At 59.8% G+C, this 84785-nt stretch carries 83 protein-coding genes (1 of these 83 only partly in view); 43 read left to right on the top strand and 40 right to left on the bottom strand.

Annotation, left to right across the window (positions count from 1 at the left end; all coding sequences use genetic code 11):
• Window positions 1–194: 194 nt before the first annotated feature.
• From dcuC to udk, 4 genes are all read right to left on the bottom strand, one after another.
• On the bottom strand, window positions 195–1547 hold the full coding sequence (gene dcuC / locus ACJ8J5_RS17135) for an anaerobic C4-dicarboxylate transporter DcuC (protein ID WP_099817592.1): 1353 nt from the start codon (window positions 1545–1547) through the stop codon (window positions 195–197).
• Window positions 1548–1719: 172 nt separating this feature from the next.
• Entirely contained in the window at window positions 1720–3552 is a 1833-nt protein-coding gene (gene asmA, locus ACJ8J5_RS17130) for an outer membrane assembly protein AsmA (RefSeq protein WP_148123265.1), read from the bottom strand.
• Window positions 3553–3596: 44 nt separating this feature from the next.
• Window positions 3597–4178: a dCTP deaminase gene (gene dcd / locus ACJ8J5_RS17125; protein ID WP_019454407.1), complete on the bottom strand. Its 582-nt coding sequence runs from the start codon at window positions 4176–4178 to the stop codon at window positions 3597–3599.
• Window positions 4179–4303: 125 nt separating this feature from the next.
• Window positions 4304–4945, bottom strand: a complete 642-nt coding sequence (gene udk, locus ACJ8J5_RS17120; protein WP_004938922.1) for a uridine kinase — start codon at window positions 4943–4945, stop codon at window positions 4304–4306.
• A 232-nt stretch (window positions 4946–5177) separates the two neighbouring features.
• On the opposite strand from udk, the gene ACJ8J5_RS17115 reads away from it, so the two are divergent.
• Window positions 5178–5807, top strand: a complete 630-nt coding sequence (locus ACJ8J5_RS17115) for a phosphatase PAP2 family protein (protein ID WP_060447533.1) — start codon at window positions 5178–5180, stop codon at window positions 5805–5807.
• A gap of 45 nt (window positions 5808–5852) precedes the next feature.
• Here ACJ8J5_RS17115 and apbC read toward each other — a convergent pair whose 3' ends face one another.
• A complete protein-coding gene (gene apbC, locus ACJ8J5_RS17110; protein ID WP_261423851.1) occupies window positions 5853–6965 on the bottom strand; it encodes an iron-sulfur cluster carrier protein ApbC in 1113 nt (370 codons plus the stop codon).
• Window positions 6966–7124: 159 nt separating this feature from the next.
• Between apbC and metG the strand changes: the two genes are divergently transcribed.
• The 8 genes from metG (at window position 7125) to sanA (ending at window position 16876) form a co-directional block, all read left to right on the top strand.
• Window positions 7125–9152 carry a methionine--tRNA ligase gene (gene metG / locus ACJ8J5_RS17105; protein WP_049208866.1) on the top strand — a complete coding sequence of 676 codons (2028 nt, stop codon included), beginning with the start codon at window positions 7125–7127 and terminating at the stop codon, window positions 9150–9152.
• 221 nt (window positions 9153–9373) lie between these two features.
• Window positions 9374–10441 (top strand): sugar ABC transporter substrate-binding protein, encoded by a 1068-nt coding sequence (locus ACJ8J5_RS17100; protein WP_414104855.1) that lies wholly within the window; start codon window positions 9374–9376, stop codon window positions 10439–10441.
• Between the two features lie 131 nt (window positions 10442–10572).
• Entirely contained in the window at window positions 10573–11784 is a 1212-nt protein-coding gene (locus tag ACJ8J5_RS17095; protein WP_414104856.1) for an MFS transporter, read from the top strand.
• Window positions 11785–11922: 138 nt separating this feature from the next.
• Window positions 11923–12330, top strand: coding sequence for a CidA/LrgA family protein (locus ACJ8J5_RS17090; protein ID WP_060421408.1), 408 nt, complete (start codon window positions 11923–11925; stop codon window positions 12328–12330).
• Window positions 12327–13022 (top strand): CidB/LrgB family autolysis modulator, encoded by a 696-nt coding sequence (locus ACJ8J5_RS17085; protein ID WP_019454415.1) that lies wholly within the window; start codon window positions 12327–12329, stop codon window positions 13020–13022. Before ACJ8J5_RS17090 ends, ACJ8J5_RS17085 begins: the two co-directional genes overlap by 4 nt.
• Before the next feature lie 137 nt (window positions 13023–13159).
• Entirely contained in the window at window positions 13160–14044 is an 885-nt protein-coding gene (gene cdd, locus ACJ8J5_RS17080) for a cytidine deaminase (protein ID WP_414104857.1), read from the top strand.
• Window positions 14045–14265: 221 nt separating this feature from the next.
• On the top strand, window positions 14266–15963 hold the full coding sequence (locus tag ACJ8J5_RS17075; protein ID WP_025302151.1) for an NAD-dependent malic enzyme: 1698 nt from the start codon (window positions 14266–14268) through the stop codon (window positions 15961–15963).
• A gap of 169 nt (window positions 15964–16132) precedes the next feature.
• Window positions 16133–16876: an outer membrane permeability protein SanA gene (gene sanA / locus ACJ8J5_RS17070; RefSeq protein WP_060432736.1), complete on the top strand. Its 744-nt coding sequence runs from the start codon at window positions 16133–16135 to the stop codon at window positions 16874–16876.
• Between the two features lie 67 nt (window positions 16877–16943).
• Here the strand turns inward: sanA and mglC are convergent, their stop codons facing one another.
• The 7 genes from mglC to ACJ8J5_RS17035 form a co-directional block, all read right to left on the bottom strand.
• Window positions 16944–17954, bottom strand: coding sequence for a galactose/methyl galactoside ABC transporter permease MglC (mglC, locus tag ACJ8J5_RS17065; RefSeq protein ID WP_004938953.1), 1011 nt, complete (start codon window positions 17952–17954; stop codon window positions 16944–16946).
• 11 nt (window positions 17955–17965) lie between these two features.
• Window positions 17966–19474: a galactose/methyl galactoside ABC transporter ATP-binding protein MglA gene (gene mglA / locus ACJ8J5_RS17060; RefSeq protein WP_197811196.1), complete on the bottom strand. Its 1509-nt coding sequence runs from the start codon at window positions 19472–19474 to the stop codon at window positions 17966–17968.
• 99 nt (window positions 19475–19573) lie between these two features.
• A complete protein-coding gene (mglB, locus tag ACJ8J5_RS17055; protein ID WP_025302149.1) occupies window positions 19574–20566 on the bottom strand; it encodes a galactose/glucose ABC transporter substrate-binding protein MglB in 993 nt (330 codons plus the stop codon).
• A gap of 264 nt (window positions 20567–20830) precedes the next feature.
• Complete coding sequence (galS, locus tag ACJ8J5_RS17050; protein ID WP_025302148.1) at window positions 20831–21868, bottom strand: HTH-type transcriptional regulator GalS; 1038 nt, start codon at window positions 21866–21868, stop codon at window positions 20831–20833.
• Between the two features lie 126 nt (window positions 21869–21994).
• Window positions 21995–23167 (bottom strand): DUF418 domain-containing protein YeiB, encoded by a 1173-nt coding sequence (gene yeiB / locus ACJ8J5_RS17045; protein WP_060432735.1) that lies wholly within the window; start codon window positions 23165–23167, stop codon window positions 21995–21997.
• 79 nt (window positions 23168–23246) lie between these two features.
• The gene (gene folE, locus ACJ8J5_RS17040; protein ID WP_004938969.1) at window positions 23247–23912 is read right to left on the bottom strand and encodes a GTP cyclohydrolase I FolE; all 666 of its coding nucleotides are present in this window, start codon (window positions 23910–23912) and stop codon (window positions 23247–23249) included.
• Between the two features lie 243 nt (window positions 23913–24155).
• Entirely contained in the window at window positions 24156–25313 is a 1158-nt protein-coding gene (locus tag ACJ8J5_RS17035) for a YbfB/YjiJ family MFS transporter (RefSeq protein WP_147822992.1), read from the bottom strand.
• A 105-nt stretch (window positions 25314–25418) separates the two neighbouring features.
• Here ACJ8J5_RS17035 and ptrR point away from each other — a divergent pair, with 105 nt between their 5' ends.
• From ptrR to fghA, 3 genes are read left to right on the top strand one after another with little or no spacing between them, the layout of a single operon-like run.
• Window positions 25419–26339 (top strand): putrescine utilization regulator PtrR, encoded by a 921-nt coding sequence (ptrR, locus tag ACJ8J5_RS17030; RefSeq protein ID WP_016928453.1) that lies wholly within the window; start codon window positions 25419–25421, stop codon window positions 26337–26339.
• A gap of 30 nt (window positions 26340–26369) precedes the next feature.
• Window positions 26370–27494: an S-(hydroxymethyl)glutathione dehydrogenase/class III alcohol dehydrogenase gene (locus ACJ8J5_RS17025; protein ID WP_016928454.1), complete on the top strand. Its 1125-nt coding sequence runs from the start codon at window positions 26370–26372 to the stop codon at window positions 27492–27494.
• A gap of 14 nt (window positions 27495–27508) precedes the next feature.
• The gene (gene fghA / locus ACJ8J5_RS17020) at window positions 27509–28351 is read left to right on the top strand and encodes an S-formylglutathione hydrolase (RefSeq protein WP_015377214.1); all 843 of its coding nucleotides are present in this window, start codon (window positions 27509–27511) and stop codon (window positions 28349–28351) included.
• 34 nt (window positions 28352–28385) lie between these two features.
• Here the strand turns inward: fghA and ACJ8J5_RS17015 are convergent, their stop codons facing one another.
• The 7 genes from ACJ8J5_RS17015 to ACJ8J5_RS16985 form a co-directional block, all read right to left on the bottom strand.
• Window positions 28386–28694, bottom strand: a complete 309-nt coding sequence (locus ACJ8J5_RS17015; RefSeq protein WP_025302144.1) for a CcdB family protein — start codon at window positions 28692–28694, stop codon at window positions 28386–28388.
• A gap of 2 nt (window positions 28695–28696) precedes the next feature.
• Window positions 28697–28939, bottom strand: coding sequence for a type II toxin-antitoxin system CcdA family antitoxin (locus tag ACJ8J5_RS17010; protein ID WP_079449478.1), 243 nt, complete (start codon window positions 28937–28939; stop codon window positions 28697–28699).
• 81 nt (window positions 28940–29020) lie between these two features.
• Window positions 29021–29929, bottom strand: a complete 909-nt coding sequence (gsiD, locus tag ACJ8J5_RS17005) for a glutathione ABC transporter permease GsiD (RefSeq protein ID WP_169540348.1) — start codon at window positions 29927–29929, stop codon at window positions 29021–29023.
• A gap of 9 nt (window positions 29930–29938) precedes the next feature.
• Window positions 29939–30859, bottom strand: a complete 921-nt coding sequence (gene gsiC / locus ACJ8J5_RS17000; RefSeq protein WP_025302141.1) for a glutathione ABC transporter permease GsiC — start codon at window positions 30857–30859, stop codon at window positions 29939–29941.
• A 52-nt stretch (window positions 30860–30911) separates the two neighbouring features.
• Window positions 30912–32447, bottom strand: a complete 1536-nt coding sequence (gsiB, locus tag ACJ8J5_RS16995; RefSeq protein WP_025302140.1) for a glutathione ABC transporter substrate-binding protein GsiB — start codon at window positions 32445–32447, stop codon at window positions 30912–30914.
• Window positions 32448–32470: 23 nt separating this feature from the next.
• Window positions 32471–34345: a dipeptide ABC transporter ATP-binding protein gene (locus ACJ8J5_RS16990; RefSeq protein ID WP_414104859.1), complete on the bottom strand. Its 1875-nt coding sequence runs from the start codon at window positions 34343–34345 to the stop codon at window positions 32471–32473.
• 19 nt (window positions 34346–34364) lie between these two features.
• Window positions 34365–35321: an isoaspartyl peptidase/L-asparaginase family protein gene (locus ACJ8J5_RS16985; protein ID WP_346419096.1), complete on the bottom strand. Its 957-nt coding sequence runs from the start codon at window positions 35319–35321 to the stop codon at window positions 34365–34367.
• Between the two features lie 415 nt (window positions 35322–35736).
• On the opposite strand from ACJ8J5_RS16985, the gene ACJ8J5_RS16980 reads away from it, so the two are divergent.
• Window positions 35737–36003 (top strand): hypothetical protein, encoded by a 267-nt coding sequence (locus tag ACJ8J5_RS16980; RefSeq protein ID WP_173889037.1) that lies wholly within the window; start codon window positions 35737–35739, stop codon window positions 36001–36003.
• A gap of 116 nt (window positions 36004–36119) precedes the next feature.
• On the opposite strand, the gene ACJ8J5_RS16975 is transcribed toward ACJ8J5_RS16980, so the two are convergent.
• On the bottom strand, window positions 36120–36656 hold the full coding sequence (locus tag ACJ8J5_RS16975) for a DUF924 family protein (protein ID WP_038880951.1): 537 nt from the start codon (window positions 36654–36656) through the stop codon (window positions 36120–36122).
• Between the two features lie 157 nt (window positions 36657–36813).
• On the opposite strand from ACJ8J5_RS16975, the gene moeA reads away from it, so the two are divergent.
• Window positions 36814–38052, top strand: a complete 1239-nt coding sequence (gene moeA / locus ACJ8J5_RS16970) for a molybdopterin molybdotransferase MoeA (RefSeq protein ID WP_414104860.1) — start codon at window positions 36814–36816, stop codon at window positions 38050–38052.
• 2 nt (window positions 38053–38054) lie between these two features.
• Window positions 38055–38810: a molybdopterin-synthase adenylyltransferase MoeB gene (gene moeB / locus ACJ8J5_RS16965; RefSeq protein WP_414104861.1), complete on the top strand. Its 756-nt coding sequence runs from the start codon at window positions 38055–38057 to the stop codon at window positions 38808–38810.
• Between the two features lie 51 nt (window positions 38811–38861).
• Here the strand turns inward: moeB and ACJ8J5_RS16960 are convergent, their stop codons facing one another.
• Complete coding sequence (locus tag ACJ8J5_RS16960) at window positions 38862–40454, bottom strand: ABC-F family ATPase (protein ID WP_025302134.1); 1593 nt, start codon at window positions 40452–40454, stop codon at window positions 38862–38864.
• A 181-nt stretch (window positions 40455–40635) separates the two neighbouring features.
• On the opposite strand from ACJ8J5_RS16960, the gene ACJ8J5_RS16955 reads away from it, so the two are divergent.
• Entirely contained in the window at window positions 40636–41280 is a 645-nt protein-coding gene (locus tag ACJ8J5_RS16955; RefSeq protein ID WP_414104862.1) for a hypothetical protein, read from the top strand.
• A complete protein-coding gene (locus ACJ8J5_RS16950) occupies window positions 41277–41492 on the top strand; it encodes a hypothetical protein (RefSeq protein ID WP_025302132.1) in 216 nt (71 codons plus the stop codon). The genes ACJ8J5_RS16955 and ACJ8J5_RS16950 overlap by 4 nt, the downstream gene beginning before the upstream one ends.
• A gap of 86 nt (window positions 41493–41578) precedes the next feature.
• Here the strand turns inward: ACJ8J5_RS16950 and ACJ8J5_RS16945 are convergent, their stop codons facing one another.
• Window positions 41579–42490, bottom strand: coding sequence for an alpha/beta hydrolase family protein (locus ACJ8J5_RS16945; RefSeq protein WP_072269809.1), 912 nt, complete (start codon window positions 42488–42490; stop codon window positions 41579–41581).
• Between the two features lie 91 nt (window positions 42491–42581).
• Between ACJ8J5_RS16945 and ACJ8J5_RS16940 the strand changes: the two genes are divergently transcribed.
• Window positions 42582–43013: a hypothetical protein gene (locus tag ACJ8J5_RS16940; protein WP_202669192.1), complete on the top strand. Its 432-nt coding sequence runs from the start codon at window positions 42582–42584 to the stop codon at window positions 43011–43013.
• Here the strand turns inward: ACJ8J5_RS16940 and cynR are convergent.
• Entirely contained in the window at window positions 42937–43887 is a 951-nt protein-coding gene (gene cynR, locus ACJ8J5_RS16935; RefSeq protein WP_414104864.1) for a transcriptional regulator CynR, read from the bottom strand. The two genes, ACJ8J5_RS16940 and cynR, sit on opposite strands and share 77 nt — an antisense overlap.
• 114 nt (window positions 43888–44001) lie before the next feature.
• On the opposite strand from cynR, the gene ACJ8J5_RS16930 reads away from it, so the two are divergent.
• The 4 genes from ACJ8J5_RS16930 (at window position 44002) to ACJ8J5_RS16915 (ending at window position 46201) form a co-directional block, all read left to right on the top strand.
• Complete coding sequence (locus ACJ8J5_RS16930; protein WP_049203432.1) at window positions 44002–44655, top strand: carbonic anhydrase; 654 nt, start codon at window positions 44002–44004, stop codon at window positions 44653–44655.
• Window positions 44656–44674: 19 nt separating this feature from the next.
• Window positions 44675–45145, top strand: coding sequence for a cyanase (gene cynS, locus ACJ8J5_RS16925; RefSeq protein ID WP_049208879.1), 471 nt, complete (start codon window positions 44675–44677; stop codon window positions 45143–45145).
• Window positions 45146–45378: 233 nt separating this feature from the next.
• Entirely contained in the window at window positions 45379–45636 is a 258-nt protein-coding gene (locus tag ACJ8J5_RS16920; RefSeq protein WP_004939031.1) for a YjhX family toxin, read from the top strand.
• Window positions 45637–45694: 58 nt separating this feature from the next.
• Window positions 45695–46201 (top strand): GNAT family N-acetyltransferase, encoded by a 507-nt coding sequence (locus tag ACJ8J5_RS16915; RefSeq protein ID WP_414104865.1) that lies wholly within the window; start codon window positions 45695–45697, stop codon window positions 46199–46201.
• A gap of 32 nt (window positions 46202–46233) precedes the next feature.
• Here the strand turns inward: ACJ8J5_RS16915 and ACJ8J5_RS16910 are convergent, their stop codons facing one another.
• Both ACJ8J5_RS16910 and ACJ8J5_RS16905 read right to left on the bottom strand, forming a co-directional pair.
• A complete protein-coding gene (locus ACJ8J5_RS16910) occupies window positions 46234–46731 on the bottom strand; it encodes an AAA family ATPase (RefSeq protein ID WP_049295266.1) in 498 nt (165 codons plus the stop codon).
• Window positions 46732–46899: 168 nt separating this feature from the next.
• The gene (locus ACJ8J5_RS16905; RefSeq protein ID WP_049295265.1) at window positions 46900–47796 is read right to left on the bottom strand and encodes a LysR family transcriptional regulator; all 897 of its coding nucleotides are present in this window, start codon (window positions 47794–47796) and stop codon (window positions 46900–46902) included.
• Window positions 47797–47928: 132 nt separating this feature from the next.
• On the opposite strand from ACJ8J5_RS16905, the gene ACJ8J5_RS16900 reads away from it, so the two are divergent.
• Window positions 47929–48660: an isochorismatase family protein gene (locus ACJ8J5_RS16900; RefSeq protein WP_060447548.1), complete on the top strand. Its 732-nt coding sequence runs from the start codon at window positions 47929–47931 to the stop codon at window positions 48658–48660.
• 32 nt (window positions 48661–48692) lie between these two features.
• Here ACJ8J5_RS16900 and ACJ8J5_RS16895 read toward each other — a convergent pair whose 3' ends face one another.
• Entirely contained in the window at window positions 48693–49040 is a 348-nt protein-coding gene (locus ACJ8J5_RS16895; RefSeq protein WP_025302122.1) for an antibiotic biosynthesis monooxygenase family protein, read from the bottom strand.
• 174 nt (window positions 49041–49214) lie between these two features.
• Between ACJ8J5_RS16895 and ACJ8J5_RS16890 the strand changes: the two genes are divergently transcribed.
• The 5 genes from ACJ8J5_RS16890 (at window position 49215) to ACJ8J5_RS16870 (ending at window position 54944) form a co-directional block, all read left to right on the top strand.
• On the top strand, window positions 49215–49898 hold the full coding sequence (locus tag ACJ8J5_RS16890; protein WP_197780686.1) for an ArsR/SmtB family transcription factor: 684 nt from the start codon (window positions 49215–49217) through the stop codon (window positions 49896–49898).
• Between the two features lie 74 nt (window positions 49899–49972).
• Window positions 49973–50680, top strand: a complete 708-nt coding sequence (locus tag ACJ8J5_RS16885) for a glutathione S-transferase N-terminal domain-containing protein (protein ID WP_025302120.1) — start codon at window positions 49973–49975, stop codon at window positions 50678–50680.
• A gap of 130 nt (window positions 50681–50810) precedes the next feature.
• Window positions 50811–52238 (top strand): alkaline phosphatase, encoded by a 1428-nt coding sequence (gene phoA, locus ACJ8J5_RS16880; protein WP_060432724.1) that lies wholly within the window; start codon window positions 50811–50813, stop codon window positions 52236–52238.
• Window positions 52239–52699: 461 nt separating this feature from the next.
• Window positions 52700–54280, top strand: coding sequence for a malate dehydrogenase (quinone) (gene mqo / locus ACJ8J5_RS16875; protein WP_049203423.1), 1581 nt, complete (start codon window positions 52700–52702; stop codon window positions 54278–54280).
• Between the two features lie 205 nt (window positions 54281–54485).
• Window positions 54486–54944 carry a helix-turn-helix domain-containing protein gene (locus ACJ8J5_RS16870; RefSeq protein WP_173889022.1) on the top strand — a complete coding sequence of 153 codons (459 nt, stop codon included), beginning with the start codon at window positions 54486–54488 and terminating at the stop codon, window positions 54942–54944.
• Between the two features lie 58 nt (window positions 54945–55002).
• On the opposite strand, the gene ACJ8J5_RS16865 is transcribed toward ACJ8J5_RS16870, so the two are convergent.
• From ACJ8J5_RS16865 to ACJ8J5_RS16850, 4 genes are all read right to left on the bottom strand, one after another.
• Window positions 55003–56040 carry a fimbrial protein gene (locus ACJ8J5_RS16865; RefSeq protein WP_025302116.1) on the bottom strand — a complete coding sequence of 346 codons (1038 nt, stop codon included), beginning with the start codon at window positions 56038–56040 and terminating at the stop codon, window positions 55003–55005.
• A complete protein-coding gene (locus ACJ8J5_RS16860; protein ID WP_025302115.1) occupies window positions 56037–58598 on the bottom strand; it encodes a fimbria/pilus outer membrane usher protein in 2562 nt (853 codons plus the stop codon). The genes ACJ8J5_RS16865 and ACJ8J5_RS16860 overlap by 4 nt, the downstream gene beginning before the upstream one ends.
• A gap of 75 nt (window positions 58599–58673) precedes the next feature.
• Window positions 58674–59402 (bottom strand): fimbrial biogenesis chaperone, encoded by a 729-nt coding sequence (locus ACJ8J5_RS16855; RefSeq protein ID WP_147822979.1) that lies wholly within the window; start codon window positions 59400–59402, stop codon window positions 58674–58676.
• Between the two features lie 81 nt (window positions 59403–59483).
• A complete protein-coding gene (locus ACJ8J5_RS16850) occupies window positions 59484–60041 on the bottom strand; it encodes a fimbrial protein (protein WP_041034152.1) in 558 nt (185 codons plus the stop codon).
• Between the two features lie 472 nt (window positions 60042–60513).
• Here ACJ8J5_RS16850 and ACJ8J5_RS16845 point away from each other — a divergent pair, with 472 nt between their 5' ends.
• From ACJ8J5_RS16845 to ACJ8J5_RS16835, 3 genes are all read left to right on the top strand, one after another.
• A complete protein-coding gene (locus ACJ8J5_RS16845) occupies window positions 60514–61230 on the top strand; it encodes an EAL domain-containing protein (RefSeq protein WP_016928483.1) in 717 nt (238 codons plus the stop codon).
• Between the two features lie 21 nt (window positions 61231–61251).
• Complete coding sequence (locus ACJ8J5_RS16840) at window positions 61252–61842, top strand: LuxR family transcriptional regulator (protein WP_004939094.1); 591 nt, start codon at window positions 61252–61254, stop codon at window positions 61840–61842.
• Window positions 61843–62028: 186 nt separating this feature from the next.
• A complete protein-coding gene (locus tag ACJ8J5_RS16835) occupies window positions 62029–63654 on the top strand; it encodes an FMN-binding glutamate synthase family protein (RefSeq protein WP_060432723.1) in 1626 nt (541 codons plus the stop codon).
• Window positions 63655–63763: 109 nt separating this feature from the next.
• Here the strand turns inward: ACJ8J5_RS16835 and betA are convergent, their stop codons facing one another.
• The 3 genes from betA to betI form a co-directional block, all read right to left on the bottom strand.
• Window positions 63764–65431: a choline dehydrogenase gene (betA, locus tag ACJ8J5_RS16830; protein ID WP_049295261.1), complete on the bottom strand. Its 1668-nt coding sequence runs from the start codon at window positions 65429–65431 to the stop codon at window positions 63764–63766.
• 134 nt (window positions 65432–65565) lie between these two features.
• Window positions 65566–67038: a betaine-aldehyde dehydrogenase gene (gene betB, locus ACJ8J5_RS16825; protein WP_025302110.1), complete on the bottom strand. Its 1473-nt coding sequence runs from the start codon at window positions 67036–67038 to the stop codon at window positions 65566–65568.
• A gap of 14 nt (window positions 67039–67052) precedes the next feature.
• The gene (gene betI, locus ACJ8J5_RS16820) at window positions 67053–67655 is read right to left on the bottom strand and encodes a transcriptional regulator BetI (protein ID WP_025302109.1); all 603 of its coding nucleotides are present in this window, start codon (window positions 67653–67655) and stop codon (window positions 67053–67055) included.
• A 400-nt stretch (window positions 67656–68055) separates the two neighbouring features.
• On the opposite strand from betI, the gene ACJ8J5_RS16815 reads away from it, so the two are divergent.
• Window positions 68056–70095 (top strand): choline transporter, encoded by a 2040-nt coding sequence (locus ACJ8J5_RS16815; protein ID WP_004939112.1) that lies wholly within the window; start codon window positions 68056–68058, stop codon window positions 70093–70095.
• Between the two features lie 44 nt (window positions 70096–70139).
• On the opposite strand, the gene ACJ8J5_RS16810 is transcribed toward ACJ8J5_RS16815, so the two are convergent.
• From ACJ8J5_RS16810 to ACJ8J5_RS16795, 4 genes are all read right to left on the bottom strand, one after another.
• Window positions 70140–70610 carry a YkgB family protein gene (locus ACJ8J5_RS16810; RefSeq protein ID WP_004939115.1) on the bottom strand — a complete coding sequence of 157 codons (471 nt, stop codon included), beginning with the start codon at window positions 70608–70610 and terminating at the stop codon, window positions 70140–70142.
• A 64-nt stretch (window positions 70611–70674) separates the two neighbouring features.
• Window positions 70675–70965, bottom strand: coding sequence for a pentapeptide MXKDX repeat protein (locus ACJ8J5_RS16805; protein ID WP_323712129.1), 291 nt, complete (start codon window positions 70963–70965; stop codon window positions 70675–70677).
• Between the two features lie 59 nt (window positions 70966–71024).
• Entirely contained in the window at window positions 71025–71801 is a 777-nt protein-coding gene (locus ACJ8J5_RS16800; protein ID WP_414104867.1) for a molybdopterin-dependent oxidoreductase, read from the bottom strand.
• Window positions 71802–71811: 10 nt separating this feature from the next.
• The gene (locus ACJ8J5_RS16795) at window positions 71812–72423 is read right to left on the bottom strand and encodes a cytochrome b/b6 domain-containing protein (RefSeq protein ID WP_173889018.1); all 612 of its coding nucleotides are present in this window, start codon (window positions 72421–72423) and stop codon (window positions 71812–71814) included.
• Between the two features lie 150 nt (window positions 72424–72573).
• Between ACJ8J5_RS16795 and ACJ8J5_RS16790 the strand changes: the two genes are divergently transcribed.
• Together ACJ8J5_RS16790 and ACJ8J5_RS16785 are read left to right on the top strand one after the other, a co-directional pair.
• On the top strand, window positions 72574–73287 hold the full coding sequence (locus ACJ8J5_RS16790) for a response regulator transcription factor (protein ID WP_049295257.1): 714 nt from the start codon (window positions 72574–72576) through the stop codon (window positions 73285–73287).
• A 3-nt stretch (window positions 73288–73290) separates the two neighbouring features.
• Window positions 73291–74757 carry a sensor histidine kinase gene (locus ACJ8J5_RS16785; protein ID WP_049208889.1) on the top strand — a complete coding sequence of 489 codons (1467 nt, stop codon included), beginning with the start codon at window positions 73291–73293 and terminating at the stop codon, window positions 74755–74757.
• A 13-nt stretch (window positions 74758–74770) separates the two neighbouring features.
• Here ACJ8J5_RS16785 and ACJ8J5_RS16780 read toward each other — a convergent pair whose 3' ends face one another.
• On the bottom strand, window positions 74771–76189 hold the full coding sequence (locus ACJ8J5_RS16780) for a heavy metal sensor histidine kinase (RefSeq protein ID WP_414104868.1): 1419 nt from the start codon (window positions 76187–76189) through the stop codon (window positions 74771–74773).
• Window positions 76186–76857 (bottom strand): heavy metal response regulator transcription factor, encoded by a 672-nt coding sequence (locus tag ACJ8J5_RS16775; protein WP_021504273.1) that lies wholly within the window; start codon window positions 76855–76857, stop codon window positions 76186–76188. The genes ACJ8J5_RS16780 and ACJ8J5_RS16775 overlap by 4 nt, the downstream gene beginning before the upstream one ends.
• Before the next feature lie 140 nt (window positions 76858–76997).
• Between ACJ8J5_RS16775 and ACJ8J5_RS16770 the strand changes: the two genes are divergently transcribed.
• The 4 genes from ACJ8J5_RS16770 (at window position 76998) to ACJ8J5_RS16755 (ending at window position 79701) form a co-directional block, all read left to right on the top strand.
• Window positions 76998–77624, top strand: coding sequence for a hypothetical protein (locus ACJ8J5_RS16770; protein ID WP_025302101.1), 627 nt, complete (start codon window positions 76998–77000; stop codon window positions 77622–77624).
• Window positions 77625–77637: 13 nt separating this feature from the next.
• A complete protein-coding gene (locus tag ACJ8J5_RS16765; protein WP_049203409.1) occupies window positions 77638–78243 on the top strand; it encodes a cytochrome b/b6 domain-containing protein in 606 nt (201 codons plus the stop codon).
• Window positions 78236–79003, top strand: coding sequence for a molybdopterin-dependent oxidoreductase (locus ACJ8J5_RS16760; protein WP_049203406.1), 768 nt, complete (start codon window positions 78236–78238; stop codon window positions 79001–79003). Before ACJ8J5_RS16765 ends, ACJ8J5_RS16760 begins: the two co-directional genes overlap by 8 nt.
• A 122-nt stretch (window positions 79004–79125) precedes the next feature.
• Window positions 79126–79701, top strand: a complete 576-nt coding sequence (locus ACJ8J5_RS16755) for a hypothetical protein (protein ID WP_197769723.1) — start codon at window positions 79126–79128, stop codon at window positions 79699–79701.
• Between the two features lie 101 nt (window positions 79702–79802).
• Here ACJ8J5_RS16755 and ygbI read toward each other — a convergent pair whose 3' ends face one another.
• Window positions 79803–80573 (bottom strand): DNA-binding transcriptional repressor YgbI, encoded by a 771-nt coding sequence (ygbI, locus tag ACJ8J5_RS16750; protein ID WP_025302098.1) that lies wholly within the window; start codon window positions 80571–80573, stop codon window positions 79803–79805.
• A gap of 283 nt (window positions 80574–80856) precedes the next feature.
• On the opposite strand from ygbI, the gene ltnD reads away from it, so the two are divergent.
• The 5 genes from ltnD to ACJ8J5_RS16725 all read left to right on the top strand — a co-directional run.
• Entirely contained in the window at window positions 80857–81771 is a 915-nt protein-coding gene (gene ltnD / locus ACJ8J5_RS16745) for an L-threonate dehydrogenase (RefSeq protein WP_122017030.1), read from the top strand.
• Window positions 81771–83030, top strand: a complete 1260-nt coding sequence (gene otnK, locus ACJ8J5_RS16740) for a 3-oxo-tetronate kinase (RefSeq protein ID WP_342094278.1) — start codon at window positions 81771–81773, stop codon at window positions 83028–83030. The genes ltnD and otnK overlap by 1 nt, the downstream gene beginning before the upstream one ends.
• A complete protein-coding gene (gene otnC / locus ACJ8J5_RS16735; protein WP_373276029.1) occupies window positions 83027–83659 on the top strand; it encodes a 3-oxo-tetronate 4-phosphate decarboxylase in 633 nt (210 codons plus the stop codon). The genes otnK and otnC overlap by 4 nt, the downstream gene beginning before the upstream one ends.
• Window positions 83660–83662: 3 nt before the next feature.
• Entirely contained in the window at window positions 83663–84439 is a 777-nt protein-coding gene (otnI, locus tag ACJ8J5_RS16730; RefSeq protein ID WP_025302094.1) for a 2-oxo-tetronate isomerase, read from the top strand.
• 104 nt (window positions 84440–84543) lie between these two features.
• Window positions 84544–84785, top strand: the 5' end (the start) of a protein-coding gene (locus ACJ8J5_RS16725; protein WP_414104869.1) for a GntP family transporter. 1129 nt of this gene lie beyond the right edge of the window; only the first 242 of its 1371 coding nucleotides appear in the window; its start codon is at window positions 84544–84546; its stop codon lies off the right edge, out of view.

The following is an 84785-nucleotide window of genomic DNA, read 5'->3' as shown; positions in this document are numbered from 1 at the left end:
CGCCTGGCGGTATGTCATCTCGCCTTTTTCGACCTGTTCGACGACAGCCAGTTTAAAGGATAGAGAGTAATCGCGTTGTGTGCGTTTAATATACTGGTTCATCACATTTTCCTCTGTGCATGAGTAAAATGTGTCAACGCTATTCAGGACGGGTCAGGTTTAGCATTGAGGCCGGGCATCCCCCGGCCTTTCTTTTACTGGGGAACCAGCAGCTCCGTCGCCACGATCACCACCACCAGCCCGACAATCACTGGCACCGACGTGCGTTTTACCACGTCGAACGGCGAGATTTTCGCCATGCCGGAAACCGCTACCACCACACCGGAGACCGGTGACAGCGTGCGGCCGAGGTTAGACGCCTGCAGCATCGGGATCACCAGATAGGCCGGATTCACGCCCATCTGCGCCGCCAGTTTCGGGATCAGTTCGACAAACGCATAGAACGGCGCATTGCCGGAACCGGTGGTCATGGCCGCCAGCATGGTGATCACCACCAGCACCAGCATCATGATCAAACCGCCGGTGCCAAACGACTGCGCAAGGCCAATCAGCCCGCTGATAAAGCCGACGGTACTCAGCCCCTGCGCGAAGACACCCGCGGCCACCAGCAACATCACCACGCTGGCAAAAGCATCCGCCATGCCGCGATAGGCTACCTCCAGGCCGCTGAACACTTGTTTGGCGCTGAAGCTGCGCGCAAACTCGATCACGGCCGCCAGCAGCATGCACCCTACCAGCACGGTAATGATGTGCAGCTCCGGCCCCCATTTTCCGTCGAAGATCAGCACGCCAAGGATCGGCGTAAACGGCAATATCGCGTAGAACCCCGGCGCATGCGTTTTGATTTCGCTGACGTCCATGATGTGATGCTGTTCATTGTTCTTTTTGTCGAGGTAGCGCTGCCAGAAAAAGTGCGCCACGGCCATACAGACGATGGCGGCAATCGAGATAGGCAGCGTGGTTTTGAACGCAAAGTCCACCAGCGGCATCTCCGCCGCCTTGGCTGCCAGCACCACGTCGCCGGAGGTTGGTGCCAGAATAATCGCCGCCGGCGAAGCGCAAATGGCCGCCGCCGCCCCGCGGCTAATGCCGACGTTCACCATCAATGGGAACAGCGTCGCCATCAGCAATACGCCGAGGCCGGTGGCGGAAGAGACCGCCAATGACATCAGGCAAGCGACAAAGTATGCCGCCACCATCAGCAGATAAGGCGAGTTGATCATCTGCAACGGGCGCGAGGCCAGCTTGACCACCACGTCGTTAGCGCCGATATGCGTCATGTACGCGGCAAAGCCGCACAGCATCATGATCATCATGCCCAGATCGCCGCCACGGCTCATCAGCAAAATCTTGACGTATTCGATCATGTCGGTCGCGCGCCAGCCGGTTGAGGTGGCGCCGGACGGCAACAGCGTTTTCCCCATCAGGGCACTGATGCCGAGCAGCAGCAGCCCCCCCACCAACAAAACGCCGGTAGCGGAATATCCCTTGATGATGTAACGGCCCACGCCCGCCGCGACTGCGGCGCCAATAAGAAGCTCTATCATGTTTCCTCAACTCGTCATGTTTTCGCGCTCAGGCGCATAGTCATAGCAGAACAGCCCTTACTCTGCACAAACTGCGCGCGAGCCTTCATGACCTTCATCAAGGTAACGGAGAGAAATTACCGCGGGAATCTCGATATTGACGCGGGCCACAATGTGGCCCGCGTCGTAGGGATTACAGTTTGTCGAGCAGCTTCTTCAGATCCTGGCCTTCGCGCGAATCCTTGTTCTTTTCAGCCCACTTGTTCAACGCATCCTTGGCCCGATCCTGCAGCGTTTTTCGCAGCACTTTATCGACTTGCAGTTGATAATTCAGCTGTTGCCAAGGCCCGTAAACCCGCAGCGGAATCGGCGTTTTTTGCAGTTGTTCGATCAGCTCGCCGCGCCCTTGCCATCCGCCGGTGACGCGCACGTTAAGCGCCATATCGCACTGCTTGCCCGGCATATCGATGCTGCCGGCGCCGGTCAGCGCCAGCAAAGGAGAATCCGCCGTCAGACCGCTGAGCTTGACCGTGCCTTGATTCAGGCTGGCCTGCGCAGAGACGCTTTTGACCTCGGTATAGCGCTGATAGCTGTCTTGCCCGCGCACGCTGTTATCGTTGCGCGCCACCGCCTGTTGGATCAGTTGCTGAATGTTCAGGCCGTGCAACTGCGCATCCTGCATCGCCAGCTGCGCCGTACCGCGCCAGCGGTGCTCAAATGACTGTGAAGAAAGACGATCGCCGGTCAGATCCCCTTTCATGCTGAATTTGCCGGTCAGCATCTGCGGCATGTCGAAGGCTTTGAGCACCGTGCCGAGTTCAACCTGGTTCAACGTCGGCTGCACGCTGATCACCGGTTTATTACCGCGCGCGTCCAGCGAGCCCGGCAAGGAGAAATCACCGCCGGCCAATTGCCCGACAAGTTTATGCAGCGTCAGTAGGCCGCGTTGATTATCCGCCGCGACGGCTAACTGGGTAACGTTCATACCGCGGTAGGTCAACTGCGCCGCCTGCAGATTCAACTGTGCATTGAAATTGCGCAGCGCTTCCAGGTTCTGCTGCCGATCGTCAACCTGGCTGGCGATCACCGGCGCGGCGGTCACGGCGGACTGCTCGGCGGTATTAGTGCTGGATTGCCAACCGGAAAGCGCGTCGAGATCGAGATTAGCCGAATTCAGATTCACCACATAGCCAGGCACCGTCCCGAGGCTGGCGCTGATATCGCCGGCCAATTGGCTGTTATTGGCACTGACGTTCAGTTGGCTGATGGCAATCTGCGCTGGCGTCTGCTGATAGACCACCTGTGCATTGCCCTCTCCCTGAATACCGCCATTAAGAATATCCGCGCCCACCAGTTGGTAATTGAACTGAGTCACTTTGGCGCCGATCTGGCGTGGGAACTGCTGTAGATCGACATCGGCCGCCATGCTGAAGGTCAGGTCACGCTGATCGCGGTTAACCCGACTGGAAAGTTCCAGCTGCGCCTGCCGTTTCTCCGTTTGTTGCAGAGTGAGATTGATATCCCGGACATTGATTTGCTCGTTGTCGGCGCGCTGCCAAACCAGCAGGCTGTCCACGACCCGTAGGTTGTCGATATCGAACTTCCAGGCCGCGTCTGCCGCGTCAGTACCGCTACCGGCGGGTGCGATCGGGGCGTCCACCTGAGAGTGCTCTTCACTGTCGGGCGTGAGGCGAATGACGGCATTTTTCAGCATCACCTGTTTAACAAACAGCTGATGCGACAATAGAGGCAATAGTTTGACATCGAGGCGCATGTTTTCCGCGCTCACTACCGGCGCCTTGGCACCCGGCGCGGTCAGCGTCATGCGCCCGGCCAGAATGCTGAGCTGTGGCCAGATATGCCAACGTAGGTCGCCTTCGAGCGTCAGTTGGTAGCCGCTCTTCTGTTCGACCTTTTTGACCATGTAACCGCGAAAATCATTCGGATTGACCAGCAGTACCAGCGCGGACATCCCCGCCACCACGACCACCAATAAAATCGCCAATGTCGTCAGTAATCTTCTCATGCCACCCTCTTGTCAGCGCCACACCGACGGTGCATCCCGCGCCGTTAGTCCTTGTCGATTCGACTGGCTACTGCGCCCTGCTGATCGCGATATTTTGCGTCCTGCCGGCTGTTATAAGGCCGGGCCGCCGGGCCGGACAACGGCTCAAAGCTCAAGGCGCCAATCAGCATCCCCGGCCGCAGCGCCAGCGGCAGCTTGCCGGAGTTGTAAAACTCCAGCACGATGCGCCCATGCCAGCCCGGATCGATACGGTGCGCAGTGACGTGTACCATCAGCCCCAGGCGCGCCAGAGAAGAACGGCCGTCGAGCCACCCCACGAGATCGTCCGGCAACGTCACGGATTCGAACGTCACCGCCAGGGCCAGCTCGCCGGGATGAAGGAAGAACGCCTCGCCTTCCGGCAGGACAATCTCGTCGCTCATCACGCGATCCAACGCGGCGCTGACTTCGTCTTTCGGTCCGCTAAGATCGATAAAAGGCGCGGTATGGCCACTGAACACGCGGAACTGATTGCCCAAGCGGACATCTACTGTGGCCCCGTTGATGCGTTCGAGCGGCGGGCGCGGGGAAATCACCAGTTTCTCGCTATCCAGCCAGGCTTCTATATCGCGGTCACACAGTCTCATGTCTCTCTTCTCCATCAAAACGCATAACTAAACAAAAATTGCCACACAACGGGCGAAAGGTCTACGCCGGGGTGCAAATAGTTGGCCGCCGGCCGGAAATGCACATTTCCGGCCATTAAGGGGCATTATTCAAAGAATTGGCTGATTTTGGCTTTCAGAATATCGATCGCGATGCGGTTTTTGCCACCGCGCGGGACGATGATATCGGCGTATTGTTTGGAAGGTTCGATAAATTGCAGGAACATCGGGCGCACGGTCTTCTGGTATTGCGCCATCACCGAATCCATCGAGCGGCCGCGCTCGTTGACGTCGCGCTTCATGCGGCGCATCAGGCAGATATCCAATGGCGTGTCGACAAAGATCGAGAAGTTCATTTCCTGGCGCAGGCGGATATCCGTCAGCAGCAAGATCCCTTCCAGAATAATGACTTTTTTAGGTTCCAGGTGGACAGTTTCTTTCTTGCGCGTGTGTTCGGTGTAGCTGTACAGCGGCAGCTCGATCGCCTTACCGGCCTTCAGCATCTGCAGATGCTGGAACAGCAGGTTGTGATCCATGGCGCTCGGGTGGTCGTAGTTGGTTTTGACCCGTTCTTCCATGGTCAGGTGAGTCTGGTCTTTATAGTAACTGTCTTCTGGAATAACGCCGATGTGCTCATCGCCGACCTGCTCGCGGAGTTCGCGGTACAACGTGCTGGCGATAAGGCTTTTTCCGGAGGCAGATGCGCCAGCTATACCAATAATGACGCACTGATGCGGATTGTCAGTCATAAAATTAAAGACCTGATTTCATAGTGTGAAGGGGGGAACTAAAACGCGACAATTATAGGGAGTCGCCGGGGTTTGCGCCACTGTATATTGCGCAACGGCGGGCGAATTCGGGCTATCTCGTCTTATCGGTACTGCCGTATTTTAAGAATCTCACGGCTAGGGCAACGCGCGCTAACAAGATACACTCCTGCGCTGACTTATGCTCCCCCATGCCCCTTCATCGGAGATTGATGTGCTGGATTGGTATTTTCTGACTTTTTTCGGCGACAGCATGCTGCTGCTGCCCTGCGCGCTGATTCTGTTTTTGTTGCTGATCGCGTATCCCGCCACTCGCGCGGCAGGCTGGCAATGGGCGCTGATCTTCGGTTTCACCGGCGGGCTGGTCTGCCTGTCCAAACTGGCCTTTATGGGCTGGGGCATTGGTAGCGCAAGTTATGACTTCACCGGATTCAGCGGCCATTCAGCCCTCGCGGCAAGCATCTGGCCGCCATTGCTTTGGACGTTGACCGGTCGCTTTTCCCACCCCATACGTAGCATCGCTTTACTGACCGGGTGGATATTACCTTTCGCCATCGGCGTTTCGCGGCTGGAAATTCGCGTGCACTCGGTATCTGAGGTGATCAGCGGGCTGATTTTAGGCTACCTGGCCAGCGCACTGTTCCTGTGGTTGCAGCGGAGCAAAACGCGCCCGCATCTCTCTTGGCCGCACTTCGCCATCGCGCTGGCCTTGCCATTGGCGCTGATGGGACAGCGGCAGCCGGCTCCCACCCAGGGATTGCTGGAGCATATCGCCAAAACGCTGGCACAGATCGAACGTCCTTATACCCGGGCAGATTTGCACAACCCTGCCCGCATCCTATAAAAAAAACCGGCGTTTAAGCCGGGTTCTTGCATTGCGATAGGCTGATTACAGCGCGCGGAACGCAATCTCTGTCGGGATCGCCTCGCCCTGCCAATACATCTGCGCAGCCACACGGCCGGCCAATTGACGATACATGTCGGCGAATTCGCTGTCCGGTCGGCTGATCACCGTCGGCGTACCGCGATCCAGATCTTCGCGCAGCGAAATATGCAACGGCATCTGCCCCAGCAGACGACTGTGGTATTTCTGCACCAGCTTCTCGGCGCCACCGGTGCCGAAAATCGGCTCATGGTGACCGCAGTTGCTGCAGATATGCACGCTCATGTTCTCCACGATGCCCAGCACCGGCACATGCACTTTCTCGAACATCACGATGCCCTTGGCGGCATCCAGCAAAGCGATATCCTGCGGGGTGGTAACCACCAGTGCGCCGGTCACCGGAATGTTCTGCGACAGCGTCAGCTGAATGTCGCCGGTACCCGGCGGCATGTCCAGCACCAGATAATCCAGATCCGGCCACAGCGTATCCTGCAACAGCTGCATCAGCGCCTTACTGGCCATCGGTCCGCGCCACACCATAGCATTGTCGTCGGTCACCAGATAGCCGATAGAGTTGGTCGCCAGGCCGTGCGCCATGATTGGTGCCATATGTTGACCGTCCGGCGAAGTCGGCCGCTCGTGTTCGGTGCCCAGCATATTGGGGATCGACGGGCCGTATATGTCGGCGTCCAGAATGCCGACCTTGGCCCCTTCGGCGACCAGCGCCAGCGCCAGGTTGACGGCGGTGGTGGATTTCCCCACCCCGCCTTTACCGGAGCTGACGGCGATGATATTGCGCACGCCTTTGATACCGGCCTGGCCGTTGGCACGCTTCAGCGTCGTGATATCGTGTTTCAGCTTCCAATCGATGGCGCTGGCGCCGGTCACGCGCAGCAGCTCGGGGCCAACGCTTGCCTGCAGCGCTTCAAAGCCGCTCAGCCAGGCAAACGGCATCGTCAGTTCGATATGCAGCACATCGTCCAGCAACGCGCAGTGATGGATAGCCTTCAATGCGGTCAGGTTGTTTTTCAACGTCGGGTGTTCAAAGGCGGCCAGTACACCGGTCACCAGGGCGCGCAGAACTTCGGGGTTGGTCTGCTCAGGGGATTTTGCGTTCATCCCGGCTCCTTGATTTTGAATGGGTAGCTTCCGGCTAAGCATATCAGAACTGCCCGGCGGCTGGCGCGTATAACCTGCAAGAAACCGCCCTAGCAGCGAAGAGCGCGATCGGTTAACATCGAAGGCCCTTTTATTCATTACAGAAAGCAAGTTCTCACTATGGCTCAAGTCGCGAAAAAATTATTGGTGACGTGCGCGCTACCGTACGCAAATGGTTCCATCCATCTCGGCCACATGCTCGAGCACATCCAGGCGGATATCTGGGTGCGTTACCAACGAATGCGCGGCCACGAAGTGCATTTCATTTGCGCGGACGACGCGCACGGCACGCCGATCATGCTGAAGGCGCAGCAGCTGGGCGTAAAACCGGAAGAAATGATCGCGGAGATGAGCCAGGAGCACCAACAGGATTTCGCCGGCTTTGGCATCAGCTATGACAACTATCACTCGACCCATAGCGATGAAAACCGTGAGCTGTCCACCCTGATTTACAGCCGCCTGAAAGAAAACGGTTTTATCAAGAACCGCACCATTTCTCAGCTGTACGATCCGGAGAAAGGCATGTTCCTGCCGGACCGTTTCGTGAAGGGCACCTGCCCGAAATGCAAATCGCCGGACCAATACGGCGACAACTGCGAAGTGTGTGGTGCCACCTACAGCCCGACGGAACTGATCGATCCGAAGTCCGTGGTTTCCGGCGCGACGCCGGTAATGCGCGACTCCGAGCACTTCTTCTTCGATCTGCCGGCCTTCAGCGAAATGCTGCAGGCGTGGACGCGCTCCGGCGCGCTGCAAGAGCAAGTGGCGAACAAGATGCAGGAGTGGTTCGAATCCGGCCTGCAGCAGTGGGACATCTCCCGCGATGCGCCTTACTTCGGCTTCGAAATCCCGGATGCGCCGGGCAAATACTTCTACGTCTGGCTGGACGCACCGATCGGCTACATGGGTTCCTTCAAGAACCTGTGCGACAAACGCGGCGATCTGGACTTCGACGAGTTCTGGCGCAAAGACGCCACCACCGAGCTCTATCACTTCATCGGCAAGGACATCGTCTACTTCCACAGCCTGTTCTGGCCGGCGATGCTGGAAGGCAGCAACTTCCGCAAACCGACCAACCTGTTCGTGCACGGTTACGTAACGGTGAACGGCGCCAAGATGTCCAAGTCGCGCGGCACCTTCATCAAGGCCGGCACCTACCTGCAGCATCTGGATGCCGACTGCCTGCGCTATTACTACGCCGCCAAGCTCTCTTCACGCATTGATGACATCGATCTCAATCTGGAAGACTTCGTGCAGCGCGTGAACGCCGACATTGTCAACAAGGTGGTGAACCTCGCTTCGCGCAACGCCGGCTTTATCAACAAGCGCTTCGGCGGCAAGCTGGCCGACAGCCTCGCCGATCCGGCGCTGTACCAGACCTTCGTCGACGCGGCGCAGAGCATCGCCGAAGCTTACGCCAGCCGCGAGTTCAGCCGCGCGATCCGCGAAATCATGGCGCTGGCCGATCTGGCCAACCGTTACGTGGATGAGCAGGCACCTTGGGTGGTGGCGAAGGAAGAAGGCCGCGATGCCGATCTGCAGGCCATCTGCTCGATGGGCATCAACCTGTTCCGCGTGCTGATGACTTACCTGAAGCCGGTGCTGCCTTCGCTGACCGAACGCGCCGAAGCGTTCCTCAACGCCGAGCTGAGCTGGGACGCAATCCCGCAACCGCTGCTGGGCCACCAGGTGAACGCATTCAAAGCGCTGTTCAACCGTATCGATCTGGATAAGGTCAGCGAGATGGTCAACGCCTCGAAGGAAGACATGGCCGCCGCCAAACCGGTGACCGGTCCATTGGCCGATGATCCTATTCAGGAAACCATCACCTTCGACGACTTTGCCAAGGTAGACATGCGCATCGCTCTGATCAAGAGCGCCGACTTTGTCGAAGGCTCCGACAAGCTGCTGAAACTACAGCTGGATCTGGGCGGCGAACTGCGCCAGATCTTCTCCGGCATTCGCTCCGCTTACCCGGATCCGAAAGCGCTGGAAGGCCGTCTGACCATCATGGTCGCCAACCTGGCGCCGCGCAAAATGCGTTTCGGCGTTTCGGAAGGCATGGTGATGGCGGCGGGCCCTGGCGGGAAAGAGATCTTCCTGCTGAGCCCGGACAGCGGCGCGCAGCCTGGTATGCAGGTCAAATAACTGCGCCGGCGTGTCACATCGAGGGTCGAGCTTGCTCGGCCCTTTTTTAATGTCTCAAACCCGACGTTATAAGCAGTAAGAAAAAGTCATAACCGCTCTGATTCCCTCGCCTGCCGCATCTCGCTATGATGCTCCGCAACAACAAATAGACGTCCAGACAGAAAGACTGCTATAACGGACCTTCACCGGGATCGTTTCCCTGCTTTTTGGAGCCTATAATAATGAAAAACGTCAAGACTTCGCTGCTCGCCCTCAGCCTGCTGGCTGCCCTGCCGCTGCAGGCAGCGGAAAACGCCGCCGTGCCAGCTGCCATCGCTCAGCATCAGGGGCCGGTGCGCATCGCGGTGATCCGCAACCTCGGTTCCGACGACAACACCACGCAATTTTTGGCGGGTGCCATCCAGGAAGGACGCAAGCTGGGCTTCAAGGTGGACACCTTCCTCAGCAACGGCGACGACGCTCGCTTCCAGGACTTCGTCAACCAGGCTATCAGCCAGAAATATGACGGCATCATTCTCTCACAGGGGCGAGCCCCCTATTCCACCAAGCTGGTCAAACGCATCGCGGCAGCCGGCATCGCCGTCGCGGCGTTCGATACCGACGTCAGTGGCAGCGTTCCCGGCGTCACCGTCTCGCAGCAGGACGACGCTTCGCTGGCCAACGCCTCCTTCGGCCAGTTAGTGAAGGATTTCAACGGCCAGGCCAACATCATCAAACTCTGGGTAGCCGGCTTCCCACCGATGGAACGCCGCCAGGCCGCCTATCAGCAGTTGTTGAAACAGCATCCGGGCATTCACGAGCTGGAATCGATTGGCGCGGTTTCATCCGACGTGCAGGGCGATACCGCCAACAAGGTGGGCGCGGTGCTGGCGAAATACCCGAAAGGCAAGATCGACGCCATCTGGGGCACCTGGGACGCCTTCACTCAGGGCGCTTACAAAGCGTTGAAAGAGAACGGCCGCACCGAGATCAAGCTGTACAGCATCGATATCTCCAACCAGGACTTGCAGCTGATGCGCGAAGCCGGCAGCCCGTGGCAGGTCAGCGTGGCGGTGGATCCGAAGCTTATCGGCGCAGTCAACGTGCGCCTGGTGGCCAACAAGATCGCCGGGGAAAGCACGCCGGACAGCTATCAGTTCAAAGCGACGGTCATTCCGCAGGCGCTGCTGCTGGCGCAGCCGGGGCCGGTCAACGTCGCCGGGCTGGCGAAGATCATCCCCGGCTGGGGCAGCAGCAGCGACTTCGTGCAACCGTGGTTCGCCACGCTGCAGGCCGAACACGGTAAATAATGCTGTTTTTGACGAGGCTGCCGACGCAGCCTCTGTTTTTAAACTAATTTTCGGCTTCCCCCTTCCGTCCTCGCCAAAATACGCTATGTTATCTGCATCGCCCAATAACTGTATGCATAAACAGGCTTCGAATGAAGGGTTTCCCCTCGCTGATCAACGTGCTGCTGGCCAGTTCGCTGGTGTTGACCATCGGCCGCGGCGTGACGCTGCCGTTCATTACCATCTACCTCACCGAGCATTTCCATCTGCTGCCGAAGAGCGTGGGCGTGATCCTGGGCGTCAGCCTGACCCTCGGCATCCTTGCCAGCCTGTACGGCGGCTATCTGGTTGACAAGTTCAGCAAAAATCGCCTGATCCTGCTGTCGATTTTATTGTTTGCGCTGAGCTTCTTCGCCCTTCCCTGGATCCCGCGCCCCGGCGGCGTGATCGTGGTGCTGGCAATCTTGCATACCTGTTATTCGGTGCTGAGCATCACCATTAAGGCCTGCTTCGCCGACGGGTTGCCGGTCGAGCAGCGCATCAAGGCTTTCTCAATCAACTACACGCTGGTCAACGTCGGCTGGGCGATCGGTTCTGCGCTCGGCGTTCTGGTGGCCGGGCTTAGCCCGCTGCTGCCGTTTTACCTGTCGGGCGGGTTGGCGCTGGCGACGGTGGCGGCGCTAAGCCTGCGCTTGCGCGGTCGGGAACAGCGCGCAACGCCAGCCGCCGCCCCCGCAGCGCTCCCCAACTTCCGCCAGACGGTGACTATCCTGCGCAGCGATCGGCGGCTTATCTACTTCACCCTCGGCAGCACCCTGGGCGCCGTCGTGTTCGGTCAGTTCACCGGCTATCTGTCGCAATACCTGATCACCGTCTCCAGCGCCGAGTTCGCCTACAAAATCATCGGGCTGGTGATGATCGTCAACGCCAGCATCGTCATCGCTCTGCAATACCTGCTCAGCCGCGGCATGCGTCAGGAAAACATGCTGCGCTGGCTGGCGCTGGGCACGCTGTTTTTCATCGTCGGGCTGCTCGGTTTTATGATGGCCGGCCAGGCGGTCTGGCTGTGGCTGGCGGCGATGGCGGTGTTTACCCTCGGCGAAATCATCGTGATCCCGGTGGAATACATGTTCATCGACTTTATCGCGCCCCCGCACCTGAAAGGCAGCTACTATGGAGTACAGAATCTCAGCGCGCTGGGCGGCGCCATCAACCCGGTACTGTGCGGGGTGCTGCTCAGCTATGCCGCGCCGCCGCTGATGTTCGTGATGCTGATCGTCGCCGCGCTGCTCAGCCTGCTGTTTTTCTTCCTCGGCCACCGGCTGGCAGAACACGCGGCGGCAGCGGCCGAAGACACGCGCTGAACCCGCGCGTGGTAGCCATTGCAGGCTGTCAACCCGCCGATCGGGTATGGCACCCATAGCGATAATTCATGGTGCGATCTGTGGCATGGCTCACAGTTTAATTGTATGATGAATGCAGCAATTAAACGGGGAAAGACAATGGCCAACGTGCTCACACTGTGCTGGAAATACCTGAGAGCCCTGCTCCTCATCTACCTGTGTCTGTTCGTCGGCAATGCAGTGGCGGCGCTGCTGCCGTTCGCCATTCCCGGCAGCATCCTCGGCATGCTGCTGCTGTTCGCCCTGCTCTCTACCCAGATCCTGCCGGCCAAATGGGTTAAACCCGGCTGCCATTTGCTGATCCGCTACATGGTGCTGCTGTTCGTGCCGATCGGCGTCGGGGTGATGAAATACTATGACCAGATCGTCGCGCATCTGGGCCCGCTGGTCATCTCTTGCCTCATCAGCACGCTGATGGTGCTGGTGGTGGTCGGCTATACCTCACACTATTTTCACCGCGAGCGCCGCATCGCCGGTAAGCCCGACGATACGGAGGGCAACCCATGATCCATGAAATCTGGTGGTCGCTGCCGCTGACGCTGGCGGTCTATTTCGCCGCGCGCTGGCTGGCGCGCAAGCTGAACATGCCGCTGCTCAATCCGCTGCTGGTTTCCATGGCGGTGATCATCCCGCTGCTGCTGCTCACCGGCATCCCCTATGAGCGCTACTTTCAGGGCAGCAAAATCCTCAACGATCTGCTGCAGCCGGCGGTTGTCGCGCTGGCCTTCCCGCTGTATGAACAGCTGCACCAGATCCGCGCGCGCTGGAAGTCGATTATCGCGGTGTGCTTCATCGGCAGCCTGACCGCCATGATCAGCGGCGGCGCCATCGCCCTGTGGCTGGGCGCCACGCCGGAAATCGCCGCCTCTATCCTGCCGAAATCGGTCACTACGCCAATCGCCATGGCCGTCGCGGACTCGCTCGGCGGTATTCCGGCGATCAGCGCAGTCTGCGTCATTTTCGTCGGTATCCTCGGCGCCGTGTTCGGCCATACGCTGTTCAACCTGTTGAAAATCACCACCCACTCTGCGCGCGGCCTGGCGATGGGCACCGCATCCCACGCGCTGGGCACCGCACGCTGCGCGGAGATGGACTACCAGGAAGGCGCATTCGGCTCGCTGGCGCTGGTGATCTGCGGCATCATCACCTCACTGCTGGCGCCGTTCCTGTTCCCGGTGCTGCTGCATCTGTTCGGCTGAATACGGCGAAACTTGCGATACATCTCGCATTTATTTATTTCATTGCATTAATTTCACCAATTAAGAGACATTAATCACACTTTAATGTCTCTGGCCTGCCTAGAATGTTACCCCGTTAACTCGTAGAGAGACCTTCTATGCATCCGCGTTTTCACACCGCTTTCAGCGCACTGCCCGCGACACTGCAATCCGCCCTGCGGCCCTATCTGGACGCGCCTGACTTTCCGGCGATGTTCACGACCGAGCAAGCGGCGGCGATCCGCACAGGTTGCGGGCTGGACGATGATGCGCTGGCATTCGCGCTGCTGCCGCTGGCGGCGGCCTGCTCGTTAACCCCGATATCACATTTCCACGTCGGCGCCATCGCGCGCGGGCAAAGTGGCAACCTCTATTTCGGCGCCAATATGGAATTCAGCGGCGCACCGCTGCAGCAAACCGTGCATGCGGAACAGTGCGCGGTTACCCATGCCTGGCTGCGCGGTGAATCGGCGCTGGCCTCGGTCACCGTCAATTACACGCCGTGCGGTCATTGCCGCCAGTTTATGAATGAGCTGAACAGCGGCAGCGAACTGCAGATCCGTCTGCCGGGCCGCGCGCCGGCTACGCTGGCGGACTATCTGCCGGACGCCTTCGGCCCGAAAGATCTGGATATCGCTTCGCTGCTGATGGACAAGGTCGATCACGGTCACCAGCTGGCGCTGGACGACGCACTGACACAGGCGGCACTGGCGGCGGCCAATCAGAGTCACGCACCGTACAGCAACGCCCACAGCGGCGTGGCGCTGGAAACGACAGACGGCATTATCTATGCCGGCCGTTATGCGGAAAACGCCGCCTTCAACCCTAGCCTGCCGCCGCTGCAGGCCGCGCTGATCCTGCTGAACCTCTCCGGCGGCGATTGCCTGAACATTCGCCGCGCCGTACTGGTCGAGCCGCAGGAGGCGATCCTCAGCCAGTGGGACGCCACCCGCGCCACCCTGGCGGCGCTAGGCTGCCAGAACGTCAGCCGCGCCACTTTCTAAGCGCACCACGGCGGGGCCATCCGGTTCCGCCGTTAACAGCCCCGCCCGCCAAATACAATGCCCCGACGCCGCAAGAAACACTTTCTTTAGTTAAAAAATCATTTGATTGTCGATAATTACGCCAACCTGGTTCATCATCTGGCAACAAATGCTGTACATCTTCTCTTTATCTCTTAGGATCGTCGGCAATAAAGTTATCTGATACGTGAAGAGTAAAACTGATGGAACTAGAATACGAAAGCAAACGCCCGCTCTATATCCCTTACGCCGGCCCGATTCTGCTGGAATTTCCGCTGCTGAACAAAGGCAGCGCTTTCACCGAGGAAGAACGTAGCCACTTCAACCTGCACGGCCTGCTGCCGGAGGCGGTGGAAACCATCGAAGAACAGGTGGAACGCGCCTACCGTCAGTATCAGGATTTCAAGAACGATAACGACAAGCACATCTACCTGCGCAACATCCAGGACACCAACGAAACCCTGTTCTACCGCCTGCTGGACTCGCACCTGAGCGAGATGATGCCGATCATTTACACCCCGACCGTCGGCGAGGCCTGCGAACACTTCTCCGATATCTATCGCCGCGCGCGCGGGCTGTTCATCTCCTACCCGAACCGCGATCGCATCGATGACATGCTGCAAAACGCCACCAAGCAGAACGTCAAGGTGATCGTGGTCACCGACGGCGAGCGTATCCTCGGCCTGGGCGACCAGGGCATCGGCGGCATGGGCATTCCCATCGGCAAGCTGTCGCTGTACACCGCCTGCGGCGGCATCAGCCCGGCCTATACCCTGCCGGTGGTGCTGGACGTCGGCACCAACAACCCGCAGCGCCTCAACGATCCGCTGTACATGGGCTGGCGCCATCCGCGCATCTCCGGCGAGGAGTACCACGCCTTCGTCGAAGAGTTTATTCAGGCGGTCAAACGCCGCTGGCCGAACGTTCTGCTGCAGTTCGAAGACTTCGCACAGAACAACGCCACCCCGTTGTTGAACCGCTATCGCGACGAGATCTGCTGCTTCAACGATGACATTCAGGGCACTGCCGCGGTGACCCTCGGCAGCCTGATCGCCGCCAGCCGCGCCGCCGGCAGCCAGCTGCGCGATCAGACCGTCACCTTCCTCGGTGCCGGTTCCGCCGGCTGTGGCATCGCCGAGCAGATCATCGCGCAGATGAAGTCCGAAGGGTTGAGCGAAGACGAAGCGCGCGCCCGCGTATTCATGGTCGACCGCTTCGGCCTGCTGACCGACAAACTGCCGAACCTGCTCGATTTCCAGAGCAAGCTGGTACAGAAGAGCGACAACCTGACCGGTTGGGAAACCGCCAGCGACGCCATCTCGCTGCTGGACGTGGTGCGCAACGCCAAGCCGACCATTCTGATCGGCGTTTCCGGCCAGCCGGGGCTGTTTACCGAAGAGCTGATCCGCGAAATGCACAAGCACTGCGAACGCCCTATCGTGATGCCGCTATCCAACCCGACCTCGCGCGTGGAAGCCCGCCCAGAAGACATCATCAACTGGACCGACGGCGCCGCCCTGGTCGCGACCGGCAGCCCGTTCGCACCGGTGAGCTATAAAGAGCAGCTGTACCCGATCGCCCAGTGCAACAACTCCTACATCTTCCCAGGGATTGGCCTCGGCGTGCTGGCCTCCGGCGCCACCCGCGTCACCGACGCTATGCTGATGGCCGCCAGCCGCGCGCTGGCGGACTGTTCGCCGCTGGCCACCGACGGCCACGGCGCACTGCTGCCGAATATCGACGATATTCAGGGCGTGTCGAAGTGCATCGCCATGGAAGTGGGTAAAGCGGCGCAGCTACAGGGTGTGGCGATCGTCACCTCCGAAGACGCGCTGTCGAAAGCCATCGAGCACAACTTCTGGCGGCCGCAGTACCGCAGCTACAAGCGCACCTCGTTCTGATTGACGCGCTGAAATGACCCAGCCCGGCTCCGCCGGGCTTTTTTGTGCGGCAAAACCGCCTAAAAATGCGGCGTTGCGCGTGCTTCAGGCGGTTCGCGTCTTGCGTCGATCGGTCAGGTAAAGTAGCCTTGATCCATCTTTTTCAGCCCGGCGCGCGTAAGGCAACAACATGTGGAAACGCCTGATCATCAGCCTGTTCATCATCATTGCGGTGTTGATGGGTTCGGCTATTGCGCTCGATCGCTGGATCAGCTGGAAAACCGCGCCTTACGTCTACGACGAACTGCAGGAGCTGCCGCACCGCCAGGTTGGCGTGGTGCTCGGCACGGCCAAGTATTACCGCACCGGGGTGATCAACCAGTACTACCGTTACCGCATTCAAGGGGCGATCAACGCCTATAACAGCGGCAAGGTGAAATACCTGCTGCTGAGCGGCGACAATGCCCAGCAAAGCTACAACGAACCGATGACCATGCGTCGCGATCTGATCGCCGCCGGCGTGGCGCCGAGCGATATCGTGCTGGACTACGCCGGCTTCCGCACCCTGGATTCCATCGTGCGCACCCGCAAGGTGTTCGACACCAACGACTTCATCATCATCACCCAGCGCTTCCACTGCGAACGGGCGCTGTTCATCGCCCTGCACATGGGCATTCAGGCGCAGTGCTATGCGGTGCCGTCGCCGAAGGACATGATGACGGTGCGGGTCCGCGAGATTTTCGCCCGTCTGGGCGCGCTGACCGATCTGTACATCCTCAAGCGCGAGCCGCGCTTCCTTGGCCCGCTGATCCCGATCTCAGCCATGCACACCGTGCCGGAAGACGCCCAGGGTTATCCCGCCGTGTCACCGGAACAGCTGGTGGAGCTGGAGCACAAGCTGAAAGAAGAGAAACAGAAAGCCAAACAGCCCTGACGCAGAAAACGCCCAAAAAGAAAGGCCGGCAAAATAGGCCGGCCTTGTTGTCTGTGCTGCGGGAAATCTACTTCTTCTTGGCGTATTTCAACGAGTCCAACGCCACGGCGAAGATGATGATGCTGCCCTTGATGATGTACTGCCAGTACGGGTTGATGCCGATATAGGTCAGGCCGTAGTTGATGACGGTAAAGATGATCACCCCGGTCACCACGCCCCACACCGTACCCACCCCGCCGGCGAAGGAGACGCCCCCCACCACGCAGGCGGCGATGGCGTCCAGCTCATACATAAAGCCAAGGTTGTTGGTGGCGCTGCCGATGCGCCCCGCTTCCAGCAAGCCGCCGAAGGCGTAGAACACGCCGGACAGCGCATAGATCATGATCAGGTTCAGCGGCACGTTGACGCCGGAGACCTTGGCCGCTTCCGGGTTGCCGCCGATGGCGAAGATGTTCTTGCCGAAGCGGGTCTTGGTCCACAGGATCCAGACGAATATGATGGCGATCAGCGCATAGAAGGTAATGTACGACAGCTTAAAGTCGCCGAAGCGCAAGAAGCCCTGGGCAAAGGTGGAAAACTTCGGATCGAAACCCGCGACCGGCGACGCGCCGACCGAATCGTAATACAGCGAGTTGATGCCGTAGACGATGATCATGGTGCCCAAGGTGGTGATGAACGGCGTCACGTTGAGATAGGCGATAATCAGGCCGTTAACCAGGCCGATCACCGCGCCGACCGCACACACCAGCAAGATGACCAGGGGAATCGACCAGGTTTCCATGTGCGGGAATACCTTGTTGACGTTATCCATCGACTGCAGCAGCGTGGCCGCCACCACCGCCGCCAGCCCCACCTGCCGCCCGGCGGACAGGTCGGTGCCCTGAGTCACGATCAATCCCGCCACGCCCAGCGCGATGATGATGCGCACCGAAGACTGCGTCAGGATGTTGCTCAGGTTCATCAGGCTAAGGAAGGTAGGATCCTGAATGATGATGATGGCCAACAGCACCAGCAACACCACGTAAATGCCGCCTTCCTTGAAATAGGTAAATAAGGTTTTTTTATTTAGCGCGTTCATAATTCCGATCCTTAAAGGTGCAGGGAGGCGAGACGTAAGATTTCATTTTGCGAGGTCTGTTTGGTGTTAACGATGCCCGCAACCTGACCATTGCTCATCACCAAAATACGGTCGGTGATCCCCAAAAGCTCCGGCATTTCGGACGAGACGATAATGATCCCCTTGCCCTTCTTCGCCAGTTCGGTCATCAGCTGATAAATCTCGAACTTGGCGCCCACGTCGATGCCGCGCGTCGGTTCATCCAGCATCAGGATCTCCGGCTGCGTCAGCAGCCAGCGGCCGATGATCACCTTCTGCTGGTTGCCGCCGGACAGCGAGCCGATATGGGTGTGATGCCCCGGCGTTTTCACCCGCATGGCGTCGATCACCCACTGGGTGTCGCTCTTCATCCGCGCGTTATCCAGCAGGCCGAGCTTGTTTTTATAATTGCGGATATTGGAGATCAACGAGTTGAAACCCACATCGAGGTAAGCGTAAATCCCGGTGGATCGGCGCTCTTCGGTCACCAACGCAAACCCGTGGTTGATCGCTTCGTTGGCACTGTGGTTGTCGATCGCCTTGCCGTGCAGCTTTATAGTGCCCGCCACCTTTTCACGAATGCCGAACAGCGTCTCTACGATGTCGGTGCGCTTGGCGCCCACCAGCCCGGCGATGCCGAGGATCTCGCCCTGGTGCAGATCGAAGGAAACATCGCGGATCGAAGGCTGGCGCAGCGATGTCAGGTTCTTCACCTCAAGGATCACCTCACCCGGCGTGTTTTGCCTGTCCGGGAAGCGCTGGCTCAGCGAGCGGCCGACCATCATGGCGATGATCTTGTCCATATCCAGCCCTTCCAGCGGCTGGGTGGCGATCCACTGGCCGTCGCGCAGCACCGTTATCTCGTCGCACAGCTGGAAGATCTCTTCCATCTTGTGCGAGATATAGACGATGCCGCAGCCGCGTTCTTTCAGCTTGCGGATGATGGTGAACAGATGATTGACCTCTTTCTCCGTCAGCGAAGAGGTCGGTTCATCCATGATGACGATCTTGGCGTCGTAGGAAAACGCCTTGGCGATCTCGATCATCTGCATCTGCGACACCGACAGGTTGCCCACCTTTTCGCGCGGGTTGATGTCGATATCCAGCTCGTCAAAGATCGCCTGGGTTTCTTTGAACATCTTGTCCTGATCGACGAACAGGCCTTTGGTCGGATAGCGCCCCAGCCACATGTTGTCCATCACGGTGCGTTGCAGCACCAGGTTCAGCTCCTGATGCACCATCGAAACGCCGTGTTCCAACGCTTCCTTCGAGCTCTTGAAATCGATTTCCCTGCCCTGAAACACAATGCTGCCGCTGTCTTTTTTATAAATGCCGAACAGGCATTTCAGCAACGTCGATTTCCCCGCCCCGTTCTCCCCCATCAGGGCGTGAATCGAGTGCGGACGGACGCGTAAATTGACATTGTCCAAAGCTTTGACGCCGGGAAATGACTTACAGATATCCGTCATTTCCAGCAAAAATTCGCGTGAGCTATCGGCCATAAATACACCTGGCTTAACGATCTTGCAGTCGTAAACATCCCCGCCGGCGGTATCCCTGGTGTTGGCGCCGCAGGCGGGGTCTTAGCGGGATCTCAATTCTTATTTAACGAACTGAGACAGGTTGTCTTTATCTACACCGACGTAAGGGATACGCACGACTTTATTTTCGACTTTATATTGGGTGCCTTCGGTGGCTGGTTTGCCTGCCGCCAGGTTTTTCGCCAGCTCGAAGGTGGCTTTCGCCTGGTTGTCGGCGTCGTTCAGCACCGTGCCCGCCATCGCGCCGGATTTCACCAGCGCCAGCGCTTCAGGCAGCGCATCGACGCCGAACACCGGGATACTGGTCTTGTTGTGCGCTTTCAGCGCTTCCACCGCGCCCATCGCCATGGCGTCGTTGTTGGCGATCACCACTTCAATCTTGTTGGCATTCGGGCCGGAGAGCCAGGCGTCCATCTTGTCTTTCGCCTGCGCGGTATCCCACATCGCGGTATCCATCTGCAGCTGCTGGGTCTTGATGCCTTTTTCGTTCAGCGTCTTCACCACGTAGGTAGTGCGCGCTTCGGCATCCGGGTGGCCCGGTTCGCCCTTCAGCAGCACGAACTGGATCTGGCCGTCTTTGTTCAGATCCCAGGCCGGGTTGGCTTGCCAGTGTTTGGCGATCAGCTCGCCCTGGATCACGCCGGACTCTTTGGAGTCGGTGCCGACGTAATATGCCTTGTCATAGCTGTCCAACGCCTTGCGGGAAGGTTCTTTGTTGTAGAACACCACCGGGATATCGTTTGCGCGCGCCTTATCGATAACCACCGGTGCCGCGGCCGGGTCGACCAGGTTGATCGCCAGCGCTTTCACGCCCTTGGCCAGCAGCACGTCGATCTGATCGTTCTGTTTGGACTGGTCGTTCTGCGAGTCATTCATCAGCAGAGTGACGTCCGGCGAAGCCTTGGCATCTTTCTCGATCGCCTTGCGCACCACCGACATGAAGTTGTCGTCGTATTTGTAAATCGTGACGCCAATACGGGTATCAGCATGGGCTGCGGCGCCAAACATCATGGCTGCGGCCATGGCGGCCAGGGTGAAAACCTTCTTATTCATTGTCAGTCTCCGGTTCTGTGTAGGGTATTACTCGTCTTTGAGCCAATGGTCACCGGCAGTGCGCACACCCCAGGCCAGGCGATTTCCACTCAACACCTGTCGTCCGTGGATCTTGTTATTTCCGAGAAATGCTGTGTCAGCGCGAGATAAAGGTTGCAGCGGCAAGGGCCTTTGCGCCGGAAAACGCCTAGAGCATAGACGGCGTGATGTTAATATTCTGTGAATTTTCTCACAGATTGAAAACGGTTACACAGGATTAAATCGTCAGAGAGTGACCGTCGCCTCACTTTGCCAGGGGGCGACAGAATGGCGCCGCACCAGCGTCGGCATGAACAGATGAGCGGCCTGCGGCTCCGCCAGGCCTGCTGCGCCCTGCAATGCTAGCTCGGTGGCCAGCGTGGCCATCGAAACGATCGGGTAACGCACCGTGGTGAGTTTGGGGCTGGTGTAACGCGCGATGGGAATGTCGTCGAAGCCGATCAGCGAGAAATGCTGCGGTACCGTGATACCGTTTTCTTTCAGCACCGCCATGGCGCCGGCGGCCATGGCGTCGTTGTAAGCGAACACCGCGCTCAGCTGTAGATTACGCCCCAGCAGTTCCACCATCGCCGCCTCGCCGCCCTGCAGATCCGGCGAACCGTACGCGCGCCAGTTGTCCGGCGTGGCCAGCCCGGCGGCGGCCATCGCCTGCGCATAGCCCCGCTGGCGTAGCGGCCCGTCTTCGATCGGGTGATTGGAGCCCAGGTAGCCGATGCGCCGATGGCCCTGCGACAGCAAAAGACGCATTGCCATTTCCGCGCCGCAGACGTTATCCAGCCCGACGCAGCGTGGCTCATAGCCGGGGATAATCCGATTGATCAGCACCATGCCCGGCACCTGCTCCAGAAAGCCGATCAGCTCGGCGTCGCTCAGGGCTTTGGCGTGAACAATCAGGGCATTACAGCGCTGACGGATCAGCACTTCGATCGCATGGCGCTCTTTGTCCGCCTGATGATAGCTGTTGCCGATCAGCAGGTATTTGTGGTGTTTCTGCGCCACCGTGTCAACCGCTTTCACCAGCGCGCCGAAGAACGGATCGGAGACGTCCATCACCACCACGCCCAGGGTATCGCTGCTTTGGGTCGCCAGCGCCTGCGCGTTCGCGTTGGGGCGATAGCCCAGATCCGCCACCGCCTGCAGCACCTGCTCGCGCGTCTCCTTGCTGGTCAGCGCGCTGTGGTTCAACACGCGTGAGACGGTCGCCACGGAGACCCCGGCGCGTTTCGCCACGTCGCGAATGGTGATCGGATGAACTGGAGGCATGCGGGATCCTGAAATCGGGGTAGTGGCCGGTGGCGCTATCCTACCCCGATTGGCCCGCTGCTCGCGTGAATTACGTCACAGGAAAGAAAACGTTTACATACATTTTTTTAACCTGCCGATGGGCACTCATTTCAGCGTTTTGGGCTCCGCTTCGCCGGCGGCCAGCTGCGTCAGCTTGCGCCACAGCCACTCCATCGGCCCCTGAGCGAAATAACGCAGCCACAGTACGGAAAACGCCAGGTTGGCCAGCCAGACCAGCGGCACGAACGCCAACAGCTGCAGCCGGTCGAACTGCTCATAGAGACCGAAGCGATAAAACAACGTGGTGCAGATCAGCGTTTGCAGCAGGTAGTTGCTCAGCGCCATGCGCCCCACCTGGCTCAGCCAGTGGGCGATGCGCAGGCGCGACAGTGCGGGCCAGAAACCGTAACACAGCGCCAGATAGCCCATCGCCTGCAGCGGGGCGCCCAGCTCACGCGGCACCTGCAGCAGGAAACCGCTCCAGCGATAGTCCCACTGCACCTGCCATTGCAGCGCCACCGCCGGCAGCTGGATCAGCACCGAAAGCGGCAGCAGCCACGCCGCCTGCCTCAGGTAATAGCCGGATGAGTAGCTGCCGCGCAGCCAGCCGCTGCGCATCAGCCCGGCGCCGAACAGCATCAGCCCCGCCAGCTCCCAGCCATACTGCGCGCCGATGGCTAGCAGGCTGGACGAGAGCAGATCGGCGCGGCTGCGCCAGGCTTCGAAACCGCCCTGCAGCTTCCAGAACTTCTCGTACTGCAACTCCGCCACGCCCGGCTGCCAGAAGCTGCCCGGCTCACCGTGCGAGATAAAACCGAGCAGCAGCAGCACCGCCACGCCGATCAGGTAGAGCACCACGCCGGTTTTCAGCAGCTGGAAAGTTTCTTTGGCCTCGCGGATCATGCGCCAGCACACCAGGCCGATCAGCCCGTAGGCCAGCAGAATATCGCCGTCCCACAGGAAGATGGCGTGCGCGAGGCCGAACAGCACCAACCACGACAGCCGCGCGCGGATCCAACTTTTGCCGCGCCGCAGCAGCATGTGCAACCCGGCGCCGAACAACAGCGCGAACATCGCCAGGAACTTGGCCTGGGCGAAGAGATCCAGCAGCGCCCAGGTCCAGGCATCGCGCGACGACGGCATCCCCAAATAGGCCGGGTTGAGATAGGCGGCCTTCGGCAAGCCGAAGGCGCTGATGTTCAGCAATAAGATGCCGAGGATGGCGATGCCGCGCACGCAGTCCAGCGTAGCGATACGCGGCAGAGGATGACTGTTCATTTTTTATCGCTGTCTTCCGCTCATGAAAAAGGCGCCCGCAGGCGCCTGTTATGCTATTGCGAGTCGCCCCGCAACGCCATCACCCCTGGTGATGACGCACCGCGCGCAGGAACTCCTGGCGGGTATTCTGGCTGGACTTGAACAGCCCCCCCAACGAGGTGGTGGTGGTGGCGCTGGTCGCGTCGCGAATGCCGCGCGCCTTGACACAATAATGGACCGCGTCGATCGATACCGCCACGTTATTGGTACCGAGCAGGGTCTGCAGCGCGACCAGGATCTGCTGGGTCAGACGCTCTTGCACCTGCGGACGCTGGGAGAAGAACTGCACGATGCGGTTGATCTTCGACAGACCGATCACCGAGTCTTTCGGGATATAGGCCACGGTAGCCTTGCCGTCGATGGTGACGAAGTGGTGCTCGCAGGTGCTGGTCAGCGTGATATCGCGCACCGTCACCATCTCATCCACTTTCATCTTGTTCTCGATGACGGTGATTTTCGGGAAGTTGGCGTAGTCCAGCCCGGAGAAGATCTCGTCGACATACATTTTGGCGATGCGATGCGGCGTTTCCGCCAGGCTGTCGTCAGACAGATCGAGATTCAGCAGCTGCATGATTTCAGTCATGTGCTCTTTGATGCGACGCTTGCGCGTTTCGCGATCCAGCACTTCCCCGCGCAGCGGTGTCTCCAGACCACGCTCTTCCAGTGCCGCATGCACCAGCGCGGCTTCTTTACTTAATGATGTCATGTATTTGTTCTCCTGCGGACGGAACCCGCCGGCGGCCTGGTAGGGCGTGCGGCCGGCGAATTGCTTGCTCTCGTGACGGCAGAGTTTTCGTGATGGATAACGTGAACCCGGTCAAGATTTTGCCCCACTGTAGATGAGAGCGCGGCGATTATCCAGTGATTGTGCTTCATCCGCAGGTGAAATATTCGCATTTAGCACAATCAGGCCGGCTGCGGGATCCCGCTTTTTTTGTATGGATTTTAATCAGCGCATCGCCGTTTTTTGCGCCAATCGCCGCGCCGGGGTATTCACTACCAGCGCACCGGCCACCAACAGCGCCGCCACCGCCACGTACAGCGCCGGCTCCAGCCGATGAGTCATGGCGGTCGACAGCGCCGACAGCATCGGCCCGACCAGTTGGCCGATCGCATAACCGGTGGTCAGCAATCCAGCCATGTAGCGCGCATGGCGCGGCGCCAGTTCACGGCCGTGCTGAAGGGCGAGCTGCACCACGCAGAGGAAGCCGCCGCCGGTCAGCACCGCCCCGAGCGCCAGGCCGGCTACGCCCGGCACCGCTTCGGCGCTCAGCACGCCCAACGCCTGTATCCACAGCGTGATCGCCAACCGGGTCTGGGTAGTTAGCCGATGGCGGGTCAGAATGCCGATGACAATCCCCAGCACCGCCGCACCGCCGAACACCGGCCAGACAAACTGCGCGAACAGGCTGGCGGGAAAGCGCGCCGCCGCCATCTGCGACAAAAAGGTCGCCGGCAGGATGTAGCCGAAGCCGGCCAGGCTGTAGCTCCACACCAGGCGTTTGAGCGCCGGCGTCAGCAGCAGCGGCTCCGGGGCCACGTCCGGGCGATGCAGCTCGCCGCTGCGCGGCAGAAAGGCGCTAATCCCCCCGACCAGCACCAGCGCCAGCCCGCCATACACCAGCCAGGCCTGCGCCGCCGTCAGCCCCAGCGCGTTGATGCCCACCGCCAGCATGCCGCTAAGGAAGATGCCGGCGCCCGGCCCGGCGAATACCGCCGCGCTCAGCGCCGGCCGGCCGTAGTGCGCCAACCGCTCGTTGGTCCAGGCCGCCACCAGCACCATCGCCCAGCCGCTGGCCCAGCCGATGACGAAGCGCAGCGCGCCGTGCGTCCATTCATCCTGCGCCAGCGCCGACAGCAGCGTCAGCGCCATCGCGCCCCATACGCCCAGCCACAGGCGCCGCTCGACGTGGCGCGTGGCGCGCATCGCGTCGTAGGCGCCGCACAGGTAGCCCAAATAGTTGATCGCCGCCACCAGCCCGGCGCCGGTGAGGCTGAACTGATGTTCCGCGATCATCAGCGGCACCTGCGGGGTGAAAGCGAAGCGGCCAATGCCCATCGCGACGATCAGCGCGGCAAACCCGCTCAAGGCAATACGTAAAGCCATATCGGCATCCAAAAGGTTAAAAGAAAGTTGCCAGTATCATGCCGCAGTATTAAACTCACAAAAACTGAATAATACTAATCAAGTTCATCACGAAACGAGAATATTATGGATCTGACCCAGCTTCGCATGTTCTGCTGCGTAGCGGAAACCGGCTCGGTCGCCCGCGCCGCCGAGCAGCTGCACCGCGTGCCGTCGAACCTGACCACCCGGCTGCGCCAGCTTGAGCAGGAGCTGGGCGCCGATCTGTTTATCCGCGAAAAACAGCGCCTGCGCCTGTCGCCGATGGGCCATAACTTTCTGTGCTACGCCAACCGCATCCTGGCGCTGAGCGACGAGGCGATGAGCATCACCCACGCCGGTGAACCGGCGGGCAACTTCGCCCTCGGCTCGATGGAAAGCACCGCCGCCACCCGCCTGCCCTCGCTGCTGGCGGCTTACCACCAGCGTTTCTCGCAGGTTTCGCTGTCGCTGACCACCGGCACCTCCGGCGAAATCGCCGATCGGGTGCGCGCCGGCACGCTGGCGGCGGCGCTGGTCGACGGCCCGGTGCCCTATGACGAGCTGAACGGCTGCATCGCCTATCCTGAACATATGGTAGTGATCTCCTGTCTCGATCACGCGCCGATCCACAGCGCCAAAGACGCCAATGGCGAAACGCTGTTCGCCTTTCGCGCCAGCTGCTCCTACCGCCTGCGGCTGGAGGCCTGGTTCAAGCGCGAAGGCGCGCGGCCAGGGCAAATTATGGAGATCCAGTCCTATCACGCCATGCTGGCCTGCGTCGCCAGCGGCGCCGGGCTGGCGATGATCCCGCATTCGGTGCTCAGCCTGCTGCCGGGCCATGAGCGGGTTCGAGTTCACACCCTGCCGCCGGACGTGGCCGACACCGCCACCTGGCTGCTGTGGCGCCGCGACGCGTTCGGGCCGAACGTGCGCGCGCTGAAAGAGTTGATTATTGAACAGACGGAAACCGCCGCTGTTGATGAAAGCACCCCCAACGATTTATCAGACGTTGTCGATATCGCCTGATTTAAAAAGAAAACCACTGAGGAGACTATGATGGAGATGATCAAAACCCGCGCCGCCGTTGCCTGGGGCCCGAACCAGCCGCTGAAGATCGAAGAAGTCGAGCTGATGCCACCACAAAAAGGCGAAGTGCTGGTGCGGATCGTCGCCACCGGCGTTTGTCACACCGACGCCTACACCCTGTCCGGCAAAGATCCGGAAGGCGTGTTCCCGGCGATCCTCGGCCACGAGGGCGGCGGCGTGGTGGAAGCGGTCGGTGAAGGCGTGACCAGCGTGGCAGTCGGCGACCACGTGATCCCGCTTTACACCCCGGAGTGCGGCGAGTGCAAATTCTGTAAATCCGGCAAGACCAACCTGTGCCAGGCGATCCGCGCCACCCAGGGTAAAGGCCTGATGCCGGACGGCACCACCCGCTTCTTCAAGGACGGCAAGCCGATCTTCCACTACATGGGCACTTCCACCTTCTCCGAATACACCGTGGTGCCGGAGATTTCACTGGCGAAAATCAACAAGGAAGCGCCGCTGGAAGAAGTGTGCCTGCTGGGCTGTGGCGTCACCACCGGCATGGGCGCGGTGATGAACACCGCCAAAGTGCAGCCGGGCGACACCGTGGCGATCTTCGGCCTGGGCGGCATCGGCCTGTCGGCGATCATCGGCGCGCAGATGGCCGGCGCGGGCCGCATCATCGGCATCGACATCAACACCAGCAAGTTCGATCTGGCGCGCAAGCTGGGCGCTACCGATCTGATCAACCCGAAAGACTATGACAAACCGATTCAGGAGGTGATCGTCGAGCTGACCGACGGCGGCGTCGACTTCTCCTTCGAGTGCATCGGCAACGTCAACGTGATGCGTTCCGCGTTGGAGTGCTGCCACAAGGGCTGGGGTGAATCGGTGATCATCGGCGTCGCGGGCGCCGGCGAAGAAATCTCGACCCGGCCGTTCCAGCTGGTCACCGGCCGCGTCTGGCGCGGCTCGGCATTCGGCGGCGTCAAGGGCCGTTCGCAGCTGCCGGGCATCGTCGAGCGCTATCTGGACGGCGAATTCGCGCTGAACGACTTTATCACCCACACCATGGGGCTGGAGCAGATCAACGAAGCGTTCGATTTGATGCACGAAGGCAAATCGATCCGTTCCGTCATCCACTTCGACAAATAAGCCAGGAGGCAGAGATGACACTGTCATTGGAACTTCTCGAAGAGCACCGCATGTTCGGCGGCTGGCAACAGCGTTATCGCCACGCGGCGCAGAGCCTGAATTGCAACATGACATTCAGCATCTACCTGCCGCCGCCGCGCGATGACAACCCGCCGCCGGTGCTGTACTGGCTGTCGGGGCTGACCTGCAACGACGAGAACTTCACGTTGAAAGCCGGCGCGCAGCGCATCGCCGCCGAGCTGGGCCTGGTGCTGGTGATGCCGGACACCAGCCCGCGCGGTGACGAGGTGCCGAACGACGAAGGTTACGATCTGGGCCAGGGCGCCGGGTTCTACCTGAACGCCACCCAGGCACCGTGGGATCGCCACTTCCGCATGTACGACTACATCAGCGCCGAACTGCCGGCGCTGATCGAACAGCACTTCAGCGTCAGCGATCGTCAGTCGATCTTCGGCCACTCGATGGGCGGCCACGGCGCGCTGATGATGGCGTTTCGCAATCCGCAGCGCTTCCGCTCGGTATCGGCGTTCGCGCCGATCGTCAACCCGTGCCAGGTGCCGTGGGGCCGCAAGGCATTCACCGCCTATCTGGGCAGCGACGAGAGCCAGTGGCTGCAGTACGACAGCTGCCATCTGCTGGCCAGCGGCGCGGAGAAAATGCCGGTCCTTATCGATCAGGGCGATGACGACCAGTTCCTGGCCGATCAGCTGCAGCCGGCGCGGCTGGCCGAACTGGCGCGCCAGCGCGACTGGCCGCTGACGCTGCGCATTCAGCCGGGGTACGATCACAGCTACTTCACCATCGCCACCTTCGTGGAAGATCACCTGCGCTTCCACGCCGAGCACCTGTTCCGCTGATAAAAATCCGGGCGGTTTAACCGCCCGGATTTATTCAAAAGCCATCAATCAGAAAATCGATAGCGGCTTTAATTTGATTCCTGTGCTCATTGACATTACCAACGGCCTTCCCAATCTGCGAAATACGTACGGCAGCCATCTCATGCGTCATAACAAGAAACTTTTCGCCGTTGACCTCAATCTCCGGGCATAAACGTGCAGAAATTTTAACCCTGACGTTATCCAAAGCATAAAGGGGGATCATTAACCGGGTCGAGAGGACATCAATAAGATCGCTTTGAACGTCCAGTAAGTAGGGATAGGCTGATGCCGGATACGTATTGTCATATACGGTAAATTGCATATTTAAAATGTCCGATATTCATCAGACAACAAACCATTTTCTTCAGTGATACGATTAAGTTCTTCTAACGCCGCGCGATTTTGCTCGCGCCACTGTTGAATCTCAATATCCCTGACGCGGACGCTCAATGCGTCCGTCAATACGGATGACACATTGACGCCCAGGGATTTTGCGCGCTGGAAAAGATCGCGATCGATGGTTACGTTGACTGTCTTTTTCGTCACATTGCTATTTGCCATATCCATACCTCATCCCTGTAATATACACGGGTCAAATTTTCATCAATTATACTCGTAAAACAGGGGTATGCCAATTCAGCGATGCCCTCACCCCTTCAATTTGGGATCGAGCGCGTCGCGCAATCCGTCACCCAACAGGTTGAACGCCAGCACGGTGATGAATATCGCCAGGCTGGGGAAGATCGCCACGTGCGGCGCGATCACCATATCGGCGCGCGCTTCGTTGAGCATCGCCCCCCACTCCGGCGTCGGCGGCTGGGCGCCCAGGCCCAAAAACGACAGGCTGGCGGCGGTGATGATCGAGGTGCCGATGCGCAGGGTGAAATAGACCACGATCGAAGACAGGGTGCCTGGCAGGATGTGCCGCAGGATGATGGTCCAGTCCGAGGCGCCGATGCTGCGCGCCGACTCGATATAGGTCAGGTGCTTCAGCACCAGCGTATTGCCGCGCACCAGGCGGGCGAAGGCCGGAATGCTAAAGATCGCCACCGCGACGATCACGTTGGCCATGCCGCTGCCCATGATCGCCACCACGCCGATCGCCAGCAAAATGCCGGGAAACGCGAACAGCACGTCGCAGACGCGCATGGTGAGGCGATCCCACCAGCCTTCATAGTAACCGGCCAGCAGCCCCAGCAGGGTGCCGATCGCCCCGCCCGCCAGCACCGAGAACACCCCGGCCGCCAGCGAAATGCGCGCGCCCATCAGGATGCGGCTGAAAATATCGCGTCCGAGGGAATCCACCCCCAGCCAGTGCATCAGCGAAGGCCCTTCGTTCAGCCGGTCGTAATCGAAATAGTTTTCCGCATCGAACGGCGCCAGATAAGGCGCCAGCAGCGCCGCCGCAATCAGCAGCAGCACCAACAGGCCGGCGACCAGCGCCGCCCGCTGGCGGCGAAAACGCCGCCAAAACTCGCCCCACGGCGTGCGTACCGCGTTGGGGTCGATAAGCGGCATCGCCTTCAGTGCGGCGTTGCGCCGCCAATGCTTAATCATGCCGCCTCCTCATTGGTAACGAATCGCCGGGTTGATCGCCGCGTACAACATATCCACCAGCAGGTTGATCAGGATGAACTCCAGCGAGAACAGCAGCACCTCGGCCTGGATCACCGGGTAATCGCGCATCTCCACCGAGTCCACCAGCAAGCGCCCCAGCCCCGGCCAGTTGAACACCTTCTCCACCACGATCGAACCGCCGAGCAGGAAGCCGAACTGCAGCCCCATCATGGTCACTACCGGGATCATCGCGTTGCGCAGGCCGTGCTTCATCACCACCACGCTTTCCCGCACGCCCTTGGCGCGCGCGGTGCGCATGTAGTCCTCCTGCAACACCTCGACGAACGAAGCGCGGGTAAAACGCGCCATCACCGCCGCCACCGCCGCCCCCAAGGTGATAGAAGGCAGAATGTAGTGCCGCCAGCTGTCGGCGCCCACCGTCGGCAGCCACCCCAGCTCGACCGAGAACACCTGCATCAGCAGCATGCCGAGCGCAAAGGCCGGGAACGAGATCCCCGATACCGCCAGCGTCATGCCGAGACGATCCGGCCAACGGTTACGCCACACCGCCGACACCACGCCGATCGCCAGGCCGAACGCTACCGCCCACAGCATGCTGGCGACGGTCAGCCAGAAGGTCGGCATAAAGCGCGAGGCGATCTCTTCGCTCACCGGGCGCTTGGACACCATCGAGATGCCGAAGTCGCCCCGCAGCGCGTTGACGAAAAAGTGCGCGAACTGCTGCGGCAGCGGCTTATCCAACCCCAGATCCTTGCGCACCAGCTGCACCACCGCCTCGTCGGCCTCCGGCCCCGCCGCCAGCCGCGCCGGATCACCCGGCAGCAGGTGGACGAACAGGAACACCAGCACCGCCACGATCAGCAGCGTCGGGATCAGGCCCAGCAGTCGTTTCAGAAAATAATTGAGCATCTCATTCCTTCCCCCACCTGCCGCCGTCTGGCCGCAGGCGGGGATGGGCGCCTTATTTCAGATCGGCGTTATCAAAGTTGAACGAGGTATCCGGCATCACGTAGAAGCCGCTCAGCTGTTTGCTGTTGGCCGACAACAGACGTTCGGTTGCCAGGAAGATCCAGGGCGCGTCGGCCCAGATGCGATCCTGTGCATCCTGATACAGTTTCTGCTTCTCGGCGCGATCGGTGGTCGCCAGCGCGTCGGTCAGATCCTTGTCCACCTGCGGGTTGCTGTAGAACGCGGTGTTGAACTGCTTCGGCGGCGCCGCCTGGGTGGAGAACAGCGGCGACAGCGCCCAGTCCGCTTCCCCGGTCGAGGCCGACCAGCCGGTGTAGAACAGCCGCACGCCGGTGTCTTTCACCCCGACGCTCTCCACCTGCGCCGCGCGCTGCCCGGCATCCATCGCCGTCACCGTCACTTTCACCCCCACCTGCGCCAGCTGCTGTTGGGTGAACTGCAGCACTTTCTGCGCGGTGCTGTGGTTGTGGGACGACCACAGCGTGGTGGTGAAGCCGTTCGGGTAGCCGGCCTCTTTCAACAGCTCGCGCGCCTTGGCCGGATCGTACGGCCACGGCTTGTAGCGGGCGGCGAAATCGATGGCCGGGGGCACCGGCCCTTCCGCCGGCACCGCATAACCGGCGAACGCCACCTTGATCAGCGCGTCCTTGTTAATCGCGTAGTTGAGCGCCTGGCGCACCTTCGGGTTGTCGAACGGCTTTTGAGTGACGTTCATGCTGATGTAACGCTGCAGGATCGACGGCGCAGCCACCACGTCCAGCTTGGCGTTGCCCTCCAGCACCTTGGCCTGCTCGTAAGGGATCGGGAAGGCGAAGGTCGCCTCGCCGGTCTGCAGCATCGCCGCGCGGGTGTTGTTATCCACCACCGGGCGCCAGGTGATGCTGTCGAGCTTCGGCAGCCCCGGCTGCCAGTAGCCGTCGAACTTCTTCACCTTGACGAAATCGGTCTGGTTCCAGGTCACGAACTGATACGGCCCGGTGCCGACCGGGTGGAAACCGATCTCTTTGCCGTATTGCTTCAGCGCCGCCGGGGAGATGATCGCCGCCGCCGGGTGCGCCAGATTGTTGACGAACGCCGAGAACGGCGCCTTCAGCACGATCTTCACCGTATTGGCGTCCACCGCCTCGGTTTTGTCGATCATCTTGAACAGGTTGTAGCGCTTGAGGTGGCTGTCCGGGTTACTGGCGCGATCGAGGTTGGCCTTCACCGCCTCGGCGTTGAACGCGGTGCCGTCGTGGAATTTAATGCCCTGACGCAGTTTGACGGTATAGGTCAGGCCGTCTTTGCTGACCTCATAGCTGTCCGCCAGCACGTTCACCAGCTTCATGTCCTTGTCGAAGCCGAACAACCCCTGATAGAAAGACTTGGCCACCGCCTGCGACAGCGTGTCGTTGGCGTCGTAAGGATCAAGAGTGGTGAAATTGGACGCCACGGCAATCACCGCGTCCTTCGCCGCCCAAACCGGGCCGGTTCCCGCCGCCAGCAGTATGGCGGCCAACAGCGCATTGCGTTTGAATGTGTGCTTCATGTCGCTTGTCTCTCCTGAGGTCTTTAAAAAGCACCGGCGATCGGGTGGCGGGCGACAAAGTGCCCGGCGCCAACCTGCACCAGCGGTGCGGTAACGGGTTCATCGCCCAGTGCGCGCACTGGGCTCGGGATCTCATCGGCCGGCAGCGGCTGCCGTTTGTGGGCATGATCGGGATCGGCTACCGGCACCGCCGCCATCAACTTGCGGGTATAGGGGTGCTGCGGATTGTCGAATACCGCCTGCCGCGGGCCGATCTCGACAATTTGCCCGAGGTACATCACCGCCACCCGGTGGCTGATACGCTCCACCACCGCCATGTCGTGTGAAATGAACAGAAAAGCGATGCCGAACTCACGCTGCAGATCGAGCAGCAGATTGACGATCTGCGCCTGAATCGACACGTCCAGCGCCGAGACCGCTTCATCGGCGATCACCACTTTCGGGTTCAGCGCCAGCGCGCGCGCGATGCAGATGCGTTGGCGCTGGCCGCCGGAAAATTCGTGCGGATAGCGGCGCGCATGCTCCGGCTGCAGACCGACGCGTTCCAGCAGCCAGGCCACCCGCCGTTCCGCCTCACGGCCGCGCATCACGTTGTGCACTAACAGCGGCTCCATGATGGAGAAACCGACCGTCAGGCGCGGATCGAGCGAGGCGTAAGGATCTTGAAAGATGAACTGAATATCGCGCCGCAGATGCTGCAGCGCCGCCCCCTTCAATTGGTCTATCCGCCGCCCGGCGAAGTTGATGGTGCCGCTCTGGCTGTCCACCAGCTTCAGCAAAGCGCGCCCGGTGGTGGACTTACCGCAGCCGGACTCGCCCACCAGCCCCAGCGTCTCGCCAGGGTAAAGATCGAAACTGACGTTTTCTACCGCGTGCACCCGGCGAGTGACCCGATTGAACAACCCGCCGCGCAGATCAAAACGCGTGACCAGATGCTCCACCCGCAGGATCGGCGCAGCGTCTGGCGGCACGGTATCCTGCGGCGCCGTATCCCCCTCGCCATCCGCCAGCGGAAACTTCGCCGGCAGCGGCCGATCGGCCATCTCCCCCAGCTTCGGCACCGCCGCCAGCAGCGCCCGGGTATAGGCCTGTTGCGGCGCGGCGAATAATTCACGCACTCGATTCTGTTCCACCTGCTCGCCGCGGCGCATCACCAGCACCCGGTCGGCTATCTCTGCCACCACGCCCATGTCGTGAGTGATGAAGATCACCCCCATCTGCATCTCCTGTTGCAGCACGCGGATCAGCTGCAGGATCTGCGCCTGAATGGTGACGTCGAGGGCGGTAGTGGGTTCATCGGCAATCAGCAACGCCGGCTTGCAAGAGAGCGCCATAGCGATCATCACCCGCTGGCGCATGCCGCCGGAAAGCTGATGCGGGTAGCGCCCCAGCACCTCTTTGGCCTCCGGAATGCGCACCAGATCGAGCATGCGCAGCGCCTCCTGACGCGCGCTGCGGTGGTCCATGCCCTGATGCAGGCGCAGCGATTCGGCGATCTGCTCGCCGACCGGAAATACCGGGTTGAGCGAGGTCATCGGCTCCTGGAAGATCATCGCCATGTCGGCGCCGCGCACCGTGCGCAGCGTGCGCTGCGAGGCGCGCGCCAGATCGAGCAACGCGCCGTCGCGCCGGCGCAGCGTCATGGCGCCGCTGACGATGCGCCCGCCGCCCTGCTCCACCAACCGCATCAGCCCCAGCGAAGTCACCGATTTGCCAGAGCCGGACTCACCGACGATCGCCAGCGTCTCGCCGCGATCGAGATCGAACGACAGGTTGCGCACCGCTTCCACGGCGCCGTCCGCTTGAGGAAAACTGATGCTCAGATCGCGCACCGTCAGCACCCGCTGCGGCGGCAATGACAATTCGTCGCCGGCGGGCCGGAATGAAACGTCGGTCATACACCCTCCCGGTGAACGCTTAGCGATAAATCCCGACGGACGGCGCATCGCCGACATAACCAAAACCGCGATACATCCCCTCGCAGTTAAACGGCAGCGCGATATTGCCGTGGCGATCGACGGCGATCATGCCGCCGCTGCCGCCCAGTGCAGGCAGTTTCTCCATCACCACCCGATCGCTGGCCGCCTGCAGACTGAGGCCGCCGTATTCGATCAGGGCGGAGACGTCATAGGCCGCCACGCCGCGCATGAAAATCTCGCCGGTGCCGGTGCTGGAGACCGCCACGGTGGCGTTGTTGGCATAGCAACCGGCGCCGATAATCGGCGTGTCGCCCACTCGCCCTGCCTGCTTGTTGGTCATGCCGCCGGTGGAGGTGGCGGCGGCAAGGTTGCCCAGCGCATCCAGCGCCACCGCGCCGACGGTGCCGAATTTGCGATCGGGATCGAGCGGATCGCCGGCCTGTGCCGCGCCGTCGTGATCGAGCAATACCCGGCCCTGCTCCGCCTGGGCGCGGTGCAGCTGATCAAAGCGTTCTTGGGTAAAGAAGAAGTCGGGGGTAACCATTTCCAGGCCGTGGGCGGCGGCAAACTTCTCGGCGCCTTCGGCGGCAAACAGCACGTGTTCGCTGTTTTCCAGCACCGCGCGCGCCGCCAGCACCGGGTTGCGGATATGGCTGACGCCGGCGACGGCACCGGCATCGCAGGTGCGGCCGTCCATCACGCAGGCATCCAGTTCGTGGGTGCCCTGATGGGTGAACACCGAGCCTTTGCCGGCGTTGAACAGCGGGCACTCTTCGAGTAGTCGCACCGCTTCGGTCACCGCGTCCAGCGCGCTGCCTCCCTGTGCCAATATCGCCTGCCCGGCGGCCACGATCTCGGACAGCGCCTGGATATACTGCCGTTCTTTTTCCGCACTCAGCGCCGCCCGGGTAATTGCGCCCGCGCCGCCATGAATGGCAATCACTGGTTTGCTCATTTGCCTGACACCCTGTGTTAATCCCGCCGTTGCGCAGCGAATAAGCTGAGCGCGGTATCATTATTATTCAGTCTTTTTCGACTCTATTTAGTCCTACAGTGGAAGTACAGCATAACGTCCACGCCCCGCTTTTAGCGTAGTCCGCTTAGACCATTTCGCACCTTGAAATAGCTTATTGGAATAAAAACAGCAGGTTATAAATTCATCTTTTCGCCGGAAAGGCGCTGCGATTTTGGGTAATTCGCCGGACCTATACAGGGCCATGCAATTTTTAATATCCCTTCGTCAACGCTTTCCCCCTTGGCCGGTTTTATATAAGCTGAAGGAAAAATCGAGGCGTATTGCATTCGGCAAGGCTTTGCAAAACCTGACCTTCAGCCAGCCGACGAGATCTATGATAACTGAGGGTAATTAAATGAAAAAAAATGAAAAACCATCACGCATCCGTTTTTTTAATGCTGATGATGGCAGCGAAATTTTTGTAACCAAACTTAAGATAGTTTTGCCAAATGACGAAAGTTTTTTTACTGATACAACGCCCGGCCGCGAAGGCTCCATCGTATTTTTTACCCCCGTCAACCAGACCGATCCAGATGTCAAAACATTCACCATTGAGCCTGGCGCGTCTAATCTTTTCTCCGTAAATGTTTCTTCGGTCATAAAAGGCCAGAAACCGGAATGAAGGGGCCTTATATGCAGAGAGAGCGTATGGCCTTATATTTCCATACGGTGTTAACGCGCCTGGCATAATATCGCGCAGTCGGCTATTCGCCGCCGACTGCACGCTGGGGTAAATTGTCAGAACCCAGACCCCGGTTGCTGCAAAAAGGCCTCTTCTTCCGGCGTGCTGGTGCGCCCCAATATCGCATTGCGATGCGGGTAGCGGCCGAAACGATCGATGATCGCCTTATGCCGCAGCTCGAATTCCAGCTGATCGCCGTTATTGAGCTCGGTATACAGCACCAGCGCCTGTTGGTGGATCAACGGCGATTCCGAATGCATGAACGGCAGATAAAGGAAGCCGCGCTGCTCGCGGCTCAGCCGTTCGCACTCGCCGCTGCGGATCGCCTCCTGCGCCAGGATCAGCGCCATGCCGTCGCAGGCGAAGGACTGCGGCGTGCCGCGGAACAGATTGCGGCTGAACTGATCGAGCACGATCACCTCCGCCAAGCGCCCCTCGATGGTGTCGCGCCAGTGCGCCAGCTCCCCCGCCGCCGCCGCCCGCCAGATTTCGCCGAAACGGCTGTGCAACAGACGATCGAAATCGTCGTCCTTTTTAAACCACATCACCGGTTCGATTTCGTCGAACCAGAACTCGATCACCTGTTTATGCATCATGATTCTCCTCTGTTTTGCGCAGTTTATACCCGTTCGCCCCGGCGCCACAGTACGAAAGATGGCAAGCATAACCCGTTCTCCCCCCCGGCGTTCTCTGCCATAATACCCGCACTTTGTCGCTATTTTAGCGCACCCTGATTACGGAGTTCCCTTTATGGATCATTGCCATACTTCCGATCTCATCTCCCTGGAGCAAGCGCTGGAAAAAATGCTCGGGCAGATCGCCCCGCTGCAGCAAACCGAATCCGTCGCCCTGACCGCCGCCGCCGGCCGCATCACCGCCGCCCCGGTGGTCTCGCCGCTCGACGTGCCGCCGTTCGCCAACTCGGCGATGGACGGCTATGCGGTGCGCCTCGCCGATCTGGCGGCCAATGCGCCGCTGCCGGTCGCCGGGAAAGCCTTCGCCGGCGCGCCGTTCGACGGCCAATGGCCGGCCAACAGCTGCGTGCGCATCATGACCGGCGCTCCGATCCCGGCCGGAGCGGACGCGGTGGTCATGCAGGAGCAGGCCGAAGTGAGCGACCAGGGCGTGCGTTTTACCGCACCGGTTGAAGCCGGCCAGAATATCCGTTTGGCGGGTGAAGACATTCGCCAAGGCGCGAGCGTGTTGCCAGCCGGCGTGAAGCTGGGCGCCGCGCAGCTGCCGCTGCTGGCTTCGCTCGGCGTCGCCGAAGTGCAGGTAATGCGTAAGCTGAAGGTCGCGGTGTTCTCCACCGGCGACGAACTGCAGCCGGTCGGCCAGCCGCTGCAGGCGGGCCAAATCTATGATACCAACCGCTTCGCGGTGCGCCTGATGCTGGAGCAGATGGGCTGTGAAGTGCTCGATCTCGGCATTATCCGCGACGATCGCGATGCGCTGCGCGCCGCCTTCACACAGGCGGACAGCCAGGCCGACGTAGTGATCAGCAGCGGCGGCGTCTCGGTCGGCGAGGCCGACTACACCAAACAGATGCTCGACGAACTGGGCCAGGTCAGCTTCTGGAAGCTGGCGATCAAACCCGGCAAACCGTTCGCCTTCGGCAAACTGGGCCACGCCTGGTTCTGCGGCCTGCCGGGCAACCCGGTTTCCGCCGCCCTGACCTTCTACCAACTGGTGCAACCGCTGCTGGCGAAACTGGCCGGCCACAGCGATTGGCGCCTGCCGCCGCGCCTGCGCGCGCGCGCGCTAACCCCGCTGAAGAAATCGCCGGGCCGCCTCGATTTCCAGCGCGGGGTATTCAGCAGCAACGCCGCGGGTGAACTGGAGGTCAGCACTACCGGCCACCAGGGCTCGCACGTCTTCAGCTCCTACAGCCAGGGCAACTGTTTCATCGTGCTGGAGCGCGAACGCGGTTCGGTGGCGGTAGGCGAAACGGTGGAGATCGAGCCGTTCAATTCCCTGCTGAGGAGCTAAACATGCTGCCGGAATTGACCGACGCCGAAGCGCTGCGCTACAACCGCCAGATCGTGCTGCGCGGCTTTGACTTCGACGGCCAGGAGAAGCTGAAGGCCGCCCGCGTGCTGATCGCCGGACTGGGCGGGCTGGGCTGCGCCGCTGCGCCATATCTGGCGGCGGCCGGCGTCGGCCATCTGGTGCTGGTGGATTTCGACACCGTCTCGCTCTCCAACCTGCAGCGCCAGATCCTGCACCGCGACGATCGCATCGGCCAGAGCAAAGTCGCCTCCGCCGGGCGGGAACTGAGCGCCATCAATCCGCATATCCGCATCGATGCCATCGACGGCCGTCTGGAAGATGACGCGGTTGCGGCAGAGATCGCCGCCTGCGATCTGGTGCTGGACTGCACCGACAACGTGGCGGCGCGCGATGCCCTGAACCGCCTGTGCCACGCGCAGCGCAAGCCGCTGGTTTCCGGTGCGGCGATCCGCATGGAGGGCCAGCTCAGCGTGTTCACCTATCAGCCGGGCGAGCCCTGCTACCGCTGCCTGAGCCGGCTGTTCGGCGACAGCGCCCTCACCTGCGTCGAAGCAGGCGTGATGGCGCCGCTGGTCGGCACCATCGGCACTCTGCAGGCGATGGAAGCCATCAAGCTGTTGGCCGACTATGGTCAGCCGCTGCGCGGCAAGCTGTTGATGTTCGATGCGATGAGCATGCAGTTCCGCGAGATGAAGCTGCCGAAGGATCCGCACTGCGAGGTGTGCGGCGGGGCGTGACGGATAAAAAAAGGGCGGGATAATTCCCGCCCTGATGCGTTACCGCGAGGGTTACACGATGCCCTGGCTGCGCAGATAGTCTTCGTAGTTGCCGGTAAAGTCGATCACCTTGTTCGGGGTGATTTCCAGAATCCGGGTCGCCAGCGAGCTGACGAACTCACGGTCGTGGGAGACGAAGATCAGCGTGCCTTCGTACATCTCCAGCGCCATGTTCAGCGATTCGATGGATTCCATATCCAGGTGGTTGGTCGGTTCGTCCATCACCAGAATATTCGGGCGCTGCATCATCAGCTTGCCGAACAGCATGCGGCCCTTCTCACCACCGGATAGCACCTTCACGCGCTTCTTGATGTCGTCCTGGCTGAACAGCAAACGGCCCAGCACACTGCGCACCGCCTGCTCGTCGTCTTTTTCCTGCTTCCACTGGCTCATCCAGTCGAACACGGTCAGGGTGTCGTCGAACTCGTATTCGTGATCCTGCGCGTAATAACCGATACGGGCATTTTCCGACCACTTCACGGTGCCGCTGTCCGGCTGCGCGTCGCCCACCAGCGTTTTCAGCAGGGTGGTTTTACCGATGCCGTTGGCACCCAGCACCGCGACCTTCTCGCCCACTTCCACCATCAGGTTCAGCTTGTTGAACAGCGGGCCTTCGTCGAAGCCCTTGGTGAGCGCTTCCACTTCCAATGCGTTACGGAACAGCTTTTTGTCCTGCTCGAAACGGATGAACGGGTTCTGGCGGCTGGAGGCTTTCACCTCTTCCAGCTGGATCTTGTCAATCTGGCGGGCGCGCGACGTGGCCTGCTTGGATTTGGAGGCGTTGGCGCTAAAGCGGCTGACGAACGATTGCAGCTCGCTGATCTGCGCTTTCTTCTTGGCGTTGTCCGCCATCAGACGCTCACGCGCCTGGGTGGCGGCGGTCATGTATTCGTCGTAGTTGCCCGGGTAGACGCGCAGCTCGCCGTAGTCCAGATCCGCCATGTGGGTGCAGACCATGTTCAGGAAGTGACGGTCGTGCGAGATGATGATCATGGTGCTGTTGCGTTCGTTCAGCACCTGCTCCAGCCAACGAATGGTGTCGATGTCCAGGTTGTTGGTTGGTTCGTCGAGCAACAGGATTTCCGGATCGGAGAACAGCGCCTGCGCCAGCAACACGCGCAGCTTGAAGCCCGGCGCGATTTCGCTCATCGGGCCATAGTGCTGTTCCACCGGAATGCCCACGCCAAGCAGCAGTTCGCCGGCACGCGCTTCGGCGGTATAACCGTCCATTTCGCCGTAGGCCACTTCCAGGTCGGCTACTTTATAGCCGTCTTCTTCGCTCATCTCCGCCAATGCGTAGATGCGGTCGCGCTCTTCCTTCACCGCCCACAGTTCGGTGTGACCCATGATCACGGTGTCCAGCACGCTGTACTGCTCGAAGGCGAACTGATCCTGACGCAGTTTACCCAGGCGCTCGTTCGGATCGAGGAACACGTTGCCGCCGCTCGGCACCAGATCGCCGCCGAGGATTTTCATAAAGGTGGACTTGCCGCAGCCGTTGGCGCCGATCAGGCCGTAACGGTTGCCGCCGCCGAATTTAACAGAGATGTTTTCAAACAACGGCTTACTGCCGAACTGCATGGTGATGTTGTTAGTGCTTAACACAGCGCTCGCTCTTTATACATAGGGAATGTGATTTGGCGCGCATTATGCCACAACGGGGTGCAGAGATCGCGGGAAGTTTCGGTGACATTTTGAGCGTCAGGCTGGTGCCGTTTGCCGGTGGGCATTGGCTTGCGTACAAAAAGTCTGCTAGATTCGGCGGTTCATATTGAAAAGGATTTCTATGAAAAGCGCAAAGCAGATAGCCAACGACATGGCGGATGCCGTAAACATTGACAGCAATTTAGTGCGCGGGTTTGCACAAGGTTTTATCAGCGTACCGGTCGATTTCTACTACCTGGGCTACGATTATATTAATACTGAAAACAGATGGTTAAACTCGCAAGATAAAGAGCGATTTATCAGACTCATCAAGTCAGGCCTGGCCAATAAAGCAAGCATCGAGAAAGTGGCTCATATCTTCATCGAAAACTTCGCCAGTAAGGTCAAGTTTGAAGATGTTAAGGACATGACCATAAGAACATCAGGCAAACTCATCGGCAAATTCGCCTTTAATCAGTTAGCCACCGCAAACATGGGATATATATTCTCTAAACAAATCATCCCACGGCTTGTCTCCGGTGTTGCCGTTGGCTCAATTCTCACCGCTGGGGCAAGCATATCGCGCTCTGTCTATACATCACGCGACTTGAGGGCAAGAAACTCACGGATGTATGATCAACTCAGACGCCTGGGAAACCTCGATCTGCTGTACTTTCTGTTAGAAAACAAAGTCCGACCATTCGAGGATGCCGTCTCGGTTTGGGAAAGAGATCGAAAGAAATTCAACCAAATTTGTCAGTACTTTTTTGCAAAGGTTAACGTATGAAGAACTTTATGCTGGCGGCTTTATCCAGAATTATTCAGGGCATTGGGTGCGGCGTTGTGGCCCTCTCGCTGTTAGCCATTGTCTGGTTCATGTTTTATTCCGACGATAGTTTTAAGTATCTGTGGGTTGCGACCTCCATAGCTGGAATTTTCTTAGGGTATTTCATTTTCAGGTTTGCGGTTAAAAAAATACACGACGGAAGCCCTGATTAAATAACATTGTGTTCAATTGAGCAGCAGATCACTCAGTCCAAAGAAACTCGCGTCAATTATTACATAGTTTGTCCTAATACCGACGCTCAGCGCAGTTGCTTCTCCAGCCACGCGCGCATATCCGCCACCACCCGCGTCATTTCACTCTCGCCATTTTCGCGCCGCATCACATGGTCTAAAGCCGGATAATTCAGGTAAGTGATATTCGTTTTGCCGTCGGCCCGCAGCTCGGCGATCATTTTCCCGACCGCCCCCGGCGAAACGGCGCGATCCTGGTCACCCTGCACGATCAGCACCGGCGTCTTGATGCTGCGTAGGGTGGCAAGCTGATCGATGTTCAGCATGCCATGCCACCAGGCATAGCCATGATCGCTGGCGTTCAGGGGGAACGGCGGCGCCGTCAGCACCTGCTGTAAAAATGCGTTCAGCCCGGCTTTCTCTTCTTTTGGCGCGTCGGCCACGCTGTGGCGCACATCATCAATAAACCAGCGTCCGCCGCCGCTGAACGCCAGGGTGGCGTCAACCAGGCCCGAGGAGGCCGTCACCAGATTGGCGATCACCGCCCCTTCGCTGCCCCCCAGCACCGCGACCTTTTGATAGCCGTTGCGCGCACTCACCGCCTGCAGCACCTGGGTGACATCGCTCACCCGCCGCTGCGGCGTATCATGCTGCACGAAAGCGTCCGGGCAATCCTGCCGCGGCACCTCTTCGCGGTACGGCAAGGTGTCGTCGATGCCGTATTTCTCCACCGTCAGCAGGTCTGCGGCGGGTAACACCTGCCGCATCGGCGTGACCAGGCGGATATGCCGCACGCTGTTGCAATCCGAACCTTGCAGGATCACCAACAGCGCCGCCGACGATTGCCCGGGCACCGCAGCGTCCAGATAGTAATGAATACTCGAACCATCCTCCCGCGGCAGCGTCAGCGCTGCAGATTGCGCCATCGCCAACCCGCTCCACAGCGCCAATACGCTCAGCATGCCTGTCGCCACTCTCATCACTTGCTCCTCTTCCCTGTTGCGTTCGGTTAATTCGTCTTTTCTGGTCTACGCTTCATGCCAATCACGTTTCTGACAGGGAAGCCTTACCATGCCACACCTCTATAACACCGCGCTGCTGATCGGCGCCGCGCTGAGCACCATCGCCGCCCTGTTGCATATTGGGGTGATCGCCGCCGGGCCGCGCGGCTATCGGCTGTGCGGCGCCGGCGATCGCTTCATTAAGGCGGCGGAAGCGGGTAAAAAGTTCCCGGCCGTCGTCACCGCCGGTATCGCGCTGATGCTGTTTATTTGGGCGCTGTATGCGCTTTCCGGCGCGGGCCTGATCGCGCCGCTGCCACTGCTGCGGCCCGCGCTGTTTATCATTACCTTCATCTACCTGTTGCGCGGCGTCGCCGGCCCCTTCGCCCTGCGCGATACCGGCCGCAGCCAACGCTTCATCGTCGTCAGCTCGCTGATTTGCCTCGGCTTCGGACTGGTCCATCTGCTGGGGATGACGCAGCGCTGGAGTGCGTTGGCGTAACGCCCTGTTGCTGCAAAACGGCGATAAACGCCTGCGCGGCGGCGCTGCGGTAAGCGCCTTTGCGCTGCAGCCATACCGCCTGCCGCATCGGCATGGCGTTGGCCAACGCCACTTTTTTCAACTGCCGGTTCTCGCGCGCAATGGCGGCCGGCAGCAGCGTGGCGAGCTGCCCGCGCCGCACGATCTCGACGATAGCGCCCAGCGCATTGGCCTCCACCGCCACCTGCGGCCGAAATCCCAACTGTGTGCAGTAACGATCGATAAACTGCCGCGTGGCGAAGTCGCCACTCAGCAAAGCCAGCGGCAGATGTTGCCACTCCGCCAGCCTCAGCGGACGGCGATGCGCCGCCAGGGGATGATCGGCGCCGACCATCAGCTCCAGCGTCTCGCTGAACAACGGCGTGGCTTCTACCTCCGCCGACTGCGCCATCTCGAAGGCGATCCCCAGGTCCAGCCGATCCTGCGCCAGCAGCGCCTCGATCCGCTCTTGCGCCATCTCCTCAATGCTCAGGGTAATCCCCGGGTAGCGGCGGTAGAACGCATCGATCGTCGGCCCCACCAGATAGGCGGTGAAGGTTGGCGTCATCGCCAGCCGCAAATGGCCGCGCGCCAGCGTCGCCACGTCATGGATCGCCCGCGCGCCGGCGTCCAAATCCTGCAGCGCCAGCCGCGCATAGCGCATCCACGCCTCACCGGCGTCGGTCAGGCGCACGGCTCTGCCACTGCGATCGAACAACGGCGCTCCCAGTGCGTCTTCCAACTGCTTGATCTGCTGGGACAACGTCGGTTGCGAGACGTGCAACGCTTCGGCGGCGCGGGTGAAGTTGCCCTGTTCGGCAACGGCCAGAAAATAACGGATGTGTCGCAGCAGCATAGCGCCCCAGCTATTAGTAAAACCTATAGCCAGCATTATAAATGGGTCTTAGACCCTATAGCCAGAAGCGTTCATCATGCCGCCATCGCATAACGACACCCAATGGAGAAACGGATGAAAGAGGTGATTGAAGGCTTCCTGAAGTTCCAGCGCGAAGCCTTTGTTGAACGCACGGCGCTGTTTCAGCAGTTGGCGACCCGCCAAAACCCGCGCACCCTGTTTATCTCATGTTCCGACAGCCGCCTGGTGCCGGAGCTGGTCACCCAGCGCGAGCCGGGCGATCTGTTCGTGATCCGCAACGCCGGTAACATCGTGCCTTCTTTTGGCCCCGAACCCGGCGGGGTGACCGCCTCGGTCGAGTACGCCGTCGCTGCGCTGGGCGTAGAAGACATCGTGATCTGCGGCCATTCCGACTGCGGCGCGATGACCGCCATCGCCACCTGCCAGTGTCTGGATCACCTGCCGACGGTCGCCGGCTGGCTGCGTTACGCCGATTCCGCCAAGGCGGTCAACCAGGCTTATCCGCACGCCTCCGACGCAGCCCGGGTCGCATCGATGGTGCGCGAAAACGTCATCGCCCAGCTCAACAACATCAAAACGCACCCTTCCGTCGCCCTGGCGCTGGATCAGGGCCGCCTGGCGCTGCACGGCTGGGTCTATGACATCGCCAGCGGCGCTATCGAGGCGCTGGACGGCGAAACCCGCCGCTTCGTGCCGCTCGCCACCCATCCCGAGGTGACCGCCACCCCGGCGATCGCCCGTTTTTAAGCCCACAAAAGGAGTCAACATGACACACTCTCTGCACAACACCGCCCCGCGCGAAGCGCTCACCGACACCATCATGGCCGCCAAGATCCGCCATAATCTGACGTTCGAAGCGCTGGCCGAGGGCACCGGTCTCAGCCTGGCGTTTGTCACCGCCGCCCTGCTGGGGCAGCATGCGCTGCCGGAACCGGCGGCGCGCACGGTAGCGGCCAAGCTGGGGCTGGACGAAGAAGCGGTGCTGCTGCTGCAAACCATCCCGCTGCGCGGCAGCATTCCCGGCGGCGTGCCAACCGATCCGACCATTTATCGCTTCTATGAAATGCTGCAGGTTTACGGTTCCACGCTGAAAGCGCTGGTGCACGAGCAGTTTGGCGACGGCATCATCAGCGCCATCAACTTCAAGCTGGATATCAAGAAGGTCGCCGATCCGGACGGCGGCGAACGCGCGGTGATCACCCTGGACGGCAAATACCTGCCAACCAAGCCTTTCTAATTGGCCTTTCGCCGGCGGCCCGCGCTGCCGGCAAATTGACAGCCAACCGGCCATTGGCTACATTAACTGCGCTTAAACGCCGCCCTGGCGTTTTTCACTGCCCGAGGCCTGTATGTTGGAGATTGTAACCACCCGATAGTCGCTTCCTTGCCGTATGGCGAGGGACTCTGACGTATCCGACGCGCGTTTGCGCGGGGATGCGCGTATCTGGGGTTATTACAGGATCTCCCAACATGAACATTTCCAAAGCGGAACAACGCGTGCTGCACGTGTTGGCCAAAGGCGGCTATATCGCCTTCACCCGCAACGACGCCGGTCGCGTCACCCACGTCGAATGCTACACCCGCGAAGGGCTCGGCCTGGCCGACTGCTCGCTGGCCGTCTTCACCAAGCTCAAAACCAAACGCCTGATCCTCTCTCGCCAGGGGCGCCCTTATCGCGTCACCTTTGCCGGGCTCAAGGCCGTGCGTGCGCAGCTGGATAACCGTTAATCATCGATACCGGCCGGGCAGCCCGGTCGGCACAGCCTTATTTAATCAGGATACAACCATGAACATCACGTTACGCCACGAAACGCCGACCGACGTCGGCGCCATCGCCACCCTGACCGCCGCTGCGTTCCTGCATGCCGAACACAGCAGCCACACCGAGCAGTTTATCGTCAACGCGCTGCGCGCGGCGGGAGCCCTTACCCTGTCGCTGGTCGCCGAGTACAATGGCACAACGATCGGGCACGCGTCCGTCTCGCCGGTCGTACTCAGCAATGGCGCCGCCGGGTGGTACGGGCTGGCGCCGGTGTCGGTGCTGCCGGCCTGTCAGAGCCAGGGGATCGGCAGCCGGCTGATCCGCCAGCTATTGGCCGAACTGCAAGAACGGCACGCCGCAGGCTGCGTGGTGCTGGGCGATCCGAACTATTACGGCCGTTTCGGCTTTCAGGCACAGACCGCGCTGACCCTGCCGGGCGTGCCGCAAGACTACTTCCGCGCCATCGCCTTCCAGGGCGCGCTGCCGTGCGCGGAGGTCACCTTCCACAACGCGTTTAACGCCGAGGCCTAACCCTGTTGCCGGCGCCGTCATGGCGCCGGTTTTCAGTCCCGTTCGCCATAACGCAAGACGGTCATCCCTTCCTCTTCCGCCGGGGGAACAAAGTACTGCGCCAGGCGCTCAAACTCCGCTTCGCTCAGGGCAAACGGGTGCTCGCCGCGCGCATTTCTCAGCGTTATCCGGCTCAGGCACTGCGCATGGCTGACATCGAGAAAGTGCAGGCAGTGTGCGACGCCGGCCTCCTCCGCCAAGGCTTTGGCCCAGCGCCGCCTGTCCGGCGTATTCATCGGAAAATCGAGCGCCACGGACCAACCGCCGCGCAGCAGCTGAACGAGGTGCCCGCCCAGCGCCCGCCGCAACCGGTCGGAACAGCGCGCGTAGTCTTGCAGACTGGCCATCTCCTGTTCATACAGCGTCGCCAGCCACGCATCTTCGCTCAGCAACAGCGTTTGCGGTTGCTGCGCCAAACTCTGCGCCAGCGTCGATTTGCCTGCGCCGGCCTTGCCGCACATCAGGTGTAAAACTGCAGGGTAGGTTTGCATGACGTTCTCCGGTCGTTGCCGGAAGGGGATAAAAAAACCCGCCTGCCGGCGGGTTTTTATTGGCGACACACGCGCTATCCCACCCTCTGGAGAAGGGTGATAATAATTTGCGCGAATGGGCGGTAGGATTTTTTCATAGCTAATGAATATGACAACCGTGCACCGTTGTCAATTCGCCGTCATCAATCCCTGTTCTCGCACAAACTCGGTGAATAAACTCACTTTCTGCTGCACATGCCGGCGCGTCGGGTAAACCGCGAAGACCTGATGCACGTCGGCAATTTGTTCAGGGAACAGCCGCACCAGTCTGCCGGCGGCGATCTCGGGATCCGCCACAAACGACGGCAGCGAACCGATGCCCAGTCCCGCCACCAGCATATCCCGCAGCATCAGGCTGTTGTTGGCGATCAGCCGGGGAGTGAACGTCACGCTCAGGCTCTCCTCGCCGGCGGTGAACTGCCACTGCCCCGGCTTTTCTGCCAGGGAATAGGCCAGACAGCTGTGCCGCGGCAATTCATTAGGCGTTTGCGGCACGCCGTGCTGCGCCAAATAGCCGGGCGCGGCGCAAATTCGCTGGTGCACGTCACCCAGCGCCCGGGCGCTGAGGGAAGAATCCGGCAGCCGTCGGCGAATGCGCAAGGAAATATCGAAACCGGCCGCCACTACGTCCAATACCCTGTCGTCCAGCGTCAGTTCCACCTGCAGCTGCGGGTAACGTTGCATAAACGGCGGCAGCAGCGGCGACAGCACCGTCAGGCCGAACGAGAGCGGCGCATTGACCCGCAGCGTGCCGGAGACCTGCTGCGCGCTGGCGGCAACTGTCTGCTCCAGCGCGTCGAACTCGCCAAGCAACCGGCAGGCTTCCTGGTAATAGAGCTGCCCGGCTTCGGTCAGGCTCATGCTGCGGGTGGTGCGCACCAGCAACAGCGTCCCCAACCGACTTTCCAACTGCTTAATCTGCTTGCTCAATGCCGCCGGCGTGATCGCCAGATCCTCCGCCGCCTTATAGAAACTGTTGCGCTCAACCACGCGGCGAAAGGCGCGCATCGTCAGTAGCACGTCCATATTATATCCTTCAGGTTAATTATTAATTCAATAAACCATAGATTATTAACCAAATAAATATCAGTAGACTTCATTCAACCGCTTCCCTGAGTGGGACGTGAATTTAATCTACTGATAATCATGGAGTTAATAATGAAAAAGACCCTAATCGCCCTGATGCTCGGCCTGAGCGCCGCCACCGCTCCCGTCGCCGCGCTGGCGCAGTCCCCCGCCGCCGATAGCCGCCAGGCGGGTTATGTGCAACCGCTGACCGCCGACAACAGCCTGTTGCTGCTGGTCGATCTGCAGGACATGTTCGGCATGACCATTTCCTCTATCGATCAAACCAACCTGGTGAATAATGCCGCCGGCATCGCCAAGGCCGCCAAGGTGTTCAACGTGCCGACCATTCTGGCCTCGGCCAACGCCAAAAGCTTCGCCGGGCCGGTATTCCAGCAGGTGACGCAGGCACGCCCGGATCTGCAGGTGTACGATCGCACCGCCATCAACGTCTGGCAGGATCGGCGCGTGGTGGATCTGATCAAACAATCCGGCCGCAAGAAAATCATCATCGGCGGGCTGTGGACCGCCAGCTGCGTGATGCTGCCGGCGCTGTCCGCTCTGGGCGAGGGGTATGAGGTCTACATATTGTCGGACGTCACCGGCGACATTACGCCAGATAGTCAAAACAACGCCATGCAGCGCCTGATACAGGCAGGCGCCACCCCTATCAACTGGGTGGCGTTGATGCTGGAATGGCAGCAGGACTGGAGCCGCAAGGCCACGGCGGGGGGCGTATTGCAGATCGCCCGCGACCACGGCGCCGCCTGGGGAATGGGCGCCCGCTACGCCGGGGCGATGAAGGTGGGCAGCGAAGCGAAATAAGCGGGTGAAAGCCCGCCGTCAGCGGGCTTTTTTCAGGTGCGGTGATAGCAACGGCTATCCTGCGGCGCCTGGTCGCGTCTCTCCAGCCCGTAATCCCGCACCACCTCCGCCACCCGCAGCCGATACTGCGCCAGCACCTCGCCACGGCCGCGCGCCTGTGCCGCGCGATGCTGCTCGAGATTGCGCCACTGCTGCACCGCCGCCTCGTCGCGCCAGAAAGAGAGCGACAGCAGGCGCGCGGGATCGGCCAGGCTTTGAAAGCGCTCGATGGAAATGAATCCGTCGATCTGCGCCAACAGCGGCTTCAGCTCCGCCGCCAGCGCCAGATAGGTATCGCGCTGCCCGTCGGCAGCCTGCAGTTCAAAAATCACGGCGATCATTATCGTCTCCTCTCACGGTAAAATTCCGGTACGCACGCATGGTAAGAATGGCGCCACCGCACCGATTCCAACGCCCGCTCATCAATATCAAGCGGACACGGACGCACAGCACCAGAGTGCGATAACCACAGACTAACGATGGACGCGCAGCCATACTTCGTCTAACCTCGAAGTATGCATAACATCGACATTGAAGATCGTTTAGCGGCGCTGAGCGCCGCCATCGCCGACCGCACCCGGGCGCGCATGCTGTGCCTGTTGATGGACGGGCGCGCCTACACCGCCACCGAGCTCAGCGCGGCGGTCGAGGTCGCCCCGTCCACCGCCAGCGCGCATCTGGCGAAACTGCTGGAGCAGCGGCTGATCGCCTGCGTCAAACAGGGGCGCTACCGCTATTTCCGGCTGGCCGGTCAGCCGGTGGCCGACGCGCTGGAAGGCTTGATGGCGCTGGCGGGCGTACCGCGCCCGTCGGTGAAAAGCAGCACGCCCACCACGCTGCAATATGCCCGCACCTGCTACGACCATATGGCGGGCGAGGTGGCGGTGAAGCTGCACGATCGGCTGCATGCGCTGAACTGGCTGACCGGTGAAGAAGACTACCGATTAAGCGACGCCGGTCAGGCCGCGCTGACGCGGCTGGGCGTCGATTGCTCCCCCGCGCCCACTCGCCGCCGTTTCGCCTGCGGCTGTCTGGACTGGAGCGAGCGCCGATCTCACCTCGGCGGCGCGCTGGGCGCCGCGCTGTTGGCCGCCTTTATCCAACGCGGCTGGCTCCTTCGCCGGCTCGACAGCCGCGAGCTGCAGCTGACCCCCGCCGGTAAAAAAGCGCTGGCCGCACATTTTGACCTCACGGTGTAACCCGGCGACAGGGTAGTTTTACTGCAATACTCTAGGGGTACGCTTAAGCGACCCCGCCAACCCGAGGAGTTTCCATGCTCGATTCCACCCAATTCCCGATCGTCAAACGCTGGCCGGCTCAGCATCCGGAATGGCTGCAGCTCTACTCTCTGCCGACGCCGAACGGCGTCAAAGTCTCCATCATGCTGGAAGAGATCGGCCTGCCTTATGAAGCGCACCTAATCGACATCGGCAACAACGAAACCTGGACGCCGGAATTCCTGGCGCTGAATCCGAACGGCAAGATCCCGGCGATCATCGATCCCGACGGCCCCGGCGGCCGGCCGCTGCCGCTGTTCGAATCCGGCGCCATTCTGCTCTACCTGGCGGAAAAGAGCGGCCGCTTCCTGCCGCAGGATCCAGCCCAACGTTATGAAACCATTCAGTGGGTGTTCTTCCAGATGGCCGCCGTCGGCCCGATGTTCGGCCAGCTCGGTTTCTTCCATAAATTCGCCGGGCGCGAATATGAAGACAAGCGGCCGCTGGAGCGTTACAAAAACGAATCGAAACGCCTGCTTGGTGTGTTGGAAACGCGCCTGGAGGGCCGTGACTGGATCATGGGCGCAGACTACACCATCGCCGATATCTCGCTGCTGGGCTGGGTGCGCAACCTGATCGGCTTCTATGAGGCGCGCGATCTGGTGGAGTTCGACAGCTTCCCGCGCGTCGCGCAGTGGCTGGAGCGCGGTTTAGCGCGGCCGGCGGTGCAGCGTGGGCTCGCTATCCCGGCGCGCGCGGCCTGATCGTCACACGGGATGGCCGCCGGGCCGTCCCGTCTTTCATTGTCATAAAATTGTCATCCCCCTGCTCTACTCTCCTTTCGTAACAATTTGATGTTATTTACATTGTTGTATTACGACAAGGAGCTTACCCATGCAACCTGCTGTATCCCTGATCGCCGGCGCCGTGCTGTCCGCCCTGCTCTGTTCCTCCGCCATCGCGGCGGAAACCTCGGCCAATGCCGATGGCCTGACCGAGCGCGCCGCGCGCGGCACCCTAACCGAGCCGGGCGGCGCCCGTCGCCTGGCCGGCGATCAGACCGCCGCGCTGAAGGCGTCGCTGTCGGACAAAACGGTGAAAAACGTGATCCTGCTGATCGGCGACGGCATGGGGGATTCCGAGATCACCGCCGCGCGTAACTACGCTGAAGGCGCAGGCGGTTACTTCAAGGGCATCGACGCCCTGCCGCTGACCGGGCAATACACCCACTACTCGCTGGACAAGAAAACCCACAAGCCGGATTACGTGACCGACTCCGCCGCCTCGGCCACCGCCTGGGCCACCGGGGTGAAAACCTATAACGGTGCGCTCGGCGTGGACGTGAACGGCAAAGACCAGCCAACGCTGCTGGAGATCGCCAAGGCGGCCGGCAAGGCCACCGGCAACGTCTCCACCGCCGAACTGCAGGACGCCACGCCGGCGGCGCTGGTGTCGCACGTCACCTCGCGCAAATGCTACGGCCCGGAAGAAACCAGCGAGAAATGTGCCGCTAACGCGCTGGAAAACGGCGGCCGCGGCTCGATCACCGAGCAACTGCTGAAAACCCGTGCCGACGTCACGCTGGGAGGCGGTGCGAAGTCCTTCAACCAGCTGGCGAAAAGCGGCGAATGGCAAGGAAAATCGCTGAAGGACCAGGCGGCGGCACAGGGTTATCAGTGGGTGAGCAACGCAGATGAACTGCAGGCCGTTACCCTGGCCAATCAGCAAAAACCGCTGCTGGGCCTGTTCGCCGACGGCAACATGCCGGTGCGCTGGCTGGGGCCGAAAGCCAGCTATCACGGCAACCTCGACAAGCCGGCGGTAACCTGCGAAAACAACCCGGCGCGCACCGCGGCCACGCCAACGCTGGCGGCGATGACCGACAAAGCGATCGCGCTGCTGAAAGACAACCCGAACGGCTTCTTCCTGCAGGTCGAGGGGGCGTCGATCGATAAGCAGGATCACGCCGCCAATCCGTGCGGGCAGATTGGCGAAACCGTCGATCTGGACGAAGCGGTGCAAAAAGCGCTGGCCTTCGCCCGCGCCGACGGCAACACGCTGGTGATCGTCACCGCCGACCACGCGCACTCCAGCCAGATCGTCGCCGCCAACGCCAAAGCGCCGGGCCTGACCCAGATACTGACCACCAAAGACGGCGCACCGATGACCCTCAGCTACGGCAACTCGGAAGAAGAGTCGCAGGGGCATACCGGCACTCAGTTGCGCGTCGCGGCCTACGGCCCGCACGCCGCCAACGTGGTGGGATTGACCGATCAGACCGATCTGTTCTTCACCATGCGCGATGCGATGGGCATCAAGTAACCGCCAGCTGAACGATGGCCGCTCGCAACGGCGGCCATTTATGATTGGTTACCGATAGGTATTTGCAATTTAACCGCAATTATTGTGTGATAACGAAATAACGTTTAATTGCGTGACAATTAACCCCTTAAAATAACGCGGTTATACGGCCTTTCTTCCCTCTCTGTTTATTCCTGCGACAGCAACCGCCCTATTTTTGCTTATATTCATTTTTTTTAGTTACAAAAGTAGTTTTTAACATTCTCGCAAACAATAATACCCCGCCAGTAACGTGAACCGATCAATTTGCATCCGGACGGCCTGCAATAGTTCACTTTTCGTTAAATACCCTATTAACAAAAAGGCATTATCGCTGCCTATCGGCTCACGCCGGGCGGTCGGCTTCATTATTTTCCAGGGTAACTCCCGCTAAATTCTTTCACCTGCAATGAGTAGAATTTACACACAAGAGATTTAATTCAATGAGAAAATTACTCGTCCTGATTTTCAGTCTCAGCCTGTTTAGCGTTACGCAGCAGGCGGCGGCTGAAGAGAAGAATAAAACCGTCGACGTGGTGTTGATCGGCGGCGGCATCATGAGCGCCACTTTGGGTACCTATCTGCATGAGCTGGAGCCGACCTGGACCATCGACATGTACGAGCGCATGAACGGCGTGGCGGAAGAGAGCTCCAACGGCTGGAACAACGCCGGTACCGGCCACTCCGCCTTTAGCGAAATGAACTACACGCCGGAAAAAGCCGATGGCACCATCGACATCAGCAAGGCGGTGAAGGTCAACGAGTCTTTCGAAATCTCTCGCCAATTCTGGTCTTATCAGGTGAAAAACGCTGTCCTGAAAGATCCGAAATCCTTCATTAACAGCGTGCCGCACATGAGCTTCGTGTGGGGTGACGACAACGTCAACTTCCTGCGTAAACGCTACGCGGCGCTGCAGCACAGCACCCTGTTCCGCGGCATGGAATATTCCGAAGACCCTGCGCAAATCAAGCAGTGGGCGCCGCTGGTGATGAACGGCCGCGATCCGGCGCAGAAAATCGCCGCGACCCGCATGCCGCTGGGTACCGACGTCAACTTCGGCGTGATCACCCACCAGTTGGTTGACGCGCTGAGCGCCAGCGACAAGTTCAAGCTGAACCTGAGCCACGAAGTGCGCGACATTAAGCGCAACGCCGACCAAACCTGGAGCGTGACCGTTGCCGATCTGAACCGCGACGGTAAAGAAACCACCGTTAACGCCAAGTTCGTGTTCATCGGCGCAGGCGGCGCGTCCCTGACCCTGCTGCAGAAATCCGGCATCCCAGAAGCCGACGGCTACGGCGGCTTCCCGGTCGGCGGCCAGTTCCTGGTCACCACCAATCCGGAGATCGCCAACCAGCACCTGGCCAAAGTGTATGGCCTGGCCAGCGTAGGTTCGCCGCCGATGTCCGTGCCGCACCTGGATACCCGCATGCTGGACGGCAAGCGCGTGCTGCTGTTCGGGCCGTTCGCCACCTTCTCCAGCAAGTTCCTGAAGAACGGTTCGCTGTTCGATCTGATGCACTCGCTGAGCACCTCGAACCTGATGCCGATGACCCACGTCGGTCTGGATAACTTCGATCTGGTGAAATACCTGGTCGGCCAGCTGATGATGAACGACGACGATCGCTTCGCCGCGTTGAAAGAGTACTTCCCGGACGCCAAGCAGGCAGACTGGAAGCTGTGGACCGCAGGCCAGCGCGTACAGATCATCAAGAAAGACGCGGATAAAGGCGGCGTGCTGCAGTTCGGCACCGAAGTCGTCAGCTCTGAAGACGGCAGCATCGCCGCTCTGCTGGGTGCTTCGCCGGGCGCTTCTACCGCTGCGCCGATCATGCTGCATCTGATGGAAACCGTGTTCAAAGACAAAGTGGCGACGCCGGAATGGCAGAGCAAGCTGAAAGAGATCATTCCGTCTTACGGCCACAAGCTGAACGGCGATATCGAGATGACCAACAAGATCCGCGGTTACACCAGCAGCGTGCTGGGTCTGAACTACATTGAAGTGAAACCGGAAACTAACTGATTTTCCATCGCTTCCTACTGATAAGGCCGCTTTATGCGGCCTTTCTTTTATCCCCCTGCCGTTCAAAGAGCATTTTTGGCCACCTTTTTACCCCCGGTTTACCCTTGCGTAACGGCGCACTCACGCCTATTATCAAAGTATATTCTTGGATAATTAAGCTAAGTCACTGTGACCTGAATGTCGTTTTTGCGGGAGAACTAAAACCATGGATCGCGTCAATATCATTCACGATTTACTAGACTGGATTGAAACTCATCTGGACCAACCGCTGCTGCTGGATAACGTCGCCGCCAAGTCGGGCTACTCCAAATGGCACCTGCAGCGCATGTTCCGCAGCACCACCGGCCACGCACTCGGCAGCTATATCCGCGAGCGGCGCCTGTCGCAGGCGGCGCAGGCGCTGCGCTCCACCCCGCGTCCGATCCTGGATATCGCCCTGCAATACCATTTCGATTCTCAGCCTTCGTTCTCACGCGCCTTCAAGAAACAGTTCGGTAAAACCCCGGCGGTGTATCGCCGTACCACCCGCTGGGATGTTGCGGAGTGGCCGGCACAGCCGATAGAGACGCAGGCTGAATCGCACCATGATGCCCCCACGCTGCCACGCTGGTACGCCGGCAAACCGCCGGAAGGCGTTTGCACCAGCTGGATGGGGCTGCGTTAATCGATAACGCAAAAAAGCCAATGGATAAAACCCATTGGCTTTTTCGTCGGAACGCGACTTAGTTGTACTCGATGGTAAAGGTGGCGGTCGACTTGATATTGCCGCCTTTAATCGTCGAACCGGTGCGATAGTAGCGTGCCTTCAGCGGCAGCGTTAAGGTATTGGCCTGGTTGGGAATGGTACGTCCGGCATTGACCGCATCGCCATTTTTGATCGGCTGGGTCGTATTGCCGGTCAACAGCTGGACGGCAACACCGGATGCTGTGTTGGCGCCAGGCTCGGATTTGATCACCCCAGGTGCATTGGAAGCATCCTGCGTATAGTCAAAACGCACATTGACGATCCCTTGTCCCGCACTGCCTGGCAACAGATCCTCACCAACGCCGCCAACGCAATTGATATTGATATCAAATGCTTTTTCACCCTGCGTTGAACCTACGCCGCCAAACGAGGCTGCAGTGACAGTATCCAGATTAACCACCTTGTTCTTGGAACCGCTGTCCACGTTGCAAGTCGACGTCACGATCGTCAGGCTGTTGGCATCGACGATCGATTCCAGCATCGGCAACCCCTGACCGGAACCATCCATATAGTAAGTCGTGTACTTGCCTGGGACCAGTTGGCCGGTGCCGGTTTGCGCGGCGGTTTTCACAATGTCGATCTTAAAGTAACCGCCATTCAGGTTGACGGTTGTATTACCCCGTAATGCCAACGTGTGGGGATAATAAGTACTTATTGTCCCCGCTTCACGGTATAAACGAATCCCGATACCTGGAATATTGGTGCTCCATACATTGCTGAAGCTCGTCCGGCTGCCCTGGAGGATCTGCCCAATCGCGCTACCGCCGTTATAACAACGACCATAACCGGAGACCGGGTTAATCGCGAACTGACCGGTGACCAAGGTGTCTCCAACCTGGCTGCTTGGCGTAACCAGCACGCGCCCAAGCTTCATGTTGATCACCTGCGCCTTGTAACCATTATTAACGTAACAGGCGGCGTAAGCGCTCTGGCCGCCCGCCATCAGCAGTCCGAGCAGCATCAGGCATTTCGCTGGCGCTTTATTCAGCGGTGGAACACGCGTAAACTTTATCATTTGCAACTCGCTTCAATAATTTCGTAGTCAGGATTATTGCTTTGCGCCTTGGCGCTATAGCTGACAGAGCACTGCTGCGTTGGCTGTGTGCCCCACTTAATCTGCAACAAACCTTTCTTAGCTTCGGTACGCAAGTAGATGCGACTGCCCTGCCCAACAATGCCGACCACCTGATTACGGGTATCCAGCACTTCAGCGCCAAACGGCAGCGCGTTGCCATCAGGGCCGAGCGCATGAATGATCAATGCCTGGCCTTTCGTTGTTTTGAATTCCAACCGGGCAACCGCGCCGGCATATGGCGCAACCTGTTGGCTGCTGCTTTCCAATTCAACATCGCGTGACATGCCGCTCGGATCGAGCGTTACGCTCGTCATGCGATATGGTGCAACATAAGGAACCACAGCATAACCGTTGTCATCGATACGAACGCCTGGCGAGTTGGTCACAATCGCGCCAGCGGCGTCTGGCGCTTCCACCAGCACCATGGTCTGTCCGCGTTGCGGTGTCAGCGTGACGCCGCCGCTATGGGCAACCACGCTGCCCGATGCACCGATCGACGACTGACGGTAATCTTTACCATAGCTGTAGGACCCGTTCATCGTGGCGAAACGGCTACGGTATTCACCGCTCACGCTGCTGTTGGTGCCGCCTGAACGATCGTTGGCTAACGTAGCGCTATAGCTGATGTTGTTGTCTTCGCCGGTTGAACCATTCATGCCCACACGGCTGCTGTCGTAACCGTTGTCGGTGTAGCCCAGTGAACTGTTCAGGCTCAGGGTTTGCGAACCGACGCTGAATGGAATCGACAGTGTCAGGTAATAACGAGTCTCATCTCGGTTATACATATCCGAGGTGCGCATGGCGGAAAGGCCATAGGTCACGCGACCATAATAGTTGTTATAGCCCACCTGGTACTGCTTGGTGCTCCCGCCACGGTTCCAGTAGTCGCGTACCGAACCGGTGATGTACAAGGAACCGTAATTGTCGCCCAGCCCTTGGTTCAGCGTCAGCTGGTATTCGCTACGCTGGCGGTTAACCGCATCTGCGCTTAAACCCTTGCGCTCATTGTCACGGGAGTAGACGGCATCCTGCAAAGAGAGGTAGCCGGAAGTCGAATAGCGATAAGCAGCGATCGTGAAGTTGGTGTTGGTTTCGGTCATCAACTTGCTATAGCTGAGCTTATAGCTCTGGCCTGATTGGTCGCCCTGCTTCAAGCGGGTATTGGACTGCGTGACGTCCAGCGCAAATGCGCCAACCGGTGTCGCGACCGCGCTGCCCACCAGCACTGCACCATAGCCATCGCTGACGATCCCGCCTGTGTATCCCGTAAGAATGTTGGTAAAACCGCGCTGATAAGTCGCCTGGAACATGTCGGGTTCCTTGCTTAAATTATCATCGCGTACTCGACCCGCAGTGATGGCATAACGCTGAATACCTGGACGAAGCATCTGCGCTACCGAAGCATAGGGAACGCTGAACTGGCGTTTGCTGCCGTCGGCCTCGTTAATGGTGACATTCAGATCGCCGCCGTAACCCGTAGGGTAGAGATCGTTGATGATGAACTCGCCCGGAGCGACGGTAGTTTGGTAGATCAGCTGGTTATTCTGACGTACTTCCACCAGGGCGTTGCTTTGCGCGACCCCACGCACAACCGGCGCATACCCGTTCAATGAATCAGGCAGCATGCGATCGTCCGTGGCGATCTGCACGCCGCGAAAACCGATGGAGTTGAAGAAATCACCGCTGGTGTAACTGTCGCCCAACGTCAGCATGCCGCGGATAGACGGCATTGCCCGCTGCGCGTAAGTCGCGGTGTTTTGCCAATGGGTGCTGTCGTTAGAACGCCAGTTCACGTTGGAATCGTGACGCAGCTGCCAACCCGCCACGTTTAACCCGGCATTCAACGTTAAATATGCATTAGTTGAATCGGAGTTGCTGCCGTTGGCAGAGCTGTGGGTATTGAACGCATTGAAATTATACGACAGGCTGCCGGCGGTAATACCGCGATCCCAGAAGCGCGGATCGACATAACCGCGAGCGCTGCGGCGCAGCGCCGCCTGAGGGATGCTGATATCCATGCGCAACGTACTGGTGTCCAAGCGGTAATAGGCTTCCGGTACCCATTGAGTCAGCGTTTTGCACGTCTCGGTATTAACGGCAGGATCCCCGCTCATTGTGGCGGTATCCACACCGAACTCATCCAACGACAGTAAGCTAAAACAGGTATCGGCGCTGTTTTTCCCCGGCACGTTTTTAAAGTCGATACTTTTTTTGCCTTTCCACTCGCCGTTCACATACACGTCGAGCGAATATTTTCCCGCCAAGATCGGGTTACCATCACGGAAGCGTGAAAGATCCACGCCCTGCGCTTCCCCAATCAGGAAGCTGCTGTTAAAAGTCGCTTCAACCGGTGCTGCCGGCTTTTTGCTATCGGCAACCCCCTCCGCCCAAGACGTCGCAGGGGCCGCCAGACAGAGCGCGCTACCGGTTAACAGCAGAATCGATTTATAATTGGACAGCGCCATTTTAACAGCTGCAGAGATAGGTAACTCTTTCATATAAAGCATTCCTTTACCAAATTAAGCTCGCCCTCTGAAATAAATTGCTCTGGGCCTGAGGCTCTGTTCCAAGAGTTACTTTTGCTTATTCTTAGTACGGGACACGCGTCCGCCAAAATCATTAATAGTGGTGTAGGCAATGTCAGCAATGCGCGCGCTGTCGCCGGAGAACGACAATGTCTTTTCCTGTCCGGGTGCCAGCATGTCGCCGTGCGGGGCCAACGGCACACGTTTTTGGTTCACGACAGCATTAATCTCGGTAAATGACACATAGTACGGCGTTGGGTTTTTCACGCTGACGCCCCCAGCGCTGAAGCGCCACTGCAGTTTTTCCGGCGCATCATTCGCTTCTCCCGCCAGACCGGTCGGCCGATACAGCAGTTTTACGCGGGTACGGAATGCCACCTGTAAAAAGTTTTCAGGTGCGCCATTGTTTGCCCCGGTTGGTGCTGGCGGGATCTCCAGTACGTTCAACCAAAACAAGGATTCTTTGTCTTGCGGCAAACTCGCCGTGGTCAATGAAACGCGCAGCGCTTGGCCGGTAGCCGGTTCAACACGGCTGATTGGCGGTGAAACGATAAATGGCGCTTTGCTGTTTTCTGGTGTGGTTTTTGCGTCGCCTTCATCAATCCAAGACTGAATAAGTGCCGGTGAAGCACCATTATTTGATAATTGGACGGTAACTTCCCGTTGCTTTCCCGGATAAATAATACGAGTACCGTTAATAATGACACTGGAAAAAACGCTGCTACTGAAAAGCATGGCGCTCAGCAATATGCTGTATTTTTTAAATGAGTTCTTCATTATCTTATCGCTACGGTAAGGGAAAACGGTGGGGGCATAACTCCCCCACCCGAATAAGAATATTACTTAAAGAAATATTACTTACTGGTAAATGATGGTGTACTGAACGCTAGAAGTCACATCACCAGCGCCGGCAGCGTTGGTAGCGTAATATTCAGCGTAGTAGTTCAGGTCAGCAGAGTCGCCTTCGTTAGCAACGGTAACCCACTGGGAGTTATTCTGCGCACCATTAGCACCAGCAGCCAGGATAGGCAGGAATTGGTTGTTGCTGCCCAGAAGCTGGATCTGCACGTTAGTTGCAGCATCAGTCTGCGCCTGGTTGTTCAGACGGCCAGTATTGAAATCAACAGTAGCGCCCGGTTCGAAATAAGTAGCTACCTGGCCTTTAGAGCATTTGGTCAGGTTGATCGCGAACGGGGTACGGCCAGCAGTTGCGCTCTGAGTTGCCAGAGTAGAAGCAGAAACAGTTGGCAGAGTTACGGTGAAATCTTTACCACCTGGGGTGCTGATAGTACAAGTTTGGTCAGTCACTTTACCGTTGAAAGTAATAGTCCCGTCAGCAGCTTGAGCAGAGAAAGAAGAAATAGCAGCAGTGCTTACAGCCAATGCCAATACAGCAGACAGTTTAGAGATTTTCATATTTAGACTCTCGATGAATTAATACGCTTATAAAGTACATTCAGCGATGCTACTCCTTGTCAGGAATGAAGCCCGATGAATCCATTGCCGGACGAAATATAGACTAAGCATATTCTTAATGTTAAATCGTTTAAAACATTCATAAGGCCCCTCTTGATAGGAATAAACTATCGGCGGATACCTATCGATCGATGTTGACGATTCATATGAATAGGAATAATCTGTGTTTGGGAAAGCTGCAGAGTTCAAGATTTTGCATTAAGGCCTGAAAATCAGAATATTATCCCGAATATTTACATTTAGTAACAGATTGCGACGTTTGGAATTTGGCACGAATTACGCGTTAAATGGTCTGTCGACACGCTTCGGTCATTCTGACGTTTTAAATAAGAAATTTACCAATAAACCTGGAGTAACTTTCTTTTTAAGCATTTAAAATCAACAAGTTAAATATCAATCCAAGGATTGGGAAATGAGCGGTTCTTTCAGAGAGAAAAATAACGGCATTAATTATGTTTTTCAGCCAATGTTCGCGAAATCGGGACAATTGCTGGCCGTTGAATGTCTGTCTCGCTTTACGTTTAATAGCGAATACGCCCATTTTTCTCCTGAACAGTTCTTTCGTCACGCCGACAGCGCAACCCGGATTGAGATTTTGATGGATCAGATCAATCTGATCGATAAATACAAACACTGGTTTCATGAAAACCAAGTGATAGCCACTTTGAATGTTGACGATTATTCCCTGCAATCGCTGGCGAATACTCACTTTGCCGAAAGAATTAATGCCCTGCGCTGTATTCATTTTGAGATCAGCGAGAATTCAACCCGGCTGGTGAAAGATCGCGTGCACGGCGATCCGTCATTGAATAGTTATTCATTTTGGCTCGATGATTTTGGTTCTGGCTATGCGGGTTTTTCCGCGTTGTACAACAGCCAGTTCCGCTTCGTTAAGCTCGACCGTTTTCTGCTTTGGGACTTCATGAAAAAGTCCGGCGGCGAGGGCTTGATGCGCGCGTTACTGCGCTTTTTTTACCTTAATCATTACAAGGTAATTATCGAAGGAGTTGAAACTCCCGAACACAAGAAATGGCTGGATGAAATGCCATATTACGCACTGCAGGGAAAGCTGTGGAAGGAATCCAGCATCAAGGATTTGAACTCGCTTCTTACAGCTGAATACTTTTAACTCGGTATTGGTGTTTGCCCTATGTCTAAAAACAACGTTCTTGTGATTAGTGAGTGTAAGTACAGCTATGTTGGCCTGTCGGTGCTGCTAAAGAAACACTACGGCGCGTACGATATCCGCCTGTTTTCCGATTTCATGCACGGCGGCGCCAAAGCAGAGAAGATCACCAAGCACGATATTGCGCTGATTTTCACCTCGCAAAACCTGGAACAGAGCGTCAACGTGATCGAAAGCCTGGTGTCCCTGCATCAGCAGTACAACAGCAAGACGCGCCTGCTGGTGTTTTATGACGACGAGCGGGTAGTGAAACTGTTGTCGATCCTGGGGATTTCCGTCGAGTTGGTCTCCACCCGCATTCCGCTTTATTCGCTGCAGGAAAAAATCCAGCGGCTGCTGGAAAGCAAGGAACCGGGCGGTATCCGGGTGCAGAAAACCCGCGAGCTCAGTCCGGCGGAAAGCGACGTGATCTTCAACCTGCTGCGTGGCGACAGCCTGCTGCACATTGCGGAAAAGCGCGGCACGCACCCGAAAACCATCTTCTCGCAGAAATACAGCGCGATGAAAAAACTGCGGCTGCGCAGCATGAGCACCATCTTCGTCGCCGGCAAATAAATACCCAGGCTTGTTGCGCGGTTCGCCGCGCGGCAACCCGCCCCCCCTTCCGTCACGTTAAATTAATGTAACAACTGGCGACAAAGCAGCAACAGACACACAACATCCCCTCCTGTTGGTTACGATTTGCACACGGATTATCCGTGAGTCATGTCGTGTGGATTAAAATAAACATCAGGAGATGTTATGAAGTCGTCCTTATTCAGCCGCTATACCTGCTTTGTGCTGAGCATCTTGCTCACCCTGGTTTTCTTGATCATGATGCACAATCATCCGTGGTTCTGGCTGCCGGCCCTGGCCTGCGGTTGCCTGATGGTGCTGGGTATCTACGATCTCACGCAGCAACGCCACGCCATTTGCCGCAACTACCCGATCATCGGCCGCTTGCGCTTCTTCTTCGAGTTCATCCGCCCGGAACTGCGCCAGTATTTCCTCGAGCAGGACAATGAAGAAATCCCGTTTTCGCGCACCCAGCGCACGCTGGTGTATCGCCGGGCGAAAAACGAGATGGGCGACAAGCCGTTCGGCACCCTGCTAGATGTGTACCAAACCGGCTATGAGTGCATCGGCCATTCCATGCGGCCGGTGGAAGCCGCCGATCCGACCAGTTTTCGCGTCACCATCGGCGGCGCCGACTGCCGCCAGCCCTACTCCGCGTCAATCTTCAACATTTCGGCGATGAGCTTCGGCGCGCTCTCCGCCAACGCCATCCGCGCGCTCAACCTCGGCGCGGCCAAAGGCAACTTCTACCACGACACCGGCGAGGGCAGCATCAGCCGCTATCACCGCGAAAACAACGGCGATCTGGTGTGGGAGCTGGGCAGCGGCTATTTCGGCTGCCGCACCGCCGACGGCCATTTCGATCCGCGCCGCTTTGCCGAACAGGCGCAAAGCCCGCAGGTGAAAATGATTGAAATCAAGCTCAGCCAGGGCGCTAAACCCGGCCACGGCGGCATTCTGCCGGCGAAGAAGGTGGATGCGGAAATCGCCGCCACCCGCGGCGTGCCGGAAGGCATGGATTGCATCTCGCCGGCCTCGCACAGCGCCTTCACCACCCCGCTGGAAATGATGCAGTTCATCCAACAGCTGCGCGAGCTGTCAGGTGGCAAACCGGTCGGTTTCAAGCTGTGCATCGGCCACCCGTGGGAGTTCGTCGCCATCGTCAAGGCGATGCTGCACACCCGCATTCTGCCGGACTTTATCGTGGTGGACGGCAAGGAAGGCGGCACCGGCGCCGCGCCGCTCGAACTCTCCAACTATATGGGCATGCCGCTGCGCGAAGGGCTGCTGTTCGTGCATAACACGCTGGTGGGCTGCGGCCTGCGCGACCAAATCAAGATTGGCGCCAGCGGCAAGATCATCAGCGCCTTTGACATCGCCAGCGTGCTGGTGCTCGGCGCCGACTGGGTGAATTCGGCGCGCGGCTTTATGTTCGCCGTCGGCTGCATCCAGTCGCAAAGCTGCCACACCAACCACTGCCCGACCGGCGTCGCGACGCAAGATCCGCTGCGTCAGAAGGCGTTGGTGGTGCCGAACAAGGCGGAGCGCGTCTATCACTTCCATCAAAATACGGTGAAAGCGCTGGCGGACATGCTGGCGGCGGCCGGCGTCAGCCGCCCGGAGCAGCTGACCTCGCACCATATGCTGCGCCGCATCACGCCGACCGAGATCAAGGTGTATGCCGATATCTATTACTACCTGGAGCCGGGCGCGCTGCTGCAGCCGGAGATCAAAAGCGAGTTCTACGCCCGCATGTGGCGCATGGCGACGCCCAACAGTTTCGATCAGGCGATCTCGCTGCCGGCGGCATGATGGGATAAGGGATAAAAAGAGAGTTGCCCCCTCGCCTTGGGGAAGAGCATATGGAGAGGGGTTGCTTGCTACGGCGGCCCTCCCCCTCAACGGCGAGAGGGCGTGTCGGTTACTGCTTGCGCACCGGCGCATCGCCGGCGACGTAGTAGTCGGCGGTGCTACGCGGCAGCGGCGCACGCTGGCGAATGCGATCGGCGATCTTCTCGGCGATCATGATGGTGGTGGCGTTCAGGTTGCCGGTGATGATCAGCGGCATAATCGACGCATCCACCACCCGCAATCCTTCCATGCCGTGCACCCGGCCCTGGCCGTCGACCACCGCCATCTCATCCTCGCCCATCTTGCACGAGCAGGACGGGTGGAAGGCGGTTTCGGCGTGCTCGCGCACAAAGGCGTCCAGCTGTTCGTCGGTCTGCACGTCCGGCCCTGGGCTTATCTCGCGGCCGCGGTATTCGTCCAGGGCCGGCTGCGCCATGATTTCGCGCGTGATGCGGATAGCGTCGCGGAACTCCTGCCAATCCTGTTCAGTCGCCATGTAGTTGAACAGAATGCTCGGGTGCTGACGCGGATCTTTCGATTTCACCTGCACCCGGCCGCGGCTCGGCGAACGCATCGAGCCGACGTGCGCCTGGAAGCCGTGCTCTTTCACCGCGTTGCTGCCGTTATAGTTAATCGCCACCGGCAGGAAGTGATACTGAATGTTCGGCCAGGCGAACTCTGCGCGGCTGCGGATGAAGCCGCCGGCCTCGAACTGGTTGCTGGCGCCGACGCCTGTGCCGTTGAACAGCCACTCCGCACCGATCTTCGGCTGGTTAAACCATTGCAACGCCGGGTACAGCGACACCGGTTTCTTGCAGGCGTATTGCAGGTACATCTCCAGGTGGTCCTGCAGGTTTTCTCCGACGCCCGGCAGATCGTGCACCACGTTGATGTCCAGGCTTTTCAGCAGCGCCGCCGGGCCGACGCCCGAACGCTGCAGAATTTGCGGCGAGGCGATGGCGCCGGCGCACAGCAGCACTTCGCGGCGCGCTGTGGCGTGAGTCAGCTGATTGCTGTCGCCCTGCAAATACTTGACGCCCACCGCACGCTTGCCGTCGAACACGATATGGTCGGTAAGCGCATGGGTGACGATTTTCAGGTTCGGCCGCGAACGCGCCTGATCCAGATAACCGCGGGCGGTGCTAGCGCGGCGCCCTTTCGGGGTCACGGTGCGATCCATCGGGCCGAAGCCTTCCTGCTGGTAACCGTTCAGATCGTCGGTGCGCGGATAGCCCGCCTGCACGCCGGCTTCCACCATGGCGTGGAACAGTTCGTTGTTACCGGCCTTCGGCGTGGTGACGCTCACCGGGCCATCGCCGCCGTGGTAATCGTTCGGGCCGATATCGCGCGTTTCCGCCTTGCGGAAATACGGCAGGCAGTCCAGATAGGTCCAGTCTTCCAGACCCGGCGCCTTGGCCCAGTTGTCGAAATCCATCGCGTTGCCGCGAATATAACACATGCCGTTGATCAGGGACGAACCGCCCAGCCCTTTGCCGCGGCCGCATTCCATCCGGCGGTTGTTCATGTGCGGCTCAGGATCGGTTTCATACGCCCAGTTATAGCGGCGGCCCTGCAGCGGAAACGCCAGCGCGGCCGGCATCTGAGTACGGAAATCCATCCGGTAATCCGGACCGCCGGCTTCCAGCAGCAGCACGCTGACGTCGGCGTCCTCGGTCAATCGGGTGGCTAACACGTTGCCGGCGGAACCGGCACCGATAATGATGTAGTCAAATTCCATTCATTATCTCCTTACTTTATAGGCCTGCACGATGCGAAAACGCGAAGCGCTGATCCGCAGCAGGCGGTGTATTTGGCTCTCGAGGAGTGTCGGCCGCAGCCAACGCGGCTGCGGCTCGAAAGGCGACGGGAAGATCAGAATACCGAGGCGTATTCGCCCAGCTCGACCTGCACCGATTTGATCTGGGTGTAGTGCTCCAGCGTGGTCAGGCCGTTTTCGCGGCCGACGCCGGACTGCTTATAACCGCCGACCGGCATTTCCGCCGCCGACTCGCCCCAGGTGTTGATCCAGCAAATGCCGGCTTCCAACTGATGAATCACGCGGTGTGCGCGGGCCAGATCGTGGGTCACCACGCCCGCGGCCAGGCCGAAGGTGGTGTCGTTGGCGCGGCGCACCACTTCCTCTTCACTCTGGTAGCTGAGAATGCTCATCACCGGCCCGAAGATCTCCTCGCGCACGATTTCCATCTCGTCGCGGCAGTCGCTGAATACCGTCGGCGCCACATAAGCGCCCTTGCCGAATTCGCCATGGGTGACGCGTTCGCCGCCGCACAGCAGGCGCGCGCCGCTGTTCTTGCCGCTTTCGATAAAGCGCAGCACCGACTCCATGTGCGCGAAGCTGACCAGCGGCCCGAAGTTGGTCTGCGGATCGGTCGGATCGCCGAGGCGAATGCGCTTCACGCGTTCGAGGATCTTCGCCTCAAACTGCGCCTGCAGCGCCGCCGGCACAAAGACGCGGGTGCCGTTGGTGCACACCTGGCCGGAGCTGTAGAAGTTGGCCATCATGGCGATATCGGCGGCGCGATCCAGATCGGCGTCGTCGAAGATAATCAGCGGCGACTTGCCGCCCAGCTCCATGGTGACTTCCTTCAGCGTCGAACCCGACGCGTTGGCCATCACCTTCTTGCCGGTTTTCACCCCGCCGGTGAAAGAGACTTTGGCGATGCCCGGATGGTCGGTCAGGTACTGCCCCACCTCCGCACCGCTGCCGGTCACCACGTTGAACACGCCGTCCGGCAGGCCGGCTTCGGTGTAGATTTCCGCCAGCTTCAACGCCGTCAACGACGTAACTTCACTCGGCTTGAAGATCATCGCGTTACCCGCCGCCAGCGCCGGCGCGGACTTCCACAGCGCGATTTGAATCGGGTAGTTCCAGGCGCCGATGCCGGCCACCACGCCCAGCGGTTCGCGGCGGGTGTAAACGAACGAAGTGTCGCGCAGCGGGATCTGCTCGCCTTCAATGGCCGGGATCAGGCCGGCGTAGTACTCCAGCACGTCGGCGCCGGTGACGATGTCCACCGCGGTGGTTTCCGACATCGCTTTGCCGGTATCCAGCGTTTCCAGCGCCGCCAGTTCATCGTTGCGCTCGCGCAGAATATCCACCGCGCGACGCAGGATGCGCGAACGCGCCATCGCCGTCATCGCCGCCCACACCTTCTGCCCGCTGGCCGCGCTGGCCACCGCACGATCGACGTCTTCAGCGCCGGCGGACTGGACTTCAGCCAGAACTTCGCCGTTCGCCGGGTTAATGGCGTTGAAGGTTTTTCCAGCGGTGCTGTCTACATAGGCGCCATGAATATAGAGCTTCTGCAAGCCAAAACGGGACATAGGATCTCCTTGAGTTAGCCTCCGGGCGGCGTTTGCCCCCGGAGTTGGAACGTGATGTATTCGGTCGTGAGCGTCAACGCCTGCGACTGATTGAACGCCGAGCCGCGCAGCGCGCTGCGCAGCCACAGCCCATCGATCAGTGCCGCCAGCCCCTTGGCCGCCAACCGCGCCTGCGGCTGCGGCATAACGCGGCGAAACTCGGCGCACAGGTTGGAATAAAGCCGGCGGCCGTTCACCTGTTGCAGCCGGTTGAGCTGCGGCTGGTGCAGGCTGCTGGCCCAAAAGGCCAGCCAGGTCTTCATCGCCGCGCTGTTGATCTGGCTGTCGTCGAAGTTGCCGGCGACGATCGCCTGCAGCCGCGCCGCCGGGCTGTTATCGGTCAGCGCCTGCAACCGCAGCTTCACCGCCTCGCCCAGATGGCTGATCAGATAGCGCATCGTGGCTTCCAGCAGGCCGTTCTTGTCCTTGAAATAATGGCTGATGATGCCGTTGGAAACGCCGGCCCGCCGCGCGATCTGCGCGATGGTGGCGTCATGCATTCCCACTTCGTTTACCGCGGCGAGCGTGGCATCAATCAACTGCTGCCTTCTGATTGGCTGCATTCCTACCTTTGGCATATTTCGACTCTCACAAAACCGACTTCGGCCTTATCTCAGCGGGCAAATTTCACTGCCGTTTCGCCCGTGATTCAGGTCATCATGAGGACTATTAAACTTTTTTTTGATTGAACGTTCAATAAAAATTGCATATATTTTATTGCCGCCTGGTTAAAAATTTGTACTATCTGGTTGTGGAACTGGCTGATTTTTGTGAGGTAATTAACGAATCTGACCAAAATCAGTGGCTGTAAGCGGTTCCCGCCACGAAGCGCTCCGGTGCTTCAGCAACAGGCGAAAGCGGCGTTTTTCAGGCCATTCCCATGGGGATGGTCGCCGCCTTCATTCGCCCGTTTTCCGGCGGCGCCAACGCGCCCCGAAATGCGGAGCGGCACGATTTTACTCAGTTCAGAGGATGACGATGACAACACGCGAAACCTCCTCCAAACCGCAGCAGGACCGCCTCAACCCTGTGGTTTTCTTCACCTCGGCGGGGCTGATCCTGGCCTTCTCGCTGATGACCATCTTTTTCACCGACTTCTCAGGGCAGTGGATCACCCGCACGCTGAATTGGGTGTCGACCACCTTCGGTTGGTACTACCTGCTGGCGGCGACGCTGTACATCGTGTTCGTGGTGTTTATCGCCGCCTCGCGCTTCGGTTCCATCAAGCTCGGGCCGGAACAGTCCAAACCGGAGTTCAGCCTGATGAGTTGGGCGGCGATGCTGTTCGCCGCCGGCATCGGCATCGACCTGATGTTCTTCTCGGTCGCCGAGCCGGTGACCCAGTACATGATGCCGCCGGAAGGCGACGCGCAAACGCTGGAGGCCGCGCGCCAGGCGATGGTCTGGACGCTGTTCCACTACGGCCTGACCGGCTGGTCGATGTATGCGCTGATGGGCATCGCCCTCGGCTACTTCAGCTATCGCTACAATCTGCCGCTGACCATCCGCTCGGCGCTGTACCCGATCTTCGGTAAGCGCATCAACGGCCCGATCGGCCACAGCGTGGACATCGCCGCGGTGCTCGGCACCATCTTCGGCATCGCCACCACGCTGGGCATCGGCGTGGTGCAGCTCAACTACGGCCTTAAGGTGCTGTTCGAGATCCCAGAAAACCTGACGGTGCAGGGCTCGCTGATCCTGCTGTCGGTGATTATGGCCACCATCTCGGTGACTTCCGGCGTCAACAAGGGCATCCGCATCCTGTCCGAGCTAAACGTGCTGCTGGCGCTGGGCCTGATCCTGTTCGTGCTGTTCTTCGGCGACACCGAGTTCCTGCTCAACGCGCTGGTGCTCAACGTCGGCGATTACGTCAACCGCTTTATGGGCATGACGCTCAACAGCTTCGCCTTCGATCGGCCGGTGGAGTGGATGAACAACTGGACGCTGTTCTTCTGGGCCTGGTGGGTGGCGTGGTCGCCGTTCGTCGGCCTGTTCCTGGCGCGCATCTCGCGCGGGCGCACCATTCGTCAGTTCGTGGTCGGCACGCTGATCATACCGTTCGTGTTTACCCTGCTGTGGCTGTCTATCTTCGGCAACAGCGCGCTGTACCAGATCATCCACGGCAACGCCGAGTTTGCTCAGGAAGTGATGCAGTTCCCGGAGCGCGGCTTCTACAGCCTGCTGGCGCAATACCCCGGCTTCACCTTCAGCGCCTCGGTGGCCACCATCACCGGCCTGCTGTTCTACGTCACCTCGGCGGACTCTGGCTCGCTGGTGCTGGGTAACTTCACCTCGCGCCTGGCCGATATCAATAATGATGCACCGAACTGGCTGCGGATTTTCTGGTCGGTGGCCATCGGCCTGCTGACCATCGGCATGCTGATGACCGACGGCGTACCGGCGCTGCAGAAAACCACGGTGATCATGGGCCTGCCGTTCAGCTTCGTGATCTTCTTCGTGATGGCCGGGCTGTATAAATCGCTGCGGGTGGAAGACTACCGCAAGGCCAGCGCGCTCAGCACCCTGGCGCCGGTGCCGGTCTCCAGCCACGATGTGCTCAATTGGAAACAGCGTCTGTCGCGGGTGATGAACTACCCGGGCACGCAGTACACGCAGAAAATGCTGGATAAGGTTTGCCGCCCGGCGATGCAGGACGTGGCGCGCGAGCTGGAGTTGCGCGGCGCGAAAGTGGAGTTCAGCGAAGTGCCGCCGACCGAAGACGAGCGCCTGAACCACCTGGAACTGCTGGTGCACCTGGGCGAGGAACAGAACTTCATCTATCAGATCTGGCCGATGCGCTACTCGGTGCCGGGCTTCACCTACCGCGCCCGCTCCGGTAAATCGCACTACTACCGGCTGGAAACCTTCCTGATGGAAGGCACCCAGGGCAACGACCTGATGGACTACAGCAAGGAACAGGTGATTGGTGACATTCTCGACCAGTACGAGAAGCACCTGAACTTCCTGCACATTCATCGCGAGGCGCCGGGGGGCACCCTGACCTTCCCGGATATGTGATGGCCGAGAAATAACCACAGGGCGTAGCCAGGCTACGCCCTTTTTTATGCCTGCTCGGCCGGTAAATCGGCCTTCAGCAGCACCAGGGAACCGGCCAGCAACACCAGATCCTTAATTAAAAAACTGGTGGCCCCGGCCATGGCGGGAAACCCGCCGGCGGAGGGCTCCCAGGCACCCGGCGTGGAAAAGATCAGCGTCAGCGTGGTCAGGTAGGTCACCGTCGATCCGATCGCCCCCAGCAAACCCAGCCGCCGCGACCAGAACCCCGCCAGCAACAGTAAACCGAAGCTCCATTCGGCGACGCCCAATGCATAACTGGCGCCGCGAATGCCGAACGCCTGATGCATCCAGCTCAGCAGCGGGCTGTTGCCGATCAGAGGCACTAACCCCTGCGCTTCGTAATCAAACCATTTGGCGTAGCCGAAGGCGGCGAAGATCACCACCAACGCCGCACGCATAAAGATAACGTCCCCGTTCGAGCGCCGAAAGCGCCGCAGCCATGTCGCCAGCATCATCCTCTCTCCTTATGTTGCCCGCGGCCGCCACGGTTTGCCGCTTGCGACCGCGGGGTGCGGCGGCTTAGTGCCCCATCGCGTCCTTTTTCATCTCGTCTTTCTTCATGCCGTCTTTGGCCATACCGTCTTTCGCCATACCCTCTTTTTTCATGGCGTCTTTCCCCATCTTGTCTTTCTTCATGCACGCCTTGCCCATGCACTCTTTCTTCATCCCATCTTTCGCCATGCCGTCGTGCGACATCTGGCTCATGCCGTCCTTTTTCATCGCGTCTTTGCTCATGCCGTCCGCGGCGTTGGCGCCGGCCACACCCAGCATCAGCGCGCTGCACATCATGATTGCGAATAACTTTTTCATGGTATTTCCTTCCGTCATGTCAAAGGCACCGGAGTGCCGGAGAATGGCCGGCGGCCGCCTCAGCTGCCGCCAAACCAGTTGTAACCCTGATCTTCCCAGTAACCGCCCGGGAAGTGGTTGGTGACCTCGATCACCTGAATGTGCTTCGGATTCTTGTAGCCCAGCTTGGTCGGCATGCGCAGCTTCATCGGATAGCCGTACTTGCGCGGCAAGATCTGGCCGTCGTAGGTCAGCGCGATAATCGTCTGCGGATGCAGCGCGGTGGCCATGTCGATGCTGGTGTAGTAGTCATCGGCGCATTTGAAGCTGACGTAGCGGGCGCTCAGATCCGCGCCGATCGCCTTGAGAAAGGTGGCGAACGGCACACCGCCCCACTTGCCGATGGCGCTCCAACCCTCAACGCAAATATGGCGCGTCACCTGGCTGACCTGCGCCATCCGATGCAGCTGCGGCAGGCTCCAGGCGCGCTTGTCCTGCACCAACCCCGCCACTTCCAGCCGGTAGTCGTCGCCGTTGATGTCCGGCGCGTCCTCCTCGGCGTAGAAAGCGTTGAACGGGAACGGCCGGGTGATCATCGATTCCGGGTAGACCGGCGCCAGGCGATCGCCGTTGAACAGCCAGCCCTGTACTCGATCATTGAAGCGCGAGATGCGGCTCAGCGCCTGTTCAACGTTGGCGTTATCGCTGAGATCGCAGCCGGTGAGCATGGCGATGCCGCCCAGCGTCAGGCCATTGCGCAGAAAGCGGCGGCGCGAAGACGCGCTCAGCAAGCGCTGCGCTTCTTTGACGATCGTCTGCCCTTCGCCAATCGTCATGATCGGTTTATCCTTTTTCATCGTGAACTCCTTAACGTCCGCGCAGCATGGCCAGCAGCGTCCGCGGCACCAGCGCCACCATCACCAGGTGGATCGCGACGAAGGCCACCAGCGCCGACATGGCGAAAAAGTGGATATAGCGCGCCGCCTCATAGCCGCCGAGCAGCGCGCGCAGCAGCGGAAACTGCACCGACTTCCACAGCACCAGTCCGGACAATGCGCTCAGCACGCCGAGGATCATCACCGACAGATAGGCCACGCGCTGCACCATGTTGTAGTGGCGCAGATCGGCGTGCTGCAGCCTGCCGCGTAGCGCCGCGCCGACATCGGCGAGAAACTGCTTCGGGCTGAGCGGCCAATACTTACGTTTGAAGCGCCCGCTGGCGAGGTTCAGCAGCAGGTAGCACAGCCCGTTGATGCCAAACAGCCACATGCCGGCAAAATGCCACTGCAGCGCGCCGCCCAACCAGCCCCCGAGCGTCAGCTCGTTGAAAAAGCTGAAATTGAACAGCGGTGAAGCGTTGTAGATGCGCCAGCCGCTGGTGACCATGATCAGCATCGCCAGCGCATTCAGCCAATGCGTCAACCGCAGCCACAGCGGATGCACGGTCTGTCGTTGTTCCGGAGTGAGAGTGAGGCTCATAACGATTCCTGCCAGCTAACGATGCGATGAGTCGAGTATTCCCCGGATTTGTTCCCCAAGACCTCACGCAAAGTTAAATAAAATGTGATAACTCCACCGGTGGGGGTTGTGTAGACTTCAGAGAGGATCGGGCAATCAGCGGTAATGAGAATGGAAAAGCCAAAACGAATTTTGATCGTCGAGGACGACGGCGACATCGCCGAGCTGCTGCAGCTGCATCTGCGTGACGAGGGTTACGCCATCAGCCACGCCGCCGACGGTAACCGAGGCATGGCGATGCTGGAACAGGGCGGCTGGGATGCCCTCATCCTCGATCTGATGCTGCCGGGCGTGGACGGATTGGAGATTTGCCGCCGGGCGCGCACCATGACGCGCTACACGCCGATCATCATCACCAGCGCGCGCTCCAGCGAGGTGCATCGCGTGTTGGGGCTGGAGCTGGGCGCCGATGACTATCTGGCCAAACCCTTCTCCATGCTGGAGCTGGTGGCACGAGTCAAGGCGCTGTTTCGCCGCCAGGAGGCCATGAGCCGTAACCTGCGCATGGACGCCGGCGTGCTCAGCTTCAACGATCTGACCATCGACCCCATCGCCCGCGAGGTGCACCTGCACCAACAACCGGTCGAGCTGACGCCGCGCGAATTCGACCTGCTGTATTTTTTCGCCCGCCATCCGGGCCAGGTGTTCTCGCGCCTCAGCCTGTTGAATCAGGTTTGGGGCTATCAGCACGAAGGGTATGAGCACACCGTCAACACCCATATCAACCGGCTGCGCATCAAGATCGAGCGCAACCCGGCAGAACCCGAGCGCATCCTCACGGTGTGGGGCATGGGCTATAAATTCGCGGCCACGCCGCATGAGTGAGCCATGAAAAACCTGACGTTAGCGCAACGCCTCACGCTGATCTTCACGCTGCTGATCGTCATCGGCTGCGCCTTTTCCGGCTGGATGCAGGTACGCAGCAGCACCCAGTACAGCCAGGCGGTGATCCAGCGCCTGTCCGGCAACCTGGCGCAGCATATCGCCGACAGCAATCCGCTGCTGGGGGTGAACGGGCCGGATCCTCAGGCGGTGCATACCCTGTTCGACCAGCTGATGGCGGTGAACCCCAGCGTGGAGGTTTACCTGCTCGACAAACAGGGCGCGATTATCGGCAACGCCGCGCCGGCCGGGCATCTGAAGCGGCAGCGGGTCGCGCTGGCGCCGCTGCAGGCGCTGCTCGATGGCGCGCAGATGCCGGTGTATGGCGACGATCCGCGCAGCGCGGACGGGCGCAAGGTGTTCAGCGTCGCGCCGCTGAAGGTCGACGGCCGGGTCGAAGGCTATCTGTACGTGGTCTTGCTCGGCGAAGAGTACACGGCGCTGGCCAGCAACGCCCAGTTCAACTCGGCGGTCAGGATGGCGCTGTGGACTTCTGGGTTGATGGTGCTGTTCAGCCTGCTGGCCGGCGGTTTCGCGTTTTATTGGGTAACGCGCCCGATCCGTCGCCTGACCCGGCAGGTCAGCGCGCTGGACAGCGGAGGCATCGAAGCGGTGCAGGCCTACGCGGCGCTGCCGGCGGTACGGGCCGGGCGCGACGAAGTCAGCCAGCTGCAACAGGCCTTCCACCGCATGGCGCAGCGCCTGGCCGAACAGTGGCAAACGCTGGCGCAGCAGGATCGGCTGCGGCGTGAATTCATCGCCAACGTCTCGCACGATCTGCGCACCCCGCTCACTTCGCTGCACGGCTATCTGGAGACGCTGTCGGTCAAGGCCGCCACCTTGAGCGAAGCCGATCGGCGGCGCTATCTGGAGATCGCGCTGGCGCAGAGCCGCAAGGTGGGCAAGCTGGCGCAGGAGCTGTTCGAGCTGGCTCGATTAGAGTATGGCGTGGTGAAGCCGCAGAAAGAGCCCTTCTCCCTCAGCGAGCTGTTGCAGGACGTGTTCCAGAAGTTCGAGCTGGCGGCAGAGGCGCGCAACCAGCGGCTGCACGCCGACATCGCTCCCGGCATTCCGCCGGTGTTCGCCGATCTCAGCATGATTGAGCGGGTGCTGACCAACCTGTTGGACAACGCCATTCGCCATACGCCGCCCGGCGGCGACATCGGCGTGCGGCTGTGGCGGCAGGACGATCGGGTCATGGTCCAGGTCAGCGACAGCGGCCCCGGCATTCCGCAGACGCTGCGCGCCGATCTGTTCGTGCGCCCGTCTGTTCTGAGCGGCGCCCGGCGCCCTTCCGGCGGACTGGGGTTGATGATCGTGCGGCGTATTCTGCAGCTGCACGACAGCGATATTCAGCTGATCGAACAAGCGCAAAGCGGCGCCTGCTTCCGCTTCGCCATTCCGCCGCGTTAACACGGCACAACGGTTATTGTGCGATCGGGAACCGCAGGCTGAAGAGGATGCTGGCGACAGGCGCGCGCCCGATACATTCGGCGCGCACCTCACCGCCGTGCAGCGTCATGATGGCGCGCACGATAGACAGCCCCAGCCCACTGGCATGATTGCCGGCGCTGCGTGCGGGATCGGCGCGATAGAAACGATCGAACAATTTTTCCAACTGTGCCGGCGCGATCGGCTGCCCCTGATTGATGACCTGCACCCACCAGGCATCGGCGCGCCGTTCAGCCCGCAGGACGATCAGGCTGTTTTCGTCGGCATAACGTACCGCGTTGGCCACCAGGTTGCTCAGAGCCCGCTGGAACAATATCGCGTCCGCCTCCAGCGCGCCTTCCCCTTCGCAGCTCAACGCAATGCCGCGCTCTTCCGCCAGCCCTTCGAAGTAATCCGCCACCCGCCGCAGCTCGGTCGCCACCTCCAGGCGGCTGTAGTTCAGCGCAGACTGCGCTTCGCCGGCGCGCGCCAGAAACAGGATATTTTCCACCATGCGGGAAATGCGCTCCAGCTCATCCATATTGTTCGACAGCAGGGTTTCGTACTCCTCCACGCTGCGGGGCTGGTAAAGCGCCACCTGGCACTGGCCCATCAACGCCCCTACCGGCGTGCGGATCTCATGGGCCAGATCGGCGGAAAATTGCGTCAGCCGCTGATAGCCTTCATTCAACCGATCGAGCATCGCATTGAACGAACGGGTCAACTGCTGCAACTCCTTCGGCGCCCCCTGCTCGCTGAGGCGTGTCGACAGCGTATTGGGCGCAATCTGCGACGCCTGCGCCGCCATGCGCCATAACGGCTTCAATCCCCGCCGCATGACCCCATAGCCCAGCAGCGCAATCAGCAGGAAAGCCACCGCGACCGCCGCGACGATGCGCCACAGGTAACGCGCCAGCATCTTCTGCTCGTTGGCCATCACATGCGCGGCGGAGATCTGCAACAGGCTGCCGTCTTCCAGACGCACCATCGCCGAAGCGGCGCGCAGCGGCACCCCCTGCGCCGTTTCTCCGCCGCGTATGGCGGCCAACGTCTGCGCCTGTTCAGGCGGCGTCGGCGCGATCGGCGGCAGGGCCACCCTGGCGGGGTTCACGTTGATGAGCGGTTTTTGCCCCGGGATTTGGAAAATCAGCACGTCCTGTTCATTGCCCAGCATGTTTTCAAACAGGCCGTTATTGGCGGTCAGGCGCGCCAAAGGAAAGCGCTGCCCCAGTAAATGGCGGAAATACTCTACGCGCCCGGTCACCTGCAGATCGCTGCGCAGCGTCATTTCCTGGCGCATGGCGCTAAACAGATACCCGCCTGTCCCGCTCACCACCAACGCGGCCACCAGCGCGAACAGCGTAGCGGTGCGCAGCGTCAGCGACACCGGCCGACGTGACGTGCGCCCGCTCACGAGCGTGGCTCGCAGACATAGCCGATGCCGCGCACGCTGTGGATCAGCTTGACGTCGAACGGCCGGTCGATTTTGGCGCGCAGGCGTTTGATCGCCACGTCAACCACATTGGTGTCGCTGTCAAAATTCATGTCCCACACCTGAGAGGCGATCTGCGTACGCGACAGCACTTCGCCCTCGCGCCGCACCAGCAGGTGCAGCAGCATGAATTCCTTGTTGGTCAACGGGATCACCTGATCCTGGCGCACCGCCCGGCGGCGCAGCACGTCCAGCTGCAGATCGGCGATAGCGTAATGATCGGCTTCGCGCGCCGGCCCGCGGCGCAGCAAGGTGCGTAAACGCAGCACCAACTCGGTAAAGGAAAACGGCTTGATAAGATAGTCGTCCGCGCCCAGCTCCAGGCCGTGGATGCGATCCTGCACGCCATCACGGGCGGTGAGAAACAGGATCGGCACGTCGCTTTTCTTGCGCAATACCTCGATGATCTGCCAACCGTCCAGCCCCGGCAGCATCACATCGAGCACGATCGCATCGTAGTCCTGCTCCAACGCGCGAAACAGCCCGTCGGTGCCGGTGCGCGCCAAATCGACGCCGTAGCCCGCTTCCCCCAGCCCTTTCTTCAGGTAATCCCCTGTGCCGATATCGTCTTCAACTACCAGTATTCGCATGCTCACCACCTCGTTACGTCTGCAAAAATACTAGCAGCTTCGGCGGACAAACTTGATGACATTAATGTCATCAAACGGCCATGGCGCTGACCCAGTAGGTCAACCATGCTTAACCGGCAAACTCATTTCAGGAGAACGTTATGATTACCCGTCATCGTATAGCCGGTTTACTGTTGTCCACGTTACTGCTTTCCAGCGGATTGGCCGCCGCCGCCCAACCGCCGGGCAAGGTGATTGCGCCGCTGCGCGGCACCATCACGCAGGTTGCCGACGGCAATCTGCAGCTGACCGACCGCAAGGGCGAGACACTCAGCGTCAAGCTGAACGATCAGACCAAAGTGCTCAGCGTTTCCAAAGCCACGCTGGACGATATCAAACCGGACAGCTTTATCGGCACCGCCGCCGTGCCGCAGCCGGACGGCACGCTCAAAGCGCTGGAAGTGCACGTGTTCGCCGCCAGCCTGCGCGGCACCGGCGAAGGGCACTCGGCCTGGGAATCCGCCGACGGCAAAGTGGACACCATGACCAACGGCACCGTCGGTAAACTGGTGAAATCCAACGGCCGCACCCTGACCGTCACCTACGGCAACCAGCAGAAAACCGTCGTCGTGCCGGAAGACGTGCCGATCGTGACGCTGGATCCGGGCGATCTGAGCCTGCTGAAACCGGGCGTGCACATCGTGCTGTTCTCCGCCGCCGACGATAAGGGCGAACGCATCGCCACCCGCATTTCCGCCGGCAAAGACGGCACTGTGCCGCCGATGTAACCGGAGGAAAGCCATGAAGACCAACGCGTCGCCGCCGGTGCATCGCTGGCCGGTTCGAATAACTCATTGGATCAACCTGTTCGCCATGGTGTGCATGTTCATGAGCGGTTGGGAAATCTACAACGCCTCGCCGCTGTTCGATTTCCGCTTTCCGCCGCAGATGACGCTGGGCGGTTGGCTGGGCGGCGCGATTGGTTGGCATTTGGCGGTGATGTGGCTATTGGCGCTCAACGCCGTCTGCTATCTGTTGTGGAGCCTGTTCAGCGGCCATTTTCGCCGCGATCTGTTGCCGCTTCGCCTCGGCGCGCTGCGGCAGGATATCTGGCTGGCGTTGACGCTGCGCCTGCGCCACCGGCATGGCCGCTATAACGCCATTCAGAAACTGATGTACCTCGGCGTACTGGCGCTGGGGCTATTACTGGTGCTGTCCGGCCTGGCGATTTGGAAGCCGGTTCAGCTGCAGGGATTGGTCGCCCTGTTTGGCGGCTTCGATTTCGCGCGCTACGTGCATTTCTTCGCCATGGCCGGCATTGGCCTGTTTGTGGCGATCCACGTCTTTATGGTGGCTGTCGTGCCCAAAACCCTGTGGGCGATGATAACGGGTGGCAAACATGAATGAGAAAAAACCGCGGGCAGCCGCGCCAAAACTGGAACCGGACCAAAAAAAGCAGCTGGTCAATCTGCAGCGCCGCCTGATGTTGCGCTCCGGGCTGACACTGGGCGGCATCGCCATGCTCACCGGTTGCAACCTGCAAGACGGCGATCGGGTGGATAAGGTGCTGTGGGCCATGTCACGCTGGAACGACCGGGTGCAGGCCTGGCTGTTCAGCGGCCAGCGGCTGGCGCAAACTTACCGGCCGGACCAGATCACCCACCCTTTCCCCTTCAACGCGTTTTACCCGGAATACAACGTCCCCGAGATCGATCTCGCCGGCTACCGGCTTGAGGTCGCGGGGAAGGTGGAGAAAAAAGCCCCCTGGACGCTGGAACAGCTGCAGCGGTTGCCGCAGCAAAGCCAGATCACGCGTCTGATCTGCATTGAGGGCTGGAGCGCCATTGGTCAATGGGGAGGCGTGCCGCTGCGCACCTTTCTGCAGCACGTCGGCGCGGATCTGAATGCCGGTTACGTCGGCTTCAAATGCGCCGATCGTTACTACGCCAGCCTCGACATGGCCACCGCGCTGCACCCGCAGACCATCTTGGCGCTGGATTTCGGCGGCAAGGCGCTGCCGGCTGACTATGGCTACCCGTTGCGGCTGCGCGTGCCGACCAAACTGGGGTTCAAAAACGCCAAACATATCGCCGCGATCTTCGTCAGCGACGTCAATCCAGGCGGGTATTGGGAAGATCAGGGCTACAACTGGTTCAGCGGCATTTAGTTTTGCGCGGCGCTGCGCACAACCCTCATCGGCGGCTGGAGGATCTTCTCCGCCGCGGTTAATAATCTGTTCGTCACAAAGGGGATAACTATAGGAAAAATAATAGTAAAAAGGATTTTATCATGGATATTGATGTGAGGGAGATCAATGCGCGACCTGTCACGGAGTATAGGTACCGAATAACGGTTTATAAAAAAGCCAGCAGCGTTGCTGCGTATTACCTTGATTTTAAAAAAGCGACGTTAAGGATGCGTCAATGGCTTATTGGGGCGTATCCTGCCCCGGAAGTATTGGACAATGCTTACGTCATGGAACTGTACGATGTAAGAGCATTGGAAACCCGCGCCGAAGTAACCAGATCCTTATTTGATACCTATACCAGGATGGCGTACACCCGAGATGAACGAGAACAACTCTTCATTAATGGCATCGGCCTGGCGATCGTCACTTTTGTGGCGCAATACCAAGCAAGATTGGTTTTCAGCGTACCGCTCAGGCCAGCATTAGCCAGAATTTACGACTCGCTCTTGAAAAAACACGCGCATCGCGTACATTATTTGTACAGCCAAGCGCTTATTGAGGACGGATTATATGTCATCGAAATCCCGCCTGTTAACGGCAGAATCCCACCCAATCCCTATGAGCATGAAGGAACGGCACCAAAAAGAGATGCAAGCCTTCCACGAAGAATGGGCTGAACAAAGGCGCCGCGAATGGCGTGAACGCGGCGGCGTTGAAGCCAGTGAACCGCCCGCACGTAGCATCGATACCGAACTTTCATCCTGATTCCGGTTCGTCCTTATTCTTCTTCTCCCGCCGTCAGCAATGCAATCCCCGCTTGCTCAATGGCCTCCCGCGCGGCGGCGGGCAACCCCTCGTCGGTAATGACAGCGTCAAAGGCAGCAATCGGCAGCGCCAGGTAGGTCGCGACCTTGCCGTATTTGGACGTATCGCTGAGCAGAATGCGGCGGCGGCTGGCCTCGACGATGGCCTTCTTCACCATCACCTTGTCTTCGTTCGGCGTCGACAGGCCGCGCATGCTCCACGAAGAGGCGGAGATAAACGCCAGATCGATAAACAGACCGCGCAGCGCCTGCGCCGCCGCTTCGCCAACGCAGGAACGGTTTTCCCGGCACACCGTGCCGCCGGTGTGGATGATTCGGCACTGGCTATGCTCTATCAGGAACCCGGCGATGACAAAGTCGTTGGTCACCACCGTCAAATCTTCACGTTCACCGATCTGTTTCGCCAGCGCCAGCGTGGTGGTACCGGCATCCAGATAAATACAGCTGTTGGCGGGAATTTGCCGCGCCGCCAGCCGGCCAATGGCGATTTTCTGCCGGCTGAACATCCCTTCTTTGGCCTGGTGCGAAGGTTCGCTTGCCACTCGCTCAGGCGCCTGCACGCCGCCCGAGACCGACTGCACCGCGCCCTGTTCCTCCAGCTTTTGCAAATCGCGACGGATCGTCATGTGCGACACCCCCAGCCGTTCGGTCAGCTCGGCAATGCTGACGACGCCGCGTTCGGATACCAGCGCAAGAATTTGTTGGTGGCGTTCTACAGGTATCACGGTTCCCTCTCGTTGCTGCGGTGATAATAATTGTGATTTTACGTCAATTTTCGTTCGCCGATAGCCCTAATTTTTCGCGGCGTGACGGCGAGCGCAGTTAGGTCAGGTAAACATAATCTTATTTAAAAACATAATAGTAATGTTGATACGGACCAGAAATCACCCGAAAAATTCGTTTCACACATTGTTAATTATTGTGATATCGATCGCGGATAAACGGCCACTAAGCGCTTACATTTAACACAACAAAACAAATTATCACTAAAATTAACAGGAGTGCAGTATGACACACCCAGGGAATTATGCCGTTTGCGTCATCGGGCTGGGGGCGATGGGCATGGGCGCGGCGCGCTCGTGCCTCCGCGCCGGATTGACCACCTACGGGGCGGACCTGAATCCGCAGGCACTGTCGGCGCTGCAACAGGCCGGCGCTAAGCAAACGTCCTCCAGCGCGTGCGACTTCGCCGCCGAGTTGGACGCCGTGCTGCTGCTGGTGGTGAACGCCGCCCAGGTGAAGCAGATCCTGTTCGGCGAACAAGGCCTGGCGCCAAAGCTCAAGCCGGGCACCGCGGTGATGGTCTGTTCGACCATTTCCGCCGATGACGCCAAACAGATCGAGCAACGGCTGCTGGACTACGGGCTGCCGATGCTGGATGCGCCGGTTTCCGGCGGAGCGGCCAAGGCAGAGGAAGGCCAGATGACGGTGATGGCCGCCGGCGCAGACGCCACCTTCGAGCGCCTGCAACCCGTGCTGGACGCCATCGCCGGCAAGGTTTACCACATCGGCGAAACGATCGGCCTGGGCGCGACGGTAAAAATCATCCACCAGCTGTTGGCTGGCGTACACATCGCCGCCGGCGCGGAAGCCATGGCGCTGGCCGCCCGCGCCGGCATCCCGCTGGACGTGATGTACGACGTGGTCACCCACGCCGCCGGCAACTCCTGGATGTTCGAAAATCGCATGCGCCACGTGGTCGACGGCGACTATACGCCCAAATCGGCGGTGGATATCTTCGTCAAGGATCTGGGGCTGGTGGCGGATACCGCCAAGGCGCTGCATTTCCCGCTGCCGCTGGCCTCCACCGCCTTCACCATGTTTACCGCCGCCAGCAACGCCGGCTACGGTAAAGAAGACGACAGTGCGGTAATCAAAATCTTTGCCGGCATTGATTTGCCGCAAAAAAAGGAGGCGCTCTGATGCTGCTTGGCGTAATCGCGGATGACTTTACCGGCGCGACCGACATCGCCAGTTTTCTGGTGCAAAATGGCCTGCCGACGGTGCAGCTGAATGGCGTGCCGCAAGACGAAACGCAAATAAACGCACAGGCGGCGGTCATTAGCCTGAAATCGCGTTCCTGCCCGGCAGAGCAGGCGGTCGAACAGTCGTTGCAGGCGCTGGCCTGGCTGCAAGAACAGGGCTGCCGTCAGTTCTACTTCAAGTACTGCTCCACCTTCGACAGCACCGCACAGGGCAATATCGGCCCGGTGACCGATGCTCTGCTCGCCGCGCTGGGAGAAAATTTCACGGTTGTCTCACCGGCGTTGCCGGTAAACGGCCGCACGGTCTATCAGGGCCACCTGTTTGTCGGGGAACAGCTGTTGTCTGAATCCGGCATGCGTCATCACCCTGTCACACCAATGACCGACAGCAACCTGCTTCGCCTGATGGAATCCCAGGCCACCGGACGCTGTGGGTTGGTGACGGCGGCAGAAATGGATCGCGGCGCCGAGGCGGTCAGCGAGAAGCTGCAGCAATTGGCGCAGGACGGCGTGCGCTACGCAGTGCTGGATACGCTCAACGAACGGCATCTGCTCACCCAGGGTGAAGCGTTGAAAACGATGAAGCTGGTGACCGGCGGTTCGGGCCTGGCGATCGGCCTGGCGCGTCAATGGGCGCAGAATGGCGAACGTTCGGCAGAGGCGGCCGGTGCGCCGCAGGGGGAAAAAGCGGCGGTGCTGTCGGGCTCGTGTTCTGTGATGACCAACCGGCAGGTGGCGCACTACCGTGAACGCGCGGCGGCGCAGGCCATCGATATCGGCCGCTGTCTCGATCCGCAGGCGCGAGCGGCCTACGCCGCCGAGTTGGCGCATTGGGCGCAGCGCCATACCGGGGAAGCGCTTGCCCCGCTGATCTACGCCACTGCATCGCCGGAGTCGCTGCAGCAAACGCAACAACGGCATGGCGCCGCCGCCAGCGAAGCGGTAGAAGCCTTGTTCGCCGAACTGGTGGTGCAACTGCATCAGTTGGGGTTCAGCCGCTTTATCGTCGCCGGCGGCGAAACCTCCGGCGTGGTCACGCAGGCGCTGGGCATTCGCGGCTTCCATATCGGCCCCAGCATTTCCCCCGGCGTTCCCTGGGTGCGCGCCAGCGATCGGGCCATTTCCCTGGCGTTGAAATCAGGCAATTTTGGCGATGAAGCCTTCTTCTCACGCGCGCAAACGGAGTTCCCGGTATGAGCATGACGATTGAACAGCAGGCGCGTGAAGAGATGGTGCGCCTGGGCGCCTCGTTTTTCCAACGCGGCTACGCCACCGGCTCCGCCGGCAACCTCTCGCTGTTGCTGCCGGACGGCGCGCTGCTGGCGACGCCGACCGGCTCCTGTCTCGGCGAGCTGCAGGCCGACCGCCTGTCTAAAGTGAGCCTGAACGGCGACTGGCTCTCCGGCGACAAACCGTCGAAAGAGATCAGCTTTCATCGGGCGCTCTATCTGAACAACCCGGAATGCAAAGCGGTCGTGCACTTGCATTGCACCTACCTCACGGCGCTCTCTTGCCTGCAGGGGCTGGACGCCGACAACGCCATCAAACCGTTCACCCCCTATGTGGTGATGCGCGTCGGCAAGGTGCCGGTGGTGCCTTACTACCGGCCCGGCGACGAAAGGCTGGCACAGGATCTGGCCCGCCTGGCGCCGACCCACCGTGCCTTTTTGCTGGCCAACCACGGGCCGGTGGTGACCGGTAAAGACCTGCGAGCGGCGGCGGACAATGCCGAAGAGATGGAAGATGCGGCGCGACTGATCTTCACCCTCGGCGATCGTCCGATCCGCTATTTGACCGATGATGAAATTGCCGAATTACGGAGCTGAACCATGCCTAAATTTGCCGCCAATTTGTCGATGATGTTTACTGAGGTGCCATTCCTCGATCGCTTCGCCGCCGCTGCCGCACAGGGCTTCAACGCGGTGGAATTCCTGTTCCCTTACGAGCATCCCGCGGAGCTGTTGGCCGAGAAGCTGCGCGAACACGGCCTGCAACAAGTGCTGTTCAACACCGCGCCCGGTGATGCCGCCACCGGTGAGTGGGGGCTGGCGGCGCTGCCGGGCCGCGAGCGGGATGCGCGCGCCGATATCGATCGCGCGCTGGCCTACGCCATCGCCCTTTCCTGCCCCTGCGTGCACCTGATGGCCGGCGTAGTGCCCGCGGGCGCTGATCGACAGCGTTATCTCGACACCTTTATCGCCAATGCGCGCTATGCCGCCGACGCCTTCGCCCCGCACGGCGTCAAGGTGCTGATCGAAGCGCTCAGCCCGCCGGTCAAGCCCGACTACCTGTTCGCCAGTCAACATCAGGCGGCGGAAGCGGTGGCGGCGATCGAAAGACCGAACGTGTTCATTCAGTTCGACTTTTTCCACGCGCAGTTGGTGGACGGCAATATCAGCGGGCTGCTGGAGACGCTGGCCGGGCGCTACGCGCATATCCAGATAGCCTCGGTGCCGGATCGCCATGAGCCTGACGAGGGCGAACTGAATTACCCGTGGCTGTTCGACAAGCTGGATGCGCTCGGCTATCAGGGCTGGATCGGTTGCGAATACCGCCCGCGCGGCGACACCGCCGCCGGGCTCGGCTGGCTGAAGCCTTACCGCTAAAGCCGCACGCCGACACCAGGAAATCGATTTTATAACAATGAAACGCACCCGTATCGCCACGCGGCGATCGCGGTGCCAACGCTTACCCAACGAAAGGCTTTTTCATGTCTACCTCTCTGCTGTTGCTGATTGCCGTACTCGGCGTGGTGCTGCTGTTATTGATGGTGATTAAGGCGAAGGTGCAGCCCTTTGTCGCGCTGTTGGTGGTCAGTCTGCTGGTGGCGTTGGCCAGCGGCATTCCGACCGGTGAAGTGATGAAAGTAATGACCGCCGGGATGGGCGGCGTGCTCGGCTCGGTGACCATCATCATCGGTCTGGGGGCGATGCTCGGGCGCATGATCGAACA

The organism is Serratia sp. CY43202, from assembly GCF_052168755.1.
GTDB classification, from domain to species: domain Bacteria; phylum Pseudomonadota; class Gammaproteobacteria; order Enterobacterales; family Enterobacteriaceae; genus Serratia; species Serratia bockelmannii.
This window is presented reverse-complemented; position numbering and strand designations above follow the sequence as displayed.

Excerpts from the sequence above, each read along its gene's own strand:
- dcuC (WP_099817592.1), bottom strand. The coding sequence starts at position 1,547 with ATGATAGAGCTTCTTATTGGCGCCGCAGTCGCGGCGGGCGTGGGCCGT.
- asmA (WP_148123265.1), bottom strand. The coding sequence starts at position 3,552 with ATGAGAAGATTACTGACGACATTGGCGATTTTATTGGTGGTCGTGGTG.
- dcd (WP_019454407.1), bottom strand. The coding sequence starts at position 4,178 with ATGAGACTGTGTGACCGCGATATAGAAGCCTGGCTGGATAGCGAGAAA.
- udk (WP_004938922.1), bottom strand. The coding sequence starts at position 4,945 with ATGACTGACAATCCGCATCAGTGCGTCATTATTGGTATAGCTGGCGCA.
- apbC (WP_261423851.1), bottom strand. The coding sequence starts at position 6,965 with ATGAACGCAAAATCCCCTGAGCAGACCAACCCCGAAGTTCTGCGCGCC.
- metG (WP_049208866.1), top strand. The coding sequence starts at position 7,125 with ATGGCTCAAGTCGCGAAAAAATTATTGGTGACGTGCGCGCTACCGTAC.
- ACJ8J5_RS17100 (WP_414104855.1), top strand. The coding sequence starts at position 9,374 with ATGAAAAACGTCAAGACTTCGCTGCTCGCCCTCAGCCTGCTGGCTGCC.
- ACJ8J5_RS17095 (WP_414104856.1), top strand. The coding sequence starts at position 10,573 with ATGAAGGGTTTCCCCTCGCTGATCAACGTGCTGCTGGCCAGTTCGCTG.
- ACJ8J5_RS17090 (WP_060421408.1), top strand. The coding sequence starts at position 11,923 with ATGGCCAACGTGCTCACACTGTGCTGGAAATACCTGAGAGCCCTGCTC.
- ACJ8J5_RS17085 (WP_019454415.1), top strand. The coding sequence starts at position 12,327 with ATGATCCATGAAATCTGGTGGTCGCTGCCGCTGACGCTGGCGGTCTAT.
- cdd (WP_414104857.1), top strand. The coding sequence starts at position 13,160 with ATGCATCCGCGTTTTCACACCGCTTTCAGCGCACTGCCCGCGACACTG.
- ACJ8J5_RS17075 (WP_025302151.1), top strand. The coding sequence starts at position 14,266 with ATGGAACTAGAATACGAAAGCAAACGCCCGCTCTATATCCCTTACGCC.
- sanA (WP_060432736.1), top strand. The coding sequence starts at position 16,133 with ATGTGGAAACGCCTGATCATCAGCCTGTTCATCATCATTGCGGTGTTG.
- mglC (WP_004938953.1), bottom strand. The coding sequence starts at position 17,954 with ATGAACGCGCTAAATAAAAAAACCTTATTTACCTATTTCAAGGAAGGC.
- mglA (WP_197811196.1), bottom strand. The coding sequence starts at position 19,474 with ATGGCCGATAGCTCACGCGAATTTTTGCTGGAAATGACGGATATCTGT.
- mglB (WP_025302149.1), bottom strand. The coding sequence starts at position 20,566 with ATGAATAAGAAGGTTTTCACCCTGGCCGCCATGGCCGCAGCCATGATG.
- galS (WP_025302148.1), bottom strand. The coding sequence starts at position 21,868 with ATGCCTCCAGTTCATCCGATCACCATTCGCGACGTGGCGAAACGCGCC.
- yeiB (WP_060432735.1), bottom strand. The coding sequence starts at position 23,167 with ATGAACAGTCATCCTCTGCCGCGTATCGCTACGCTGGACTGCGTGCGC.
- folE (WP_004938969.1), bottom strand. The coding sequence starts at position 23,912 with ATGACATCATTAAGTAAAGAAGCCGCGCTGGTGCATGCGGCACTGGAA.
- ACJ8J5_RS17035 (WP_147822992.1), bottom strand. The coding sequence starts at position 25,313 with ATGGCTTTACGTATTGCCTTGAGCGGGTTTGCCGCGCTGATCGTCGCG.
- ptrR (WP_016928453.1), top strand. The coding sequence starts at position 25,419 with ATGGATCTGACCCAGCTTCGCATGTTCTGCTGCGTAGCGGAAACCGGC.
- ACJ8J5_RS17025 (WP_016928454.1), top strand. The coding sequence starts at position 26,370 with ATGGAGATGATCAAAACCCGCGCCGCCGTTGCCTGGGGCCCGAACCAG.
- fghA (WP_015377214.1), top strand. The coding sequence starts at position 27,509 with ATGACACTGTCATTGGAACTTCTCGAAGAGCACCGCATGTTCGGCGGC.
- ACJ8J5_RS17015 (WP_025302144.1), bottom strand. The coding sequence starts at position 28,694 with ATGCAATTTACCGTATATGACAATACGTATCCGGCATCAGCCTATCCC.
- ACJ8J5_RS17010 (WP_079449478.1), bottom strand. The coding sequence starts at position 28,939 with ATGGATATGGCAAATAGCAATGTGACGAAAAAGACAGTCAACGTAACC.
- gsiD (WP_169540348.1), bottom strand. The coding sequence starts at position 29,929 with ATGATTAAGCATTGGCGGCGCAACGCCGCACTGAAGGCGATGCCGCTT.
- gsiC (WP_025302141.1), bottom strand. The coding sequence starts at position 30,859 with ATGCTCAATTATTTTCTGAAACGACTGCTGGGCCTGATCCCGACGCTG.
- gsiB (WP_025302140.1), bottom strand. The coding sequence starts at position 32,447 with ATGAAGCACACATTCAAACGCAATGCGCTGTTGGCCGCCATACTGCTG.
- ACJ8J5_RS16990 (WP_414104859.1), bottom strand. The coding sequence starts at position 34,345 with ATGACCGACGTTTCATTCCGGCCCGCCGGCGACGAATTGTCATTGCCG.
- ACJ8J5_RS16985 (WP_346419096.1), bottom strand. The coding sequence starts at position 35,321 with ATGAGCAAACCAGTGATTGCCATTCATGGCGGCGCGGGCGCAATTACC.
- ACJ8J5_RS16980 (WP_173889037.1), top strand. The coding sequence starts at position 35,737 with ATGAAAAAAAATGAAAAACCATCACGCATCCGTTTTTTTAATGCTGAT.
- ACJ8J5_RS16975 (WP_038880951.1), bottom strand. The coding sequence starts at position 36,656 with ATGCATAAACAGGTGATCGAGTTCTGGTTCGACGAAATCGAACCGGTG.
- moeA (WP_414104860.1), top strand. The coding sequence starts at position 36,814 with ATGGATCATTGCCATACTTCCGATCTCATCTCCCTGGAGCAAGCGCTG.
- moeB (WP_414104861.1), top strand. The coding sequence starts at position 38,055 with ATGCTGCCGGAATTGACCGACGCCGAAGCGCTGCGCTACAACCGCCAG.
- ACJ8J5_RS16955 (WP_414104862.1), top strand. The coding sequence starts at position 40,636 with ATGAAAAGCGCAAAGCAGATAGCCAACGACATGGCGGATGCCGTAAAC.
- ACJ8J5_RS16950 (WP_025302132.1), top strand. The coding sequence starts at position 41,277 with ATGAAGAACTTTATGCTGGCGGCTTTATCCAGAATTATTCAGGGCATT.
- ACJ8J5_RS16945 (WP_072269809.1), bottom strand. The coding sequence starts at position 42,490 with ATGAGAGTGGCGACAGGCATGCTGAGCGTATTGGCGCTGTGGAGCGGG.
- ACJ8J5_RS16940 (WP_202669192.1), top strand. The coding sequence starts at position 42,582 with ATGCCACACCTCTATAACACCGCGCTGCTGATCGGCGCCGCGCTGAGC.
- cynR (WP_414104864.1), bottom strand. The coding sequence starts at position 43,887 with ATGCTGCTGCGACACATCCGTTATTTTCTGGCCGTTGCCGAACAGGGC.
- ACJ8J5_RS16930 (WP_049203432.1), top strand. The coding sequence starts at position 44,002 with ATGAAAGAGGTGATTGAAGGCTTCCTGAAGTTCCAGCGCGAAGCCTTT.
- cynS (WP_049208879.1), top strand. The coding sequence starts at position 44,675 with ATGACACACTCTCTGCACAACACCGCCCCGCGCGAAGCGCTCACCGAC.
- ACJ8J5_RS16920 (WP_004939031.1), top strand. The coding sequence starts at position 45,379 with ATGAACATTTCCAAAGCGGAACAACGCGTGCTGCACGTGTTGGCCAAA.
- ACJ8J5_RS16915 (WP_414104865.1), top strand. The coding sequence starts at position 45,695 with ATGAACATCACGTTACGCCACGAAACGCCGACCGACGTCGGCGCCATC.
- ACJ8J5_RS16910 (WP_049295266.1), bottom strand. The coding sequence starts at position 46,731 with ATGCAAACCTACCCTGCAGTTTTACACCTGATGTGCGGCAAGGCCGGC.
- ACJ8J5_RS16905 (WP_049295265.1), bottom strand. The coding sequence starts at position 47,796 with ATGGACGTGCTACTGACGATGCGCGCCTTTCGCCGCGTGGTTGAGCGC.
- ACJ8J5_RS16900 (WP_060447548.1), top strand. The coding sequence starts at position 47,929 with ATGAAAAAGACCCTAATCGCCCTGATGCTCGGCCTGAGCGCCGCCACC.
- ACJ8J5_RS16895 (WP_025302122.1), bottom strand. The coding sequence starts at position 49,040 with ATGATCGCCGTGATTTTTGAACTGCAGGCTGCCGACGGGCAGCGCGAT.
- ACJ8J5_RS16890 (WP_197780686.1), top strand. The coding sequence starts at position 49,215 with ATGCATAACATCGACATTGAAGATCGTTTAGCGGCGCTGAGCGCCGCC.
- ACJ8J5_RS16885 (WP_025302120.1), top strand. The coding sequence starts at position 49,973 with ATGCTCGATTCCACCCAATTCCCGATCGTCAAACGCTGGCCGGCTCAG.
- phoA (WP_060432724.1), top strand. The coding sequence starts at position 50,811 with ATGCAACCTGCTGTATCCCTGATCGCCGGCGCCGTGCTGTCCGCCCTG.
- mqo (WP_049203423.1), top strand. The coding sequence starts at position 52,700 with ATGAGAAAATTACTCGTCCTGATTTTCAGTCTCAGCCTGTTTAGCGTT.
- ACJ8J5_RS16870 (WP_173889022.1), top strand. The coding sequence starts at position 54,486 with ATGGATCGCGTCAATATCATTCACGATTTACTAGACTGGATTGAAACT.
- ACJ8J5_RS16865 (WP_025302116.1), bottom strand. The coding sequence starts at position 56,040 with ATGATAAAGTTTACGCGTGTTCCACCGCTGAATAAAGCGCCAGCGAAA.
- ACJ8J5_RS16860 (WP_025302115.1), bottom strand. The coding sequence starts at position 58,598 with ATGAAAGAGTTACCTATCTCTGCAGCTGTTAAAATGGCGCTGTCCAAT.
- ACJ8J5_RS16855 (WP_147822979.1), bottom strand. The coding sequence starts at position 59,402 with ATGAAGAACTCATTTAAAAAATACAGCATATTGCTGAGCGCCATGCTT.
- ACJ8J5_RS16850 (WP_041034152.1), bottom strand. The coding sequence starts at position 60,041 with ATGAAAATCTCTAAACTGTCTGCTGTATTGGCATTGGCTGTAAGCACT.
- ACJ8J5_RS16845 (WP_016928483.1), top strand. The coding sequence starts at position 60,514 with ATGAGCGGTTCTTTCAGAGAGAAAAATAACGGCATTAATTATGTTTTT.
- ACJ8J5_RS16840 (WP_004939094.1), top strand. The coding sequence starts at position 61,252 with ATGTCTAAAAACAACGTTCTTGTGATTAGTGAGTGTAAGTACAGCTAT.
- ACJ8J5_RS16835 (WP_060432723.1), top strand. The coding sequence starts at position 62,029 with ATGAAGTCGTCCTTATTCAGCCGCTATACCTGCTTTGTGCTGAGCATC.
- betA (WP_049295261.1), bottom strand. The coding sequence starts at position 65,431 with ATGGAATTTGACTACATCATTATCGGTGCCGGTTCCGCCGGCAACGTG.
- betB (WP_025302110.1), bottom strand. The coding sequence starts at position 67,038 with ATGTCCCGTTTTGGCTTGCAGAAGCTCTATATTCATGGCGCCTATGTA.
- betI (WP_025302109.1), bottom strand. The coding sequence starts at position 67,655 with ATGCCAAAGGTAGGAATGCAGCCAATCAGAAGGCAGCAGTTGATTGAT.
- ACJ8J5_RS16815 (WP_004939112.1), top strand. The coding sequence starts at position 68,056 with ATGACAACACGCGAAACCTCCTCCAAACCGCAGCAGGACCGCCTCAAC.
- ACJ8J5_RS16810 (WP_004939115.1), bottom strand. The coding sequence starts at position 70,610 with ATGATGCTGGCGACATGGCTGCGGCGCTTTCGGCGCTCGAACGGGGAC.
- ACJ8J5_RS16805 (WP_323712129.1), bottom strand. The coding sequence starts at position 70,965 with ATGAAAAAGTTATTCGCAATCATGATGTGCAGCGCGCTGATGCTGGGT.
- ACJ8J5_RS16800 (WP_414104867.1), bottom strand. The coding sequence starts at position 71,801 with ATGAAAAAGGATAAACCGATCATGACGATTGGCGAAGGGCAGACGATC.
- ACJ8J5_RS16795 (WP_173889018.1), bottom strand. The coding sequence starts at position 72,423 with ATGAGCCTCACTCTCACTCCGGAACAACGACAGACCGTGCATCCGCTG.
- ACJ8J5_RS16790 (WP_049295257.1), top strand. The coding sequence starts at position 72,574 with ATGGAAAAGCCAAAACGAATTTTGATCGTCGAGGACGACGGCGACATC.
- ACJ8J5_RS16785 (WP_049208889.1), top strand. The coding sequence starts at position 73,291 with ATGAAAAACCTGACGTTAGCGCAACGCCTCACGCTGATCTTCACGCTG.
- ACJ8J5_RS16775 (WP_021504273.1), bottom strand. The coding sequence starts at position 76,857 with ATGCGAATACTGGTAGTTGAAGACGATATCGGCACAGGGGATTACCTG.
- ACJ8J5_RS16770 (WP_025302101.1), top strand. The coding sequence starts at position 76,998 with ATGATTACCCGTCATCGTATAGCCGGTTTACTGTTGTCCACGTTACTG.
- ACJ8J5_RS16765 (WP_049203409.1), top strand. The coding sequence starts at position 77,638 with ATGAAGACCAACGCGTCGCCGCCGGTGCATCGCTGGCCGGTTCGAATA.
- ACJ8J5_RS16760 (WP_049203406.1), top strand. The coding sequence starts at position 78,236 with ATGAATGAGAAAAAACCGCGGGCAGCCGCGCCAAAACTGGAACCGGAC.
- ACJ8J5_RS16755 (WP_197769723.1), top strand. The coding sequence starts at position 79,126 with ATGGATATTGATGTGAGGGAGATCAATGCGCGACCTGTCACGGAGTAT.
- ltnD (WP_122017030.1), top strand. The coding sequence starts at position 80,857 with ATGACACACCCAGGGAATTATGCCGTTTGCGTCATCGGGCTGGGGGCG.
- otnK (WP_342094278.1), top strand. The coding sequence starts at position 81,771 with ATGCTGCTTGGCGTAATCGCGGATGACTTTACCGGCGCGACCGACATC.
- otnC (WP_373276029.1), top strand. The coding sequence starts at position 83,027 with ATGAGCATGACGATTGAACAGCAGGCGCGTGAAGAGATGGTGCGCCTG.
- otnI (WP_025302094.1), top strand. The coding sequence starts at position 83,663 with ATGCCTAAATTTGCCGCCAATTTGTCGATGATGTTTACTGAGGTGCCA.